Below are 115343 nucleotides of genomic sequence, written 5' to 3' on the forward strand. Positions count from 1 at the left end.
AGCTGGCTATTCAGTGTGTGCTTGGTCAGCGGCAGAGGGCATACCGGTTGCGGATTAACCCAGCGCTCAGCCAGGCGGCAGAAGCACAAATGATGATCATTGTTGAGGATGTGCAGAATTACCAGCAGCGTCTGGATGATTCAGCCGCCATGCTTGACCATGTCAGCGGATTATTCGACGGCCAGAGCCTCGGCCTGGCGAAAATTAATCTTGCCGCTCAACAGCTTACAGTTAATGAAAGTTTAGCCGGCTGGCTCGGCATTGAGCCCGGCGAGCTGTCGATGGATGAGTTTATACAACGGGTAGACGCACGCGATCAGCAAATGCTTAGTGGTGCGCTGGAGCGACTGGCGAGCGGCGAAGTGCTTGAGGTGAATACGTCTTTGCTGGCAAAAGATGACAGCCTTATACCGGTAACGTGTTGTGGTGCTCTGGCTGAGCATACCAGTGAGTCTGACTTACCCATTGCGCACATTTCGGTTGCCGATTGCCGGCAGATAACTCGCGCCAAAACAGAGCGGGACGTTGCAATTCAGCGTTTTAATGCAGTGGTTTCCACTGCTACACAACCGGTCTATTTGCTCGATGCTGAGCGTAGATTTGTTGACGCCAACCGGGCATTTCTGAGCCTGTTTAAAACCGACCTGATGTACATTAAAGGGAAACCGGTTAGTGAGCTCAAGCAGTTTGATGAAGGCTTTAAATCACTCCATCAAAACCGTGACAAAATGACGACCAGGCGTCAGGCGCTCAGCGTTGAAAGGGATGACGGGCAACGCCTGTCGCTGCAAGTGGTGTTGCAGGCACTGGCGGGAGAGTCGGGTGCTGCTATGGGGATTATCGAGGATCATACCGAAGTGGAAGCCCTGACCCACGATGTCGCCGAAGCCAAAGACCGTCTGAGTATGTTTACCGATCATTCACCAATGGGTATCGCGGTATTTAATCGCGAAGGTGATATTAAAGAAGTTAACCAAACCCTTTGTCGTCAGTTGGATATGAACAGTCAGCAACTGCTGTCACAGTCATTTTATCAGTTGTTCACGGATAAAGTGGAAACCGAAAAGTTAACTCAGCGGCTGGACAGGCACGATCAGGCACGAGAGTTTCCGGCCCGTTTAAAATGCGGTACCAACAAAACCTTTTCGACAACCCTGCATGCCAACAAAATCAGTGAGATCCCTGAAGAATATGTGTGCTGGATTGGTAGCCGCGAAGAGCAGGATTACCTGAACAGTCGCTTTGAGCGCCTGGTGAAGTATGCAAGTGTGCCGGTAGCACTGCTAACCAATGATTGCTTTACGCAGTTTAACTCTGCCGCCTGTGCTTTCTTTGGTATTCAGGATGAAGAAGAAATGCTTGGACTGCAGTTAACTGCCCCTGAGCTGCATGGCGCCGCAACCAATACAGAAACCCTCAGGCAAAAGCTGGAAACCGTTGGAAGCCGTGGTCAGGTGGTTACCCTGAGCTGGCAACATCAGTATCAGCAGCGCGTATTACCTTGCGAACTCACGCTTATTCCAATTCTGAGAGACGCTAAATTACAGGGCATTATCTGTATCTGGATTGACTTACGTGCCATTGAACAAGCTAAAGCGGCTCGTGCTGAGGCAGTTAAATTACGCGAAGCGGCAGAGCTGGAAGTTGAGGCTAAACAACAGCAACTGGCCAGCAGCCAGCATCAACTGGCGCAACAGCAGGAAGCGCTGGCAGAAACGGAGCAAACTCTGGCGCAGGCCGAACTTAAGTTACAGGATGCCGAAGTCACTCTGTCTGAAAAAATTGAAACTATCTCAGAGCTGCAGCAGGCCCACAAAGATATCAGTGAGCATCTGGCCAGTCTGAAGTCTGATTACACCCAAAACCGTGAAATGCTGGAAGAAAGTCAGCAGGCTAATGCTGCATTAGAGGCGCAGCTCGAACGCTCCAGTATGAAAGTAGGCAGTCTGGAAAAACAACGCAATCAGATAGCCGACGCGCTGCAATACAGCGAGCGTAAATATCGCGAAGCACAACAGCAACTGGAGCAGAGTCAGCAGGAAACATTGCGCTTGGAGCAACAGCAGGCAGAGCAACAAAAAGCGGTCGAAAATTACGTGGCAGAAATCGCCGGTTTACAGGCTTCCATCGAAGATAAAGACAAGCAGATTGGTGATGTCAGCGGTCAGATAGCTGCTTTACAATCACAATTAACCAGTTCCAGTGAGGCATCGGAAAAATTACGCGAGCAACTGGCCAACCAGCGTAAAGCGAGTGAGCAGGCAGAGCTGGAGCGCCGCGAACTGGCGATGGCGTATCAGAAAATGCAGGCTGAAGCCGAGGGCAAAGCTCGCCATATCGACCACTTGCAGCACGAGATGCAGATGCTCGAGACAATGTCTTCCCAGCAGAAAGGCGATATGCAGGCACATGCTGAACAACTGGCAAAAGAGCTCGAGGCCAAACAGTCACAGCTGCAATCTACGCAAACGGCATTGGCTGAAATCAAGCAGCAGGCCGAGCAGGATAAACAGGAAAAAGTTGCCCAGCAGGAACGCCTGGCGCAACTGCAGAATGAACTGGCCGATATTGAGAGCCGTTCGGCCCAGCAGCAGTCGAAGGTGGCAGAAGCGGATGCCCGGCGTAAGGCTGAACATGAAGCATTGCAGCAGGCACTGCAGGCCAAGCAGGCGGAGTTACAGCAAACTGAGCAGATCCTGTCAGAAGCCAAACAACAAACTGAGGCGGAAAAACAGGAAAAAGCCCGTCAGCAGGCTATCTTTGCCAAGCTGCAGGAAGAGCTCAGTGAAATGCAGCAAAAATCCACTCAGCAACAGCAGGCTATCCAGCAAAGCGAGCAAAAATGGCAGGCAGAGCAGCAAACTCTGGCTAACGAACTGGCCGCCAAGCAGGCTAAACTGGTAGCGGCAGAAGCGGAGCTGGATAACCGTCATAAACAGATGGAAGCCGAAAAACTCGAGCGCGAATCACAGCAAAACAAGCTGGAACAGCTGAAGTCGGAAATGGCTGATGTCGCCCAGCGCGCAGCTAAGCAAAAAGAAATGATGCTGGGTAGTGATGAGCAGTGGCGTAAGCATCACGAAGAAATTGAAGCGCAGAAACAACAGTTACAGCAAGCTCTTGAAGAAGCGCAGAGTCAAAACTCCGCGATGCAAAACAAGCTGCAGTCAAGTATGAATGAACTGGCTGACGCCGAAGAAAAGGTTTCTTTAACCCAAAGCGAAGAACAGAAACTCCAGCAGGAACTGAACCGCTCCAAAGAGCAGGCGCAGGCATTAGAGGCAAAGTTAGCCCAGCAGGAAGAGCAGGAAGCGAAACTTCAGGCGCAGGTGCAGGAGCAGCAGTCAGCCCTGAAATCGAGCCAGAGCAGTATCGAGCAGCTTGAGGAGCAGCAGCAATTGCTTACCGAACAATTGGCAACGGTCCAGCGTGAATACGCGGCGTCCCAACAGTCGTTAACCCAGCAGAATTCGTCACAATCCGATCTACATGCACAGCTCAGCTCGCTGGAAGGTGAACTCAGTGAACGAAAATCACAGCTCGAAAGTCGTGAGAAGGCGTTACAACAGGCTCAGGAGAAACTCAAAGACAGCGAGTCCAAACTGGCGGAGCAGGAAAAAGCACTGGTAGAAGCACAGAAGGTTGAATTGCAGCAAGCCCAGGAAGCCACTGTGCAGGTACGCGAAAAACCCGACTTTGCCGACCTGGCGATGCCGCCGGATCCCAATACCTGGTTCGATTTGCTGTATTATCTGCAAAGCAGCCATCAGGTAAGCTCAATGGCGACATCGCTAACCAGTCTGATGGATAAGCTCGCAGAGGCTACGCGGATTATGGATGAGGCCGTGATGGCCGACGACCACCGGGCCATACTTATGGGTGCCCGGCGATTAATCAGTGTGATCAGCACTATTAATTCGGCGCCTTTAAAAGACATGGAGTCGCGTTTAAGCGCAGACTGCAACCATGACAATATTGATAATATTTCTATTTACTGGCCGATGGCCAAGCAGAATCTGCAGCGCACCCTGAGAGTGATCTATTCTCACTTATACGATGAGTAGACTGGAACGTTAAAGCTTAATGTACCTGGCCGGGCTGGGCGACTACCCGGCGCCAGCCACTACACTCAATCACTAATCGATGTGGTAGGGGAGAGTGTTTATGGTTGCTTTGAATACCCCGTTTACATTGTCGTCAGGGGCCGGGTATTTAGTCCTGTTAGTTGCGGTTTAAGCAGATTTGTTGCGAGGTTTGTTCCCTACCGGATAACGACGGTGGGTGTGTTGTTACCATCTTAAAAAAATGCCGTTACGAAACCGGGTGAAAACGTGTTTAATCTGTCTCATGCTGGTATCGAAAGGCGTCGACAAAGGCTTTGAATGCAGGTGAATTTTGACGCCTGTTCGGGTAATAAAGATGAAAGCCGGGAAAATAATTACTCCAATCGGTGAGTACTTTTATAAGTTTTCCTTGTGCGACATAAGGTTCTGCCAATGGCTCTGGCACATACGCCAGACCAATGCCGTCAACAGCGGCATTCAGTACATGCATGGTACTGTTAAATACCAGCTGACCTTGCCCCCTGACGGTGAATTCTTTACCGTTTTCCTCAAATTCCCAGGCGTAAATATTACCATTGGGCTTGTGGCGGATGTCGATGCAATCGTATGAGGTAAGTTCATAAGGCGTCTGAGGCATCCCGTTTGCTTGCAGATAAGCCGGTGAGCCAACAACCACTAAGCGAATTTCAGGGCCTACAGGGATGGCTATCATATCCTGGCTGATTGCCTCACCCAGTCTGATGCCTGCATCAAATCGTTCTGTCACCACATTGGAAAAACCGTAGTCAACATAAAACTCAACGGTAATGTCTGGATAGGATCTGAGAAACTTATTCAGTTTCGGTCTTATACATAATTCTATTTGATCATCGGTACATGAAATTCTGAGAGTGCCGGCAGGTGTATCCCGCAATTCACCCAACGCATCGACTTCCTGATTAATGCGCTGAAATAAGGGCTGAAGTGACGTTATCAGGCGTTCTCCGGCCTCCGTGGGAGACACATTTCGGGTGGTTCGCGCCAGTAACCTCAGGCCTAAACGCTCCTCAAGTCCACGCATTTTATGACTAAGCGCCGAGGCGGATAAACCCAGCTTCGCTGCCGCCTTTACGAAGCTTCCAGCCTCGGCGATGGCAAGGAAGACCTGTAAATCATCAAGCTTATTTATCGTCACTAATGAATTATCCTCAGCAGTTCATTGAGATTAAGACTATTAATTAAATTATGTGTCTGTGTCAACATAACTGCCTCTAAACCCATTCCTGCACGGTCAATGCTGCCAGCAAAGCGTTTATACCGTGGAGGGTGATTAATCATCAAAGAAAGCCGTTTATGAATACGCAACAAAACACACTGACAACAGAGACGCCCGAAGCCTACTGGAGCGGCGTTTTTGCTATGACCATCTGTGTCTTTACCTTGATCGCCTCTGAATTTATGCCGGTTAGTCTGCTTACGCCAATCGCTGACACACTGCAGATCACCAACGGTATGGCCGGCCAGGGCATTGCCATTTCCGGCGCATTTGCGGTAGTGACCAGCCTGTTTATTTCATCACTGACTGCCAATGTGAACCGAAAAGCATTGTTGCTTTTACTTACCGTTATCATGGGCATTTCCGGGGCCATTATCGGATTAGCCGCTAATTACACCATGTATATGATTGGCAGGGCGTTGATCGGGGTTGTTATTGGTGGGTTCTGGTCAATGTCGGCAGCCATAGCCATGCGGCTTGTACCACAAGATAAGGTGTCAAAAGCACTGGCCGTTTTTAACAGTGGTAACGCACTTGCTGTGGTAATTGCTGCGCCACTGGGCGCTTACCTTGGCGAGCTGATAGGCTGGCGTGGTGCGTTTCTAAGCCTTATCCCTATTGCTGTGATCACCTTTATCTGGCAGTCACTGAGCCTGCCATCCATGCCGCCGGTAGCCAAGGAACAGGAGGCAGCGGGTATATTTGCCGTGTTTACGCAATTAAAGCGAAAAGTCGTTGTGGTTGGCATGCTGGCCGTCGGCTTGTTTTTTCTGGGGCAGTTCAGCCTCTATACTTATATCCGGCCTTTCCTGGAAACGGTAATCGGTGTAGAGGTAACCACCTTATCACTGCTGCTGATGTTTATCGGCATTATGGGTTTTGTCGGCACCATGGTGATAAACATACCGCTTAAGCATGCTTTTTATCCGACTCTTATCTTAATGCCGGTGATCCTTGCCCTTATTGCGCTTAGCCTCACGCTGTTTGGAAATCTCTTTGCTGCGGTTGTTATGCTGCTTGGCGTGTGGGGGCTCGTTGCCACCGCAGCGCCTGTGGGTTGGTGGGCCTGGGTGCCAAAAACGTTCCCCAATGATGCCGAAGCCGGTGGTGGGTTGATGGTTGCCATTATCCAGCTCTCGATTGCGCTCGGCTTAACGCTTGGCGGGGTGCTATATGATCTGGAAGGCTACATGACCACCTTTGCTGCCAGCGCCCTGATTTTGCTGGTCGCTTCGACACTTGCCGTATGGACAGCCCGGCTGTCTCGTTAACAAAGGAAAAGGCAATATGGCAACTTTCTCCCGAATTATCGCGGGTAATGCGTGCTGGATAACAGGACTCTGCCTGTTTATTAGTTTTACCGCCAATTGCGGTACATCACCAGGGAGAACCCCCATGCTGATTATTAATGTGGGTGAGCATACGCTTACCGCCGATTTTACCGATAATTCCTCGGCCGCTGCGCTAAGGAAAAAGTTACAGCAGGGGGCTATGACTATTGAAATGCGCGATTACGCCAACATGGAAAAGGTAGGAGATTTAGGGTTTAGTTTACCGCGTAACGATGAACAGATAGCGGCTCAACCCGGTGATATTATTCTCTATCTCGGCAATTCCCTGGTTATTTACTACGACAATAACAGTTGGAGTTTAACGCGCTTAGCGCGCGTTAATAACGTTTCGGCAAGTGAACTCAAATCAATTTTGGCAGGCCCCCGGTTGTCAGTCACTCTGTCACTGAGTGAATAACCTGCTGCATTGTGTGGGCTGAACCATACTATAAACCAGGCCATTGCTTAAAATGTGGGGAGTTTTTGTTCAGTGAGCTTTTAAGGGCTGTGGCTTTCATTGCTACAATGGAATGCAGCAGGGGGCGTACCATTACTGGCAAAATAATAAAAAATAAACCGCTTTACTTGCCTGCGGGATTAGCGTACCTTGGCTGGGCTTTAGAAAGTTAAAGCTTTATCCCTTACTGCATTATGCGTCTCTTTTTCTGCTTTTTATTCAATTAAGTCGAACTTGTATTTACATTTGCTTTACTGGTAAATGTTTTCTTCGTATCTATAGCTTCACCGATGGCACGCCATCGCACTTAATATTTAATAAAAAGGTTTCAATTATGTCTGATCCTGTAAACGGCGTAGTAAAGTGGTTCAATGACGATAAAGGTTTTGGTTTTTTAACACCTAATGACGGCGGCAAAGACGTTTTCGTTCATTTCCGTTCTATCGCTTCTGAAGGCTTTAAGTCACTGGCAGAAGGCCAGCAAGTTCAATTTATTATTGAACAGGGCCAGAAAGGCCCACAAGCATCTAATGTGGTTGCATTATAAAGCTTACGATTTTAAGGGCTGGTAATAACCAGCCTTTTACTTCACTAACTCTCTTTTTCTGATCGACCACCCGCCATTCAGATCTGCTTTTTCCAATAATTAAAAAAATAAGACACGCTATGATTCAAACAACTAATGGTTTACGTATTAATGTAAAACCACCTATATCCAATATTTCTGTGAACAAATTCAACGTTGCTTTTGAAGACCGTCACAATAAAAAATATGTGCCGCTGCAAAGCGCCATGGAAGCCAGAAAGTTTGTTGCCTGGTTGCAGACGATTTAGTCAAAACTCCAGCTAAAACGTAAGCCCAAAACGACGGCGTCATCCGCATCACGGGCGGCACCCGGGGAGCCAATCCATTGCAAACTGGGCTGAACAGTCAGGCCTTTATTTAACGTTACAGCATAGGTGAGTTCCAGGGCGGTTTCATCGCTACCATACTCCTCAGACCTTACGTTCGAGGTTCGGGCGTGAGCAATGGCGAGGCCGAACTTCTCGTCGCCAACGCCCCACAATTCACCGCTTACCTGCAGACCAACAGAATAAAACTCATCGAAAAAATTAAACTTGCTGGCGCCAACGCCGGCCCGACCAAACACGGTGATCTGATGATCTGAAGGTAATGGTTTAAAGCGGTGTTCGGTGCGCAAATATAAACCGTTATTTTTGCCCCGGCTGGCGCCGGCATTTTGTAGCACTACGGAGTCATCATTATAGCCCCACCATCCGGCCAGCAATTTACTCTGTGCTGACACGTAAGCATATTCCGTTACAACCATCAGGTTGATGCGTTTCTCTTCCTGGGAGGCGGTATGATAATAAAAAAAAGGGTCGCCGGGCTCGCCATCAGCGACAGCAAATTGCACTGAATGCTTACCGCGCTGATAAGCAAACCTGGCGGTTAAACCGGGTTGCGGGTAAGTGCTCGGGCCATTGGGACCGCTGATACCAAATACGGAGCCCATGCCAAAAGCACTGTGTACAAACAGGTTGGCACTATCGAGCACGTCAAAGTAGTAATTTATGTCGTATACGCCGATTAACCACGACCAGGATTCAGTTTGGTAGCCTGCGGCTAACATACCAATGTGAAGACCGGCCTCGTTGGCCTCAATGTTACTCACTCCTTGTTCGTCGCCAACGATGTTGGAGATCGACTGGTTGTCAGTTAACCACAATTCACTATGCAAGGAAAAACCGAATTCACTATGCAAGGAAAAACCGAATTCAGTTTGATAACGGATGCCAAAACTGGCGAAGTACAGCAGGGCTTCTGAACGTTGTCTGCCACCATGTGTGTTAGCAAAAGAATCAACAGTCACTTCGGTGTATATATCAGGTAGGCTATCCGACAAATCCATACAGTTTGAGTAGTTTAATTACATTAAAAGTCAGCGGTACAAAAATACATCACATATCGTCAGGTTAGCGTAAATGCAGCCACACTGTACAGATACACTTTGGACTAATATACGAAAAGTGCTAAAACAGTTTGCTGCCCCAACCGAGCTTTTTCCGCAGTACATTAAAATAGCTGTAACCGGCAGGGTGCACCAACGACAGCCTGTCGTTGCTTTTTCTGACCCGAATTTCGTCACCGGGCAGGGCCGGGAGGACAATATGGCTGTCGCAACTAACCTGTACGCTGTCTACATTGGCTTTGGAAACCCGCATGGAAATGGTGCTGTTAGCGTCAACCACAATGGGCCGGCTACTTAAGGTATGCGGAAACATGGGCACCAGCGTTAGTGCATCAAGGTGTGGCATTAAAATGGGGCCGCCACCAGATAAGGAATAGGCTGTGGAACCTGTGGGAGTTGCTACAATCAGCCCGTCTGAACGTTGACTAAACACAAACTGATCGTCAATAAACACTTCAAACTCGGTCATGTGGGCAACTTTGCCGTGGTGCAGCACCACTTCGTTAACCGCCGAGTTGTTACTTTTTAGCTGCTCGTGGCGATACACTTCTACTTCCAGCAGAAAGCGTTGCTCAACCATGGTTTCACCGTTATAGATAAGATCCATTTGCTGAACCACTTCATCCGGATGGATATCGGTAAGAAAACCCAGGTTACCGCGGTTAACGCCTACTACGTGAATATTAAAGCGGGAGAGTACGCGAGCAGCACCAAGCATATTGCCATCGCCGCCAACCACTACTGCAAGGTCGGCCTGCTTACCAATAGAGACAAGGTCGCAAACGGTGAAGTCATCGCCATCCATTTCCTGGGCGACGCTTTCTTCAACAAGAATGGTGCATTGTTTGGCGCGAAGATAATCCGCTAATGCATTGAGGCTTACATGGGCACCTTCGTGGGCCGCTTTACCGATTAATCCAACGGTGTTGTATGGCATGTTGTTCGTCTTCCCCACTTCCTGAGGCGACATTACCATAACCTTATGCGCAAAATAAAGCAGGAGGCGATATTAAGCATCTCCTGCTCATATGGCCGGGGTTTATCTGGCGGTCCAGCCACCGTCTAAAATCATGGTTTGGCCGGTAATGTTGCGGGCAGCACTGCTCATTAAAAAGGCCGCTGTTTCGCCCAGTTCTTCCAGACTGATGAATTGCTTTTTCGGCATTGGCTCAAGCATAATTTTATTCACCACTTCTTCTTCGCTGATGCCGTTTTCCTTAGCCTGTGAAGCGATCTGTTTTTCTACCAGAGGCGTTTTCACATAAGCCGGACACACCGTATTAATAGTGATGTTGGCGTCACCGGTCTCTAGCGCAATGGTTTTCGAAAAGCCCAGTAACCCGTGTTTTGCCGCGACATAAGCCGACTTGAACGGGGAGGCAACGACTGAATGAATAGAGCCAATATTAATAATCCGGCCGAAGTCTCTTTCGCGCATACCAGGCATAAACGCCTGAGTAAGTAACGCCGGGCCAACCAGCATAATATTGATCAGCATTTGCCACTTTTCTGGTGGGAAGTCTTCAATTTTAGACACGTGCTGAATACCGGCATTATTAACCAGAATATCGACTGGCGTATCTTTGAGTTTGGCGGGCAGGGCGCCTACCTGTTCTGCGTTGGTGACGTCAACTTCAACAGGGAGTGCCTTAATGTTTTTGTCGGCCAGTTTCTGACAAGCTTCAGCGGCGGCGTCGGCGTTGATGTCGGCTACCAGAATGGTGTGTCCCTGAGCGCCTAGAAATTCGGCAATACCATAACCAATACCACTGGCACCACCGGTAATAAAAATATTGTAAGATGACATAGAAAATAATCCTTAGCGTGTGGCTAGAAAATCAATAAAAGCATTTACCGCTTTAATTTGCGGCCCTTCACTGGTTGCGTAGGCGTCTGACGTATACCCCCACCAATCCCAACATCCCTGCGGATTCATTGGCATGATTAACGATTTTCGGGTTTGCGGGTAAATCACTACTAACTGGTTGTCATCGGCCCAACGGTTAAGACCGGTCTGTTCTATATAAGCCATATCAACGGCTTGGGCATACTGATTACAACCATGGAAACTCACATGTACGCGGCAGGCTTCGCCATTACTGCATGATGCCGGGATATAAGCGTAACCTTTGTCGGCCAGCGTGCTGGCATCATCGCCGGCAATTTCCTGTTGATCAAAGGAAATTACTTCACCTTCTAATACGTCATCAGGGGTATTTAGTTCACCTAACAGCGCAGTGAGCAATTCGCCAGCGGCATCATACTCACATTTACCGATATAAGGCGAAGCGGAGTCCAGACAGCTGCCACCGGCATCGACGGTGGGAAACACGTGAGAAAAGGGTTTGTCGTTAACATAGGTCAGCTGTTCAGCCGGTACCCACTGTTGGTACTGTTGATACAAGGCGTCGCTTACGGCTGAGTTGACCCGCGTATCGGCAGTACCGTGCAGCAACCATACTTTGTCGTCTTTTAAATTAGCCAGCGGTGGAATTTTACCGGACTCTTCCCAGCTTTTGGCCTGCGCACTCAGTGCCTTAACATCCAGCGGTGAATTCACTTTATCAACACACTGACCAAGGGCTACGGCAATATCGTTTTGTGCACAGTAATAGGGGCCTGATGCCAGCATTGCCGCACCGGTCACTTTATCGCTGTTGGCCAGATGAAACTGGGTGGCCATAAAGCCGCCAGAGGATAACCCTGACACGGTAATCGCGTCGGTATCAAGCTGTAAGCTGCTTTCCTGCTGAGCGATACTGCCTTGCGCGAAAGCGACAAGGCCGAAGCCCAAAGCCGTTTTTAAGGTTGTCTTCATTAATTAATGTCCCTGTTAATACTTTAAAAATGCTTCAATCGCATCGGCTTTTTGTTTGATGCTCACTACGCCATCGAAATGACCAAGACTGCCGCTGAGCTCTTCATAGCGACTGTCTTTACCCCGCTTTTGTAAAGCTTCGTGGGCTTTTTGCGCCATGTAAGGCATTAATAGTAAATCATTTGAAGCCGGCAAGAATAAGGTTTTTGCTTTCACAGACTGCATGGTTTGCGCCAGTGAGTCGCCGTTGCCGGCAAGAAACAGCTGACAGGCGCGCACCAGATACAGTAAATGATTGGCATCCATTTTTTCCGCTCTTGAGCGGGCACGATTAGTTAACCAGGTAACAATACTGTGCGATTTGCGAATACTGCTCAATGGCCCGGTTTCCAGCGGGTGATAATTGAGCTTCTCACCTTGCTGATTAAAGTACAGTGGGTGCAGCGCTTGTTGGGTAATTAACATCAGTGCAGCAGCAAGGCCATCTACAGGTGGTTCGCTGTCGTAATAGTTGCCGTCCTGCCAGTTCTTATCGAGTCGAATAGGAATGGCCCATTGCTCTAAAGCCGCTGTGGTCCAGGCGTCGCTGTCACCGGTGCCAATTACTGATATCATGCGTGGCACCCAGTCGGGGTAACTGGCTGCCCATTCAAGCGCCTGCATGGATCCCATGGATGGCCCGATAACAGCGTGCAGTTTACTTATCCCCAAACTTTCTAGCACCGCTTTTTGCACATTAACAAAATCTTTAATGGTGACTACCGGAAAATCGAGGCCGTAAGGCTTCCCGGTGTCGGGGTTAATACTGGCCGGGCCGGTGGTGATCACATTAGGAGCGTTGGCGTTGAGATTGGCGAGGCTATCCACGCTGATGACAAAATACTGGCCAGTATCGATGGCTTTGCCCGGGCCGATAATCGCATCCCAATAGCCCGGCGCTGCGTCATCGGGATGATATTTACCGGCAGCGTGGGAGTTGGCGGAGAAATAATGGGTGATCAGAATCACATTATCTTTGGCCTGATTAAGTTTGCCGTAGCTTTCCCAGCCTACTTGCAGCGACTTAATTGTTCGCCCGCCAACAGTTGTGTATGAAGGCATGCTAAAGCGTTCTTTGCTGGTGAGTAACACTTCTTCAGCTGCTGTAGTTACTGCTGGCAGGGCCAACAGTAGTGCGCAGCATAATAAGAATATCCGTGCCATGGTATCTCCTTAAAACAAACTAAACAGCGCGATAGCCATTGCTAAACCGATGAGCGGCACCACAACGGTTAACGCTGCCACAGAACCATAGGCGGCTTTGTGCGTTTCATGACAAATTGCCCGAATAGTGGTCACAACGTAACCATTATGCGGCAAAGAGTCCAGTGCGCCGGAGGAGATGGCGACAATACGGTGTAATTCTTCGGGTTCAACGCCGCGGTCGATATAGTGCTGACCGATTAATGGCAATACAATGGCCTGGCCACCCGAGGCAGAACCGGTTAACCCGGCAATGACGCTCACCGCCACGGCGGCGCCGATAAGTTCGTTACCGGGCAGGTTGGCCATGACCTCTACCGTAGCCTGAAAAGCTTCGGTGTTTTTGGCGATCGAGCCAAACCCTACTACTGCTGCGGTATTACCAATAGCCACCAGTGCCCCGGTGGTTCCGGTATTAACGGCTTTAGAGAGGTCGTGGAAATACTGAAAGTTAATCAGCATAAGGGTTAAAACACCACCGGATAGCGCCACGATAAGGGCCAACTGAGCCAGTGATTCGTGTAGCCAGAAGCTAAGTACCAGCACCACTACCAAAGGCAAAACGCCGGTTAACGGATGAGGTAAATCACGTACCGGTACTTTAGGATCGGAGGCCCGTTCCTCAAATTTTTCACCCTTAGCAATAGCTTTACCTATCATGCGCTTAAGCCACCAATAGCCAAAGCATGCCATGAAGATTGCCACCACCAGACTGACCTCCCAGCCAGCAAAAGGCGAGGTGCCAAGGTATTTAATCGGGATCCAGTTCTGAATTTCCGGTGACCCGGCTGAGGTCATGGTAAATGTTACCGAGCCAAATGCCATGGTGGCCGGAATAAAGCGGCGCGGCAAATTGGCGTCTTTAAACAGGCTGAGTGCCATGGGGTACACTGAGAAAGCGACCACAAACAAACTCACGCCGCCGTAGGTTAAGATGGCACAGGCCAGTACCACCGCCACAACCGCGTGTTTGAAACCCAGTTTTCCTACTATCCAGCGGGCGACAGAATCTGCCGCACCGGTATCTTCCATGAATTTGCCAAATATCGCCCCCAGTAAGAACATAAAAAACCAGGCAGAAATAAACCCTGCGAAACCACTCATATAAGTGGTGACGAAATTTGCATCGCCGGTAAACAGGGGAAGGCCACTTGTTAGTGCCACAATTAACGCACACACCGGCGCTGCAATGAATAAATTCATGCCGCGTATAGTGAGTACGATAAGCAGTCCCAGTCCACCAACCAGTCCGAGTAAACTCAACATAATGTTACTTTCCTTTGATTGAAATCTGTGACCGCAGACTCTTCATCAGTGCTGCAAAGTGTGGCCCGCATTAACAAATCTGCCCATAGTACGATGGTACTAGTTACGAAATTGTTAAAAATCTCTACAGTTAACTCGACCGCGTTCTTCAGAAAGATTTTTTGATTTACTAAAACAAGGGACACCCTATGAAACACACATTCGGTAATAAAATAAATTTTAGCCGTACACTCTGCGCTACGGCGGTAACGCTGGCCTGCTTAGGCTCACAAGCCGCTTTTGCACAGGATGCTGAAGACGGAATCGAAAAAGGTAAACTGGAGAAAATCGAAGTTACGGCGCGTAAAACGGTTGAGAGCCTGCAGGAAGTTCCGGTTGCTATCACCTCGCTGGGCGCTGTTGAACTTGGTAATAAAGGGATCAGTGTTTTAACAGAAGTGCAACAATTCTCGCCTAACACCACGCTGCAAACCAGCCGTGGTACCAACTCCACATTGACCGCCTTTATCCGTGGTCTGGGCCAGCAGGATCCGCTGTGGGGTTATGAGCCAGGCGTTGGTATTTATATTGACGACGTTTATGTTGCCCGTCCTCAGGGTGCGGTGCTTGACTTACTTGACGTACAGCGTATTGAAGTTTTGCGTGGGCCACAGGGCACTCTGTATGGTAAAAACACCATCGGTGGTGCGGTAAAATATGTTACCAAAGATATGGTGGGTGACCCCACCTTCAATATCGAAGGGACAGTTGGTAACTATGGACGTAAAGACGTAAAAGTGACCGGTCAGTATCCACTTGTGGAAGATAAGGTTTATCTGGGGTTTGGTTACGCCAACCTGAACCGTGATGGTTACGGTGAATTCCTGCAAAGTGCGCTGGAAGGTCAGGACCGTGAAAACTACAACAAAGATCTGTGGGCGGCCCGTTTAACCCTGGAAGCGCACATCACCGACGATTTATTCTTCCGTCTGGGGTGGGACAAAACCGAAGATACCTCAAATGCCAAAGGCGGTTATCGCCTGTTACCCAGTATCTTAACCGATGCGCCTGTACCGGATTCAATTTATGATTCCTACACCAGTCTGCCGACCTGGAATAAAGTAGAGCTTGAGGGCTACAGCTGGTTGATGCGTTATGATGTGTCAGACAATCTGGAACTGAAATACATTGGCTCACATCGTGAAAGTTATTCACCAACCAACATTGATTTCGATAATACCGCGCTGGACATTTTTGATGTGCCGGCCATTTATGAAGATGAAAACGATACCCATGAATTACAAGCCAACTACCTGGGCGATAATTTTACGCTGGTAAGTGGTGTTTACTACTACGATGGTGAGTCATGTGGCCAGTTTGAAGCGATTTTAGGCTTCCTTGGCCGTGCAGCCTTTGGCACGCCGGGTCTTACCCGTGAAGTTTCAGGTTGTAACAACAGTGAAAGTGTTGCGGTATATGGTCAGTTAAACTACGACATCACCGATAAGCTGTCGGTTTCTGTTGGTGCCCGTTACACCGATGAGGAAAAGCAGGCTATTGTATTCAATGGTCTGGTGTTTGAAAACGTTTACCCTGAATCTGGTTGGATCCCCGGTTATGTGCGGCCAGACGGTCAACTAGTGCCTCAGGTGCTGGGTGAAGATTCCGATGGCGATGGCGTATTGGATTCGCCGGGTACTCTGGGAATTGAGAGCTGGTCGCGTTTTACCCCGCGTGTTGGGGTGGAGTATCAGATGTCCAGAGACACCATGTTCTTCGCCAGTTATTCGCAGGGTTTTAAATCAGGTACCTTTAACCCGCGTGCCAGCATCAGCGAACCTGGGGTAAATCCCGAAGTGGTAGATTCCTACGAAATTGGTATGAAAAGCGATGTCACCGACAGCTTTAGGGCTAATGTCACGTTATTCGCTTATGACCATGAAGATCGCCAGTACATTGGTATTGAGCCAGGCGGAGATAGTGCGGCAGACCTGCAGCAGCGTTTACGTAATGCATCAGCGACGGCCGCAAAAGGTGCTGAAGTGGAGCTGACGTACGTTGCGACAGATAACCTGACGTTATCGGCCGCTTATGGTTACATTGACTTTGAAATCAAAGAAAACAATGCGGTTCCACCACTGATTGGGTTGGCCAGCACGCCGGAGAACACACTTAACCTGGCCGCTAATTATGCGCTGGATACCAGTGTCGGTTATTTCAACTTTAACGCTAACTATTACTACCGTGATGACTACCTGCTGTTTGAAACCAGCGACCTGATCGCTCAGGATGCTTACGGTATGGTGAATGTCAGCGTGAACTGGGAAAGCATTGAAGGTGACTGGTACGGCGGTATTCATGCGAAAAACCTCACCGATGAAGAATATCTGGTGGGCGGCTATGATTTCGTTGAACGTAACGAAGACGGTAGCTATGGTCCTGGTACAGGGGGCGATACAACGCTTATCGGCTACTACGGTGACCCAATGACTATCCAGTTAACGGTTGGCTATCGTTTCTAATCAGGCAATGCCCGATTAACAATAAAATGGAAACGGCCAGCCTTTGCTGGCCGTTTTGTTCTTAACAGTATGATTTTGCGGTACACTTAACTTTATGAATAACGTTATGCTGAGTCAGGTAGAAGTTTTGGATACGCGTATTTTAATTGCCGATGATCACCCGCTGTTTCGCGCCGCCATGCGCCAGGCAATGGTGGACATCGTGGGTCACAACATAACTGAAGTGGCCTCATTTTCTGAAGCTTACAGCGTCATCGAAGCTGATGACTCACTGGAACTGGTGTTTCTGGATTTAAATATGCCGGGTAACGAGGGCCTTACCGGTTTAACTACACTGCGTACCCAGTTTCCGGGCGTGCTGGTGGTTATAGTGTCGGCAGAAGAAGACCCGGTATTAATTCGCAAGGCTATTGATTTAGGCGCCAGTGGCTATATTCCGAAGTCCACCCCGCTGGCTGAAATTGCCGAAGCGGTTAACCATGTGCTCGATGGCGAGCAATGGCTACCGGAGAACATCAACGAAGCCATTGAAGCGCTGGAGAATCAGCAGGATAAAGCGTTTGCAGATAAACTGGCGCAATTAACGCCCCATCAGTTTAAGGTACTGCGGATGATGGCCGATGGGTTGTTAAACAAACAAATTGCCTATGAGCTGGAAATTTCTGAATCCACGGTTAAGCAGCATGCGTCGGCTGTGTTGCGTAAGCTTGAGGTGATCAACCGCACTCAGGCAGGGGTGTTGTTTAAACAAATGATGAACATGGAAGAATGAAGCCGGGTGTCACCGGCCGCCAACAGTTGCACGGCCAGTGACGGGGCACCCGATTACTGATTATCCAGCACTAGTACGCCGGCACCAGTATTGGAAATAGGCGCATGGTAATGTTTGTGCAACACCGCAGCGTCGTCTTTCAGCGCACCGCGCATCACCAGCCACATAATGGTTTCGATTCCTTCACTGCCAGCACGGCGAATTATTTCGGCATTACTGAACTGAGTCATCCACTCAGGCTCAGTGGCAATCTTATCCATGCATTCCAAATCGAATTCAACGTCGATAATCCCGGCACGCTCGCCCTGTAACTGATGGGACATGCCGCCAGTACCCAGAATAACTACCCGGGTATCTTCCGGATAAGACTCAAGGGCTTTGCCCAGCGCCCGGCCCAACTTTAAACATCGTGCTGCCGAGGGCACCGGATGCTGTACCGTATTCACTGCCAGCGGAATGGCTTTTACCGGCCAGTCTACGTGATCGCCGAACAACGCCCGGATAGGATTAACAAAACCGTGATCGACTTTCATTTCCTGGCAGGTACAAATGTCAAATTCCTGTTCAACCAGTGATTGCGCGATATGCCAGGACAGTTTCGCATCGCCGGTAAACGGTGCCGTTGGTTTTAATCCCCAACCTTCGTCGGCGTTCTCGTAGATGTCGGCACAACCTAAGGCAAAGGTTGGCATCTTATCTAAAAAGAAATTGAGGCCATGGTCGTTATAAACCACGATAACCAAATCAGGCTTAACTTCTTTTAACCAGTCTTTGGCTGGTTCATAGCCGTCGAAAAAACGTTTCCAGTAAGGCTCCTGAGTGAGCCCCTGTGAAATTGCATTGCCCACCGCGGGAATGTGTGAGCTGGTGATCCCGCCAATAATTTTAGCCATTCCAGTAGTCTCCTCGTTTCGCCAGTATGTCACTCAGCCCGTTGCCTTTATCGAGCAGACGTTGCTGGAATTCTTCGGTACTAATGCCCTGAAAGGCGGCGCCGGCGTCCTGCACCGACACGCCTCGGGGAATACACATTTTGGCCAGGAAATAGATATTGGCGCCCATCCGCAGAAGACCCAGAAAGTCCTGTGCTAAAACAGCCTCTTTGTATTCACCAGTTACGCCCATTTTGTCGCAATAGGCGGCCGGGTCGGCGTCAAATTCTGCCCGACAGGCTTCATCGTTAAAGGTATACAGCAATTTGTTGATTGCATAAGCGGGATGCGCCCGCTGACCATCGAACACGTAAGTGCCGGGAATGTCATCGTAGTCCTGTTTTTGCCAGTTCATATGAGCCCCTGATTAAGTTGATAATTGTATTTTATGTAGATATTCTGGCTTTATAAGGGTTAAATTAGTTATTTTATGGTTAATTTTGTAGATTGTAATAAAAATGTTGGGTAATCTGGAGTTTGTTGATCTTTACGGGGAAAAAGGCAGCTTCTGGCATCAGACCTTTTTATATTGTGAGCCGCTTACGCAGCGTAGCGAGCAACACGAATGGAAAATTCATCCCCATCGTCACCAGCACATCACGCAAATCTTTGTGCTCACTGAGGGCGGTGTGGATGTACAGTTTGATGACGAACATCACCGGATTACGGCGCCGGCATTGTTGTATATTCCGGATGGCGTAATGCATGGTTTTGACTGGCAGTCGCATTCTCAGGGCACGGTATTATCAGTAGCTTCGCCCATGCTGCGTCAGGTAGAGCAAAATATCGGAGAATCAGTCGAAGCGCTGGCTGGTGCCTTTGTGCTGGCCGTTAAAGATATCTATCTTTGTCCGTTACAGGCCATTTGCGGCGCAATACAGCAGGAAGCCAATGCCTCCTCGATGCATCAGGGGAGCATGCTTCAGGCCTTGTTGCAGCAATTGCTCATTTTAATGCACCGTATGCAACCTGCCCGCACTGAAGAAGGGAGTCTGAGTAAACCGGAACGCAAACTAAGACAGTTTCAACACCTTATCCGCCTGCATTTCACTACTCAGCACAAAGTGGCCTGGTATGCCGCAAAAATTGGTGTAAGCCAGGCCCATCTCAACCAAATATGCCAACAGTATTTTCAGTCTAATGCGCTGGCGCTGATCCATAATGTACTCATCAGCGAGGCAAAACGTTATCTGATTTTCAGCGATACGGCGGTAGCCGGCATTGCAGAGCGACTGGGATTTAACGAACCGGGTTATTTCAATAAGTTCTTTAAGCGGCATACGGAGCTAAGCCCCGCAGCCTATCGTCGCCAGAGTCAGGGTTAGAGATCCAGAATGAGGCGCGGCGTTTTAGCCCGGGAGCAGCACACGGCAACCCGGTCCATTTGTGCCTTTTCCTTATCGTTCAGAAACACGTCTTTGTGATCGGCCTCGCCACCGAGTAGCGGGGTGATACAGGTGCCACAAACCCCTTCTTCACAAGAGACAGGCACAAAGAAGCCGTTGTCTTCGAGTGCTTCCAACATGGACTCATCCTTAGCAACACTAACTATCTGCCCGGTGCTGGCAATTTCCAGTTCAAAGCTGCCGTCATTGGAATGATCAATGGGCTCTGCGGTAAAGAATTCACGATGTAATCGTGCAGAGTCGATACCTTGCCGGGCCGACAGACTAAGAACGTCGTTAATAAAACCATTCGGGCCGCAAACAAAAATATCGCTGTCGGCCGGGGCTGCTTTGAGCAGCGCATCAATATTCAGGCGGACCCCCTGAGTCGCTTTATCGTGAACATGAACGTTTGCCAGCAAAGTGTATTGGTCACTGAGCAAATTATCAGACCCGTTGGCGACAGCATAGTACAGGCTAAATGGTCTGTTGCCAGCCAGGCACGCTTCAATCATGGGGATAAACGGCGTGATCCCGATACCCGCAGCCAGAAACAGGCAGGGGTTTTCTCCTTCCGTCAGTGGAAAGTGATTACGCGGTTCACTGATGGTCAGTTCCGCACCGCATTGCAGTGACTCATGAATATAGCGGGAGCCGCCTTTACCCTGTTCTTCCAATTGCACGGCAATCTGATAATGCTGGGCATCGAGTGCACCACACAGAGAATACTGGCGAATCATATCTCCTGGCAAAAATACATCGATATGGGCGCCGGGTGCCCAATCTGGCAGCGGCTCACCGGTGCTTGAGGTCAGCGTGAGCTTGCAGACTCGAGGAGTAAGACTCTCTTTGCCCGAAACAATAACCTGTAACATATTATGACTCTCCGTTGCTTGCAGCAGATTTTTCTTTTTTCATGGTCCGCTCAATCAACCGTCGAGCCTGCACGCCTCCTGCATCAATATCGAGTTTGAGGATCTGACGGTCAGGAAAACGGTCAAGGTTTTGTTGCTGACGCTCAAGGATTTCAAGGTCTTCAGCAAATATTTTACCCTGGCCTTCCCGGATGGTAGCGGTTAATGCGTCATCATTCGCTTTGAAATTTCTTGCCATACCCCAGAAATACCACATTGTGCCGTCGGTCTCTGGTGTAATAAAGTCAACCACGACACTGTTAGCCTTCTGATCGGCGGGTGCGTCGTACCCGCCCTTACCGGCCAGAGCCACACCTACTTCAATCATAACGTGACTGGGTAAATCGAACCGACAGATCTGCCAGCGATCGACGGGTTGGTCGGTGGGTAGTCCGTTGGCACTGAGGCCATTTTGCCAGAATGGAGGCGGCAGGATATTTTCCATAAACCGGCTGGTGACCACCTGGCCATTTTCCATAGTGGTTTTTACCGGGGTTTCATCGATTTCTTTCTGGCCAATAGAGCTGGCATGCACATAGGTTTCGTGGGTCAGATCCATTAGGTTATCAATCATCAGGCGGTAATCGCATTTTATGTAGTAAATACCCCCACCATAAGCCCAATTTGGATCCAATGCCCAGTTGAGTTCAGGGATTAAACCTTCATCCGCCGCGTCTTTATCGCCCGGCCACACCCAGATAAAACCATAGCGCTCAACCACCGGTACCGGCTTAATACAAGGAAAGTTTTCAACCCGTTGGCTGGGCATACTGCGGGTTTTACCGTCAGCGCCCATCTGCAGGCCATGATAACCGCAAACCAGGTTGTCTCCTTCTACATAGCCCAGTGATAACGGGGCACCACGATGAGGGCAAAAATCTTCAACTGCCTGAATTTGTTGTTTGCTGTCGCGGAAAAAAGCAATCTGAATATTGCATACAGTACGGCCAAGTGGTTGGGTTGCGTTAATCTCGTCACTGGTGGCTGCGACGTACCAAGCATTGCGAATAAAATGACTCATAAGTAGCATTCCTTTTTCAAATAATCTTGTATATTGGATCCAATGTTAGCAATGTTAATAGAATGTTTCTAGCTTTTTGTAAATTTTGGATCCAAAAATGGACATTGTCAGACTAATGGGCCTTAATTTTTGCCCGTTTAATAATAATTGGATCCAATTAAGAATTTACTTAAGTGCTTGTTTACAACCTCGTTACTGCGCAAAATAGAAGGGGGGCCTGGTTAGACAAGATGAATAGCCGTTCAGGAAAATTGAAAATGAAGAAAGATAAACACGCCGTACTCAGCATATTACGGAATAAAATCCTCTCTGGCGCGCTGAATCAGGGCGATAGACTGGCTGAAATACCCACCGCAGATATGTTGGGGGTATCTCGAACACCGGTTCGCATTGCTTTTCGTGCCCTTGAACAGGAGGGGTTATTAACGAAGTTGCCCCGGCGTGGTTATCAGGTTAGGAAAGTGACTAACGAGGAAATTGCCGGTTCTGTAGAAGTGCGTGGCGTGCTGGAAGGCTTAGCGGTGCGACAGATCGTTGAGAAGGGGGGGGGCAGTGCAATTATTGCCGAGCTCAGATTGTGTCTGCATGAGGGTGACACCTTGTTTGCCGAGCGCACGTTTGATGAAGAAAAGATCCAGACCTATGTAGAGATAAACCGACGGTTCCACGAGTGCCTGGTAAAAGGCAGTCAGAACAATGCGATTGTGATGGCTTTGCAGATTAATGAGCACCTTCCTATGGCATCGGTAAATGCGCTGGTGTTTAACCCTGAGCAACCCGAGCGCGAATATGAACGGCTCTATTATGCTCATCAGCAACATCACGCCATCGTGCAGGCCATTGCTGCGGGGCAGGGAGCACGTGCTGAGGCTCTGATGAAAGAGCACGCACAGGCCGCCCTGAACAGTTATGAACAAATAGCTGCCAGTGGTCTGTCAAAAACTATCCGTACTGAATAATCAGCGTTAGCCACTGGTCAGTTTATGTTGTTTCAGCATACGTTTGAGTGCCGCGGGTTTTAACGGTTTGGGTAAATACAGCAATCCTGCCTCACGTGCTTCATCACGCACGCCATCATGGCGGTTAGCGGTATTAAGAATACCGGGTACCGAACGTTGCCAGTGTTTACGCAACTGACAGGCCACGTTGATGCCTGTCTCGCCGTGATCCAGATGATAATCAACCAACATCAGGTCGGGGATTGTTTCACAAGACAGGGCCTCGGCTACCGTTTTCGCAACCATCACCTTAGCGCCCCAGTCTGACAGCAATGCTTCCATCGCGGAGCTTATTTGCTCGTCATTTTCGATAATCAGAATGCACTGCTTATCGAGTAAATTTATCTGCTCCGACCGCTTATCAGGTGCGGTGTCCGGTTGGCGCTGTAAGGTTTCACGAGACCGCTCCACACGAATACTGAATGCGGTGCCTTTGTTTGGTTGTGAGGCAACACTCACCGGGTGAACCAGTAGCTGACTGATCCGCTCCACAATGGTCAGGCCCAGTCCGAGCCCCTGGTTATGCTGTTGATCAAGCTGATGAAATTCGTTAAAAATATCCTGTAACTGGTTTTCCGGAATGCCGGGGCCGGTATCCATTACCGCAATCTCGATAAAATTCCCCGCACGATGGCGAACCCCAATTAACACCCTGCCGCTTTGCGTGTAGCGCACCGCATTAGATAACAAATTCTGAATAATCCGGCGTAACAGCTTGGGATCAGAATAAACGTTGACACTGGTGGGAACATAGCTGAGTTGCAGCGACTTTTGTTCGCCAATGATGCTGAATTCGTTAACCAGACCGGCAAGCACATCATCAAGGGCAAAGTGGGTTTTCTGTACGGTCAGGCGGCCAGACTCCAGACGTGTCATATCCAGCAGGGACGTTAGCAAGGATTCTGCACTGTTAAGCGAATGTAGCAGGCCTTCACTCATCGTGTGTAACTCAGTACCAGAGGTTTTTTGCACCAGCATTGAGGCAAACAGCGTGGCGGCGTTAAACGGCTGCATCAGGTCATGCCCGGCGGCAGCCAAAAATTTTGTTTTACTTAAATTGGCCTGGTCGGCTTCCTGCTTGGCAACTTCAAGCTGTTTGGTGCGATGGGCCACGCGGGCTTCCAGTTCGGTTTTAGCCTGTTCCAGTTGGTCCTGAATTTTAATATAGGCAGTAATATCACTGTAAGTGGTGACATAGCCGCCGCCCGGTAAAGGGCTGCCGTTAAGTTCAATTACCCGGCCATCGGCCTGTTTACGCACATATTTATATTCGCTGCCCGCGGCCATGTATTGCACCCGCTTATCAATTTCTTCCTGCATATTGCCCACTTCGCCGAGCAGGCCGCGCCGTGCGTTGTATTGCAACAGGTCTTTAATCGGCATACCTACCTGAACCACACCTGCGGGGTAGTTAAACATATCCAGGTAACTGTCATTCCAGGCCAGCATGTTGAGGTTCTGGTCGAGCACCACTATGCCTTGTTGAATATGCTGTACCGACGACATCAGTACTTCATGATTAAACTGAAAGCTTTGTGAAGCTTCCTCCACCCAATGCACCAGGTTTGAGAAACCGCGCCCCTGCGAATCGGCTATAGCGGTTAACAGCAGCCGCGCACTGGGATGGCCAATTTGCCCGGCCATCAGTTTTTCCACCCGGGTTAATAGGCCCTGACTGGCATAGCCCTGGCGACTGTTACCAGTGTCGTTGCCGCTAAGTTGTCTGGCCAGCGTGGCGTGTGCACCGGGCTCCAGCACCCGCTCAGTTAACGATAATAAATCACTTACCGGGATGGCCAGTTCTGGTTCTTCTGCGCGACTAACAGGCAGTGGGGGGTCTGTTTCATTGTGGGCTTTTGCGGTTGGTAACAGCGCTGCAACCAACACATAAACCATGCAATTAATCACCAGACTCAGTACATAGCTGGTGGCCAGATCGTGATCGCTGGGAATGGGATTAAAATAATAGCTGGAGAGCAGGCTGGGGTAGAGCATCCATACCACCCAGCCAATAAAACCGGCCAGCATGCCACTGATAGCGGCGGTTTTACTGCGCTTTTGCCAGTTCAGGCTAAACATCATGGCAGGCAGCATCTGCGATAGCAGCGCCATGGCAATGATACCGCTTTTCACTAGCGGTGCGCTTTGGCTGATATTTACGTGGTACCAGAAAGCCACAGACAACACCACCAGTACGGTGAGCCGGCGAATATTCAATAACTGGCTGGCCTCCATGGTATGCCGTGCCTGCTTTTTGAGTTTGAACTTAAACCACAGCGGCGTGATCAGGTTATTGGCAATCATAATCCCCAGCGCCAGTGTCGCCACAATGATCATGCTGGTGGTCGCCGACAATCCGCCTAAAAAGGCGATTACCGATACGGTGAGGTTTTGCTCATGGAGTGGGATCGCCAGTACCAGCGAGTCTGACCGAGCGGTAGTAGGGTCGAGGAGCACACTGCCAGCCAGCGCGATAGGTAGCAGGAAAAGGGTCATGCCTAACAGGTATAAAGGAAACAGCCAACGAGCAGTTTTTAACTCTCCGGTGCCGTTATTTTCAACGAAGTTCATATGGAACTGGCGGGGCAATATAAACATGGCGCAAATGCCCAGCAGAATATGACTAATATAAACGACCCAGCTTTTATCGGCATACAGGATATCGCGCCCGGGCTGGTGTTGAGCCGCCTGGGCTACAACATCAAATAAGCCATCAAACAAGCCGTAGCACACATAAATACCCACTACAGACAAACCAATAAGCTTAATCATCGACTCGGCGGCGATAGTAACTAGCAGCCCCGGGTGTTTCTCGGTGAGACTGAGAGTTTGGGTACCAAATAAAATAGCAAACAGCGCCATTAACGCCGCCACATACAAACCAACCGTACCTGAGCCGCTGTCTGCATCAGCGGTAAGAAGGTTAATGCTTTCGGTAATGGCATCGAGTTGCAGGGCGATGTAAGGCACTACGCCAACAAAGCATAGCAGGGTAATGAGTGCAGCCAGACTATGCGAGCGGTCGTAACGCAGACTAATAAAGTCAGCCAGGGAGCTGACATTATTGTGCTGACAAATTCGGGTAATTTTAACTAATACCGGAAAAGCAAACAGCATTACCAGCGCAATGCCAACATAAGTAGGAAACACTGCCCAGCCATAATGAGTGGTTTGGGTGGTTGTGCCAAAAAACGCCCAGGAGGTACAGTGAACCCCGAGTCCTAAACTATACAGGACAGGATGCTGCTTATTCTTATCAATTTTTTTGTCACCCCAAAATGCCAGCGCGAACAAACCTGCCAGATAAAGCAGGACGATAGCGCTCACACTCCAAATGTTTAGCATGATGAATACCCTTATTTGCTGCGCAGTTAAATTAGCACAATTCCTCTTCATGTTGATATTTTGTAAACATTTTTTATCAGCAAAACGCAACGGGTTTGGTGTGATAAACGGCCATTGACCGGCAGTGAGTAAAGAAAATTGCGGCAAACCATAAAAAAATTGTGGATACCCTTGAAGGGCGTCAAACCACCCCCATAAATAGCCTCAATGTGAAAAACGACCCAATTTAACTTGTGGAGGAAAGCATGAGCGAGCCGCGCGACGTGCAATCAGAACAAAATGAAACCGTAGATCCCCAAACCGACGCCCAGGCAGTTGATGCTGAGCAGGTGGAAGTGGTAGAGGGCGAAACTCCCGAAGAAGCCCTGGCTGGCGAAGTCGTTGACGAAACGGCAGAAAAGATTGCCAGCCTGGAAAAAGCACTGGCAGCGGCTGAAGCCAAAGTGGCTGAGCAGCAGGACAGTGTATTACGGGCTCGTGCAGAAGCCGATAACGCTCGTCGTCGCGCCGACGGTGAAGTAGAAAAAGCCCGCAAATTTGCGTTGGAACGTTTTGCCGGCGAACTGCTGCCGGTTATTGATAACCTCGAACGCGGTCTGCAAATGGCAGATACCGAAAACGAAGCTATCAAGCCGATGGTGGAAGGGGTAGAAATGACCCTAAAATCTTTTGTCAGCACAATTGAAAAATTTGGAATGGCCCCTATTGATCCGCAAGGCGAGGCGTTCAATCCAGAACTGCATCAGGCGATGTCGATGCAGGAAAGCGCTGACCATGAGCCGAATACGGTAATGGCAGTAATGCAAAAAGGCTACGAATTAAACGGGCGTTTGCTGCGTCCGGCCATGGTAATGGTTTCGCGTGCACCAAGTAGCGGTGTGGATACGCAGGCTTAACAGATATTTTTTAATGACAGGTATTGAAATTGGTGGTGAATAACCCCACTAATTTTGCAAGATTACAGAATTATACGGAGACACGTAATGGGTAGAATCATTGGTATCGACTTAGGTACAACGAATTCATGTGTCGCAGTTTTAGACGGCGACAAACCGCGAGTAATTGAGAACGCGGAAGGTGACCGCACCACGCCATCAATTATCGCTTACACTAACGACGGTGAGACCCTGGTTGGTCAGTCTGCGAAGCGTCAGGCGGTAACCAACCCGGAAAACACCTTATTCGCTATCAAGCGTTTAATTGGTCGTCGTTTTGAAGACAAAGAAGTACAGCGCGACATCGACATCATGCCTTTCAAAATTGCCAAGGCAGACAATGGTGACGCGTGGGTAGAAGTGAAAGGCGACAAAATGGCGCCACCACAGGTATCTGCCGAAGTACTGAAGAAAATGAAAAAGACCGCTGAAGACTATCTGGGTGAAGCGGTAACCGGCGCAGTAATCACTGTACCAGCTTACTTTAACGACTCTCAGCGTCAGGCAACTAAAGATGCCGGTCGTATCGCTGGTCTTGAAGTTAAGCGTATTATCAACGAGCCGACTGCTGCAGCCCTTGCTTATGGCATGGATAAAAAGCAAGGCGATAACGTTGTTGCGGTTTACGATTTAGGTGGTGGTACCTTTGATATCTCTATCATCGAAATCGATGAAGTAGACGGCGAGCACACGTTTGAAGTACTGGCGACTAATGGTGACACGCACTTAGGTGGTGAAGACTTCGATAACCGTGTTATCACTTACCTGGTAGATGAGTTCCATAAAGATCAGGGCATCAACCTGCGTAAAGATCCACTGGCGATGCAACGCTTAAAAGAAGCGGGCGAGAAAGCGAAAATCGAGCTGTCTTCTTCACAGCAAACAGAAGTAAATCTGCCGTACATCACAGCTGATGGTTCTGGTCCTAAGCACTTAGCGATCAAACTGACCCGTGCCAAGCTTGAGTCACTGGTTGAAGATATGGTGAAAGAGTCGCTTGAGCCGGTTAAGAAAGCCCTGGCTGATGCAGACCTTTCAGTAAGCGATGTTAACGACATCATCCTGGTAGGTGGTCAAACCCGTATGCCTCTGGTACAGAAGTACGTAACAGAGTTCTTCGGTAAAGAGCCACGTAAAGACGTTAACCCTGACGAAGCGGTTGCGGTTGGTGCTGCGATTCAAGGCGGTGTACTGTCTGGTGATGTTAAAGACGTACTGCTGCTGGACGTTACCCCGCTTTCACTGGGTATCGAAACCATGGGCGGTGTAATGACTGCGCTGATTGAGAAGAACACTACGATTCCAACTAAGAAATCGCAAACCTTCTCTACCGCAGAAGACAACCAGTCTGCAGTAACCGTACACGTGCTGCAGGGTGAACGTAAACAGGCACAGGGTAACAAGTCACTGGGTCAGTTTAACTTAGAAGGTATTCGTCCGGCTGCGCGCGGTGTACCGCAAATCGAAGTAACCTTCGATATCGATGCCGATGGTATCCTGCATGTATCTGCTAAAGATAAGGACACCGGTAAAGAACAGAAGATCACCATCCAGGCGTCTTCTGGTCTGAACGAAGACGAAATCGAAAAAATGGTTGCCGACGCGGAAGCGAACAAAGAAGCCGATAAGAAGTTTGAAGAACTGATTCAGACTCGTAACCAGGCTGACGGTATGATCCACGCTACCCGTAAGCAAATGGACGAAGTAGGTGACGCACTGAGCGCCGACGATAAAGCGCCTATCGAAGAAGCCCTGAGCGCGCTGGAAACAGCAGCGAAAGGCGAAGATAAAGCGGAAATCGAAGCGAAAACTCAGGAGCTTATTCAGGCTTCATCCAAGCTGATGGAAGCGGCTCAGGCACAGCAAGCAGCAGCTGGCGGTGCTGAAGGCGCGGATGCTGGCGCAAGCCAGGGCAAGCCTGACGATGACGTTGTTGACGCTGAGTTTGAAGAAGTCAAAGACGACGATAAAAAGTAAGTAACACGAAATACCGGCGGTTCGCCGCCGGTTAGCGTTACCATCAGGCGCAGCAGCACACAGCTTGTTGCGCCTTTTTATGTAATACCCATTCCACAAACTATGTTGAAAGCCGGTATGGCCAACAGTTATTTAAAAGCACATGGTTGCTGAAATGGGTATAGTAACAATTAAGCAATCGGGCAATGCACACTGCGTTGCTGTTAACGGGTAGGAATAGCGAGCGATATGTCGAAACGAGATTACTACGAAGTGCTTGGCGTGGACAAAAGTGCCGGCGAGCGCGAGATAAAAAAAGCATACAAAAAACTGGCTATGAAGTACCACCCTGACCGTACTCAGGGCAACAAGGAACTGGAAGAAAAGTTCAAGGAAATTCAGGAAGCCTATGAGGTACTGACCGACGGCCAGAAACGCGCCGCTTACGATCAGTACGGTCACGCCGGCGTTGATCCAAACCGCGGTGGCGCAGGTTTTGGCGGTGGTGCTGACTTCGGTGATATTTTCGGCGATGTATTTGGCGATATATTTGGCGGTGGCCGAGGTCGTCAGTCACGTGCGCGCCAGGGCGCAGATTTACGCTACAACCTGGAAATGTCACTGGAAGAAGCCGTCCGCGGTAAAGAAGTTGAAATTCGCGTACCCACTTTAGTGGCCTGTGACTCTTGTCATGGCTCCGGCGCGAAAAAGGGCACCAGCCCGAAAACCTGCCCAACCTGTCATGGTCAGGGCCAGGTGCAGATGCGCCAGGGTTTCTTTGCGGTTCAGCAAACCTGTCCTACCTGTTCAGGTCGCGGCAAGATTATCAGCGATCCGTGTAACGAGTGTCATGGTCAGGGCCGTAAGGAACAAACCAAAACGCTGTCGGTTAAAGTGCCGGCAGGCGTGGACACCGGCGATCGTATCCGCTTAAGCGGTGAAGGCGAAGCCGGCGAGAGCGGCGCACCAGCAGGTGATTTATATGTACAGGTACACGTGCGCGATCACGATATCTTTACCCGTGATGGCAACAATCTGTACTGTGAGGTGCCACTGAGCTTCACTACCGCGGCGCTGGGTGGCGAGCTGCAGGTACCAACGCTCGACGGTAAAGTAAAACTTAAAGTCAGCCCTGAAACCCAAACCGGGCGTATGTTCCGGTTACGCGGCAAAGGGGTTAAATCGGTTCGTAGTGGCGCTATCGGTGACTTACTGTGTAAAGTGGTCGTGGAAACCCCGGTGAATCTGTCTGCTAAGCAAAAAGAACTGCTTAAAGAGCTGGATGAATCTATGGGGAAAGGTACCGACGCTGCCAAGCACCGCCCAAAAGAGCAGGGCTTCTTTGACGGCGTTAAAAAGTTCTTCGATGACTTAACCAATTAGTCATCCGGCTTTTAAAATTAAACATTTAACGGATCAACCCTTGTTGATCCGTTTTTGTTTGTCCAGTATAAAAACATTAATAACAATTACGCTTACCAAGGCGATCCTTTAATAACCGGAGACCAGGAAATGAAATCAGTAAAGGTATTTACAGTGGGACTAATGGCAGCAGGTATGTTAACCGCTGCTAATGCAGCAACCGTTGCAAAGTCAGAAAAACAGGCAGAAGCTGCGGTGGAATATCGTCAGTCACTGTTTCAACTGGTAAAAAGCAACGCATCACCTATGTTTGGTATGGCTAAAGGTGCATTGCCCTTTGATGCCGAGGTAATGCAGACCAATGCTACGCGACTGGAGCAGTTAGCTGATATGATGGCCGACTATCTGTTGGTGGATACCACAGGGTTTGACGTGGATACCGAAGCCAAACCAGCCCTGTTCAGCAACGAGTCAGACGTAATGGCTAAGATTGCTAAATTCAAAGAAGCAGCCACCGGCATCAAAAAAGCGGCGATGTCAGGTGATGAAGGTAGCTATGGCAAGGCGATTGGCGCACTGGGCGGCGGCTGTAAGTCATGCCACGATGATTACAAAGAGTAATATAAGCTCATCTACGTGCTATTCAGGAAGCCGGCATCAGCCGGCTTTTTTGTTGTCAGCTTTAAACCACCTCCTATGGAGGTGGTGATCGGCGACTCGGGGCTATGCCCGTAGAGAGCCCATGTTAGATACTTCCTTCTGTTTGTTACCAGCAAATAAAAGGAGTAAATAACATGAGCAGATATGAATCCGCATCACACGTATTCTATCGCTGTCAGTATCACATTGTGTGGACGCCGAAGTACAGATACAAAATCTTGAAAGGTAAGGTGGGTAAAGAACTTTACCGAAGTATTTATGTATTCTGTAGCATGAAAAAGTGCACTGTAGTTGAACTGAATGTTCAAATAGATCATGTACATTTAGTTGTAAGAACACCGCCCAGTTTGAGCGTATCAGACTTGATGGGGACGTTAAAAGGTAGAACAGCAATAAGGCTGTTCAACAAGTTTCCGTATTTAAGAAAGAAAAAGTTGTGGGGAAATCACTTCTGGCAGCGAGGCTATTTCGTAGACTCGGTAGGAGCCAATGAAGAGATAATCCGCAGATACGTAAAGTATCAGGACAAGCAAGCTAAAGAGGATGAAGAGCGTCAGCAACTCTTAGAGCTTCAATAGATCAGAAAGGCACCCTTATAGGGTGCCCAAAAGCAAAGCCACCTCCTATGGAGGTGGATTTTTACTTTCCAGCAGTAAAGAGTCCGTGCCTGAGTATTAATCTGCCTATTCAGTTTGAATAGCCGAGCTGTCGGTCAAAAAATACTGAGGCTTATTGAATTGCTAACCAGAGTGGAAATTTAGATAAATCGATACTTTAGTTTAATATTTATGATTGATAGTATTCTGCAAAGGTTCGAAATTTAGTGTGGCCGGCCGTTTTATAACGTCTATATTTGTTGTAATTCAGGGATAGTTTTCTAAGCTTAGTACCGGGCTCGATTATTAGTGGCTGAATAGTAACCGTAAATTTTAGCAGGACGCATCAGACTCCTCATGTTGGAAAAGGTATCCGAACTCGATTTTTTCACCATTGCTGAGCAGGCAGTTTCTAAGTCTGAGTGCTCAGGCGTTGCCGTGTTTACCCTGAATGAGCAGGGCGAACCTGCTAATCTTATATTCTTAATGAATAACGGTGAAACCGTTGATGTGACAGATTTTGAGCTGTCGTTTAAGCGGTTTGACCGTCGCAATCAGGGAACACAAAAGGTTGAGCAGTTCAGCGTAAACGGCAGCAACCTTCTGAGCGATGTTGAGGGCGTGGCAAAAGTCCTACTGTTGGAGGATTTGAGTGCGGTAGGGGGCCTGGTATTTCTACTCGATAAACAAGGCGGCTCGGCTTCCCAGACTGAGCTGGCAATGGAGCTGGCTGTTGAACGGCTAAAGCTGGCCCTTGAGCGGGCGCATAGCAATAAATGCCCTGTCATCAGTACCAATAAGCTGCTCAATCAGAAGCTCGAATTACTCAACGAGATAGGGTCTATTTCAAAAACCGGCGGTTGGGAAATTGATTTAGCCAGTGGCGTGATCACCTGGACTGATGAAATGTTCCGGATTTACGGCCTACCCCACGGCTCACCAGTTTCTATTTCGACGGCCATGGCATACTTTCCACCGGAAACCAAAAAAGCCATCATGACATCCTTTGACAAGGTGGTAAGTGAGGGCAAGGAATATTGCCTCGAGGGCTTCCTGCGCCGCGCTGATGGAAAGGTATTGCGCATTAAAGCCACCGGTAAGCCGCGCTACACCGGGAAAAAGGTTACACAGGTATTTGGTGCACTGGAGGACATCACAGAACAGTACCGGCTACTGGAAACCGAATACAATTATGCGGCCTACCTGACTGCTATCCTCGACAACTTAAACGACGTGGTAGTCACCATCGATACCAGTGGCACTATCATTACCGCAAATAAAACAATGTCGACAATCTTTGGTTATGAACCCGAGGAAATAATGGGTCAGGATGTCAGCATTCTGATGCCTGATCCGTATGCCAAATACCACAGCGAGTTTCTTAATCATTACCTGGAAACCGGCCGTGCAAAAATCATTGGTGTAGGACGGGAGCTGCCTGGCTTACATAAATCCGGCCGGGTGTTTCCCATCGAGATTTCCCTGTCAGAAGTAGTGCAGGAAGGGCAGCGCCAGTTTATCGGTATTGTTAAGGATATTACTGAGCGTAAAAAGGCCATGGAAGAGATCTATACAACAGCGTATTTTGATGATCTTACTGAGCTGCCAAATATGCGTTCCTTTGAAATTGACCTGGCACGAGTACTTAATCAGGCGTCCTCACAGTTCAATGCCCTGGACATTTATTGCTGTCTTATCGACATGGATAATTTCACTCAGTACAACCTGAGCTTTGGCAAGCATGTGGGCGACAAAATCCTGGCTACCATCGGTCAGCGCATAAATGCGGCGATCGATGGGGACTTAAAGGTTTATCGTGGTATTGGCGATAACTTCCTTATCCTTTCTACTGCGCCGGTTGATGGTGAAAATCGTGAAAACGAGAGTATCATCAATACTCTGGAATGGGAGATCCACAAAGCAATTGTGACGCCCATCGCGGTGGATGATTTAATTCACTCTGTTACCGCCGCCATTTCCTCCTGCCGCCTAGAAGCCTCGAAAGCCAGTTATGAAAAGGTCAACGGTGTGCTCTCCTTTGGTAAAAAGCGGGCTAAGAAGCAAGGGCCGGGCAGTGTGTTAACTATCGACAACGCTGCGTTTGAGGATTACAACCGCTATAACACCATCACCCACTCTTTTCAGCGGGCATTGCAGAACAACGAATTTTATCTGATGTTGCAGCCTCAGTTTAACGCGTCTAATGAAGTTATCGGCTCTGAGGCGCTGATCCGCTGGGAGCATCCTGAATTAGGCATGATCAGCCCGGTAGAGTTTATTCCGGTAGCGGAAGAGAGTGACGCAATTATCGATATAGGCAACTGGGTAATAAACGAAGCCTGCCGCTTACTCCATGAATGCGAGTTGCAGGGTAAGCATACCCGCATCGCTGTGAATATCAGCGGCCGCCATATTGTGCGCGCAGACTTTGCCGAAACCATTACGCAACTTATTGAAAAATGGGGCCTGGCGCCGGATACGCTGATGCTGGAGATTACCGAAACCACGCTGGTATCGAGCATTGATTTAGTACGCGAGCGCATGGATAAGCTGGGCGAACTCGGCTTCTTTTTCTCTATTGATGACTTTGGTACCGGTTACTCCAGCCTGAGTTATCTGAAAGAATTGCCCATTTCAGAACTTAAGATAGACCGCTATTTTGTGGATGAAATTAACTTCCACGATGACGAAGTGCCGATTGTGAATTCCATTATCGATCTGGCCCATGCCCTCTCAGTAAGTAGTGTGGCCGAAGGTATCGAAAATGAGTTTCAGAGAGAGTATTTGCGCCAACGTGGCTGCGAGTATTTTCAGGGCTATTTTTATTCTCGCCCGCTGCCGGAGAAAGCCTGGCGCGACTTTATTATGAACAGCTCACTGCGTAAAATTGATTTAGATTAAAAAAAGCGCAATTATTCAAAAGTTGTCGACATATAAGCCAATGGTCGTATGGGCAAACGGCCCATTTTCTATTACTGTAATAGCATCTAGAAGTTTTCAGCGAAGATTTCAAACCGCATAATAATAGTGTAGGAAGTGAATTTGTATGTCATACCAAGCAGAATATCAGCGTTCAATTGAGCAACCCGCCGAATTTTGGGCAGAGCAAGCCAAAGCTCTACCCTGGTTTAAAGCACCAAAGGACATTCTTACCCAGGACAACGAGGGTATTTACCACTGGTTTGACGACGGTGAAATGAATACTGCCTACATGGCCGTTGATTATCATGTTGAAAACGGTCGCGGCGATCAGCCAGCTATTATCTACGATTCACCGGTTTCTGACAGTAAGTCTGTACTCACCTACGCGCAACTGCAGGAACAGGTTTCTCTGTTTGCCGGGGTGTTAAAAGCTCAGGGCGTAGAGAAGGGCGATCGTGTTGTGGTGTACATGCCAATGATCACTGAGGCTGTAGTTGCCATGCTGGCGATTGCCCGCCTTGGTGCTATCCATTCAGTGGTATTTGGCGGTTTTGCGCCTCATGAATTAGCGGTACGCATTGAAGATGCTGAGCCAAAACTGATTGTTACCGCTTCTTGTGGTATCGAAGTGGCCAAGGTGATTGAGTACAAGCCACTTGTCGACAAAGCCATTGAGCTATCAGCTCATAAACCAGAGTGTTGTGTGGTACTGCAGCGGCCACAAGCCATAGCGACAATGCACGAAGGCATGGATATCGACTGGGCACAGGCAATGGCTCAAGCCACACCAGCCGATTGTGTGGCGGTTAAAGGCACCGATCCGCTGTATATATTGTATACCTCCGGTACCACCGGCAAACCAAAAGGTGTTGTGCGTGAAAACGGCGGCCACGCCGTGGCATTAAAATATTCCATGACGGCGGTTTACGACATGCAACCTGGCGAAGTGTTCTGGGCCGCATCCGATGTGGGTTGGGTTGTGGGTCACTCCTATATCGTTTACGGCCCGCTCCTGCATGGCTGCACTACCGTTGTTTACGAAGGCAAACCTGTGCGAACGCCCGATGCTGGCGCATTCTGGCGTATGGTAGACGAATACAAAATTAAAGCGCTGTTCGCTGCGCCCACAGCGTTTCGGGCTATACGTAAGGAAGACCCGGAAGCGGCGGAAATTAGCAAGTATGATATTTCTTCCCTGAAAACTATCTTTATGGCCGGTGAGAGGCTCGATCCGCCTACCTATCTGTGGACGGTAGATAAAACCGGCAAGCCTGTAGTTGATCACTGGTGGCAAACCGAAACCGGCTGGGCTATTTGCGCCAACCTCATGGGTATCGAGCCAAAACCCGCCAAGCCAGGTTCATCAACCCTGCCTACACCAGGCTTTAATGTTCAGGTGTTGGACGCTCGTGGTAATGAGTTACCCGCGGGGGAGCAAGGCGCTATTGCAATTAAGTTGCCCTTACCACCAAGTTGTCTGGCCACTATCTGGGGCGATTTTGAACGCTTCAAATCCGGTTATCTCAGCGATTTCCCGGGTTACTACTGCTCAGGTGATGGCGGTTACAAGGATGATGATGGCTATGTCTTTATTATGGGTCGAACCGATGACGTCATAAACGTGGCAGGCCACCGTTTATCCACCGGTGAAATGGAAGAAATCCTGGCGGCTCACGATGCCGTTGCCGAATGCAGTGTTATTGGCGTTCATGATGCCTTAAAAGGGCAGGAGCCGGTTGGTCTGGTATTGCTCAAAGATGGTTACGACCTCGACGAGGATGACCTGCAAAAAGAGCTGGTTGCCATGGTCCGAAAAGAAATTGGCCCGATTGCCTGCTTTAAGCGAGCAGTAGTGGTGCCAAGATTGCCTAAAACCCGGTCTGGCAAAATACTTCGTAAATTACTGCGCCAGATTGCCTCGAACCAGGAGGTGGCAGTACCATCCACCATTGACGATCCGGCGAGCGTGCCCGAAATCGAAGCGATCATGAAAGAGCAGGGGTTGGTTAAGGAAAGCACAGATTAATCATAAAGTTTCAGCATCAAAGTTGCTCTTGTACGTTCTTCGGGAGCAACTTTTTAGCCGGCGAAAGCCTAATGCCGATCAGTTAAGAAATTTATACTGATCGGTTGACCGATCTTTCTACGGGTTCACAATCCGATATCAGTCTCTGGTATCGGATTTTTTTATGTCTTTACTTACACACCTCGATGATACATTTGGTCATGCAGAAGATTTGAATGCTATCGATAAACTGATGTCTTTCGTTGACCCCGAACTTCTCCAGCAAGCTTATGAATTATCGGGTGTAGCGACCGTCAGGCGTCGACGATTACCTCTGGATTCGGTTGTTTTTACCATTGTTGGTATGAGTCTTTTCCGTAACGACCCTGTCTGGGACATTGCGAATAAACTCGATGTTTCACTACCGGGTAAAAATCGTTTTGTTGCGCCTAGTGCGGTGGTACAAGCGCGCCAACGACTGGGGGAAGATGCCGTCGGGCACACTTTTAAACTGATGGCACAGCGGGCATTTGGTGAGTACGCTTTTGAGCAGTGGTGTGGTTTAAATGTACTGGCGGTTGATGGCGTGATGTTTCGTACTCAGGATACTACGGAGAACCTTAATGCATTTGGTTGTGACCGGAATGCCAAGGGTGATAATCCGTACCCGCAGGTACGCATGTGCAGCCTGATGGAAACGTCCAGCCACCTTCTTTTGGCCAGTGAATTTGATAGTCGTAATGTAGGAGAGATGTCCCTCGCTGAACGGCTTATCCCTTCGGTGCCTGATAACTCTCTGACCCTGTTCGACAGAGGCTATTACTCGCTGGGATTACTCTACTTGTGGATGACTAAAGGGGTCAACACGCACTGGATGCTCCCTGCACGTAAAGATTTACAATACACAGTAAAACATCAACTAAGTGAAGATGATGCTATTGTCACACTGAAAACTTCTCCTCAGGCTAGGAAGAAGTTCGATGGTTTACCGGAAACCATCGAAGCGAGACTGACCAGCTACGAAATCGACGGAAAGACCTATCGGGTGCTTAGTTCAATGGTTGATGCGATGCAGTTTCCCTATGAAGACGTTGTTGATGTGTATGTTCAGCGCTGGGAAATAGAGTTGGGCTTCAGGGAAATGAAACAGACTCTGCATCAGGCAAAACTAACGCTTCGTAGTAAGAAACCTGAGATGGTGCGTCAGGAACTGTGGGGACTATTGCTCGCCTACAACCTGATTAGGATGATGATGCTAGATGCAGTAAAAGACATACCGGATTTATCTCCCTCTCGACTTAGCTTCGGACTCTGCATGAGACATATCATTGTGTTCTTCCTGACCACTATCCCAGACACAGTGACCAAACTGCCAGTTCACTATGAATACCTGATGGAATCGTTGAGGATGATGAGGTTACCGGACAAACGACCTGACAGGTATTATCCACGAGTGGTAAGGAATAGACCGGCTAAATACCCCTCAAAGAAAAATGCCAGTCAGCTTAACTGACTGGCATTAGGCGAAAGCCGGCTTTTTTCTTTGACTTCCCCGCAGCCCGCTTGCAAAATGCGGTCAGATTCATATCCGATAATGAGTAGTACGTGATAGCGTCTTTCACCACGCCTGTCAGCGATTTGCTGGCGAGTTATTTTAATGAAATGAGCCTGATGTTAATGGCAACGCTGCTGGTTGTTTATGGCGACATCATCAACAAGCAGGTTAAACGTAGCCTGAGTAGTCTGCACTTTATTCTGCGCAGCGGATTGTTTGTGTTGCTCTGTGCGTTTGGATACGGTGCGTTAACCTTATATGGTGCGCCACTGCTTCATCATATCTTTAAATTTGTGGCCTACGAATACCGTGGTGTGGCATTTATTGCAGCGTTTATCGCACTCGGTGTGGCGGCGGAACGCAGGCGGTATATCTGATTGAATGGCGGTAGTCCGGGTCTGCTGATCTCTGTGTTTATGTAAAACAACATTTCTGCACTACCATTCTACAGTCCCTGGTAGTGCGATAGATTAATCTGCGTTGCATTCCCCCTGGGAATTATCTTCAACGCCGTATTCTCGCGCTTCTTCAATAATGTCGATATCTTCGAAAAACAGCATGAAGCCATCGTCTTCTTTTGTTTGCAAAAACAAATCAACTTCAAGTTCATCAAATTGGTAAAGATTGCTAAAGCAACTACTCTCGAAGCCAATGGAGAATTCACCAGATACTTTCGCGCCTTTCTCGCGATAACGTTTTACCTGTGCCAGTACATCTTTGTCATAAAACTTCAGGATGGTTATTTTTTCATTATCCTCAATGTCATCTTTAAGAATGGCCGGGATATTACTTGCTGAAGCTGATAGTACCTGTTCCTGTGGCCTGAACTTATATTCATGGTTGAAAGGGGGGAAGTTTTCGGCTTCATTGGTACCTTTTTCTGGCAAGCCCTCGCTGCTGGTGGCCATGCGAATATTAACTGCACCGCCATGTACTTCTACTACTTCATTGGTACGCACGGCAACCTGAATTTCATCAGGATTCAAACTCAGAATAGATAATTGGGACATCTTGTACATGGTAGTAACAGGGATACTCATACACCCACTAAGTAGCATAGATGTCGCCATCATTAAGAGGGCTAACACTTTAATATTCATAACACTCCTTGTAGAGAACAATTATTTTGCAATATATCGACTAAGCAACCCCGTGTAAGTTCAATGGCGTGTATTAAATTACCTATATGCCTTCACTGAGAGGTAAATTGGAAATCTCAGCTCATTGTACAGGTTCGTTTTGCGGTGATGTTGGATACGCATAACTTCGATACTGCCGCCCAGCCAAAATGGCGACAAGACTGTTTTAGGTTCCCGAGAGAAAGTAACCAGAAGGTCTCAATACTAACCCATTTAGCTTGTTTGCGATTTCAACTTTGATGAAAAATGCAGACCTAAACTGATCATTGCGCCGGATAATAAACCCCCTATGTGTGCGGCATTGTCGATGCCGCCAGCTAAACCCATAAGCAGAGATATCCCGATATAAGGTAGAAACAGCAAGTAAATGGTTTTCTTTTCATGCCTTTTCATTGTACTTGTTGCCGTTAATCCCAAAATCCCCCCAAAGAGCCCAAATATAGCCCCTGAGGCGCCTACGCTAATGGTATTTTCATACCAGAAAACACTGGCCAAACTGCCTACGATGCCCGCGCCCAAATACAGCACTGCAACGCGAAGTTTTCCCAACATCGGTTCTATAAATAATGATGCTAATGCTAATCCATAAATATTAAGCAGCAGATGCATAATACCGCCATGCAAAAACATACTGGTGACTAATCGCCACCATTCTTGGTTGCCTATAGTCTCAAGTCTTCGGTTGGCTCCCCACGATAACAGCTCTGCACCATTTGGATAAATAGGATCAACTCCAGCCAGGCAAAGCGTTAAATAAGCCAGTATGTTTAAGCACATAATTAATGGCCCAATCAACCGTAGTTTATCGGGCAATAAAAATATCAGAGCCTCTTTAACCGGGTTATTTAACCTTAACTTTCCTTTGGAAAATTGTGTTACCCGTGAAGTACTCAGAGGAGGGAATAGCAAAATTAACATGAACATTGCGGTGCCAATACCCAATGTAAGACTCCCCCAATAAAACTTATCCCCCGTTATTTGCGTAAAGGGTTCCAACCGAGGAGTTAGTATCACTATTTCAGAAGTATCAAAGTTTTCGGCTTTCGATTTTGTTATCGCGTTTAAGAATAAATCTCTGTCTGCCGAATTAGACAGCTTTTCAAGATAATCTATTTTGTTAAAGTCATAATGACCGACTTTGGCCCAGGAATCCTCAAGGAATGCCTTCAATAGCTCATTTTTTTCAGCCTCAGAAAGACGATTGTTGATGGTTTTGGAATGTAAAAAGCCAAACCAATAACGCTGGCTGGATTCACCGGCCTGGCCTTTATCAAATGGCACGGCGGTATACAGTGATAACCTGAGTTTCCGCCCTTTATCAGAAGGCCTGACGTCGACATGATTAGTTGCTTTACTACCAACTAGTCGGTACCACTTAATTTGATAAAATCGCGAACGCTCTGATGTTTCAAAATCAAGTATGTCACTTGCATAAACCAGCGGATAAGCCGCTTTGGTGTAGTACAGTTGAAAAAACACTCCCGTTAAGCCAATGCATAGCCAGACAAGCACCTGTAGCCCGGAACGATGATTGTTGCTCTTAAATTTCAATAATGCCAGACGCGGTCGTAAAAACGGGTAGATGAACAACCAGGGCAGACACAGTGGAATGTATAATTCCCAATATTCCAGTCTTACAGCATCAACATTTAATTTATCAAGTATCCATCTGGCTAATAGCGGGAGCAGTAAGCTCATGATCACTACAAAAATATAGGCTGGCAAGATGAGCTTAAATTTTTTAACTACAACAGACAGCATGCGCGGTTCCTTCCCTGCAAATCAAATCCAACAGCTTATTACTGTGACTTTTTATTAACACCCGTATCCAAAGATAATCATATTCTGTGTTTTCAAGGAAAATGTAAAAAGTATGCTATACGCCCAAAGCTACCATTCAGGAAAAAGACAGCCAGATGGAAGCTCCTGACCAATAGTTATGCACGAAAATAACGGCATTTCATGCTGGTCACGCGCTCGTCCTTCTCTGACTATCGTTCTGGTCGATATGTGATGCGGGCCTATATAAAAAGCCCGCATTATTTAGCGGGCTTAGAGTTGTATTAGTAATACATATCTGCATCCATAGCCGGGGCGGGTGGGGCAATTTCAATGGCGTAGTACATTGCTGCAATGACTATAGCGACCAGTATAAGTGCCAGTAATAACCGGGAAGAAGAAATTCCTGGTTCATTGGTGGGCTTTTTACCATGCAGCATCGCGGGCACCAGCATCTGCTTTTTAAATCTGGCATAAAATACTACTGCGATAATATGCAGCGCAATGGCCGCCAGCAGAATATTAAAGGCCGTATGGTGAATAGAATTCATGGTGTCGCGGGTGGCGTCGGACACGGCATCGTAATAAGGGCCGTTATTGATTATATCGTCGCCGATAAATAAGCCGCTGATGCCTTGTAGCGCCACTAACAACAGCAGGGCGATAACCATCCAGCCGCCCATAGGGTTGTGCCCGGCATGTTCTGGTGAATTTGGGTTAGTCACGGTTTTCGCATAGGAAAGCACTTTGCCGGGGCCAGCTAAAAACTGGCTGAAACGGGCGTAGGTAGTGCCTACAAATCCCCACAGTAAGCGGAACAAAATCAGGCCCAGTGTGAAATAGCCAATTTTAAAATGCCAGTCAATGGCGTCGAATACCTCAGCGGTCAGGTATTGTGCCACAATGCAGGCTACCAACAGCCAGTGGAAGAGGCGGGTCGGAAGATCCCAGATAAGACGTTTTTCCATTTCTATAAGTCCTGTAACAAACCTTTTGGTGTTATGTGTGATTTATTTTTTGCGGCGCAATGGGTTCTAATTGAACCCGGACAGGTAGCAAAGTTCAACCATTTGTGGGTTTTCATCTGCACGGCTATCAGGCACAATTCGCCCATCAACAGTCACATTGCCCGGAAAACTGTCCCTACAGTCAACCAAGGGCACCTTAAATAAGCAAGCAGGTTTTCGATGAAAGTAGGTCTTTTTGGCGCCAATGGTCGGATGGGACGGGTATTGATTGAAGCGCTCAATGAACATGATACCGCCTCATTAAGTGTTGCATCGGTTCGTGATGACTCTCCGTGGGTCGGTATGGACGTAGGTGAACTGGCCGGCATAGGCAAATTGGAAACTGTCTGTAGCGCTTTGTCTTTGATTGACCCGGCAGAAGTTGACGTGATGATTGACTTTACTCTGCCTGCCGCGTTCGATAGTAATCTTAAGTGGTGTGTGACCAATAACAAGCCTGTGGTCATTGGCACTACCGGATTGTCAGCCGCACAGCTGGATTTACTGGCAGATGCAGCAACCAAAATTCCGGTAGTATTTGCTGCAAATTACAGTGTTGGGGTGAATTTAATGTTATCCCTGGTAAAACAGGCGGCCCGCGCACTGGGTGCAACGGCGGATATCGAGATTTTAGAAGCCCACCACCGCTTTAAACAGGATGCGCCGTCGGGTACCGCCATGGCGATTGGTGAAGCAATTGCCGACGAACTGGGCCGCGACCTTTCAACCTGCGCAGTATATGGCCGCGAAGGGAAAACACCGCCGCGAAACCATAACACGATTGGCTTTGCCACTGTTCGCGCTGGTGACGTAGTGGGTGAGCATACGGCTTTATTTGCCGATATCGGAGAGCGCCTGGAGATTACCCATAAGGCTTCCAGTCGCTTAACTTTTGCCCGTGGTGCAGTGCAGGCTGCAATGTGGCTGTCACAGCAGGATGCCGGCCAGTACGGCATGAATGACGTATTGTCTTTAAATCAATAATAAATAGAAAACGGCAGAAAATGGCCCAATGAATTGCTTTTTTGGCATGTTTGCGTGAATTTATAGCTTAATGGGTTATTTTAATAATTTTTCCAGATCGGAATAGACCTTTAAAGTCTCTTAAGCTATAATCCACGGAATTTGCCAAAAATTAGTGTTTAAACCGCTACCGCATTAGCTTCGGCGGCAGTTTGAGCGCATATTCATTAGCTGCAAATTCTAGTAAACGGGATGTAAATTTAATATTACCTCCCGTTTTTTGTGAGTGTTATTTAAAACTCTCGGTTATCCTTAATTTGGAGGTTGACTTGGCTAATTCCGCCCTTCTGGTCTTAGAAGATGGTTCTGTGTTTAAGGGTACTGCTATTGGTGCTCAAGGTATGTCAGTTGGTGAAGTGGTATTTAATACATCAATGACCGGCTACCAGGAAATCCTGACCGACCCTTCTTACGCTGAACAAATTGTTACTCTTACTTATCCCCATATCGGCAATACCGGTACCAACCAGGAAGATGTTGAATCAAACAAAATCTGGTCAAAAGGTCTGGTTATAAGAGATCTTCCTCTCGTTGCCAGCAACTATCGAAACGAACAAACGCTGTCTGATTATCTTAAAGCCAACAATGTTGTAGGCATTGCAGATATCGACACCCGTCGTTTAACGCGCATTCTGCGCGATAAAGGCGCGCAAAACGGCTGCATCATCTGCACCGACGCGCTGGATGAAGCGGCGGCGCTGGAAAACGCCAAAGCGTTCCCCGGCCTCAAAGGCATGGATTTAGCCAAAGTGGTTTCAACCACACAAATCACCGAATGGACCAGCGGTGTATGGGAGCTTGAAGGCGGCTATAAAGACGGTGCGGACTACAAATACCATGTGGTGGCCTACGACTACGGTGCAAAACACAACATCCTGCGTATGTTGGTGGACCGCGGCTGTAAGTTAACGCTGGTGCCGGCACAAACCTCTGCCGAAGACGTCCTGGCGATGAATCCGGACGGTGTGTTCCTGTCTAACGGCCCGGGCGACCCTGAGCCATGTGACTACGCTATTGAAGCGATCAAAACCATCGTCGACACCGGTTTACCGGTATTCGGTATTTGTTTAGGCCACCAGTTACTGGCTCTGGCCAGCGGTGCTAAAACGGTCAAGATGAAGTTTGGTCACCACGGTGCCAACCACCCGGTGAAAGACCTGGAACGTGATGTGGTGATGATCACCAGTCAAAACCACGGTTTTGCGGTTGATGAAGCAAATCTGCCAGACAATCTTAAAGTGACGCACGTATCGTTGTTTGATAAATCGCTGCAGGGTATTCATCGTACCGACAAGCCGGCGTTCAGCTTCCAGGGTCACCCTGAAGCAAGCCCTGGTCCGCACGATGCAGCTGCATTATTTGATCACTTTATCGACTTAATCGAACAGTCAAAGCAGTAGGAACTTGCCCCAATGCCAAAACGTACCGACCTTAAAAGTATCCTAATCCTTGGCGCCGGGCCTATCGTTATCGGTCAGGCCTGTGAATTTGACTATTCAGGTGCCCAGGCGTGTAAAGCCCTTCGTGAAGAAGGCTACCGCGTAATTCTGGTTAACTCTAACCCTGCCACCATCATGACCGACCCGGAAATGGCCGATGCTACCTACATTGAGCCGATTCACTGGGAAGTAGTGCGCAAAATTATCGAGAAAGAACGTCCTGATGCGATCCTTCCTACCATGGGGGGCCAAACAGCCCTTAACTGTGCGCTGGATCTGAACCGCGAAGGCGTACTGGACGAATTTAATGTAGAACTGATTGGCGCCACGGCTGATGCTATCGACAAAGCGGAAGACCGTGAACGTTTCGATAAAGCCATGAAGTCTATTGGCCTTGAGTGTCCGCGTGCAGAAATCGCCCACTCCATGGAACAGGCTCACGATGTGTTAAGCCGTATCGGCTTCCCGTGTATCATCCGTCCGTCATTTACCATGGGTGGTTCAGGCGGTGGCATCGCGTACAACATCGATGAGTTTAATGAAATCTGTACCCGCGGTCTGGATTTATCGCCTACCAATGAATTGTTGATCGATGAATCACTGATTGGCTGGAAAGAGTACGAGATGGAAGTGGTCCGCGATAAAGCCGACAACTGTATCATCGTTTGTACTATTGAAAACTTCGACCCGATGGGTGTGCATACCGGTGACTCGATTACCGTAGCACCTGCTCAAACCCTGACCGACAAAGAATTCCAGATTATGCGTAATGCAGCCATGGCTGTACTGCGTGAAATTGGCGTGGAAACCGGTGGCTCAAACGTACAGTTTGGTGTGGATCCGAAAACCGGCCGTCTGGTAATTATTGAGATGAATCCAAGGGTATCCCGTTCTTCTGCGCTGGCCTCTAAAGCAACCGGTTTCCCGATTGCTAAAGTAGCCGCCAAGCTGGCCGTAGGTTACACCCTGGACGAACTGGCAAACGATATTACCGGCGGTTTAACGCCTGCATCGTTTGAGCCGGCGATTGATTACGTAGTGACTAAGATCCCGCGCTTTAACTTTGAGAAGTTTGCGGGGTCTAATGACCGTCTGACTACTCAGATGAAGTCTGTTGGTGAGGTGATGGCGATTGGCCGTAACCAGCAGGAATCGCTGCAAAAAGCGCTGCGTGGCCTGGAAGTGGGCGCGACTGGTCTAGATCCAATGCTAGACCTCGACGATCCGGAAGCACAGAACAAGCTGGTTTACGAACTGCGTCAACCGGGTGCCGAGCGTATCTGGTACATCGGTGATGCCTTCCGTTCCGGTATGAGCGTGGAAGAAGTCTTCAAATTGACTAATATCGACCGCTGGTTCCTGGTGCAATTAGAAGAACTGGTGCAGCTTGAACAGAAAGTGGCTGAGCTGGGTGTGGCCAACATCGATGACAATCTGATGAACACTCTTAAGCGCAAAGGTTTTTCTGATGCCCGTCTGGCAGACCTTACGGCTGTAGCTGAAAGCGATGTTCGCGACCTGCGTTTAGGCATGGGCATTAAGCCGGTGTACAAGCGCGTAGATACTTGTGCCGCTGAATTTGCTACCAGCACAGCGTACATGTACTCAACTTATGATGAGGAGTGTGAAGCCGCGCCTTCTGACAAAGATAAAATCATGGTGTTGGGCGGTGGTCCAAACCGTATCGGCCAGGGCATCGAGTTCGATTACTGCTGTGTGCATGCGGCGCTGTCGATGCGTGAAGACGGCTATGAAACCATTATGGTTAACTGTAACCCGGAAACCGTGTCTACCGACTACGACACCTCAGATCGCCTGTACTTCGAACCGGTAACGCTGGAAGATGTGCTGGAAATCGTTGCCGTTGAACAGCCTAAAGGCGTTATCGTGCAGTATGGCGGTCAGACGCCACTTAAACTGGCCCGTGCCCTGGAAGCTAACGGTGTACCCATTATCGGTACGTCACCAGAAGCCATCGACCGCGCTGAAGACCGTGAGCGTTTCCAGCAAATGGTTAACAAACTGGCGCTGAAACAGCCGGCTAACGCAACCGTTAGCAACATGGAACAGGCGCTTGAGAAAGGCAAGGAAATTGGCTTCCCGCTGGTGGTTCGCCCTTCTTACGTATTAGGTGGTCGTGCGATGGAAATCGTCTACGACTTAAAAGACTTGAAACGTTACCTGAACGAGGCGGTGAAAGTGTCGAACGACTCACCGGTACTGCTGGACCGCTTCCTTGACGATGCTATCGAAGTAGACATCGATGCCGTGTGTGACGGTACCGATGTAGTAATTGGCGGTATCATGGAGCACATCGAACAAGCCGGTGTTCACTCTGGTGACTCAGCCTGTTCGCTGCCTCCGCACTCACTGCCAAAAGACATTCAGGACGTGATGCGCGAGCAGGTTAAAGCAATGGCTCTTGAGCTTGGCGTGGTTGGCCTGATGAATACCCAGTTTGCTATTAAAGAAGGCGAAGTCTACCTGATTGAGGTAAACCCCCGTGCCGCGCGTACCATTCCGTTTGTATCAAAAGCCACAGGCGTTCCGCTGGCCAAGATAGCAGCGCGGGTAATGGCGGGTAAATCACTCAAAGAACAGGGCTTTACTGAAGAAGTTATCCCACCGTTCTACTCTGTGAAAGAAGTGGTACTGCCATTTGCTAAGTTCCAGGGTGTCGATCCGCTGTTAGGCCCTGAAATGCGCTCAACCGGTGAGGTGATGGGCGTGGGTGATACCTTTGAGGAAGCCTATGCTAAGGCAAACCTTGGTGCCGGTGCTCCGCTGCCTGCTTCAGGTAAAGCGTTGTTATCTGTACGTCAAACTGATAAGCCTAAACTGGCAGAACTGTCTAAAGCGTTAATTGCCAAAGGCTTTACCATTGAGTGTACCAGCGGTACTGCAGAGTCTTTGCGTGCTCAGGGTATTGAGGTGTCAGTGGTGAATAAGCTTTCTGAAGGTCGTCCGAATATTGTGGATGCGATTAAGAATGGTGAATATTCTTACATTGTAAACACAACGGAAGGGCGTCAGGCGATTACCGATTCGGTCTACATTCGCCGTGAAGCGTTGCTAAATAAGGTGACCTACACCACGACTATGAATGCTGCGTTTGCCACTGTTCAGGCAAAATCGGCTGACGATCGCGGTAAAGTCACCTCGGTGCAGGAGTTGCACGCCAGAATAAACGGATAATGACAAAAAGCAGGATTCTGTGTATTCTTCTTTAACGCATTAATTCGTTATTAACTATTGAAAAAAAAGGGGTCAGAGTACATTAATGCTATTCATTAATGTACTCTGACCCCTTTTTATTAATTTACAGGTAAGTGAGAATAACAACATGACTCAATATCCTATGACTGCACGTGGTGCTGAGATGCTTCGCGAGGAGTTGAATCAACTTAAATCGGTCGAGCGTCCTAAAATTATCGCCTCCATTGCGGAAGCCCGTGAACATGGCGACTTAAAAGAGAATGCCGAATACCACGCCGCTCGTGAACAGCAAAGCTTCTGTGAAGGCCGCATTCAGGACATCGAAGGTAAACTGTCTAATGCACAAATCATTGATGTCACCAAAATGCCTAACAACGGCAAGGTTATTTTTGGTGCTACGGTGACCATTCTTAACGTTGATAACGATAAAGAAACCACTTATCGCATTGTGGGTGACGATGAAGCCGACATTAAACAAAACCTGATTTCTGTTAACTCGCCCATCGCCCGCGGCCTGATTGGTAAAGAGCTCGACGATATGGTTAACATTCAAACGCCGGCTGGCACCGTTGAATACGAAATCATAGAAGTCGAATATATTTAAACATTTATAAGAGCTGCTTTCGCAGCTCTTATTTTTTGCCCCTTTGATTTACGCCCTGTATTAAACGGATTTATATGAAAGACACCAACACCGACGAAATTCAAACCCTCGGCTCCAAAGTGGTTTATCAGAATCGCTGGATGACCGTGCGTGAAGATACTATTGGCCGTGATGACGGTTACCGGGGGATTTATGGGGTTGTTGATAAGCCTGACTTTGTCGTGGTGATCGCCATTGATGGCGACGATGTTTACCTTGTCGAACAATATCGTTATCCGGTAAAAGGCCGTCATCTTGAATTTCCACAAGGGGCTAAAGAGGGCGCAGAAACCTTTGACGCACTGAGCGTTGCTAAGGCCGAATTAAGAGAAGAATGCGGTTTGCTGGCAGCCGACTGGCAATACGTTGGCGAACAGTTCCTGGCCTATGGTATGTGTTCCCAGCGTTATCATATTTTTGTGGCGAAAAATCTTACCAAAACGGCTCAGGAACTCGAAGAAGAAGAGCAGGGACTTACCGTGCATAAGTTGCCGCTGGCAGAAGTTAAAGCTCGCATCATTAACGGTGAAATGATGGATTCAACCACCTGTAATGCGTTTGGACTGGCAACGCTTAAAGGCTATCTTTAATCATGCCAGCCGAGTCGCTGCAAATCAGGGTAGATGATTTATCCGGTGGTGATGTGATTGCGTTGCTCGAGGAACATCTGGCTGATATGTATGCCACATCGCCACCTGAGTGCGTGCATGCTCTCGACGTTGATAAACTTAAAGCGCCGGACATTACCTTTTTTGCGGCCCGTTGTGGGCATAAACTGCTGGGCTGCATCGCACTAAAACATCTTAACGCCGCTCAGGCCGAAATAAAATCCATGCGAACACCAGCCAGTGCACGGCGTACCGGTACTGGCAAAAGATTGCTTGAGCATGTTATTGATTATGCAGCGAATACTGGTTATCAAAGCTTGTGGCTGGAAACTGGCAGCATGGACTTTTTTGCCCCGGCCAGGCAGTTATATCAGCGCTATGGATTTCAATTTTGTGGGCCATTTGCTGACTATCAGGCCGATCCTAACAGTTGTTTTATGTGTAAAACTTTATAATCGCCTGCCGCTATAGATTTAACCGGACGGCCTCACAGAGCCCTTAAACTCTTTTTCCATTAATTCAGATCAAGCATTGCTGAACTTTACCTTGTGTTCGTCAATGCCCTCCAGCACACTCATTTACAGGCGATATATTAATCACTTATACGAGCTATAAACACAGTTTATGGGTAATGAGGTGATAATAGAATGTTAATTTAATGTGATATAAGCATTCATGAGATTTATAGGTTACATAAATAAAGCTTAATTTTATGCAAAAAATAGAATATATATTGATATTTAGTCGTAAAAATTGATTTTTTTTTCAATTTAAACAGTTGTTTATATTGTCTTTTAGCAACTGCCGTGATACTAATCTGTTTCCAAAATAATGCCCGGGAAAAGCAATGACTACACCGATTTCAGAATTACTAATGGAAGCTGGCAATTTACTGCTGGTGGGAATGGGCTTTGTTTTTGTGTTTCTGACAATCCTTATTTTCGCGGTAAACGCGCTCAAGGCTTTTTGTGAGCGTTTCCCTGGTCAGGAGCCGCAGTCGCCGGTAAGAGCGTCGGGCACGAAAGCCACTTCAACAGCCGCCGCCGATAACAATGTTATCGCTGCCATTTCTGCTGCTGTGCACGCGCACAGAAACGCAAAGAATAAATAACACACTTTAGGAGAACACATGTCTAAGCCACTGGCGATTACCGAACTGGTGCTTCGGGATGCGCACCAATCATTGCTAGCAACCAGAATGCGTCTGGACGATATGCTACCCATCGCTGAAAAGCTTGATAACGCGGGTTATTGGTCGATTGAGTCCTGGGGTGGTGCCACCTTCGATTCGTGTATTCGTTATCTGGGTGAAGATCCCTGGGAACGTATCCGTGAGCTGAAAAAAGCCATGCCAAAGACCCCGCAGCAAATGTTACTGCGCGGTCAGAACCTGCTCGGTTATCGCCATTATGCCGATGACGTGGTTACCCGCTTTGTTGAGCGTGCGCACGACAACGGTGTAGACGTATTCCGTATTTTCGATGCCATGAATGATGTACGTAACCTTGAAACGGCCATCAAAGCCGCAGTAAATTGCGGTGCGCATGCTCAGGGTACTATCTCTTACACCGTGAGCCCTGTACATAACCTCGAGTTGTGGCTGGACATGGCGAAAAAGCTCGAAGATATGGGTGTTCACTCTATTTGTATTAAAGATATGGCCGGTCTGCTCAAGCCTTATGAGTGTGAAACACTGATTACCGAACTGAAGAAAACCGTAGATGTGCCGATTGCCATGCAGTGTCACGCCACTACCGGCCTGAGCACCGCCACTTACCAAAAAGCCATAGACGCTGGTATCGACATTCTGGATACCGCAATCTCGTCAATGAGTATGACGTATGGTCACTCTGCCACCGAAACCATTGTGTCGATTCTGGAAAGTACCGAGCGCGATACCGGCCTCGACTTACCGGAGCTGGCCGAAATTGCCGCATATTTCCGTGATGTGCGTAAGAAGTATGCTAAGTTTGAAGGCAGCCTGAAAGGCGTTGATGCACGTATTCTGCTGGCTCAGGTGCCTGGTGGTATGCTTACCAACATGGAAAGCCAGCTCAAAGAGCAGGGCGCAGCCGATAAATTTGATGAAGTACTGCAGGAAATCCCGCGCGTTCGTGAAGATCTTGGCTTTATTCCTCTGGTTACACCCACCTCGCAAATCGTTGGCACTCAGGCGGTACTCAACGTACTGACCGGCGAACGTTATAAGAGTATCTCTAAAGAAACTGCTGGCGTCCTGAAAGGCGAATACGGCGCTACTGCTGCACCGGTTAACAGTGAACTGCAAGCACGCGTGCTGGATGGCGGCGAAGCAATCACCTGTCGTCCTGCCGATCTGATTGAAGCTGAACTGGAAAAACTTGAAACTGAACTCGATAGTCTGGCTAAAGAAAAATCCATCTCTCTGGCTAAAGACAAAATCGACGACGTGCTGACCTATGCGCTGTTCCCGCAAATTGGCCTTAAGTTCCTTGAAAACCGCAATAATCCGGAGGCTTTTGAACCGGTACCGACTGGTGAAGAAGCCGCATCTGCTGCACCGGCAGTCAGTGCTCCTGCCCCAGCATCAGAAGCGGCGGTTTATGATGTACGTGTTGATGGCAAGTTGTATAGCGTGGAAGTGGGCGCACAAGGCGAGTTAGGCGCTATTACTCCGGCGCCCTCTGCGCCGGCTCAGGCTCAGGCCGCGCCTGCACCATCCGGTCAGACCATTAATGCTCCACTGGCAGGCAACGTCTTTAAGATCCTGGTATCGCCGGGCGACCAGGTGGCCAATGGTGACGTGGTGATCATTCTTGAAGCTATGAAAATGGAAACAGAGATCCGCAGTGCCTTTGACGGCACCGTGTCTTCAATTCAGGTAAAAGATGGTGACAGCGTTTCCAGCGGTCAACCTCTCATCAGTTTAGGTTAACCGGCCATGGAACAATTAGCCATATTATGGGACAGCACCGCGCTAGCCCATTTTCAATCCGGCCAGTTAATTATGATGGCAGTAGGCGGACTACTGCTGTATCTGGCCATTGTTAAAAAGTTTGAGCCACTGCTGTTATTTCCGATTGGTTTTGGTGCCTTACTGACCAACATTCCTCTGGCCGGTTTTACCGAACCTGGCGGCATGTTGTATTACATCTACGAAGTGGGGATCCACTCCGGCGTTTTCCCTCTGCTCATTTTTATGGGCGTGGGGGCAATGACGGATTTTGGCGCGTTAATCGCCAACCCGCGAATGTTGTTACTCGGCGCGGCTGCTCAGTTTGGTATTTTTGCTACGCTGTTCGGTGCGATTGCGCTTAACTTTATTCCGGGCTTTGATTTTACCCTTAAAGATGCCTCTGCAATTGCCATCATCGGTGGTGCCGATGGCCCTACGGCTATCTTCCTGGCTTCGCGACTGGCGCCTGACTTACTCGGTGCTATAGCGGTTGCTGCCTATTCTTATATGGCACTGGTACCTATTATTCAGCCGCCTATTATGAAGGCACTTACCACACCGGAAGAACGCAAGATTGAGATGGCCCAGTTACGTCACGTTTCTGCCAAGGAGAAGGTGTTATTCCCACTGGCAGTGCTGTTCCTGACCATTTTGTTTTTGCCTTCAGCAACGCCGCTGGTGGGGATGTTCTGCTTTGGTAACCTGATGAAAGAATGTGGTGTGGTAGACCGCTTAAGCAAAACTGCGCAAAACGAGTTGATTAACATTGTGACTATCTTCCTGGGGTTAGCCGTTGGTTCTAAGCTGTCAGCGGATAAATTCCTGACGGTTGAAACGCTGGGTATTCTGGGGCTGGGCGCCATTGCCTTTGCGATCGGTACTGCAACAGGTGTGATCATGGCCAAAATCATGAGTAAGGCCAGTGGCGGTACTATTAACCCGCTAATTGGTGCCGCCGGGGTATCAGCTGTGCCTATGGCTGCCCGGGTTGTTAACAAGGTTGGTCTGGAAGCTAACCCGCACAACTTCCTGTTAATGCATGCTATGGGGCCAAACGTTGCCGGTGTGCTCGGGTCTGCTGTGGCCGCAGGTGTGCTGTTAGCTTTGGTGGGCTAATTTATTAATCGGCTTCCCGCATGGTTTGTTGCGGGATCAACGACTGATAAGACATCACCAGTTTCTTGGTCATTTCCTGCTGAGGCCATCGAAAGATGGTCTCGGTTTTACCACTCTCAATAATCTGCCCCTTATCCATCACAATCACCCGGTCGGCGATGTGCCGGACAATCCCCAGGTTGTGCGAAATAAAGATAAACGCCAGCCCCATCTCTTTTTGCAACTGCAGGATCAGGTTGACCGTCTGGGAGCGGATGGTGGGATCCAACGCGGCAAACGGTTCATCGGCAATCAGTACCTTGGGGTCGGGTAATATGGCTCTCGCCAGTGAAACACGCTGTTGCTGGCCGTCAGAAAGCATATGACGGTAAAAATAAATATGTTCCCGTAACAACCCTACTTTAACCAATGTATCGCCTATGAGGGCTTTACGCTCGTCCTCGGCCATGGAGGAATTTAAGCGCAGGGGTTCATCGAGGATTTGACCCACCGTAATCCCCGGATTAATCGACTCACTGTTATGCTGAAAAATCATGCGGATGCCGGTTATGTCGGCTTTTTTACGCGCCACCCGGTGTTTTACCGACCAGTATCTTTCTTCCTGCAACTGAATATGGCCTTCATCGGGTTCCACTGCACCGGCCAGCATTTTTGCCAGTAACGATTTACCCGAACGGTTCTGACCAATAATGGCAATGGTTTCGCCTTTGGTCACCTGCATATCAATCGGGCCGAGAGAAAACACCTCCGGCTTTTTCAGCCAGCGCTTTTTACTGCTGTGGCGAAAGGTTAAGCCGCTGACATTGAGAATTTGCGTCATACTTTCTCCCGATGTAGTGGGAAATGGCAGCTATAGCTATGGTCATGAATTTTACGCACCGCCGGTACATTTACGCAGGCGCGCTGGGCGCGCGGGCAACGAGGCCCCAAACGGCAGCCGATAGGCAGATGCTGCAGAGTAGGGATGGTACCGGCCAGGGTGGGTAACTGTGACTTGGGCGGTAAATCCTTACTGAAACTAGGCGCGCTGTCCATTAACGCCTTGGTATAAGGATGCAGTGGCCGTTTACGGATATGCTTCATTTTGCCGGACTCAACGGTCTGACCGCAATAAAGCACCGTCATGGTATGCGACATACTGGCAATGGCCAGCAAATCGTGACTGACAAACAAAATTCCTAATGAGCGGGTCTGATTCAGACGCGACAATAATTTTAGTACCTGTACTTTAGTGGTGGTTTCCATGCCCCGGGTCGGGTCATCGGCAATCAGCATCTTCGGCTGACTGATAAGTGCCATGGCCAGCATCAGTTTCTGACCGATATCAGTAGGGATTTGATGAGGGTAAGCGCGCAGATAGTGTTCGTGGTCTTTTATGCCCACTTTGTGCACGGTGTTAATAACCACTTTGCGTCGCGATTGTGCCCGTTGCCAGAACCAGCTACCTTCAATAAGTTGATCTGGCAGGGATTCTTCCAGTTGTTCACCAAGGGTAACCGACGGATCCAGCGAGGCAATGGAATGTTGAAACACCACGCCGATATCCTTACGCAGGATTTGCCGGCGCTTTTGCTCAGACATCGACAGCAGGTTATTACCATTCCAGCTCATGCGATCGGCGGTGATATTCCAGTTCGGTGGCGTTGCCCCGGATATCGCCTGTACAATCAGACTTTTACCTGAGCCAGACTCGCCCACTAACGCGCGAATTTCACCCGAGTTAACGGTCAGGTTAATCTTATCGAGAGCTTTAATCACCTGGGTACCTGTATCGATTTCCAGGGTCAGGTTTTTAATATCCAGTAAAGGCATTAGCGATTCACCCGTTTGCGTAGCGCAGAACGCAGTCCGTCACCTACTATAGTAATTGACAATACCATCAGAAAAATCGACACACCAGGAATGGCAATATTCCAGGGGGCCAGGTAACCGGCGTCCAGGCCTGTGGCCAGAATAGCTCCCAGCTCTGGCAGTGGTGCTTGTGCACCAAGGTTTAAAAAGCCCAGTGCGCTGATATCGATTACCGCAATAGACAGGGCCAGAGTGCCCTGTACCACCAGCATTTCAATCATATTGGGTAAGATGGAGTGGTAAAAGAGCTGCAGATTGCTGGCGCCATCAAGCGTAGACGACTGGATATAGTCTTTTTTCATTTCGCCGCGCACAAACGAGCGGGTATGGTGCACAAACTGCGGAATTAGCGCCAGCGTAATAGCCCACATACTGTTAACCAGACCACTGCCCAGAATGCCAACAATAATAATAGCAATCAGCAGGGTGGGAATGGCCATCAGCGCATCCAGCAGGTGGTTAACCACGCTGGAGCGAACTCCGCTTAGCATGCCGGCGATAGTGCCAATGGTGACGCCAACCAGCATGGCAATAATAACTACCAGCAAACTGGTACCGAAAGTAACCCGACAGCCATACATAATGCGTGAGAATAAGTCCCGGCCCAGCGCGTCGGTACCAAACAGATGAGCAATTGAGCCGTTAGGTGCCCAGCTAGGTGGGATCAGTAACGCTTCAGTATTCTGGTAAGTCGGGTTGTATGGCGCAACCAGCGGGGCAAAAAAGGCGAAAAATACAAATAACAACAAGACGGCCAGCCCGACCAATGCAATATGACTGGATTTAAACGCCCGCCAGGTGTGTTGCCACGGCGACGGATGGGCTTCATCATCGTAGAGGCTAAATCGTGACACTTTCGTATTTTTCCCTGCTTGGATCGATTAAACGGTTAAATAAATCAATGGCAATGGTGATCATCACCACCAGCGTTGAAACGGCTAGCATGCCCATACGCAATGCAGAATAATCTCGTTGATAAATGGCCTGAATCAGCCAGTTGCCAATGCCTGGCCAGGAAAACAAGGTTTCCACAATCATTGCATTGGTGATTAGGGTGGTGATCTGCATAGCCATCAGCGGCAGAATGGGCAACAGGGCATTACGCAGTACATGACGGAAAAATATCTGCTTGCTGGATAAACCTTTAGAGCGTGCAGCAATAATAAAGGGCTTGTTCAAAACGTCGATTATAGAACGCCGGGTAATTCTGATCATCGAAGCGGTAGAAATAAACGCGATGGATAAAACCGGCAGGATCAGATGCAACAAGGCATCGCTGAAAGCTGCTGCTTTATCGACATTGTCGGCCAGTAAAATATCAATCATCAGGAAGCCGGTTTGCGGCGGAATATCAAATAGCAAGTTGATGCGCCCGGACAGCGGTAACCATCCGAATTGCAGGCTAAAGGTGAGTATAAACAGCACTGCAAGCCAGAATACCGGCACTGAGTATGCCGTTACACTAATAGAGTTAATGGTAAAATCAGTGGCGCTGTAGGCACGCAAACCGCTGTAGCAACCCAGTGGTATGCCCACCACAATAACAATAAACATGGCACAGGCACTGAGCTCGATGGTGGCGGGTAAGGCCAGCATAATTTCTTCTGACAGAGGCTGCCCGGAAATCAGACTGACCCCCCAGTTACCGGCAAACAACTCGCTGAGATAGTCGGCGAACTGCACAATAATGCTGTTATTCAGATGATACTGATTCATCAGCGCTTCGTGCTGTATCAGGTTTTGTGGCGTGATACCGGTTAAGGTAGTCACCGGCTCTGCCGGGAACAAATAGATCAGTGAAAACGACAGGGCACTCAGTGACAGTAAAGTCAGACTGAATAAAATAGAGTAGCGAAACAGGATCCTAATCACGTTGTTTGGTTACTCCGCCCAGTCTGACTCCGCCGTAAGGATTGATAACCATGCCATTCAGCTCTTCCCGATAAGCCTGATACCGCAAAGCATGGGCGATTGGCACCATTGGCAGTTTATCAAACAGCAGTTCGTTGGCCTGAAAATATAATGCTTTGCGGATATCTACGTCTTCGGTCTGTAATGCCCGGTCGAGGATCTCATCATAGGCCGGATTACACCAGCGTGCGCGATTGGTTCCCGAGGGAATGGCATCACAACTTAATAATGGCCGGTAAAAATTATCCGGATCGCCGTTATCTGCCGACCAGCCAATCAATACCGAGTCGTGATTGCCCTGACGCAGTTGGCGGCGGAAGGTAGACCAGTCGTAACTGACAATATTCACCTCCACCTCAATATCGGCCAGGTAACGCTGAATCAGCTCTGCCATCTTCTGCGCATTGGGATTATAGGCCCGCTCCACGGGAATTGCCCAGACAGACATGGTGAAGCCGGGCTCTATGCCAGCTTCATCCAGCAGTTGCCGGGCCAGTACCGGGTTATAGCCGGTATCCTGGGCATCGGCCTGGTAAGCCCAGCTGGCAGCTGGTAATAGCGATTTAGCCCGGGTTGCACTGTCAAAATAGACCGCTTCAATCAGGGTGTTTTTATCGATCGCGTAGGCGAGGGCTTTACGGACAGAAGGGTTATCAAACGGCGGACGCTCGGTATTGAAAGCCCAAAAACCAATGTTCAGGCCAGGTTTTTCGGCCAGCACCAAATCTTCCCTCTCACGGATGATTTGGTGATCAACCCGGGCCGGAAAGGCCACCGCGTCGCATTCGCCGGTCATTAGTTTTGCCAGGCGCAATGAACTCTTGGGAGTAATATCAAATATCAGCGCCTTGCTAGCTGGCGTGCCTTGCCAGTAATTATTATTTACATCATATCGAATATAGTGGTTTTTCTGATAATCGGCATACTGATACGGGCCGGTGCCAATGGGGAGTCGGTCGATTTTTTCCGGGATGCCCTGGGACATCAGCACATCGGCATATTCGGCAGACAGGATCACTGAGAAATCACTGGCAATGTTAGCCAGGAATGAACTGTCCCGTTGTTTTAGGCTAATTTCCACTTCGTAGGGAGAGATGGCTTTAATATCGGCAATATTGTCGGCCAGTCCCAGTGATTCAAAGTAGGGGTAGTAGCCGCCTGAGACATTATGAAAGCTGTGCTCGGGTAACCGCCAGCGATTAAACGAAAACAGCACATCACTGGCATCGAAAGGGCGATTTGGCGTGAAGTAATCGGTGGTGTGGAATTTAACATCCCGGCGCAGTGAAAAACGGTATAGCAGCCCGTCATCGCTAACCGACCAGCTGGAAGCCAGCGACGGGCGAATGCGACCGCTCTCGGTATCAAATTCAAGTAATCGGTCGTAAATCTGATGGGCGGTGGCATCGGCAGTAGTGGTTGAGGTATCGAGCTGCGGATTCATCGAAATAGGATCGCTTTCGGAGCAATACACCAGGCCATTAGTATAGTTAGCACTGTATTTTTGCGGCGAGCAGCCACCCAGTAATGTTAGCAAAGCTGTTGAAATCACCGGCCAGACCAACCACTTGTGCATGATTACTCTTCCTCGGTGGCCGCAGAGTCGAGCAGGTTGTACTTTTTAAGGTAGCCCCGCAACTGGTGATAGGTAAGGCTGAGTTTCTCGGCCGTTTTCTTTTGATTGTACTGGCTGTCGGCCAGGGCTTGCTGAATCAGTTCGATCTCATACTGCTGTGACAGATTTTTCAGGTCCACCGGATACTCAGTGGCAGGCGTTACCGGTGCCGCCGGGGCCACAGGTTCTGCTGCTACTGCGGTGTCGCTGATGCTGGATGTAGACTTTGCTTCTGACTGATCGGCAGGTGCAGATATCCGGTCCTGGGTTTTAACTCGTCCTTTTGGTCGATATGCCGACTCAAAGGGGTCGAGAATAATTTCGTGGACCGGCAAATGAGGGTTGTTGCAGCGGTATACGGCGCGCTCTACAACATTTTTAAGCTCACGGATATTTCCGGGCCAGTCATAGTCAAGCAGGGTGCGCTTGGCTTTTTCGGTAAAGCCGCTGAACAGCTCCATTTCCAGTTCCCTTGCCATGTTAATGGCAAAGGTCTCAGCCAGCAGTAAGATATCTTCCTGGCGTTCACGTAGCGGTGGGATGGTAATGACATCAAAGGCCAGTCGATCGAGCAGATCGGCCCGAAACTCGCCACTCTCGGCCAGCGCCGGGAGGTCTTCGTTGGTAGCGGCAACTAAGCGCACATCTACCTTGAGCGTTTTGTTACCCCCAACACGCTCAAATTCACCGTATTCGATAACTCGCAGGAGCTTTTCCTGAATCAAACCGGACGTATTGGCCAGTTCATCCAGAAACAGGGTACCGGTGTGAGCCAGTTCGAACCGGCCTTCACGGCTTTTACCTGCGCCGGTAAAGGCACCGGCTTCGTAACCAAAGAGCTCGCTTTCCAGCAAATTCTCATTCAATGCGGCACAGTTCAGTTTTACATAGTTTTGATCCCAGCGTTGCGACAAAAAGTGCAAACGTGCTGCAATCAGCTCTTTACCGGTACCACGTTCACCGATAATGAGCACAGGTTTATTGAGCGGTGCAATTTGCGAAACCTGCTCTAAAACCTCTAAAAAACTGTTAGCCTGGCCAAGTAAATTATCTTGCTGGCGAAACCGACTCATTAATTCCCTCAAAAAGTAGCCAAATCGACCAATTAATAGTGTAGATTAAAAGTATCGTTGATTACAGCGTTTATTGGCATTAAATATTATATAATTAATTCAATGCTTTACTTGGTTTTTCTGAGTTGGCGCGGTATTTGTATGTGTTAGTACAAGTTGAAACCAAGTTAATCCACATGTTTAACACGCGCTAGAGGTAAATAATTATGGGTATCTTCTCTCGTTTCACAGATATTGTGAACTCAAATATAAACGCGTTACTGGATAAAGCCGAAGATCCTGAAAAAATGGTTCGTCTGATTATTCAGGAAATGGAAGACACACTCGTTGAGGTTCGTTCTGCGTCTGCTAAGACCATCGCGAACAAAAAGGAAATAGCTTCTCAAATCAGCAAAATGGAAGCGGACGCTGCCGACTGGCAGAGCAAAGCGGAGTTTGCCCTGAGCAAAGACCGTGAAGATCTGGCCCGTTCAGCGCTACAGGAAAAGAAAAAGAGTCAGGAAGCTGCTGATGTGCTTACCGCTGAGTTAAGTGCGGTAGAAGAGCAAATTAGCAAACTGCAGGACGAAATCGTTCAGTTGCAGGAAAAGCTGGCTGATGCCAAAGCCCGTCAGAAAACGATTCTGATGCGCCAGAAAACCGCCTCATCACGCCTTGAGGTTCGTAAAACCCTCGACAGCGGTAAGATTGATGAAGCAATGGGTCGCTTTGATCAGTACGAGCGCAAAATTGATGATATTGAATCGCAGGTTGAAGCCTATGACCTGGGCAAGAAAACGCTGCAGGATGAATTTGCCGAGCTGGAAGCCGGCGACAAAATTAATGATGAGTTAGAAGCGCTGAAGGCGAAGATGAAAAAGGCTGATAAGCCTGCTGCAAAGACAGCAAAATCTAAATAACTGATTATATTTTATTGGCTGGGGGAACTCAGCACTTCTGACCGGAGGTATTAAAATGGACGGAGATATTGTTGCACTCATACTGGCACCACTGATCATCTTTTTGATTTTTGTGGCCCCTATCTGGCTAATCCTGCATTACCGCAGTAAAAAGCAAGTCAGCCAGGGACTGTCAGCCGAAGAGCAGGTTGCATTGCAGGAACTGGCGGGCAAAGCGGAAGCGATGTCAGAGCGAATTCAAACGCTGGAGGCTATTTTAGACTCAGAAGCACCTGAATGGAGGAACCGGGCATGAACAGTAAGAAAACCATTTACCGTGACGCCAAGCACGGTCGTATAGCCGGCGTTTGCGCCGGCATCGCAGAGTACTTCGGTTTGGAAGTGTGGCTGGTACGAATTTTAACGGTAACCGCGTTTTTCCTACTGGCTGGCCCATTTGTTTTAGTAAGTTATGTAGCGTGCTGGTTCATTTTTGACAAGAAGCCGCAAAACCCGGAAGCGATGAATTACAGTCAACCGGTTGAAGTAAGTGGTAAAGGCTGGAGAAATTCCGGTTCTGGTAATAACGACAAAGTGGAAGTGAAAACCCGTGTATGGCAGGCAGGAGAGCCGCCTCGTCAGGCCTTTCACGATATTACCAACCGCTTCCAAACCATTGAATCGCGGTTACGCAAAATGGAAACCTACGTGACCTCACGTGAGTACCAGTTAAATCGCGAAATTAGCCGCTTGTAGTAAAAAAGGTAAATAAAGGGGTCAGAGTAAATAAAGGGGGCAGAGTCTGAGGGATCCCCACGAATTTAATTTCATGTGCCTGCGGCCCAGGCAGCGTCAACTATGGAGCTGTACCATTTGAGTGCAGCTTTCCACTGTCGCATAGTGAATCTTATTCGGCAAGCAATAGCTCTCAGACCGAGATAGTGGAATGACAGGACGCTTCTGGTGTCGGTATTAGCTTGGAAGCGCCGATGTTTATTCGAAGAGACGACTACCATACCCAATAAGATAGCAACCAGTGACGCTAACGTAGTAAGTAATATCAGTATTGTTAGACGCTGCTTTTTCACGCTTTTATTTTGCTCATAGCCAAGCCCGAACTTGGTGCTTTTCATGTCTCTAAAGCCTTCTTCAATCTGCATGCGCTGGCGATAAATGGCAACGACCTGTTTCGATAAGCGTCGATGAGATGCTAGTGATGTGGCTAACAGCCACGGGTCTTTCGCACCTTGCGCATGGACTTTCGACCGCTTTGATGCTTTGCGTGTACCATCTGGATTTGAAGCGTGGCGCCCTTTCGCTTTCTGCTTGAACAGAACTAACGTACAGGCAAAGGGGTTACCTCTAGCTATTTGGCTGTTATCAAAACGCTTTGGTCGACTGGTCGCTTGGGCATAAAGGTGACGAATACACTGCCACGTATTGCCGCTGTCGAGTGAGTAAAAATGCGGTTTGCGAACCCGTCCGACAATATCCCAGCCTAACGCTAATACTTCCCTGAACCAGGGTGACTTATACCCTGCGTCGGTGACGATAATGGGTCGGCAATTTGAAGGTAACATGGCGTGTAACGTCTTTAAGAATGCCTTGTGGGTGGCGGGTTTCTCTTTGGTCTTGTTGCAGTGAACTTCTTGATAAAGTGTGACGGATCTACCCTTTAAAGATATGGCCGCGCGTAAAAGAAAGTGCGCTTTATGGTCATCTAAATCTGACCAGTCGATTGAGATAACAGGGCGTGATGTACTGCCACAAAATAGTTGGCAAATAGATGCATAGATAAACGGTGTTTCACTTAATAAATGCGGGTTTGAAAGCAAGCGGTCGGCACGTTTAATCCGATGTTTTTCATAAGCTTTAGTACTAACCCCACGACCAATACTCGTTACGCTTGCTGCGCTTCCATGAAGAAGGCTTTTCACGCACGCCGTTACCACATCCCGACGCGCTTTATGCATTTTATAGCTGACAAGCGATATGACATTGTTCACAATAGATAGGGCATTCATGGCAGTTTGGTCTCGGTGATTTTTGGCAATTGATCTGATCACCAAACGTCATGAATGTTCCTATCTTTTTTTATCTTATTGATATTGCATTATTATTTGTGGGGATACCTCAGACTCTGACCCCTTTATCTTTTAGATGGGATTTACCGGATTGCCGTAAATATCCAGCTCTACCGGCTCACCGTAGCCAAGCTCTTTGATTCGCTCAAGCTGTGTTTCGGCATCACCTACTACCAGATAAATCATTTGCTGTTCGTTAAGGTGTTGTTTGATGACCTCATGTATATCCTCCAGCGATGCGTTCTGCACAAAGTCCTGCTGGGTAGCAATGTAGTTATCCGCTAATCCCAGACGGCTGATTTCCTCGAGCATATTGAGCTGACTATCCAGCGTTTCAAAGCGTCTTGAGTTAGCTTTGATGACCATATTTTTGGCAGTGGCCAAATCTTCTTCCAGATAGGTGGGCTGATACTGACCAATCAGGTTTTTGAAAATTTGCAGTGATTCCAACGTCACATTGGTTCGCACCTGAGAAGCTGCAATAAAGGGCACCTGATATTGTGCAGCAGGTAAATAAGAATACGCGCCATAGGTATAACCCTTCTGGATACGCAGCGTCTGGCCGAGGCGTGCACTCATTCCGCCGCCAAGTCGCTCATTAGCAAAATCAATGGCAAAAAAGTCAGGGTCGGAAGCTGGTAATACCGGCTTGCCAATATAAATGACCGATTGTTTGGCATCTGGCACGTCCACAAAGTAAACCACTGGTTTTTCTACCGCCGAGATTTCAGGTTGTGCTGGCAGTGCCACGGCTTCCCCCTGCCATTGCTTCACAGGTGCTGCTGCGGTAACAGCTTCCTCGGGGCTCAGTGCACCTACCACATGCAAGGTGGCCTGCTGCGGCGACATCACCTTCTCGTAATAGGCCTTAACATCCGCCAGGGTAATGCTTTCAACACTGGCCTGAGTACCGCCCAAAGGTTGCCCGGCGACATGATTATCGCCATACAGGAGGTGAGCAAACACATTGCTGGCTATCCGCGCGGCATTACCTTCGTCGCGTTTAATCCGGGTTAAGCTGGCTGATTTAAGACGTTCAAATTCATTTTCATCCCAACGTGGTGATAACAGCATTTCTGCTGCCAGCTCCATCAGCGCGGGATAATGTTTGGACAATACGCGGCCGGAGAGCTCAATACTTTCACGATCGGCAGAAATGGAAAGTTGTGCGCCTAACTGGCCAATCGCCTGTTCCAGTTCCTGCGGCGTTTTATTTGCCGTACCTTCGTTAAGTAATTGCGCCATCAGCGCTGCGGTGCCGGCTTTACCTTTGGGATCCAGCCATTGCCCGCCATCGATGGTCACAGAGAAGTTAACCACTGGCAGCTCGTTGCTGGTAATTCCAATTACCTTCACGCCATTCTCCAGCGACTGATGCCAGATGTCTGGTGTGGTAAGCGTTGGCAGCTCTGTCAGAGGCGGCTCTGAGCGGTCATGCTCGGTGGGGGTTTTAGTATACTCAACCGGCTTTTCTTCAAATTCCGGCTCGCTGCCAGCAACAATTTCTTCTTCTTCCACCGGTGCTTTGCTGGAACCTTTGAGTACCAGGCCTGGCTGATCCTTAGGAACAAAGGATGCCACAATAGCAGGCTGGTTATACACGTACTGATTAAACACACGCATGATGTCTTCGCGGGTCACCGCCTGAATATTGGCAATGTCCTGCTCGATAAAGTCCGGTGAACCGGCGTATTCGTTGTAGATCCCCAGTTGCAGTGCCTTATCCAGAATACTTTCGATATTGTAATAGAATGCGGTTTCCTGCTCTGCCTTGATACGCTGAAGCTGAGCATCGGTAAAGCCGTTTTCAGCAAAGTCATCAAGGGCCTGCTGGATACCGGCATACACCTTATCGAGAGGCACATCGGCATTGGCCTGCACGTTAATGGCAAAACTGCCGGCAATCTCATTCGTGTCAGACCAGGCACTCGGACGCGGCGCCAGTTTTAACTCTTCAACAAGGGTTTTGTACAGCACGGCATTTTTGCCATCGCTGAGCAGGCGGCCCAGGGCATCCAGTGCATAAGCATCATCGGTATATTGTTCAATAGTAGGATAGGTAAGACGTAGTAGTGGAAGTTTGGCAAAATTGTCTAAATGATAGAGTTTTTTGTCGGCTTCAAGACTTACCGGTTGTGGCTCAAGGGCAGGGCTCGGCTCGCCTGATTTGATTTCACCAAACCACTTAGCCACTTTTTCTTTAGTTTGTGCAATATCAATGTCACCGGCGATAACCAGGGTGGCATTGGCTGGCATGTAAAACTGATTATAAAACTCGCGAACGTCGTCCAGCGTGGCGGCCTGCAGGTCTTCTAAGTCGCCAATAACCGTCCAGTTGTAGGGGTGTCCGGTTGGATAGAGTGCTTTTCTGACTACATGACCCATATGGCCATAGGGGCGATTGTCTACCCGTTGGCGCTTCTCATTTTTAACCACCTGTTTTTCGCGTTCCAGGGTACCCTGATCCACGGTATTGATCATATAACCCAGACGGTCAGAATCAATCCACAAAAGCTTGTCAAAGGCGTCTTTAGGAACCACTTCGTAATAAATGGTGCCGTCACTCCAGGTGCCGCCATTGCGGGTACCGCCCAGCTCGGGGATCATTTTGCGGTTAGCCCCTTTAGGTACATTTTCGGAGTCGTTAAATGACATGTGCTCAAAGAAGTGGGCAAAGCCGGTACGGCCAGGCTTTTCGCGGTTAGAGCCAACATGCACCACGGTGGCCATGGCCACGATGGGATCAGACTTATCGACGTGTAGCACTACCGTCAGGCCGTTATCCAGCTCATAGCTTTCATAATCCACACTCAGTGATGCTGATTCGTTCTCTACAGCCTGTGTGGCGGCTGCTTCCGGGGCCGAAGAGCTTTGCTGAGTAGACACGGTACTGTCGCTGCAGCCGAGTACCGTCATGATGCTCATGGCCAGTAAAGTGGTTTTTATTTTTAACATTGTTTTTCTGATATTTCCGTCGTTATGGATGGGCCAGCATAAACAACCCGTTGGGACGTTTCAAATGCCATGATAAGCGCTATATAAATCTTCATTTGTAAAATTAATGTTACATGTCGGGGCAGTGTATCCTCATCCTAAAGGTTTAGTGTGGCGTTTAAAGGGGTAAACTTGAGTGGTCTTTAATAACCAAATTTGGTCTATGTCTAAAAATTCAAAATATAATTCAAAAAATCCAGCCATTAACGGAATGATTGAATGGAGCGATGAGGAAAACGCCATTTGGGGCGAGTTGTATCAACGCCAAATGGCCCTGTTACCCGGGCGCGCCTGTAAGGAATACTTTGATGGCCTGGACATGTTGGGGCTGTCTGCTGAGGCTATCCCTCAGTTACCGGATATCGACCGAGTGTTAAAGGTTTCTACCGGATGGCAGACCGCTGCAGTACCGGCCTTAATCAGCTTTGGGGAGTTTTTTGAACTGTTAGCCAGTAAACGGTTTCCGGTGGCGACCTTTATTCGCAGCCGGGAAGAGTTCCACTATCTGCAGGAGCCGGATATTTTCCACGAAGTAATGGGCCATTGCCCGCTGCTTACCAATCCGTCCTTCGCCGCCTTTACCGAGACCTACGGTAAACTGGGGTTAAATGCCAGTAAAGAAGAAAGAGTGTTTTTAGCGCGCTTGTACTGGTTTACCGTGGAGTTTGGCCTGGTAAAAGAAGAGGGAGAGTTACGCATTGTCGGTGGCGGTATCCTCAGTTCACCCAAAGAAACCTGCTACGCACTGGAGAGCGATGTGGCAGTAAGGCACCCGCTGCAAGTGCTGGATGCACTGCGGACGCCTTACCGTATCGATATATTACAACCGCTTTACTACGTGCTTGAAAACTTCAGCCAGTTAATGGAAATCGCCAGAATGGACATCATGCCGCTGGTTAAACAGGCACAGCAAATGGGCCTTTTTGAACCGCTATTCACACCTAAACAACGGGCTGGCTAGACGCCATCTACTCGCACCCAAGTGCTTTATTTTGCGCTAATTGTTGGGTAATTGAACAATTAGCGCAGGTTTCGCGTATTAGACTTTAAAAGTAACCATTTTGTGATATCTTGTAAAATATAGTTTACAGTTATTGAGTGTTCAATGCGTTTAGAAATCAGCTGTCAGGATCGTCTTGGGATTACCCAGGATGTATTAGATATTTTAGTAACCCACAATATCGATCTTAGAGGCATCGAGATTGACGAGGGCGGCAAAATATTCCTTAACTTCCCCAATATTAAATTTGAAGATTTTCAGCATTTAATGCCCAAGATACGGCGTATTGAGGGGATCGAAGACGTCAAAACCACTTTGTTTATGCCCGGTGAACGGGAACGCAATCAGCTCTCTGCGATCGTGCAAACTCTGCCGGATCCGGTGTTCTCCATCGATAACAAAGGCAGGCTGCTGTTGTGTAACGACGCTGTTACCAGTGGCCTTGAGATGGATATTAACGAACTGCTGAACACGGAAATCAGTGAGTATGTGAAAGGCTTTAATTTTGGCCGATGGCTGGAAGGCAAGGCGCCGGGTCATAAAAGCACCAAGGTTAAATTTATTCAGCAGGATTTTGTTGCCGATATTTTACCCATCACGGTACCGGATGCAGCCGACACCGCCATTCTGGCGGGCGCAGTGGTGATGCTTAAATCCGAAGTCAGACTGGGGCAGCAGATCAACGCGTTCCATCAGCACGGCACTGACAGCTTCGATAAGCTGGTGACCCAGTCACCGGTGATGCAGCAAACTATCAGTGAGGCAAAACGGATTGCCGATCTGGATGCGCCGATCCTGATTTTTGGCGAAACCGGTACCGGTAAAGAAATGCTGGCCAAAGCCTGCCACCAAAGTAGCCGCCGCGCAGATAAGGCGTTCCTGGCGCTTAATTGTGGCGCGCTGCCCGATAACGTGGCCGAGACAGAGCTGTTTGGTTACGCCGCCGGTACCTTTAATCAGACTGAAGGAAAGGCTGGCCTGCTAGAACTGGCTGCGGGCGGTACATTATTGCTGGATGAAATTGCCGACATGTCGGTGCACTTGCAGGCAAAGTTATTGCGAGTGCTGGAAGACGGGGAGTTCCGGCGGGTAGGGGACGTAAATCCGGTTGCGGTTGACGTGCGCTTTATTTGTACCACCTGCCAGGATATGGGCCAGTTAGTTGATGAGGGCAAGTTCCGTAAGGAATTGTATTACCGCCTTAACGTGCTAGGGCTGGTTGTGCCGGCGCTGCGTGAACGTCGTTCAGACATCGTGCGGCTGTCAGAATCCTTTATTTTACAGCATAGCGCCAAACTGGGTCGCAGACCTGCCAAACTGAGCAAGTCTTGTGTTGAGTTTCTTCAACAGTATCCGTGGCCAGGCAATGTACGCCAGTTGCAGAATGCTCTGTTCAGAGCGTTGTCACTGCTCGACGGGAATGAAATCACCAAAGAAGATATTCAGCTGCCCAGCTGTACACCAAGCATGACCTACGTTGATGAGAATTTTGAGGGCACGCTCGACGAAGAGGTCAAAAAATTTGAACGGGATTTGCTGCGCAAGCTTTACCCTTCTTACCCGAGCACCCGACAGCTGGCAAAAAAGCTGGGCTTAAGCCATACCGCTATTGCCAACAAACTGCGCGAATATGGCATTAATAAAGCTACTGTAAAGCTTTAATTACATATTATATCTACCACGACGGGCTGCCAGAAGCAGCCCGTCTGCGTTTCTGTCTGCTGATTTTTTGCTGCCTCGCTAGCGTCATGTTTTATTTACAAAAAGTGTAAACGCCACGGTTTCTGCCTGGCTCTGCTGAAGCTATCCGCCAGCCCATTTCTCTGATTATATATGTTGCATAATTGTTAAATGGAGAGAGTGAACATGGCGAATAGCAATAATTATAATCCTTTAGGTACCGACGGCTTTGAGTTTGTTGAATATACAGCGGCTGATGAAGAAGGTATTGAGGCGCTAAAACACTTATTCAGCTCGTTAGGCTTTGCCGAGGTCGCTGAACATAAATCGAAACGCGTGTGGTTGTATCGTCAGGGGGATATCAATTTTATTGTCAACGCGGAACCCGCCTCCCAGGCAGAGGAGTTCGCTCGTCTACGCGGCCCAAGCGTTTGTGGCATGGCTTTCAGGGTTAAGGATGCCCGCGCGGCTATTGAACATGCCAAACAGCATGGCGGCAAAGAATTCCACGGCAACTTAGGGCCTATGGAACTCAATATCCCGGCCATCTATGGGATCGGTGAGAGCACGCTGTACTTTGTTGATTTATACGGTAAGCACAGCATTTATGATGTGGATTTTCGTTTTTATCCGGACTGGCAGGAACGTATGGACAGCGCTGGCGCTGGCCTTAAGCTGGTGGACCACCTTACCCACAACGTAAAACGCGGCAACATGGCTGTGTGGGCGGAGTTTTACGAGAACATTGGTAACTTCCGCGAAATCCGCTACTTCGATATCGAAGGCAAGCTGACTGGTCTGGTGAGTAAAGCCATGACATCTCCGTGCGGCAAAATTCGTATTCCGATTAATGAGTCGGTGGATGATCACTCGCAAATCGAAGAATTCATTAAAGCCTATAACGGCGAGGGCATTCAGCACATAGCGCTGGCTACCGATGACATCTACCAAACGGTTACCGATTTAAAAAATCGCGGCCTGGCGTTTATGGATACGCCGGATACGTACTATGAAGCGGTTAACGACAGAGTAAAAGGACATGGTGAGTCCATTGAGCACTTAAAGGATTTGCGGATCCTGATTGACGGGGCACCTGAAAAAGACGGTATTTTACTGCAAATTTTCACCGACACGGTGATTGGACCGGTGTTCTTTGAAATCATCCAGCGCAAAGGCAATGAAGGATTCGGTGAAGGTAACTTTAAAGCCCTGTTTGAGAGTATCGAACAGGATCAAATTCGCCGTGGCGTGCTGAATGTTGAGGACGGCAATGCGTAACCCGGCGCGTTTTCCGCTTAAGGAAGGCCTGCATTCCCGGCAGGCCCATGCGGACTTACCTGAGCAGGCGATCTACGAACGGGAAGTGGGCCGCGAGGGCTTCTTCGGCCCGGCCTCACATATTCACCACAAACATCCGCCTACGGGCTGGGTGGAGTGGGAAGGTGAGCTGCGCCCCAGAGCCATGGATCTGAACCAGCTTAATGAACTTGCCATTGCCCGGTCGCCATTTTCGGCGCCGGTGATCCTGCACAATGCCCACTGTCAGTATCGCTTCTGGCATTGCAATGAACCTATGACCGAACTGGCGCGCAACGCCGACGGTGATGATTTGCTGTTTGTACATCGTGGTCAGGGTGAACTGTATTGTGACTATGGCCATATGCCCGTAAGCGAAGGTGATTACATTGTTATTCCACGCTCAACAATGTGGCGGTTAAACCCAGAAACACCGATGCAGCTGCTGATGATAGAAGCCACCGACGACAGCTACCAGTTGCCGGAAAAAGGCATGGTAGGCCAGCACGCGGTGTTCGATCCGGCGATGCTTGAGTATCCACGCATCAATGACACCTTTCTGGCCCAGCAGGATGAAAATACCTGGCGGGTAGACGTTAAGCGACACCAGCGTTTATCTCGCATTACCTATCCGTTTAACCCGCTGGATGCACAGGGGTGGCACGGTGATTTAACCGTAATGAAGATTAACTGGCGCGATATCCGGCCGTTAATGAGTCATCGCTATCATTTGCCACCCTCTGCGCACACCACCTTTGTGGCCAAGCGGTTTGTTGTCTGTACGTTTGTACCGCGCCCGATTGAAAGCGATCCCGGCGCGCTGAAGGTGCCGTTTTATCACAGCAATGACGACTTTGATGAGGTGCTCTTTTACCACGCCGGTGACTTTTTCAGTCGCGATAATATTGAAGCAGGAATGGTCACTTTCCATCCTGCCGGCTTTACTCATGGTCCGCACCCCAAGGCATTTGCCGCCGGACAGGCACATGCCAAAACCTTTACCGACGAAGTCGCTGTAATGCTGGATACCCGCGATGCATTACAGGCAACGGCAGCGGCTGAATCGGTGGAAAACCCCGACTATGTATACAGCTGGCGGGGCTAGAGGAGAACAATATGAAATTAGCAACTTATAAAAACGATTCACGTGACGGGCAGTTAATGCTGGTCAGCCGGGATTTAAAGCGCACCTGCAGTGCCGTACCGGTGGCAAAGACCATGCAGCAGTTACTGGACAACTGGGATGAACTGTTCGAGCCGCTGAATGAACGATATCAGGCGCTATGTTCAGGTGAACTGCTGGCTGAAAAATTTGATGCACAAAAATGCCATTCACCATTGCCCAGAGCTTATCATTGGGCCGATGGCAGCGCCTATGTGAACCATGTTGAGCTGGTCAGGCGCGCTCGCGGTGCTGAGGTGCCTGAAAGTTTCTGGCACGATCCCCTCATGTACCAGGGTGGCAGTGACGACTTTATCGGCCCCTATGATGATATTGAAGTACCTGATGAAAGTATGGGCATCGATTTTGAGGCTGAAATAGCGGTTGTCACGGCAGATGTGCCAATGGGCACCGCCGATGAACACGCGGGTAACTTTATTAAGTTGCTGATGCTGGTCAATGATGTGTCGCTGCGAGGCCTGATCCCTGGTGAACTGGCTAAAGGCTTTGGATTTTATCAGTCCAAGCCGGCCAGCAGCTTTGCACCGGTAGCGGTTACGCCCGATGAGCTAGGCGACAGCTGGTTTGACAGTAAGGTGCATTTAGCATTGTTAACTCACTATAACAATGAACTGTTTGGTAAGCCCAATGCCGGGGTCGATATGACCTTTAATTTTAATCTGCTGGTGGCGCATGCGGCGCGCACCCGCAACCTTGGTGCCGGTACCATTATTGGCTCAGGTACGGTATCGAATAAACAAGGTACCGATCACGGGTCGGCCATCGTGCATGGCGGAGTTGGGTATTCCTGTATTGCCGAAGTCAGAATGATTGAAACGATCCGGGATGGACAACCTTCTACCGCTTTTATGAGTAATGGCGACACCGTTCGTATCGAAATGGCAGATAATGACGGCAGCAGTATTTTTGGTGCCATTGAGCAGCGCGTAAAAATTAAAAAATGAGTTATGCTTAAACATACAACAATGACAATAAGGTTGCGCATATGAGCTTAAAACTCTACGGCTACTGGCGTTCCTCGGCGACATACCGGGTCCGCATTGCTTTAAATCTGAAGGGTCTCGACTACGAATATGTGCCGGTGCATCTGGTAATGGAAGGCGGGCAACAACACCAGGAGGCTTACGGCCGGCTTAACCCGGCGCACCTGGTGCCTACTTTTGTTGATGATGACGAAGACATTATCCTTAACCAGTCGCTGAGTATTATTGAATATCTCGACGAGCGTTATCGGCAACCCTGTCCGCTGTTGCCATCTCATGCAGTAGAAAGAGCCAGAGTTCGCTCACTGGCACAGGATATAGCTTGTGATATTCAGCCAATTGCCAATCTGCGGGTGCTGAATAAATTGCAGGAGGACTGCGGCTTAACAGCAGAGCAATCTGCAGACTGGGCCCGACAGTGGATCACCCGTGGCCTGACAGCCATTGAAAGACGGTTACAAACTCAGGCGGGACGCTACTGTTTCGATTTTGATGTGACGCTGGCCGATGTTTGCCTTATTCCGCAGGTGTTTAACGGTAAACGCTTTAACGTGGATATGAGTCAGTTCCCGCTGATCAGCAAAATTTATGATCAGTGCTTATCGCTGGAGGCGTTTCAGAAGGCGCAACCGGAAAACCAGCCGGATGCCCCTTAACGGTGAAATCAGTGAAGCGTCCGCTTCACTGATTTTTAATCGGTAATGAGGTCGTGTTTTTTACCTGTTTTAAGGCAAAAGTTGAACTTAAGTGGTCAACGCAGGGCAGGTGGGTGAGCTTGGTTTTGAGCAAATATTCGTATTCTTCAATACTCTCTACAATCACTTTCAGCAGATAATCTTTTTCACCGCTGGTGGTGTGGCATTCAACAATTTCTTCTATCGATTGCACTGCATTTTCAAAGTCGGTGAGCGAATCGCCATCGTGATTTTTCAGTGACACGTAAATAAATACCGATACGCCTAAATTGAGTTTTTTACCGTTTAACAATGTTACCTTGCCCAGAATAATGTCTTCTGCTTCCAGACGTTTTACCCGACGCCAGCAAGGAGTGTGTGAAAGCCCGACCTGTTGGCTTAAGTCAGCCATAGAGATAGTCGCATTTTGTTGCAGAACGCGCAGAATTTCGCGGTCAAATTTATCCAGTTTCATCGAGGGTGCCTGTGCCGGAAATGCTTCCGGTGATTATGATAGTTATTGTGCGTTACATTATAATACTAGGATAACTATCCTAGAAAGCGGTGTAGTAAAAAAAAGCGCTTGCGAGGTGTAAATTTAATGCCTGAAAGACGCAACGCTTGTCCTCACAAGGCTGCGCTACTATACAACTTTACTCTTAAGGAACTGTGAAGATAATGTCTGTGTTTGAACATTCAGAATTTGATGCCCATGAGCATGTTGCGTTTTACTCCGATCCGGTTACGGGACTGAAAGCGATTATTGCGATTCACAACACCAATCTCGGGCCATCGCTGGGTGGCTGTCGAATGTGGCCTTATCTTAACAGCAGTGAAGCTCTCACTGATGTACTGCGACTATCTAAAGGCATGACTTATAAGGCTGCGATGGCCAATTTGCAGCAAGGTGGTGGAAAAGCCGTGATCATCGGCGATCCGCGTAAAGACAAAAGTGAAGCTTTTATGCAGTCGATGGGGCGCTTTGTGGAGAGTTTGAGCGGTCAGTATATTACGGCTGAAGACTCAGGCATCACCGTTGACGACCTGAAAGCTGTGGCTACCCAAACACAACATGTAGCAGGTACGTCTGCGCAGTACAATGCTTTGGGAGAAACCCCAACAGGCAACCCTGCGCCGTCTACGGCCTACGGTGTTTTTGTCGGGCTTAAACAAACCGTGAAACATGTACTCGGTAGCGACTTGAAGGGCGTTAAAGTAGCTATTCAGGGCATGGGACATGTAGGGTATCGGCTGGCTAAACAGTTGCATGCGGAGGGCGCCGAGCTTTATGTCGCGGATATTTTCCCTGAAGGATTGGAGCGTGCCCAACAAGAACTGGGGGCTACAGTTGTTGCGCCAGAAGAAATATTAACCTTGCCAGTAGACGTGCTGGCGCCTTGTGCCATGGGCTCGTCGATTAATGATGAGTCGGTGCCTGATATTCGCGCTAAAATTATTGCCGGTGCGGCAAATAATCAGCTAGCCCGGGAAGAACTCGGTACGGTGTTACATAAAAAGGGCATTTGTTACGCGCCGGATTATGTCATTAATGCTGGCGGCATTATCGATATCTACCACCAAAAGCAGGCCGATAGTTCAGATCAGGCCATGCGTGACCATCTGGCAAAAATTGGCGATACCCTGATTGAAGTTTATGAGCGTGCTGAAGCTGAAAATGCACCTACCAATCTGGTGGCTAATCGTATTGCAGAAGAACGATTTGCAAAGCGGGGTTGAACTTTAGCTAACAAGTCGTCATAATGCGCCGCGCTCGTGATCAGTAACCAGGTCACGGCGCACAAGTTTCTATGGTGGGCTTTTGGTCCTCCCGCAATGATACTCTGTGAACCCGGTCAGGCCCGGAAGGGAGCAGCCGCAGCAGACGACTCATGTGCCGGGATGTGGCTGGAAGCCTGCCACCCAATTTCCTCTCTATTCTTTACGTGTTTTTGGCTGATCGAGAAATTTAATGGCTTTTTCGATAGCATACTCAACGTTCATTTCCATTTGCTGACGTTCGCTTTGTGGCAGGTAAAATGCCATATCAACTTCATAACGAATATAACGCGGCGGCACCTGATTTAGCGCCAGACAGCACAGATCTGCCAGATAATCACCAGACTTGGTTTGATCCAATCCCAGTTGAGTGATGCGTTCGAGTACCAGATGTTCGTAATAATTATGAATATCGTCATCTAATTTCACGGTAATTTCCTATTTTCAACAACCTGTCAATATTCAGTTATAGCTACTCTGGCTCAGTTGTCGAGCATCTTTATGACAAAAAAGTCAATTGAGCGCTGTATCACGACCGAGTGTTCTCTTAATTTCCGAATAACGACAATCTACCGTACATTTTGCTGCCAACAGCCTTGAAACAAAGTGAAAAAGTTCGCGACGGCTATATGGTTGAGATTTAGCCTTTCAGGCAAAAGTTTCATCATACAATTGAGTTATTTCGCTCGATGCGATTAATGACTGATTAGCGAGGGTAAACTGCCGGAACCCGTTTCCCTGTTTGGCCTTTCTGTTGTCAGCGTAAAATAAAAGCATCTTTAATGTAATAAAAGTGTAATGCGGCGGAATAAATATAGTACAAATTATACTCTTTGGTTGATTTTTAACCTCAACTATCTCTTCCTGAACCTGGGCAAAATTGTCTGCAGATAGGTTTGCTGCTTAGTATGACTTCGGGAAAATTCCCATTCTAATGTCATAAGTCGTTATAAAAACGGCAGTTCTTCCAACCGCTTTGGTTAGCAGGTTGGTCCAGGGAGATAGAAATGTTTAATATGAAAAAAAGCATTGCTGCAGTAGCAGTTGCTGCATCACTTGGCATGGGCGCAAGCGCTTATGCAGGGAACAACGATGGTGGTATCGTTGTAAGTGTCAGCGATGGCAGCGAAGCACCACTTTCCAACGTATCCATTGTTATTCGAAATTCAAACACCGGTTTTCGCCGCTCGGTAACAACCGACAGTGACGGTAACCTTCGGGTAGGTCTGTTACCCGTAGGCGTTTACGAGGTTGTAGCCGAAAAAGACGGTTACGATACCGTATCGCTCGGTGAAGTTACGGTCAGAATCGGTCAGAACACCAACGTAAATCTGACTCTTTATCCGGACAACGTAGAAACCATCTCGGTAACCGGTTCTGCTATTGCCAGTATCGATTTCACTTCTACTGAATCAGCGCTTAACATCAGCGCCGTTGAGCTTGACCGCTTACCAGTGCCACGGAGCGTAACCTCTGTAGCACTTTTAGCGCCAGGTACCACTCAGGGTGATAACCGTTTCGGTGGTGTGTCTTTCGGTGGTTCATCGGTAGCAGAAAACCAGGTTTATATTAATGGCCTGAACGTTACTAACTTCCGTAACGGTCTGGGATTCAGTAATCCTCCGTATGAATTTTACGACCAGTTCCAGGTTAAAACCGGTGGTTACTCTGCCGAATTTGGCCGCTCAACCGGTGGTGTGATCAACGCCGTAGTTAAATCAGGTACTAATGAATTCCATGCCGGTGCCAGTGCTTACGTAGTGCCTTCTGATTTGCGCGAACAGGCGCCTTCAGTGTTTGAGGAAGACGGTTCTTACTACACGTATCGTGACAACGATAAAAGCAGTACCATTAACTACAACGTCTGGGCGTCTGGTGCGCTGATTGAAGATACCCTGTTTTTCTACGCGCTGTATAACCCGCGTGATGTTGAATCACGCAGCGACCGTACATTATCAGACGGTAACCTGAATGAAAGCAACGATGACAATGCGTTCTGGGGCGTTAAGCTTGACTGGAACATCACCGATAATCATCGCCTTGAATTACTGACCTTCTCGGATGACTCAGAAAACGTTACCGATATTTACAACGTGTCTGAAGAAGGTGAGAGAACACAGATTGGTTCTTCAACCTCTTACAGCGGTGGTACCAACTGGTCATTGAAATACATTGGTTATCTGACAGACGATATTACGATGTCTGCCATGTACGGTGAGAATAAGTATGACCTGACCACAGCCACTAATTCGTCAGCGGATTGTGCACTCGCTCTGGATTACCGTTATTACTATGGCTTTGCCACAGATATCCCGGGTACTGGTGTAGTAAGTAATGGTTGTGCAACAACCAGCAACTACTTCCTGGAAGAAGGCGAGGATACCCGTGAAGCTATGCGTATCGACTTCGACTGGGCGATAAGCGATGATCATTTACTGCGTTTTGGTATGGATAACGAAACCAACACGTCTTTCAGTAACCAGTTTTATTCTGGCCCTACAGGTGCTTACTACTTAGTTTACGGTGGTTTTGACGGTGAGACAGTTAACAATGTTGTGCTGGATGCCGATACCGATTACGTCATGGCCCGTACCCGTACCGTTGGTGGTAACTTTGAAACAGAAGCGTCTGCTTTCTACATTGAAGATACCTGGACGGTAACTGATGAAATTACACTGACCTTAGGTTTGCGTAACGAACAGTTCGATAACAAAAACGCATCGGGTGAAACCTTTGCGAAAATCGATAATATGTGGGCACCTCGTTTAGGTTTTGCCTGGGATATCGGTGGTGTGGGCGAGCATAAAGTGTTTGCCAGTGTCGGTCGTTACTTCCTGCCTGTGGCAAATAACACCAACGTACGTCTGGCTGGTAACGAAGCCGACCAGCGTAACTACTATGAGTTTACCGGTTGGGAAGAGTTTAGCTATAACGGCGGCACTTACTATACCCCAGGACTGGGCGATCAAATCGGTACTACCCGCGTAACCTCTACCGGCGAAGTACCTGATACCCGTTCAATCGTTTCGAATAACCTTGATGCCATGTACCAGGACGAAATCATCATTGGTTACCAGGGCATGATTAACGAAGACTGGAGGTGGGGAGTCAAGGGTACGCAGCGTAAGTTAAACGGTGCTATTGACGATATGATCATCGACCACGCTATTGCCGAGCGCTTTGGTTGTGGCGATGGCTATCACCCGAACCAGTATGTACTGGGTAACCCAGGCGAAAGCATGGAAGTTTACACCGATACCGACTGTGACGGCAGCGTTGATGACTGGGCTACCTTTACAGCAGAAGAGCTGGTATACCCGGAAGCAGAACGGACCTACTACGCCGTTGACCTGAACATCGCCAAAGCATGGGATGGAGTATGGAGCTTAGATGCGACTTATACCTGGTCACACAGCTATGGTAATTCAGAAGGCCTGGTTAAATCGGATAACGGTCAGAGCGATGCCGGTCTGACAACTGACTTCGACTTCCCGGAGCTGATGGATGGTGCTTACGGTAACCTGCCTAATGACCGTCGCCATATGCTGAAAGTTTTTGGTTCTTATGCAATCAGTGAAAACTTCACCGTAGGTATTAACTACTCACTGCAATCCGGTCGTCCGATTAATGCCTTTGGTGTTGCTCACCCGGGTCCTGATGGTGAAGTGGATTACGGTTATACCTATTATCTGTCTACCGACAGCGGTGCGGTAAATGATGAAGGTGCGATCATTTATGATTATGAACAGGTAACCCGTGGTTCTCAGGGACGTACTCCATGGGTATCACGCGTCGACGTGAACCTGGCATACAGCACAGAGATCGCCGGACTGGATACGCGCTTCAAAATCGATGTATTTAATTTGCTCGACGCAGATAATGTTACTCGAATTAATGAAGTTGCCGAAAGTGCCCAGGGTCAGGCAAGCCCTCGCTATGGTCTCGCGCAGGCATTCCAAACCCCTCGTTACGTACAAATCAGTGCTAATGTCACTTTCTAAAAATAACAAGCCCCTGTTTTTCAGGGGCTTTTTTACTTTTATCTAAGAACGTTGAGATAATGATCAATAAACACGATTTTGTGCAACAAGCAAACAAGTGTTTAAAAATTTCGTTATTAAACACATAAGTTATTGTGAATATTTATTAACACTCTGTAAGGAATTGTTTACGATAAGAATTATTTATTAGCAAAGTGGCGGAACTTTTTGGAATAGAAGCTCACCGCCTAGTTGATTCTTCCTGTGCTATCTGGTTATTATCGCCTGAGACGCGTTGCGTTTGTCGATAAAATTCGGCAAGTCGTCTGCTTTTTTAAAGTAGCGTAGCGTCTGTAAAAAGGTGCCGCGTCTATTAAAAAAAGTCGTTATCAAGCGACAACCATAAAAGTAAATAGTGGTCCAGGGAGACAATTAATGTTTACAAACACTAAACTGGCTAAGTCAGTGAAGCTGGCTTGCGCCTTCGGTTTGGCCTCTTCTGCTGCAATCGCACCTAGCGCTGTAATGGCACAGGATGCTGACGAAGCCGAAGCCAAAACGGTAGAAAAAATTTCCGTAACAGGTTCTCGTATCCGCAGAGCCGACCTCGAATCAGCCAGCCCGGTTACAGTAATCAGCAGAGAAGAACTTGAATTAACGGGTCTTACTGATGTTGGTGACTTTATCCAGAGCTTACCTTCAATGTCCGGTTCACCAATCGGTACTACTACCAACAACGGTGGTAACGGTTCTGTTCAAATCAACTTACGTGGTTTAGGTGCGGTTCGTACGCTGACACTGGTAAACGGTAAGCGTGTAGTTGACGGTGGTGACTACCAGGCTATTCCTTCAGCCATGATCGAGCGTGTTGAAATCCTGAAAGACGGTTCATCAGCGGTATATGGTGCTGACGCGGTAGCGGGTGTTGTAAACATCATTACCCGTAAAGATTTCGAGGGTGTTGACGTAACGCTGCAAACTGCAGACTGGTTCGACACTGACGGCGCTGGTCAGGACTCACTTTCATTATTATTCGGTCAGACCTTCGACAAAGGTAACTTTGTATTTGGTGTTGAGCGTGTAGATCAAGACGAAGCTTTCCAGGCCGATACGCCTTGGGACTTCATGCAGAACTCTTACTACATTTATCCGGCAGGCTGTGAGGCGCAGGTTACTGCTCCTTACGATGGCACTCCACAAGGTGGTTGTTACCCGGTTGGTTCGTCACGTATTCCAGAGGGACGTTTGCCGTTCTTCTCTGATCCTCGAGTTGACCCGGAAACCGGAGAGCGACTTCCAGATTACTATGCTGGCCAAGGTTTATTCTTGATTGGTGACCCAGCTACTGAAGCATATCAAGCTGGATTAATGACGCCACACGACGGCCGTACTTATAACTACGCGCCGGTTAACTATATTCAAACGCCATTTAAGCGTACTAATATCTTCGCTGAAGCAAACTATGAAGTTAGCGATTCTGTTCAGTTTAAAGCTGAATTCCGTGCTAACCAGCGTACTTCTGCCCAGCAATTAGCGCCGCTGCCATATACTGGTGGTGACCCGATGTACGATGGCTTCTTTACAAACCCACTTAACCCGGATAGAACTGTAGCTTACAGTGGTATTTCCGAAGATAACTATTACCTGCGCCAAGCAGTAGATTTATATAACGCAACGAACGGCACCTCTCTTAACTACGAGCCAGTAGTTGGTGTTCGCCGACGTATGATCGAAACTAATCGCCGTTTCGAGCAAGACATCACTCAGTACCAGTGGAACGCTGAGCTGACAGGTGAACTTGATAACGATATGTACTGGGAAGTGTATATCGGTGAAGGTCACAGAACTAACGTAAGCCGTGACTTCGGTCAGTTTGCTGGTTCACGCCTTTCTAATGCCCTTGGCCCATCGGCTGACTTAGATGGCGATGGTGTGCCGGAGTGTTACGCAGATATCGATAATCCTGGTACGCTAATCCAGGGCTGTGTGCCATTAAACCTGTTTGGTGGTGGTGCAGTTGATGCCGCTGGTAACCCAACAGTTACTACACTTACACAGGATATGATTGATTACGTATCACTGGATACAGTGGATACTATTACTCAGAAGCAGCGTCTTGCCGGTGCTAACTTATCTGGCGTAGCGTTTGACCTGCCAGGTGGTGAGCTGGGTTGGTCTGTAGGTTGGGCTTACTGGAGACAGAGCCTGGACAGCATCCTTGATTCAGCGAAAACTATCGGTGCAGTAACTGGTAACGTAGGTGCAAGCACCACTGGTTCACTGGTAAACAACTCTGCATTTGGTGAGATCTACGCTCCTCTGTTTGATAACGGTGAACAAACCCTGAGCCTGACTGTTGGTCTGCGTTACGATGACTGGGACGCGTTTGATTCTGGTACCACTTACCAGGTTGGCCTTGAAGGTACTGTAGTTGAAAACTTAAAACTGCGTGCTACCTACGGTACGGTATTCCGTGCACCAACCATCAGCGACTTGTTCGGTGGTGTGGTTGATTCATTCCCACAATATGTTGACCCTTGTATCCCAGCCGCTGGCCAGGCGCTGCCTCCAGGTTGTGCCCAGGTTGGTGTTCAGTTAGATACTCAGGTTAACGCGAAAGTAGGTGGTAACCCTGACATTCAGCCAGAAGAAGGTAATACCTTCACTGCTGGTATCGTTTACTCTCCATCAATCGGCGAGCATGACCTGACGTTCATCGCTGACTACTGGAAAGTTGAACTGGAAGACGGTATCACTTCACTGGGTGTAAACCGTATTCTTAGCGATTGTTACGTAAACGAAAATGACGCAGCTTGTGCGCTGATTACCCGTAACCCTGATTACTCAATCAACAACATTGTTGATACGCAACTTAACCTGGCAGAGTTCACTGCTGAAGGTGTTGACGTAGAAGTACGCTGGGCATACGAGTCAGACCTGGGTCAGTTGAATGCAGCTGTTATCTATACGCACCTGTTAGAGCGTACTTCACAGCAAACAGCTGAAAGTGAAGTGGTTGACTTCGCAGGTATGTTTGTTGGCTCTAGCTTCCCGCAAGATAAAGCTAACGTACAACTGCGCTGGACTAAAGATGACCTGTCTGTAGCGTTACTGGGTGAGTACATTGGTGAGTTGGATAACGATAACTCTCCGTTTGCTGCGTACTTCCCTGAAGGTTACATGCAGAAAATCGACTCTCAGTTCTACACTGACGTAACTGTGAACTACGCCTTTGAGTCTGTTCGCATTACTGCTGGTGTAAGCAACCTGACTGACGAAGCTCCTCCATACATCGATGGTGGTTTTAACGCTTCAACCGATCCTTCTACTTACAGAATGTTCGGTCGTGGTTACTTCTTAAGACTGAACTGGTCTTACTAAGAACACTTTACTTGCCGAAAGGTAAGTAATTAGGAAAAGCCAGTGACTTTGTGCACTGGCTTTTTTATTTTCTGGTGTTTGCTTCTTCCCTTAATAATGATTAGATACACCTAACGAAACAAAAAACGATAAAAAAGTAGTGTGCGCACAGTGAATGTAAATATTGAACAGCTTAGTCAAATAGCCCGGCTGGCCATCCAACAACAGGACTGGGCCCGGGTCAGTGAGTCGGCAACAGCCATTTTAAAGCAGCAGCCAAATAATCCCGAAGGCTTATTTTTAGCTGGTGTTGTGGAGCGGGTCGCGAATCGGCCGGTTAATGCACTGCAATATTTTAAGGCCGCACTGGAACAGGATGACAGCCGCTACGATGCGGCTATCGAACTGGCAAACCAGTATTCCGTGGCGCGACGCAACGGGGAAGCCGCTGAGTTATTGAGTCGCTACAAGGACAAGCTGAGCAACAGCTCGGTGTATTCTGATTTGGCCGGCACTATTTATACTGATATTGGTATGGCAGAAGAAGCCTATCCGCTCTTCCAGCAAGCAGTGAATTTGCAGCCACAGGTCGACTTGTTTCAGGCAAACCTCGCATCCTGCGGCGTTTTTCTGGGCAAAATTTCTGAAGCCAAAGCCATCTATACCCGCTTGTTGGAACGCTTCCCGAACCATCAGCGTAATCATTATCAGCTGGCCCGACTCGAAAAAGCGCAGGACGAGACCCACCTGCAACAAATGCTCAAGGTACTGGAACAAACCAATAACCCGCCCGACAGAAACATCTTTATTTACTTTGCCATTGCCAAGGAATATGAAGATCTTGGCCGCTGGTCAGAAGCGTTTGAATATTACAAAAAAGGCGGCGACGCAGTTTGCTCTGTGGCACGTTACGATGTGAAAGAAGACATTGAGCTAATCGATACGATTATTCGCTGTTGTAATAAAGAGTGGTTGAATGAGCCGGTAACTGCGGCCGAAAATAGCAGTGAACCGATCTTTGTAGTGGGCCTGCCCAGAACCGGCACCACGCTATGTGAACGGATTATCTCCAGTCATTCAGAGGTGGAAACCTTAGGCGAGACGTTATTCTTTCAAATGATTTTACGTCGCGAGAGTGGGGTGCAAAGTACCCAGCCTATATCCCGTGAAATGATTGAAGCCCTTCTCGACAAAGAGCCGGCGGCTATAGCGAAAGGATACATGGAGCAAGTGGCTTATCGATTACATGATAAGGCCTACTTTATCGATAAATTACCCTTCAACATTTTGTACCTGGGCTTTTTTGCCAAGGCTTTTCCGAAAGGGAAAATTGTTTATCTGCATCGTAATCCCATGGATGCCTGCTTTGCCATGTATAAGCAGATTTTTACCTGGGCGTATAAGTTTTCTTATTCGCTGGAAGATTTGGCGCAGTATTATGTGGCTTTCGAACGGTTAATGACGCACTGGAAAGCAGTGTTAGGCGATCGTATTGTGGAAGTCAAATACGAAGACCTGGTTGACGACACGGAGCAACAAACCCGTCAATTGCTGGCCAGCCTGGACATGCCTTTTGAACAGGCCTGTCTCGACTTTGACCAGAACAGGGCGCCAAGTGCAACGGCGAGCTCGGTGCAAATAAGAGAGAAGGCACATAAAAACTCGGTGGATAAATGGCGGCGTTTCGAGCAGGAACTGGCGCCATTAAAAGCCCGGCTTGAAAGTGCCGGTATCAATGTCTAATCCAACGCGCAATTAACATGACTCAGCATTCCTTACATGAATACAGCCAGTATGCCCGAATGCTTATCGGGCAGAAAAACTGGCAGGGCGCTGCCAGCATTGCCAGCCAGATGCAGCAACAATTCAGCGATGAGGCGGAAGGTTTTTTTATTGGCGGTGTGGTAGCAAAAAATTCCGGCAGACTCAGCGCTGCAATGGAACAGTTTGAATCTGCCTTGGAAAAAGATGAGGCTCGCCATGATGCAGCCATTGAACTGGCTGAATTATATACCTCTGAAAGCCGCTTTGGTGACGCGATCACATTGCTGGATAACTATCAGCAAAAGCTGGCTAACAGCTCTTACTATTTGCTGCTGGCAGCCAAGGTGTTTACCTGGCTGGGATTACACGAGAGAGCCTGGCAGGCATTAAACCAGGCTAATAAAGTGCAACCCGATACTGATTCGATCCTGGCCCGTCTAGCCGAATGTGCTGTGTTGTTGGGGCGAATTGATGTGGCAGAGCCAGTCTATAAACGCTTAATCAAAAAGTACCCGCATTTTCAGAAACACCATTATGACTATTCAAAGCTAAAGCGTGCTGAAAACGATGAGCACGTGCAGCAGATGAAGCAGATGTTGCAACAAAACGGGCAGCCGCCGCAAAATAATATTTATCTTTATTATGCCCTCGGTAAAGAGCTTGAGGATTTAGAACGGTGGCAGGAAGCTTTTAGTTACTACGAACAAGCCGGCAACGCCATCTTAAGTAACGCCAACTATACCGTCGACAAAGATATTCAAACCATCAATGATGTAATCGGGTTGTGTAGCCGTGAATGGCTGGAGAATGGAAAGAATACCGCCTGTGACGAACACGCTACGCCAGTGTTTATTGTGGGCTTGCCAAGAACGGGTACCACGTTAATCGAGCGTGTGCTGGCCTCTCACCATGAGGTTGAGTCGGCTGATGAAACGTTCTTTTTCCCGACGGCGATTAATCTTGAAGCTGGTATTAAGCGTTTTAGTGAAATTGATGCTGAAGTGATTAGCAGGGCGGCAAAAAGCGAGCTACAGTCTGTTGCCAGCCGCTACCTCGAAATGGTGGGTTACCGGTTATCAGGTAAATCGTATTTTATTGATAAGTATCCGTTTAACTTTTTGCTGCTGGGCTTTATTGCCAAGGCTTTCCCCAAAGCAAAACTGATTTATTTGCACCGCCAGCCGCTGGATGCATGCTTTGCCATGTTCAAACAGTCGTATTTTAAATTCTCTTATTCACTGGATGATTTGGCAAAATATTATGCTGCACATCACCAGTTAAGAGAACACTGGTTTGAAGTACTGGGCGACAGGCTGATAGAAGTCTCTTACGAAACATTCGTTGCCTCACCAGAAGCATCCACACGACAATTACTCAATGAGCTGGGCCTTGAATTTGACCCTGCCTGCCTGGAGTTTTACAACAACCCTACCGCCAGTGCTACTGCCAGCACATTACAGGTAAGGGAAAAAGTGCACACCCGTTCGGTGGGTAAATGGCAGCATTTCTCTAACGAAATGGCACCACTGGTGAATTTTTTAGAACAGAAAGGAATATTATCAATTAGTTGAAATTAAACGTTGCCGGATTGTTTTTCGCGCTGGCTCCTGCCTAGTATTAACGCTTGCTTATATAAGCAGACGGAAATACCCAAAGGACTGAAAGCCACATAAAAACAATAAAAAGGTAGCGCTAATGACACAACCAAACGATTTCGCCAGGGAAGACACTGACGACTGGGATAAGTACTGGAGTGGTGTAGGGGGGATTGGTGCTTTCACCGATGGTGGTGTCAGTCACCCGGCGATTACCGCTTATTGGCAACACTACTTTCGCACACTTTCTGCCAGCCAGGCCAACGACTCTTTGAAGATCATCGATATTGCCGGGGGGAATGGCGCATTGATTGAAACGGCCGGGCAGATTTATGGTGACGCGCAACTGGCTATTACATCGCTCGATTTATCCCCCGCTGCAATTCAACAACTCACCAAACGATTTCCCCATGTAAACGGGCTGGTTGCTGACGCGAATGCCATTCCTTTACAGGATAACAGTACCGACCTGGTGGTGAGTCAGTTCGGCATCGAATATGCTGGCGCCGACGCTATCGACGAAGCCATTCGGGTGGTTCACCCTGGTGGGAACATTGCTTTAATGATGCACTGCGAAAATGGCGTGATTTTTCATGAAAGCAGAATCAACCTGACGGTTATCCAACGTATCCTTAATTCGCATATTTTACCGTTGGCTAAATGTTTTTTTACCGCCCGTACTGAGCTTCATCGGGGCGGAGACAAACAGCGACAAAGTTTTCAGGCCCAGGCCGAGCAGTTCTGCGTGGCACTGGGAGTGCTCGAACACTGTATGTCAGAGTTTGGCACCGGCGCTGCAGGTGGGTTTGTGCATAAGCTCTATAACGATCTGGCTAATGTGCATGAATCTTTCGGGCAGTATGTGCTCAGTGAAGTACTTGACTGGTTATCTAACATCGAAGTTGAACTGGAAGCCTATAAAGGCAGAATGCAGGCAATGCTAGATGCGGCGCTGGCCGTGGATGAGTTTAACGAAATCACCGAAAAATTCCGACACAGTGAATTCACTCTTACGGTTGCTGACAAACTTTACAGCCCTGATAACTCGCAACCTCTGGCATGGGTAGTCGCGGCAGACGGGCAATAAACCATCTTTATAATTCGCACCATGCCAGTTAGCGTGATGGTAGGGGACTCACGCCGGCAAATATCGATAAGTCGTATATACTAAAAACAGAGACCAACAGCATCCCAATGACATCCAGCTATGTAACGATAAATATTGATGTGGATGGAAATCAATAAATGACAGTACCCTGGGGCTGCCGCCCGGAGATACAACCAACACATCTGCGCAATACCCGTTTTTTCGGCGTTTATATAAACATGGCGCCGTGTAGTAGCACCACTGAAACGATTTCACGGCCAGTGTATCGCTTCTCACACGCCACTTTTCCCGAGCATCTAAGCCTAAAGTATTGTAAAGATACAACATAAGTATGCTTAGAATAGGGCGCTTGGTTTGCACTATGTTTATTGAATTGCTGAATAGGGATGCAGTAATAATAATGATAAGACAGAGATAATGTCGCTCAGGATGCAACACAGGGCGTTTTTAATGCCAAATTCAGATGATTAACAGATTATGTTAGTAACTGTCAGCTATCGGCCGATATCAAATCTGGTCGGACTTTGCCGTCAGAAATTAATAATCGATTAACTGTTGTTGTGAAACTTTTGTAATTTATTTACACTTTCGAAAGTTTTATAACATATGTTGAACAGTCGATTTGTTTAATCACTGAGCAAACGCAACGCGATATCCGGGGTGTAAAGAGCTTGTTACTTGACTCCCTTATTGATCTCGTGTGACTATAAGACGTTCGTAGTATTGGTGTCAGTATGGCAAATACTACCTTCCTAAATATAGATAAATTTTATACGCCCCTTGCGAAGCAGTATTTTTATTACAAGTCGCAAGGATTCAAATAAGAAATTGGTTGGGAACTATGTCCAAAATGAGCAAGAGAACTCTTATTGCTTCTACTATGATGGGTGCATTCGCACTGACTGGTAGCGCAGTCGTCTCTGCAACGAATCTGAGCGATCTTCACAATGAAGAAGCAAAGATTCATGCGGCTGCAGCGAAATCTCAGGAAAAAATCAACTCACTCTTCGAGCAGTCACAAGATCTGTTGGTAGAATACCGTGGTGTTGTTGATGAAACTGAAAACCTGAAGATCTACAACGATTACCTGGCAAGTCTGGTTGCTGACCAGCAGCGTGGTATCGACTCTTTACAAAAGCAAATCGACAGCATCGAAGATACCAAGCAAGGTATCGTTCCTCTGATGTTCCGTATGATCGACAGTCTTGAGAAATTCATCGAGCTGGACGTTCCAATTCGTCTTGAAGAGCGTAAAGAGCGTATTGAAAGACTGCGCGACCTGATGGCTAACTCGAATGTAACCGTTTCCGAGCAGTTCCGTCAGGTGCTTGATGCATACCTAATCGAAACTGAATACGGCACGCGCATCGCGTCTTACCAGGGTACTCTGGATGATAACGGTACTGAAGTAACCGTTGACTTCTTTAACCTGGGCCGTACTGCAATGCTTGCTCTGTCTCTGGACCAAAAACACGCTTGGGTTTGGAACAATGACACCCGTTCTTGGGAAGCACTTGGTGACGAATATCTGGGCTCTGTAAACGAAGCTGTGAAAATGGCTAACGGTTTGGTCCCAGCAGAACTTATCAAACTTCCAATTAAAGCAGCGGAGTAAGCGTTAATGAAACCAGTATTTAAATCTCTACTCGCCGCTGCGACGGTAGCGGTTATGTCTTCAACTGCGGTAGCTCAGGAGCCGGCATCTCTGCAAGACCTGCTGAACTCTGTTAAAGCTAACCGTGCTTCTGAAGCAAAAATCAACGCACAGCGCGAAGCCGAGTTCCAATCTGCCCGTGCCGACAAGCAAGCATTACTGCGTAAAGCTGAAGGCGAGCTGAAAGCTGAGCAAGACCGTGGTGACCGTCTGCAAAAGCAATTTTCTGACAACGAAGTAACGTTGAACGAAAAAGCGGCTGAACTGGAACAGGCTACCGGTACTTTAGGTGAGATGTTCGGTGTGGTACGTCAGGCATCTTCTGAAGCTTACGGCCGTATCGCAACGTCAATCGTAAGTGCTCAGTATCCTGGCCGTGACGAGTTCCTCGCTCGCATGTCTGAAGAATCCAAAGGTCTTCCTAACATCGACGAACTGGAAGAACTGTGGATTTCACTGCAAACTGAAATGACTGAACAGGGTTCAGTAGTTAAATTTACTACTGACGTAATCAACCTGGACGGTGGTACTAACTCTCAGGAAGTACTGCGTGTTGGTACATTTAACTTAGTAGGTGACGAAGGTTACCTGACTTACGACGACGAGAATGACATTGTTCAGCCTCTGGGTCGTCAGCCAGACGGTTACCTGGTTTCTGCTGCTAAAGATGCACGTGAAGCAAGCTCTGGTTTCGTACCTTTTTATGCTGACCCTTCACGCGGCCAAATCTTAGGCCTGTTGAAGCAGAAAGCCACTATGTCTGAGCGTTATCACGCTGGTGGCGTAGTAGGTTACGTAATCACTGGTATGCTGGCAATTGGCCTGTTAATTGGTCTGTACAAACTGATCACCCTGACTCTGGTTGGTGGTAAGATCCGTTCACAGCTGAAAAATCCTTCTGCTCCTTCAGACAAGAACCCGCTGGGTCGTATCCTGAAAGTTTACAGTGAAAACAAAAACGTTGACGCTGAAAACCTGGAACTGAAACTGGATGAAGCTATCCTGCGTGAACTGCCAAGCATTGACTCTGGCGTTAACGTAATCAAAATCTTTGCAGCAATCGCACCTCTGCTGGGTCTGTTAGGTACAGTACTGGGTATGATCGCTACCTTCCAAACCATCACACTGTTCGGTACTGGTGACCCACGTATGATGGCAGGAAGTATCTCTATGGCACTTGTAACTACCGCGCAAGGTATTATCGCAGCACTGCCATTAATCCTGACGCACAGCATCGTTGCCTCTAAGAGCAAGCAAATCGTTCATATTCTGGACGAGCAAACTGCAGGCATCATTGCTGCTCACGCAGAGTCGGAGAAAGCATAATATGGTTTACCTGATTGGATTATGGGAATCGGTCAGGGACTTTATCGCTACCGGCGGTGACGTGTTATACGCTGTTGCTGCCGCGCTCTTTCTCATGTGGGTATTAATGATTGAGCGCTACTGGTATTTGACGTCAGTGTTTCCAAAAATGAAAAAGCAAATCATTCAGGATTGGAACGCTCGTGCAGATACTAAGTCATGGTATGCGCATAGAATCCGTGAAGCGTGGATCTCCGAGGCTTCAGATAACCTGAACGCCAGAATGCTTATCATTCGAACCCTGGTAGCTATGTGTCCGCTAATCGGACTACTGGGTACTGTAACTGGGATGATCAGCGTGTTTGAGACTATGGCAACGCAAGGTACGAGTAACGCACGTCTGATGGCGGGTGGTATCTCGATGGCAACTATCCCGACAATGGCGGGAATGGTCGCGGCGCTGTCAGGGCTGTTTATCAGTACTCGTCTCGAGGCGAAGGTTAAGATTGCGCGGGAAAAGCTAGTTGATAGCTTGCCGTATCATTAGAGAGAGAGATTATGGCTCGAAAAGTCAGAACCGAAGAGGAAGATGCAGCGATTGATATGACGCCTATGCTGGACATCGTATTCATCATGCTGATCTTCTTTATCGTGACAACGGTTTTCGTTAAGGAAGCCGGTATAGAAGTTAACAAGCCCGATGCGAGCCGAGCGTTCTTACATAAAAATGCTAACATTTTCATTGCGATCACCGAAGATGGCGATGTCTGGTTAGATAAACGCGAGGTGTCTGTTGACAGCGTCAGGGCAAACTTAGAGCGATTACTTACGGAGCAACCAACTGATTATGTGTTTATACAGGCTGATATTAAGGCTAAACACGGGGTGGTTGTTGAAGTTATGGACCAGGTTAAAGCCGCAGGCATTGACCGTATTGCAGTAGCAGCGAGGAACTAGTATGGGTAGAATTATCGCCTCTATAGTCATCGGTGCAGCCGTAGCATTTGGTCTGTTCGTAGTAATGGCTAAACTTATTGAAAACTCAGCGCGTCCGGTTGATGAAATTCCGGATGCACCGGTTATCGATATCGTTATGCAGCCGCCAGAAGAGGATACGCAAACACGTACCCGTGTTCCGCCACCTCCTCCTCCTCCGCCACAACAGCCACCTAAAATGGAGCCTGTTGAGCCGGAAGAAGCTGAGCCGGATGCAGACGGATTCAGCCTGGATATACCAGGTGTCGATACCGGTGGTGTTGGTGTAAACATTGGTGGTGTTGGTGCGATGCAGAGTGATGGTGATGCGACACCTATCGTTCGTATCGATCCTAAGTACCCGCCACAGGCAGTACGTGATGGTAAAGAAGGCTGGGTTAAGCTTCAGTTTACTATCATGGAAGATGGCTCTGTTGATGACATCGATGTAATCGATGCGAATCCAAAGCGTATCTTCGACCGTGAAGCCCGTCGAGCTCTGGCGAAGTGGAAATACAAGCCGAAGATCGTTGACGGTAAGCCTGTTAAGCAACCAAATATGTTTGTACAACTAGACTTTAAACTGGAGCAATAATCATGTTGAAATCCACAATGTTTAAAAAGTCACTGGTAGTAGCGGCATTTACTCTGGGCTCAGCGATTGCGTTGCCAGCCGCAGCGCAAAGCTCGGCACCGGTAGTGTGCCCAGGCTACGAGAAAGGTACAACCAACCTGGTTGGTGAGCGTGTAGGTAAAAAAGTACAGAAGGCTTTTGAGGCTTATAACGAAGACCTGATTGATGACGCGATCACAATCCTGTCTGAAATTGAAGCGAAAGAAGACTTTGATAAAGCTTATGTAAACCGTTTCCTCGGTAATATCATGGCGACTAAAGACGGCATGGGGCCAAAAGCTCTGGAACTGTTAGTGTCGTCGGTAGAGACTAAGGTGTTAAACGACCTTGAGCACTCGCAAACGCTCAAGCTTGTTGCTGACCTTAGTCTGCAGGAAAAGGAATACGAGCAAGCGGTTAAGTACTATCAGGCATATCTCGACTTTACTTGTAAAGAAGACCCTGAAGTTTATACCCGTATGGCCAACGCTTTTTATGAGCTCAAGCAATACGACAAGCTTATCGATCCAGCTAACAAAGCTATCGCGTTATATGAAGAGCCAAACAAAAACCCGTATGTACTGAAGTTATCTTCGTACTATGAGCGTAAGATGTATAAAGAAACCGTTGGGGTTGCTGAGGACATCGTTAACACGTTCCCTGAAGAAGGTAAGTGGTGGGTTCAGTTAGGTCAGTTTTATCTGATGATCGAAGACTATAAAAAGTCTTTAGCGACATTAGAAATTGCATATAACCAGGGCTTTTTAGAAAAACCTAATCTGGTAAAAATGTTGTCTCAGTTGTACGCAACAAACAATATGCCTTATCGCTCAGCCAAGGTGCTGGCAGAGAATATTGCGAACGGCAAGATTGAGAAAACAGCAGATAATCTGGCGTCTGTAGCGAACAGCTATCACCAGGCGATGGAGTATGAAACTGCTGCACAGTATTATCAGCAAGCGGCAGAAATGTCGTCTGATCCAGAATTTTACCGTAAGCAGGGTGTGCTGCTGCTGGTTGCAGAGGATTACAAAGGTGCTATTACAGCGCTTTCTAAAGCTCTGGAACGTGGCGTAGAAGACCCGGGCAAAGTTCACTTTAGCTTAATGGAAGCTAACTTTTATGCCGGCGACTTTAAACAAGCCTACGAGCATATTAAGGAAGCGAAAAAGGACAAGACATTACGCAGAAATGCCAATGCCTGGGAGCCTTACATCAAGCAGAAGGCGAAAAACCGCGGTATTAATATCTAATTGAAAAAGCGCCTTAACGGCGCTTTTTTTATCTCTGTTATCCTCATTCTTTATTACACTTATCGGGTAAGAACACGGCCGAGATGGCTGATGATAAAGCGCTCCGTTTCACGCTTGCCGCTCAGCCTGTACCGCTCTGTAAGCTTATTAAGTGAGTTACTGTTTGCCACAAAGTCCTGTAGTACAGCCTTGCTCTCGCTTTCTGCTATGTCCTCTGAATGTGTTTCAAGCAGCCACGCAACACTGCCACGGGCATGCTGAAGACTTCTGCTTCCGTTAACAACCTGCTCCAGTATGGCTAAAGTGCACGCTTGAATACTATCGTTAACTGCAAAAGGTAGAATAGCGGGTTGATAGCCAAATGTTTCCGGTGCAGGGTGGAGCAATAACTCCTGACTATAACGCTGGGCAATAAGCGCCTGAATATCGATCATCGTCTGACTTAATGGCAGAAACATGAGTAAACTGTATTCACCACTTGAGGCGTCACGTTTTAATCCCGGTTTAGTGGGCACAAAGTCATTGGCGTTCCAAAAGGCAGTCAGAGTAGGGGTTGCACCATAAGAAGTAGTCAGTGCGTCCACTCCCGAAAACTTTGCCTGTTGCAGCAAGCTGTTGATTAAGTTGCTGGCGATGCCTTTACGCCGGAAACGGGGTAGGACGGCGATTCGGTTAATACGCCAGTAAGTTGCAGTCGCCATAACTGTAGACGCCAAAAGCACGCTTAAGCCCTGGGCGGATAGATGCCCGTTTACCCGTCTGGCACCGCAGGCAATGTCATTTGCAACGTCTTTGAGTAATGGGCCGCCTTCCTGTTGATAATTGAGTACGCCGATCACCTGATTGTCGCTGACCGCCAGTAACGTATTATTGGCTGGCGAATCATAGAGGCGTACTAATTCATCAGCCGTGGTCTGATAGTGGGCTTGCATTAGCAGCGGTAGCAACTGGCGGTTAGTTGGACTATCGAACTGTTCTTTATCAAGCGCCTCATAGTTGAAAGTGTTGCCGTAGTGAGAATTTCCAGACTCCACTTCATTAATAACAAAACTTGTTGTGTCTATACACAGCGCGTGGTACCAGAAATGCTCCAGCGGATCACCTTCAAACCAGCGAATGGGCGTTTGTAGTTCGTAATGGTGGATATCCGGCCGGTGTTGCTTAAGCCAGGGAATAAAGCGGGTGATAAAGCCTCTACCAGACCCTTCATAGCCTCTTACTGTCGTACTTAGCAACAGATGCTTAGCCTGGTTGCAAAGTGCTGTGAGCTGGGGCACCGGAATGCTTGCGGCTTCGTCGATAAGTAATAGTGTAGATTCGGTGAGTGTAGCCAGCGAGGGGTGGTCAAGTGGCAGCCATTGGCAAGTCAAATCATTAAATGTAACTTGATGACGATCAAGCTGCTTCGCCTGAGGGCAGGTTAGCAGGACGCCGGCAAATACCTGACTTACTGACTCTGCATAACGGCTGGTAATAATCACAGACTGTGCTTTTGTAGCCATATGGTGCCCGGCAATCATGCCCAACAGGGTAGATTTACCTCTGCCGCGGTCGGCAGTGAGCAGTGCGCTTTCAATTGGTTGGCCGCCAGTAATAAGCTTGAACAGGCGTTGTTGTTCCGCCGATCTGAATGGTGAAGGCGGGGCAACCGGTGGCTGTACAGCAATTACTTCAGGTAACTCTGGCTCGTAATTTTCGCGCAATATGGCAACGCTTGAGTCTGTCCCGAACTGCATGAGTATAGCGGCCCGCAATTGGCTGAATTGGAGTTGTTCTCCATAACTTAAATAGTGGCCGGTGGATGCCTCGGGGTATGCTGGCCATTCGTTAAAGTCCGGACAGCACACAACCATCAGCCCACCCTGAGTAACCGTCCCGGCAATGGCCAGAACAGCATTAGGGCGAAACGCCTCAAAGGTATCAACAATGGCCAGGCTGTATTCTACGCCGAGAATTTGCCGGTAGGCGGCGATGCTTAGTGAGTTATTGTCAGGGCACAGAAATGTACCGAGAAGCAGAGTTTCGTGGTTACTATACCGCTGTGTTAGTTGTTCAATAACGTCTTTGCAGTAATGCGCAGAACCGCTCACTACCAGCAGTTGGCGGTGAGCATTGGGAGTCTTCTTAAGCGCAGTATTCCAGTCGGATAGTGCGGCTAACGTCTTCGCGCTGGGCATATGAGCAAAACGCCATTATGGAAAATAGCTATTGTACCTGTTTGTGGAGTGGCCACCAATGCAGCCATAAGCATTAACGGTACATTACCACTTTGCTAGTAAATCCCGGGCTTCGGTTAACTGCTGTTCTGACAATGCAGCAGCGAGTTGATCGTTGTGGATTGGCGCCTGATTAAAACATAAATAGTTAAAGGCTAGTTCGTGACAACAGCGGATCCGCTGATTCACTTTTGCATCCGGCTCCTGACACAATCGCCATAAGGTCTGATTCACCTTACTGGTAAAGCCCCATCTGACCAGTAACAGTGATGAGGCGCCATACAGGCACAGGTTATGCTCTGCAGCCAGGCCAGACTGAAACTCATCAAAACTGGAAGCGCTTTGCCACTGTTCAAAAAACAATGAGGCATCGAGGTGTTCGGTATGGAATATTAAAAGTAAGGCCAGTGGTCCAAACAGAATGAGCTGGGCAATCAGGGCTTTATCCTCGTTGCTGTATTCGCCGGCAAATAACGCCTCAAATAAGGCATTACTTAACAGCATGGCGTCTATCAGCCGCTCAATATTCGGATGGACACTTTGCACTGTGAGGTATTGCTGGGCGGCAAATAACACCGCCAGGTTTCTCACGTTATTCACGCCAAGATTACGGCCGATAGCCTGTTCAAGAGACTGAGGCACGGATCCGTAAAGGGCTTTACTGGCTTTACCTATGATGTGTGCGAGAAATACAGGGTCTGGTTCGATGAGCTTTACCAGTCGGCTGACTGAAAGTTGATCATCAGACAGATTCACAATATGACTGATGGTTTCCGGCAGGGGAGGCAGGTTTTCGGTTACTTCGATCAGTGCCTGGTTACCCCGCTGGAATCGCAGTCGGCTGCCCACCTGACGCAACTGGCCAGGGCTTATGCCGGTAAACTCCTTAAAACTGCGGTCGAAGGAACGGCGATCGGAAAAGCCCAGTGACTCAGCCAGCACATCCACTTTCTCGCCGCTCAGTAAACCATTTATGCTGCGTTCGTGAATGTGCGATTTTAGCAGGGCATTGAAAGACAGTTTTTCCTGTTTGAGTTTGCGCCGAAACACCGACTCAGACATGCCCAACAGTTCGCCAACCGCCTCAGAGCGAATTCTGGCAGGCGTATCAAACTGTTTAAACGCATCGACCAGATCCTGTTTAAAGCCTCCTTCACCGGCAGGTTGCAGGTTTTTAACCAGCACAAGTTGCAATTTTGGACTGTAAAAAAACGATGGGCTGGCTAACCATCTGGCGTCGAAAGTAACAGCCGGTGCCGGATGGTGGTGGGCGCAATGAGCTTCACTAACGGATGCTAACAGCCACTCGGAGTGCTCGTGAACCAGTTCAACCTGGTTAAAATCGAAATTTCGCCCGGCCAGGTGACGAAACAGCGCCAGCAGAAAAGCCACCACAAAGGGTTCCATATCCGCCAGAATGCCAGCTTTTACTGTGAGCGTTACCTGACTTTCTGTTTTGTTGATATGAATTTCTTCTGATGCTTCAAATAATGGCGTGTCGAAAGTGTGTAAAGCATCCAGAGCGGCATTGATATCCCGGGCCATGGATAAAAAACAGTGAAAAGTACCCATCTTGTTAAAATCAAGATAACCCAGTAAAGACTGGCCAATCCGTTGCGGTGAGTCACTCTTACTCAGGAGTGCTAACTTTTCATTCAGGGCCGTAACCGGATAATCACCGCTTTCAATATCGCCAAGCGCTGATAGCGCGGTAGACTCATCTTCCGTTGTCAGGCTCTTATCCCGGCGTAATGATAATAACGCCCGCGTAACAGCTGACCAAAACGTTCCTGTATAGGTAACAGACATATCAGTTTTTCTATCCCTTGCAATTCTCCCACCATAATAACGACTTTTGCCCGGGTGTTAAGTGAGGACAGACAAAATTGTCCTATAGTTCGATAAAATGTGTCCTATTTTGATTTTTCGGCTGCGCTACCATTAACTCCGCAGTTTGATGATGCACAAAGCCAAACTTGTTGTGAAGCAAGGACGGAAAGCCACGGGCCTTTAAGTCGAAGGTGGCCGGGTTACTCAGAGTCAGTACAGTTTTTAGGTATTGATTAGTAGTTAAGGATTAAAACATGAAGTTGGCCAGAAAATTATGTTCAGCAATCGTCGCCTGCGGTATGGCAGCCTCTGCCAACGCTGGTGTTATCAATTACGATGTGGACTTTGATACCGCTACTTTTGAAGGCATGAGCCGTCAGAACAACGGCGATAGCGATTATTTTGTACAGAACAATGGTGCAATCAGAATTTACTCAGATTCCTGGTTTGCGATTGATTTGGAAGACACGTTTGGCGTTGATTCAGTTAATCTGGACGATCCGCTGACAAACTATACGCTGGATTTCAGATTCCGTTTATTCCAGCGCATTGGCGATGGTGGCCAAGCCAGAGGTGTACCTACCTCACTTCCTGAAATTGGTGGTTTGTTCTTTGCTGATTTCTCTGGTGGTCAGACTGACGCGGTTTCCAGCCAGTCGTTTAACCTGGTTGGCACGCAAAACTGGGGACTGGACGATTTTTCTTATACCAACGATCGCTGGCAACGTTTCTCAATCGATCTGGATAACTACCTGAGTGGCAGTTTTACCCACATCGTCTTGGTAAACGATTGTGACCGTGAGTGTGGCAACACTCAAGTACGTTTTAGAGATATGACGTTGTCTGAGGTTAGCGCGCCAACCGCATTGTCGCTGGCAGTACTCGGACTCGGCATAACAGGCTGGCGTCGTCACCGCCGGTCTGTATAAAGCTCTTTATCCGGGAGCAATTAAGCAACGCCCACCACGTCACGGTGGGCGTTCTTATTTCTGCTGAAAAATACCTCTGCGTAACAATCTGTTAAACAGTTGCAAATCTTTTAAGTCTTGGTAGACTCCATCGCGCATTCAAAATGCATTCACCAAGGGGTGCCGGAAACGGCTGAGATCCATGATGTGGGAACCCTTAAACCTGATCCGGATAATACCGGCGTAGGGATGGTTACAATCAAGCCTTATCACCTGCCGTTAAAAGCCGGATCTTTTGGTCATCATTGCACAAGAGATCCAGTATGAAATTACCTAAAACTCTGTTTTCTTTATCTTTACTGAGTTTATCTGTCAGCGCTTTAGCTGCTGAGCAACAAGACATCGAAAAAGTCACCGTATACGGCGACTTTCATCAGCGGGCCCTGGCTCAACTGAGCGCCAGTGCCTCAATCATTGATAATGCACGTATTCAAAACCGTCAGGCTGTGCACATTGAAGATTTACTGCGAGTAGCGCCAAACGTAAATTTTGCAACAGGTGCCTCGCGGGGACGCTTTGTGCAGATTCGCGGCATTGGCGAGCGCAGCCAGTACGCCGAACCGATTAATCCATCGGTGAGCATTATGGTGGACGATTTTGACTTTACCGGACTTGGCGCTGCTGCACTGCTGTTTGATTCCCAGCAGGTTGAGATTTTCAGAGGCCCTCAGGCTACGGTGTTTGGTACCGGAGCACTGGCAGGCGCAGTGTTAATTAAATCCACTCAGGCCAAGGAGCTAGACGCCGATTACGTTCAGCTCACTGCGGCGACTAAGAGTAGCTATCGGGTGGAAGCCGGTAAGAGTGTTGAGGTCGCAGATAACCTGGCCATACGCGGTGCATTAGTGCACAACCAGAGCGATGGTTTTGTACGCAATACTTTCCTTAACCGCGACGACACCAACAATATTGACGAAAGTGCTATTCGGTTAGCGGCGAGCTACGACTACAGCGATGAAGTATCGTTAACCGTTAATTACCGCTGGTATGATATCGACAACGGGTTTGATGCCTTTTCTTTGGATAACACTCGCGAAACACTGTCTGACGAGCCCGGGTTTGACCGCCAGCAAACCCATGCTATCAGCGCTAACCTGCTAACCCGGCTGGATGGCGGCGACCTACACTTTATAGTTACTCACGCCAGCCACAATATAGGTTATGCGTATGACGAAGACTGGACCTATGATGGCTTTCATCCGTGGGGATATACCTCTTTCGATGCGTATTACCGCGATGTAGAGACCAATACTGTGGAGTTACGCTTCGTCAGTGGCGATCAATGGCGTTTATTTAACGACACGACCTCCTGGGTTATCGGCTCGCGGGTTAAGAACAATAAAGAAGATCTACTTCGTCAGTACACCTATGCTGATGGCGATTTCGTGAGTCAGTATCAGCCCATCACACAGGCTGTTTACGGTCAGTTGGAAAGCCAGTTAACCAATGACTTATTGCTGACCTTTGCATTACGTGCGGAGAACTATGATTTTTCTTACGGCGACAATGCCGGCCTCAGCGGTGAGCAAGATTCCACAATGCTGGGCGGCAAGCTGGCACTGAGTTATCAACTTGGGCAGCAACTGGTTTATGCCAGTGTTTCCCGTGGTTATAAAGGCGCCGGCATTAATCCCGATCAGAACGTGTCTACCGACAACCGCTTCTACGACGAAGAGTACAACTGGAACTATGAAATCGGCATGAAAGGGCGACTGGCTGACCAGTTAACCTCCCGCGTGGCATTTTTTGTCATGAAACGGGAAGATACGCAGGTCAGTGACTACGAACTGCAGTATCGGGATGACGGCTCAGCGGAGTTTATTGATATTATCAGTAACGCCGATTTAGGTACCAACCAGGGCGTTGAGGTTGAGCTTAGCTGGCAGGCAACTAACAACTGGAACCTGAGCTTCTCGGGTGGGTACCTGGATGCCTATTTTGAAGATTATACCCGCGCTGACGGCACTACTGTGACCGAGCAGCAGCAGGCTCAGGCGCCCGAGTTTACTGCCAATTTACTCAGCCAGCTGGATATCAACGAGTCAATTCGCTGGAATGTTGAAGTGGATTTTGCCGATCGCTATCGCTTTTCTGATGGCCATGATGTGACGGCACCTTCGCGTACATTGGTGCATACTCAGCTAAGCTGGCGAATAGAGAACTGGGAAACACAGCTGTGGATCAACAACGCGTTTGATGAAACTTACTATACCCGCGGTTTTGGCGGATTCAGTAACGATCCCCGCGATTTTTACGAATTTGATGAACCCTATTATCAGTTGGGTAACGGTCGTCAGACCGGTGTTACTGTTCGTTATCAATTCTAGGAGCGCATTATGCAGGTGATGGTTGAGTTATCGTTGTACCCATTGGTGAATGACTATATCGGGCCAATCAAGGCCTTTATTGAACGGCTGAATAGTTACAGAAACCTTACAGTCATCACCTGTTCTACCAGCACCCAGGTGCATGGTGACTACACCGAGGTGATGCAAGTGCTGGGCGTAGAAATGCAGCGAACCCATGAAGAAGTCGGGCAGGCGGTGTTTGTGGCTAAATTTCTTAATTTTGATGCCATGAGCAGTAAGTAGGGCAGAATGGAACAGATCCTTTCTCAATTGGTTGAACAAATTGTCGCGACCTCACTGGCAGAATGGCTGGCTGTTGTGCTGGCCATCGCCTATGTGCTGCTCGCTGCCCGGCAAAGTGCCTGGTGCTGGCTGGCAGCCCTCACCAGCACTGCTATTTACACCTGGTTGTTCTGGCAGGTGGCGTTACCGTTTCAATCGGCGCTGAATCTGTTTTACATGGTAATGGCGGTTTACGGCTACTGGCAGTGGCATCATAAACCGGGCGAAGATAAATCAGTGCAGTCACGATCGTTGAGCTGGCATGTGCTGGCGGTGTTCGGTTTAACAGCAGTGGCCGTAGGCTTAGGTAAATTAGCCGCAACGCAGTTTAACAGTGAGTACCTGTGGCTTGATGCGGCTATTAATGTTTTCAGTGTAGCGACCACCTTTATGGTGGCGCACAAAATACTGCAAAACTGGATCTACTGGTTTGTCATCAATACCGCCGCAGTGTTCCTGTACTGGCAAAGCGGATTAATTCTGTCTGCCTGCCTGTTTTTAGGGTATGTTGGCTTTTCAGTTTACGGATATAACCAATGGAAACAGGAATGGTCAGAAAGGTATCTGACAAACAACTAAGCGACTTTATTACCGGGGCCTGTGGCGCATCGCAATTATCTTTTGAGCCGGTTCGTCAGGGCCTGGCTAACAGTGTATTCCGGGCAAGCAGCGGCGGGCAAAGCTGGGCGGTAAAATTGCTGGGGCCGGCCACGTTCAGTGCCGTTAACTACACTGTTGTCGCTAAATTGCAGCAGCAACTGGCCGTTTGTGGTCTGGCGCCGGTGGTTACCGCTTATGATCCGGCATTACGCATTTGGATTGAAGAGTGGGTCGATACGCCAGACCAACAATCACTGGATATTGAGCGACTGGCGCATTCGCTGGCCAACATCCATCAAAGTGATATTAGTGCGCCAACCCTAGCCCTTTTGCCATGCTGGCAACATTACCTGGAACAGTTACCCACTAAAGCCGCACGATGCTACTCGGCTGAAAGAGATAAGCTTGTGCCGGTGATTTCCCAGTTCAGTCATTACCAGGACTTTTGTTTTTGCCATAACGATCTGTCGTTTGCACACCTGGTAGGCGCGTCACGCAATAAAGTGGTCGACTGGGAGTACGCGGCTACCGGTAACCGTTATTTTGATATTGCCGCCTGCGTGCTTATTAATGAGCTTAACGGTGAACAACAACAGCAGTTATGTGACGAGTATGCGCACCAGGCAGGCAAATCGCCAGACTTGGTGGCAAGGAGCGTGGCTGCTTTTTTACCGGTGGTGGATTTTACCAATCGTTTGTGGACGGCGGCTGCCGAGAGGAATCCGGGCTAATAATTCGCCGTTGCGTTTAATATTTGCGCGCTTAAACGCGATTTTAGTCATTTATTGTAAAAATACTTTACCTTTGAAGGCGCATACGTATAATTCACAGCGCGCTAGGGGTGTAGTTCGAATTGGTAGAACAGCGGTCTCCAAAACCGATGGTTGGGGGTTCGAGTCCCTCCACCCCTGCCACTTTCCCCTTTGTTCTGATAAACTCCTGTAACTCATTTCCTTACACAGAAAAATCATCGCTTATCATGGCATTCGCGTTAACTGATTATCAAATTGCTGCATTACAAGAAATGCAAATTCCGGTTTGGCAGCCGCAAGGAAAACTGGCAGAACCAGCCGGTGAAGTGCCTGACGTGGCAGAAAAAGTGAAATCAGAACCCGTATCGCAGGATACCGCTCGCTCGCATCTGCAACGCATAAAAGACAGTGTATCCGCTAAGCCTGCGCCATCTCAAACGGCTAAAAAGGCTGATGAACCGGTAGCCCCTCCGGCACTGCAGGAAGTCAAAGCACAGCAGGCGCCACAATTTTTTGCCGATCTGCTTATCGCTGTGCAGGGCCTGGCCATGGAAACCGTTCCTCCAGTTAAAATGGGCGCTCCGGTATCAGTCTCGCAAACGGCGATTACGTTGCCGGTAGCACCGGATAAACTAACCTATCAACATAAAAAGCAGCTCTGGCGGGCATTGTGCGCACTGAGCTAGATTTATCACAGTTAAACATTACTCAGGCCGATGAGTCTCTCGCTGTAGCAGCCCATTCCATTCATTGTGAAGCCCAGTATGCGCCGTGGTCTGAGGCCACTTTTCTGGATTGCACCACATCACCTTACGAATGTTGGGTGATGCTCAATGACGGGCAGGTTATCGGGTTTGCCATTTTACTGGTGGTGCTGGACGAAGTGACCCTGATGGACATCGCTATCAGTGCAGAGCTGAGAGGACAAGGTGCCGGTAAACGGATGCTGGATTTTGTGATTAACCGCTGCAAACAGCTGAATGCGTCAGGCTGTTTTCTGGAAGTGCGCGAGTCGAATGTAGCCGCCCACACACTTTACTCAAATAGCGGCTTTGCATTACTTGAGCGGCGTAAAGGCTATTATCCTACCAAGGATGGCAGGGAAGACGCGCTTATGATGTACTTACCAATAAGTGCTGACAGCCATCACGCCAATCCTGTTTAAAAGTCCATACTGGCAAAAATTACCACCGAGGATTTTTCTGCTGACTGGACGTCATTGGAATTATTTTCCGGGTATAGGGTCACGCCGGTTATCGCTTCCACATACCGCACATCAGCATATCGCACTTTGCCGTTGCCCTGTTTGGCATACAGGCCAAGGGTTAGCGGGTAGCCCATTAACTTTGTTTCATAGGCAACACTGATCCCCCGGGTATCGATAGCCTCCACGCGCTGATAGGGAATATCAAAGTCGATAACGCCGTTGCTGTTATCGGTGAAAAAACCAATTTGCAGAGCGGTATCGGTAGATAGCGGAATACGAAGTCCCAGAGAGTAATTGGTTATCTGTTTCAGCTCACGGGTTAAGTCGATATCATCGAGTACCACATCCTCTTTTTCAACATGGCTGTAGTAATCAACCTGACTCGATATAACCCAGCCGCGATGTTGGTATGCAGCGCCAAAAGACAGTAGAGAAGGTTGGTCCTGGTCTTTATCCGTGCGAATAAAGTCTGGAAACGTGGTGTCGGGCGAACCGTTTAACAGGGTGATGATGGGCGCAACAATAAGGTTATTAGAGCGATAATTCCGATTGATTGATTCACTGTGAACGTAATGTGCCCCAACACTCAAAGCATCATCCTTATATAACACACTCAGCGATGGCTCAATCAGATACTGTTTTTCATTTATGCGTCGCCGGGCATCAAATCAGGATGTAAATGAACCGGTTGGCGTATACATGGTAATTGCTGCACCGGAAGTTTGCGATAAGACCTGTTCAATGTATTTTAGCGACAAAGAAAAACCCAGCGCCCATCGGTCATTAAGACGGTAGGACAAGGCGCCGCCGAACTTGTAAGCGGCATTGTCGAAATCGTAGGTGACGGTTTCAATAACACTCTGTCCGGGCGTAGTCGCGGTAGCCGGTAACTCATAATTGGAACTGCTATCATTCCTTTCCTGAGAATAATCGGTAACCGTAAAGTAGCTGCCGTAACTCCATTGCCCGGAACTGGTGCTGATGCCAAGAAATCCGGGCACAACAGAGAAGGAGGTTCGGGCAAAGTCAGAGCCGTCGGTATACACGTTTTTAAATTCTGTGTCTTCAAACGCCAGGGTGTTCACCGAAGCCGACTTTGCATTTGCCTGAAAAGACAGCCCGGCAGGGTTGTAGTGCATCGCTGACTGATCGTCCGCCAATGCCACATAGGCACCACCATAACCGATGGCTTTACCGCCTACCAGCAGGTTGCCGTAATGGTACTGGTCTGCCAGCACTGTTGAAGGGAGTGCAACCAAAGCACTCAATAATCCCACTGACGAACACAACCTCATAGAATACTTCCCTGAAACCAGATATTACCAATATGAACCAAAAGCGGCACTTTGTGGCTAGATTATAAAATGACCAGTGGTATTGCCACATTTAATTTCAATTTGGTCAGTAAGTTAGCCGTTGAGGTCTATCACAATACTGAACGAAACCGGGCACTAATATTCGCTGAATCGAATTTCCAAACGCTTTGAACCATGTTATTAATAAAATATAAACAGGGTATTAACGTCAGGTGATGAGCTGTCTATGTCCAGCGCTGTCGCAATGCGAATAGATAAAAATAAGTATGGTAGTGCGTCCAATCATTATTTGACGGCACTCTTTGAGGTGGCCGAACAAAATAACCTGGACGCCAGGCGCCTGCTTAAACATTGCCAGATTGACCCGGCTGCCATCGGTAAACCCGGACTGCGCGTTAAGACCGAGCGGTTATCCAGACTGCAAAGTCTGGTTTGGCGGTTACTAAAGGATGAGTCGGCTGGCTTGTGTGGCATGCGCCTTAAACCAGGTACCTACGAAATGATGGGCCAGGTGACAGTTCACCAACCTACGCTCAGGTTGGCGCTACAAAAAGGCATAGCGTTTTATAATCTTATTCTGACCGATAATTTTGTTGAGCTGGACGTGCAGGCAGATGAAGCAACTCTCACAATCAACTTACCTCACCCGGAAAAAGACCATAAGTACCTATTTGCAGAGATGACTTTACTGGCCTGGCACCGGTATTCCTCGTGGCTAATCGCCAGCAGTATTCCGTTGTCGAAAGTTCAGTTTAATTATCCGCCACCGCCACATGTGCATGAATACCACTACCTGTTTCCGGGTGAGCATGAGTTTAAGTGCGATAAACTGGCCATTACATTCTCTGCTCACTACCTTGCTAAACAGGTTAAACAAAGTGAGGGGCGCTGCATTCTTTCATGCAATGCTGTCCTCTGGAATTGTTCCGCCAATATAAATCCGATTACACTCTTACCTCTGACATCCGGCACCTGCTAAGCAATGATATTGAGAGCGGCCTGTTAACCATTGATGCGGTTGCATCAATGCTGCACATGACCAGTCGTACGCTTATGCGCAGACTAAAAGACGAGGGCACCTGCTTCCAGCAAATCAAGGATATTGTCAGAAGGGATCGTGCCGTCATGCTACTTACCCAGCGTGCAACACCAATAAACCTGATTGCAGAATCTGTCGGATTTGCTGATCCTGCCGCTTTTACCCGTGCATTCCGTACATGGACCGGAGAAACCCCCAGAAAATTCAGAGCGCTTCACAAAGAAGAAGCGAGCTGAATCCAGCCCTTTTTTCTAAAGAGTAAAGCCGTTTTGTTACGGGAGATCATTACCGGTACTAGTCTCATTTTTATGCAAAAAGTACTCATTGTCATTATTTGACAATTATTTCGTCACTTTCTGCTATTTTACAACCAGGTACATAATATTAACATCTGGGATAAGATTGGAAGGTCACGTTAACATCAACCTGGCCGACCATTAATTAAACAGAGTGAATGTTATGAATCAGCACCCGTCCGAGATCCTCGACAACAGCAAAATGAGCCGGCAACAGGTTATTGCTGTTATTTTGTGCATTGCATTAAATGCACTGGATGGATTTGATGTACTGGCAATCAGCTTTGCCTCTCCAGGCATCGCCGCAGAGTGGGCAATCAATCGTACTGAGTTAGGTGTGGTGTTGGCCATGGAACTACTCGGCATGGCTTTTGGTTCAGTTTTTCTGGGCGGTTTTGCCGACAAAATTGGCCGTAAACCCACAATTCAAACCTGTTTGGTGGTGATGACCGCAGGGATGTGCTTTTCGGCGTTTGCTAACTCGGTAACCACTTTACTGGTGGTGCGGTTTATTACCGGCCTTGGGATTGGCGGTATGCTGGCGTCAACTAATGCCATGGTTGCTGAGTATTCTAATAAGAAGTTCCGTCACCTGTGCGTTATTCTGATGGCGACCGGCTACCCGGTGGGAGCGATTATTGGCGGTTCTATCAGTTCAGTATTGCTGGAAACCTACAACTGGCGTTCGGTGTTTATTTTCGGCGGTGTGGTAACCGGTGCCTTTCTGATTATTGTCCAGTTATTCCTGGCAGAGTCAGTGGTGTACCTTGCCTCCAAACAACCTGCTAACGCGCTGGAGCGAATTAACCGTTCTTTACTGGCCATGCAAAAGCCGCTGCTCACGGCACTACCGCCGCTTGCGCCTAACGCGGGGAAGAGCTCTTTTGTTGCCTTATTTACACCGCAATTACGGACTACCACGCTGTTATTGGTTGTTGCCTATTTTGCGCAGATTATGACCTTTTATTTTATCTTAAAGTGGATCCCAAAAATTGTGGTTGATATGGGTTTCCACCCTTCTCAGGCCGGGCAGGTATTGGTGTGGGCCAATGTGGGCGGCGCTATCGGCGCTACATTGCTGGGCTTATTCGCTTCCAAATTACCGCTTAAACAATTGCTGATCGGTGTATTGTTCGCCGGTTTCGTAATGGTGTCGGCTTTTGGTATCGGCTATGAATCACTGGGGCAGATGGCGTTGATTTCAGCGGCAACCGGATTTTTTACCAACTCGGGCGTGGTGGGTTTGTACGCCTTAATGGCCCAGGCGTTCCCACCTCAGGTTCGAGGATCCGGCACTGGAATTGTGATTGGCGTAGGACGCGGTGGCGCAGCGTTAAGCCCGGTTGTGGCCGGCATTCTATTTACTCAGGGCGTGTCATTACAGGGCGTGGCCATTGTAATGGGAGCGGGGGCCGTGGTGGCCGCTATTACTGTCTTTCTGCTTGGTCGAGTGCAGCAATGTAGGTCTGCGCAAGATGCAAGTCCGATTTTAACAAAGCAAACTTGCGATAATTAAGGGGATTGAGGAATGAAATTCACCCGATTAAACCCAGTGACTGGTGAAGTTGCCAGCGAAGCAGAAGCCATGCAGGCGGCTGATATGGCGGCGGTTGCTGAAAAAGCCCAACAAGGGTTTGAAGCATGGTCGAAGGTCGGCCCTAATGCCCGCCGGGCGGTGCTGCAAAAAGCGGCAACTGCGCTGGAAAGCAAACAGGACGCCTTTGTTGCTGCCATGATGGGCGAGACCGGCGCAACGGCGGGTTGGGCAATGTTTAACCTGATGCTGGCGGCTTCAATGTTACGTGAGGCCAGCGCGCTGACTACGCAAATTAGTGGTGAGGTTATTCCCTCAGATAAACCTGGTTGCATGGCCATGGCGCTGCGCGAGCCGGTGGGCGTTATCCTGGGCATTGCCCCCTGGAATGCCCCGATTATTCTGGGCACCCGGGCGGTGTCTACTGCACTGGCGTGCGGCAATGCGGTAATCCTCAAAGCTTCTGAGATTTGCCCGCTCACACACTCGTTAATTATCGAAGCGCTGGCGGAAGCTGGCTTCCCTGAGGGCACGGTTAATATTGTGACGAATTCTCAGGATGATGCTGCTGACGTAGTGGGAGCGCTGATAGATGCTAAACCGGTGAAACGGATCAATTTTACCGGCTCTACTGCAGTGGGCCGGATTATCGCTCGCCGCGCTGCCGACAACCTGAAACCCTGTTTGCTTGAGCTGGGAGGCAAAGCGCCTTTGCTGGTGCTGGAAGACGCAAACCTTGACGAAGCTGTTAAAGCGGCTGCCTTTGGGGCGTATATGAATCAGGGGCAAATTTGCATGTCCACCGAACGTCTGGTGGTGGTCGACAGCATTGCCGATGACTTTGTAGCCGCGTTTAAAGCGAAAGTTTCCACCATGGAAACCGGCGATCCTCGCGAGGGTAACACTCCACTGGGTGCGGTTATCGACATGAAAACCGTTGAAAAAGTGAATGCTCTGATTGATGACGCGCTGAGTAAGGGAGCCACCCTGGTAACCGGTGGTAAAGCTGACTCGGTACTCATGCCCGCCACCATTTTAGACGGCGTTACCGAAGACATGGCGATTTATGCGGATGAAAGTTTTGGTCCGGTGGTCGCGGTGATCCGCGCTAAAGACGAAGCCGATGCCATCCGCATTGCGAACGACAGTGAATATGGCCTCAGTGCTGCGGTATTCACAACGGATATCGCCAATGGTCTGAAAGTCGCTAAGCAAATCAAATCAGGTATCTGTCACGTAAACGGACCAACCGTACACGACGAGGCGCAGATGCCTTTTGGTGGCGTAGGCGACTCCGGTTACGGCCGTTTTGGTGGCAAAGCCGGCATCGATCAGTTTACTGAATTACGCTGGATAACGGTGGAAACCGAACCTGGTCATTACCCAATTTAACTGTCCGGATGCATTGCCTTCTGCGATGCAGAGCATCGAATGCATCCCCATACTATTTTGCAAGAGGATTTAAACGTGTCAGTAGAAAGAAGTGAAGAAGAAACAGTAAAGGTAATTGTTGAGAACAAAATTGCCTGGGTGTACTACAACCGCCCGGAAAAACGCAACTGCATGAGCCCCAAACTGAATCGGCAGATGATGCGCGTGCTGGAAGATCTCGAGTACCGTGACGATGTCGGTGTACTGGTGTTGTCTGGTGAAGGGACAGCCTGGACAGCCGGAATGGATTTAAAAGAGTACTTCCGCGAAAACGAAGCAAAAGGCCTGGGGGCAACCCGTAAAGCCCAGCGTGAAGCTTACGGCTGGTGGCGTGCATTACGCTGGTATCACAAGCCCACTATCGCCATGATCAATGGCTGGTGTTTTGGCGGTGGTTACGGGCCGTTGTTCAGCTGTGATCTGGCGGTTTCTGCAGAAGATGCCACCTTTGGCCTGAGCGAAATCAACTGGGGAATTTTACCCGGTGGCGGTGCCAGTAAAGTGGTGGCCGACCTGATGCCGCTGCGCAAAGCCATGTATCACGCCATGATGGGCGAAAATATCGACGGTAAAACCGCAGTAGAGTGGGGTCTTGTCAACGAAGCGGTGCCAGCCGATCAACTCAAAGCACGGGTTACCGAAATGTGTAATGTGTTGCTGGAGAAAAACCCGGTTGCACTTAAGGCCACTAAAGACGCTATTCGCCGCGTGAAAGAAATGACCTACGACAATGCTGAAGACTATCTGGTGCGCGCTCAGGAAGCGGCTAACAGCTTTGATAATGACGGCCGTAAGGAAGGCATTAAACAGTTTATAGACGATAAAACCTATAAGCCTGGATTAGGGGCTTATGACAAATCCAAGCAACAAAACTAAACGAGGCTGACATGGATTTTGTGACCCTGCAGGCGCGATTACGGCCAGGAAGTATTGCTGTTAACGATGTCACTCACCAACGAACCTGGACTTACACCGAGTTCGATACCACCATTAACCGGCTGGTTAGCTGGTGTCAGGTTAATGGCCTGAAGCAGGGTGACAGAGTGGCTTGTCTGTCTAAAAACCGGGCTGAGCTGGTGGCGCTTCACCTGGCTTGCGCCCGGGCCGGATTGTTATTTGTACCGTTAAACTGGCGGCTGGCTAAAGAAGAGCTGGAAGCACTTATAAGTGACTGCACTCCAGCGATTCTGATTGGCGATGAAACCGCGGCAACCATGCAGTTCAGCCACTATGACATTAATCAGTTGCTGAGCGACAGTCAGAGCTTAAGTGCTGCCGGGTCTGACTACGATGAGCATGCACCATCGCTTATTTTGTACACCTCCGGAACCACGGGTAAACCCAAGGGTATAATGCACAGCGAAGCTACGCTGATGGAAACCACTCTGAACATGACCCAGCTTGGCCATGTGAATGAGCACAGTGTGTTTTTATGTGAAACGCCAATGTTTCATGTGATTGGCCTGGTGTCCTGTGTTCGTCCGGCACTTTACTGTGGTGGCAGCCTGGTGATTTCGGATGCCTTTGAGCCGGGCCGCACACTGAGCAGGCTGGCCGATGAAACACTTAAGATAAGCCATTACTTTTGTGTGCCGCAAATGGCCAATATGCTGCGTCAGCACGACCAGTTTGATGTGAGCAGCCTGCAAAACCTTAAAGCCTTACTGACCGGTGGGGCACCCCATCCCGAAGTGCAAATCCGCGCCTGGCTCAATGATGGTATCCCCATTGTGGATGGCTACGGCATGAGCGAAGCCGGCACGGTATTTGGCATGCCGTTTGACCTCGAACTGCTGGATAAAAACGCCGGCTGTGTTGGCCTTGCGACACCGAGGGTAAGGGTGCGCCTTACCGACGAGCAGGGTAATGAGGTGGCCGAGGGTGAAGCCGGCGAAGTGGAAATTAAAGGCGGTAACTTGTTTGTTGGTATCTGGCAGCAGGAAGCCATGTACAAACAATGCTTTACTGCAGATGGCTGGTTTAAAACCGGAGATATGGCGGTATGCAACCAAGCCGGTTTCTATCGTATTGTGGATCGCAAAAAGGATATGTTTATTTCCGGCGGCGAAAATGTTTATCCGGTAGAAGTGGAAGGAGTGGTACTGAAACATCCTGCGGTGAAAGATTGCGCTTTGATTGGCGTTCCCGATGAACGGTGGGGCGAGGTTGGCCACCTGTTTGTGGTACCCTTTAACGAACGCGACTTTGCTGATGAAGAGCAATTTCTGGCTGGCCTGAATGACCATCTTGCCCGCTATAAAGTGCCTAAATATGTCACTCTGACCGACACTATTCCTCGCAATGGCGCCGGTAAAATTTTGCGCACGGTGTTGCGTGAACAGGTAGTTCATTTGCTGACACAGCACTAACTGTCTTCTCAAACCTTACAGTACCGGATAAAGCGCTAAATCCGGTGCTGACCTCCCGGCTTTACTACCATTAAAAAGCAAAAGTCCGTATAATCCCGCGAAAACGTAAGGCCTGAGTTTTGCCAGCAAGGCAAGGATTACTGTAATCACGCTCAGGGCCAGCTCCCGAATAAAAATCAGGTTTAGTGAATGACCCAGCTGCTAGAAGAAATTAAGCGTCGTCGCACGTTTGCGATCATTTCGCACCCTGATGCCGCCCAGCCTTTCAACGCTTAAAACCACCTTTCATTGCACACCACAATCACATCTCTACGTACTGAATTTAAAGGCTTTTTGTCTTTTTCTCGTTTCTTTGCATTTCAATGATGTTCAAGCGTAACCTCGGAAAGTGTGTACAAACTTGAGTACAAATTCCGTTTTAGAGGCCTTTGGCGAAATTTCCATGACACAAATCTGGCTGTAGGCCTTGCTGTTACTGGTTTTGATGAAGAAAGTACCTCCTGCTTTTGGCACTTTGGTTTCGACATTACAAAAGCGGAATAAATGCGATCATCTCTAGTTTTTTGTTTATAAGCTTATGAATTTAAAGGGTTAGTCATTGTGGTTTTTGGTGTGTCATCGTTGCGAGTGTACAAACAGTGTATACAAATTTTTCTCGTTAGGCGTGTTGATTGCTATTCATGACACAAACCGCCTTGTAGCCCTTGTTATTCATAGGTTTGAGCTGAAAAGTACCTAATAGCAACATTTGTGTTTTGATAAGGCTGATCTTCTGTACAAATCATGCATCTTTCTGACCATCAACAAGTGATGAATCAGGCGATGATAGCTTTACATTGATTTTCAGGAGAATGCAGATGACAGCAGTAGCTCACCAAGTAACCCCTTTTCTAACGTCTTACGAAGTGATGGCTCGTTACCACATTAGCTATACGACGCTTTGGCGAAGAATAAAAGATGGCAGCTTGCCGCAACCTCGTATCAACCGAAATACACGAAACAAGCTGTGGCACATTGAAGACCTAGAAGAGTATGAGAAGAAAGAGGACTGAGCCTCTTTCTTTTATTTTACTGTCCGAAACGCCAGTTGAATGGAAAGCCTGTCGGCTCGATGATGGTTTCTAGCTGTTGATACCAAACGTCGTAAGCATGACGCATTTCATCCAGGTACTGATATTGGTTGTAGATAGCATCCAACCCTTTTTTGCTGTGGCCAATCATCAACTCGGCAACTTCTTGCGTCGTGATGGCCGACATACGCGTTCGCATCGTTCTGCGAAGATCATGCATAGACCAATGTTCCATCTCAACACCAAGCGATCTGCGAGCCCAGATTTTCACATTGTTAGGAATAGTGGTATCAAAGCCATTTGTGGCAAGCTCTTCTTGTCCGTTCGCGGGAAACAAGTAAGTTGATTTACTCATCTGCATCGCCAGTTCAATCAGCTCAATAGCAGGCCTAATCAATGGCCGCATGATTGGCGCTCCAATTTTCTCACCTTGTTTACGGATCTCTATAGGCACTGTCCACATTGCAGATTGCAAGTCAAAGTGATGCTTTTCAGCTTGAATGAGTTCGCCCTTGCGACCGCCCAATAGCAGAAGCAGTTTTATGTAGATGCGGTTCTTCTCAGTGATTTTTGACTCGTGCAAATAGCGCCAAAGTATCCTGATCTCGTTGTCATTTAGCACCCGAGTTCGTTTGCCTTTCTTACCGCCGACCTTTTTTGCTGTGATCCCAGCGGCAGCGTTAATTTCCAAAATTGGTTCATCAATCAGCCAGTCATAAATCATGGGGTTTTAGTGGTTGTATATGCCTTTTGCAGGGCAAAATCATACTTGAATAAAATTTAAGCAAACAAGAGTTTTTCTCTGACTTCATCAGACCACGCCGCCTGCTTCAGCTTACCTTTCATACTGTCTTTAATAGGACTCAAGCGTGCTAAATTCATTGCAAAGCGGCGGAAGGTTGCCATATTTTCGGGCGCATCGCCGCGTCTGATGCGGGAGTCGTCCTCTCGATACGTCATATCCAGTACCCAATGTGATGCATTTTCTATCGACCAATGGCTGCGAATGGCTTTTGCAATTTGAGGTAAGTTAACCTCCAAGGAACTGATGTAATAAGCGGTCTCACTCGTTTCCTTATCTTTAAGGTAGCGTTTTCGGGTGACTTCAATGACCGACTTAATATTCGTCCAGCCTTGGCTTTGCGTCAACCAAGGCGTAATGGGTAGCTGAACGTAGGTACGCTCCTCGATGCGTCCATGACCATCATTGGTTAAGGTTAAACTGTTTGTTTTGATATCTTGTGGAGTATCACGCCGTGTCTTGTGGAAGTAAGCCGCTATTTCCGTTGCAAGTTTACCTTGGTTATTCTTGACTTGCAGAACGTAGTCGCCTCCTTTTGCATTAATGGCTTTAGCGACCTTCTTCAGGCAATGCATGGCATCGGCAGTGACAATACTGCCTTTTAACTCCAGTAATTCAATCAATTCCAGTACCGTCGACACTTCATTTTTCTTACCCTTCGATTTACATTGTGCGAGGACTAAACCTTGTTCCACCGCGTAGGCCGACACGCTGTGAAGGGCGGTTTTCCTATCACCATCGAATGAATGGCGAAGCGTTTTACCATCAAACGCAATCACGGGCTGCCCTTGGTCTTCACGGATTTCATTCACCCAGCTAATGAAGCACGTTAGCAAGGCGTTGGGCTCTAGCGAACTGATAATACGGGCAATGGTATCATCGACGGGTACGCCTTCTTTAAAATCCCTGAACTTACGCAACCAATCCAGTTTGCTGTCCCCAAATTGCTTGATGTCTTTCCATCCCTCTGCACCAGAAAGAATGGCCACCACAGTGAGAAAAATCACATCAAGTAGGTCATGTTTCTTATTGATATGAGAGCGTTTATCTTCAAGTGACTCAAAATGGGTAATAAATGACATCTGTGCTAGCCTAAAAAGCTAGATTTGATCACAGATGCGCTAGTTAACGCAAGTCAGAGTATGATCTTGCCCTGATGCCTTTTGGCATATATACTATCTTTTTCACTGTAGATCAGGGCAAGATCGTACTTTTGTTAAATTACTCTGATATCTGATCGATTTAATTCGTTATATTTATCATCATTAGTGTGATCAAATAGTTTTTTTGATGACACGAGTTAATTATGAGTTTTCTAAGCCATTTTTCAGAAGTTACCGATCCCCGCACGCAAATTAATGTTCAACATGACTTTATTGATGTGATATTTCTGACTGTGAGTGCAGTCCTTTCTGGAGCAGAGGGTTGGAGCGATATAGAAGTGTTTGGTCGAGATAAACTTGATTGGTTGCGCCAATACCGTCCCTTTGAAAACGGCATTCCTGTTGACGATACCATTGCCCGAATTGTCCGAGTAATATGCCCTGAACAATTAAATAAAGCCTTTATGAATTGGGTGAATGAAGTGCGTGTTGAAACGGGTAAGCCTCAAATTGCCATCGACGGTAAGACACTTCGTCATTCCTACGATGGCGATAAGCAAACGGCATTACATAGCATTACCGCCTGGAGCAAAGATGCAGGTTTAGTGCTTGCGCAACTGAAGTCATCGGGCAAGAAAAATGAGAATGCTTCGGTATTGGACCTACTCGACACGCTTAATATTAAAGGCGCTCTTATCAGTGCAGATGCCATGAACTCTCAGAAAAAGATAGTCGAGAAAATCAGCTCGGAGAACGCAGATTATGTGCTCTGCATCAAAAATAACCACAAACAACTACGCGATGAAATTGCCGCCTATTTCCATAAGGTAGAGAGGGATAATCCCGCTTGGATTGCCTGTAATGAACAGACTGATTCTGGCCATGGACGAATTGAAGTACGCCGGTGCCAGCAACTAAGAGTCAGTGAGTGGATAAGTGAAGCACAGCACTGGAAAGGTATACGCAGTGTTATCAAAATAGAGCGAGAGCGCCACCTTAAAGACAAAGAGGTGAGCACTGAAACGCAATATTACATCAGTTCACTGGATATTGACCCCGTTGCGGTCAACCAGGCTATCCGAGCACACTGGGAAGTCGAAAATAAAGTCCACTGGGTGTTAGACGTGACGTTCAAAGAAGATGATAGCCGAATACGCAAAGAGGACGGAGCGGAAAATGTCGGAGTGATTAGGCGGTTTTGTTTGAATATGGCTCGTTTACACCCCAAGAAAGCCAGCATGAGAAGCAAACTCAAAATGGCTGGCTGGGCCGATGAATTCAGAGCAGAGCTTATTTTTGGGTAAAAGTATGCGGTTGCCCTGCACTGTAGATAAAATCAACACTGTGAAAAATTAATCAAGGAGTGGAGCTGTGTACAGAATACTTTTAACACTTATGCTTGCAGGTGCATTATTAGGTGTATCGAACGCGGCAATAGCGGATATAGAGAGTGAACTAGTAACTTACCGCATTGTAACGGAAGATTCAGAAGAAATCCGCGAGGAAACTAACGCGGTTTCCCCAAATGATGTTATCGAATATGAGCTGCGTTACACGAATGTATCTGAACGCCCAATAACAGGGTTGCGTATTGTAGGCCCTATTCCAACCGAAACAACTTATATAGCTAACTCTGCAAGCGCTTCAATTATGACCTCTCTTGAGGTGAGTATTGATGGCGGGACTTCTTTTGCAGCTGAGCCTCTGATTGTTACAGATAGCTCTGGCACGCAAACAGAAATATCTGCGGATGAATACACTCAAATTCGGTGGAATTCCTTAGTTGGAATTCAACCCGGAGAAACACACGTATTTACATATCGCGTAGTGGTGAACTAATTGCTAACGGTTTGTTGTGTGTATTAGAGAGCGAATTGGTAGTTCTATTCGCTCAAAATAGTAACAGCCCTTGGTGCTAAGCGCTTTCGTGAAAAATAGAGAAATAAATTATGACGAACTTTAAGTCCAACAGCTCTCACGTTGGAAGATTTGTTCTTGCTTTAGGTGTGCTTTTGTTAATGCTTGTTGCACAAGCATCTGCAATGGCAGCTACGCCTGCGGGAACCGATATTCGAAACAGAGCTACCGTTACTTATGAGGATGTTAACGGTAATCAATACTCGGCTCAATCAAATGAATCAATTGTTACGGTAGCTGAAGTATATTCAGCAACAATTGAAAACGATAGCAACCTGAATGGTGCACCAGGGCAAACGGTTTACTTTAGCCATACCCTTGTAAATACAGGTAACGCAATCGATACCTTTAACCTCTCTGGTTTTGCTGGGTCTGATGCAGCAACTCCGGGTGCAGCCTACAGCGTGTATCTGGACCAGAACGGTAATGGTTTGCCAGATGCGGGCGAATCTATTGTTACTCAAGTTACGTTAAACCCAAATCAGCAA

95 protein-coding genes, 1 tRNA gene, 1 other RNA gene, 1 pseudogene and 2 riboswitches (2 of these 100 cut by a window edge) are annotated in these 115343 nt (G+C 48.3%); of the genes and pseudogenes, 67 read left to right on the forward strand and 31 right to left on the reverse strand.

All coding sequences use genetic code 11. The features are described 5' to 3' along the window. A protein-coding gene (locus tag AC566Q_RS07995) for a PAS domain-containing protein (protein WP_499615535.1) crosses the window boundary here: on the forward strand, positions 1 to 4064 show its 3' portion. The gene continues 394 nt to the left of window position 1, outside the view; the window shows 4064 of its 4458 coding nt (coding positions 395-4458); its start codon lies beyond the left edge, outside the window; its stop codon occupies positions 4062 to 4064. Positions 4065 to 4335: 271 nt separating this feature from the next. Here the strand turns inward: AC566Q_RS07995 and AC566Q_RS08000 are convergent, their stop codons facing one another. Then, entirely contained in the window at positions 4336 to 5238 is a 903-nt protein-coding gene (locus AC566Q_RS08000; protein ID WP_105934440.1) for a LysR family transcriptional regulator, read from the reverse strand. 158 nt (positions 5239 to 5396) lie between these two features. Between AC566Q_RS08000 and AC566Q_RS08005 the strand changes: the two genes are divergently transcribed. The 4 genes from AC566Q_RS08005 (at position 5397) to AC566Q_RS08020 (ending at position 7941) form a co-directional block, all read left to right on the forward strand. Next, positions 5397 to 6590 (forward strand): MFS transporter, encoded by a 1194-nt coding sequence (locus tag AC566Q_RS08005; protein ID WP_499615538.1) that lies wholly within the window; start codon positions 5397 to 5399, stop codon positions 6588 to 6590. A 16-nt stretch (positions 6591 to 6606) separates the two neighbouring features. Then, entirely contained in the window at positions 6607 to 7068 is a 462-nt protein-coding gene (locus tag AC566Q_RS08010; RefSeq protein WP_205664759.1) for a cyclophilin-like fold protein, read from the forward strand. A 373-nt stretch (positions 7069 to 7441) separates the two neighbouring features. Then, positions 7442 to 7654, forward strand: a complete 213-nt coding sequence (cspE, locus tag AC566Q_RS08015; protein WP_105934443.1) for a transcription antiterminator/RNA stability regulator CspE — start codon at positions 7442 to 7444, stop codon at positions 7652 to 7654. A gap of 119 nt (positions 7655 to 7773) precedes the next feature. Next, positions 7774 to 7941: a hypothetical protein gene (locus AC566Q_RS08020; protein ID WP_170308452.1), complete on the forward strand. Its 168-nt coding sequence runs from the start codon at positions 7774 to 7776 to the stop codon at positions 7939 to 7941. Here AC566Q_RS08020 and AC566Q_RS08025 read toward each other — a convergent pair. The 6 genes from AC566Q_RS08025 to AC566Q_RS08050 form a co-directional block, all read right to left on the reverse strand. After that, on the reverse strand, positions 7938 to 9014 hold the full coding sequence (locus tag AC566Q_RS08025; protein ID WP_499615541.1) for a carbohydrate porin: 1077 nt from the start codon (positions 9012 to 9014) through the stop codon (positions 7938 to 7940). The two genes, AC566Q_RS08020 and AC566Q_RS08025, sit on opposite strands and share 4 nt — an antisense overlap. A gap of 127 nt (positions 9015 to 9141) precedes the next feature. Continuing rightward, on the reverse strand, positions 9142 to 10017 hold the full coding sequence (nadK, locus tag AC566Q_RS08030; RefSeq protein ID WP_105934445.1) for an NAD(+) kinase: 876 nt from the start codon (positions 10015 to 10017) through the stop codon (positions 9142 to 9144). Positions 10018 to 10119: 102 nt separating this feature from the next. After that, entirely contained in the window at positions 10120 to 10887 is a 768-nt protein-coding gene (locus AC566Q_RS08035) for a 3-hydroxybutyrate dehydrogenase (protein WP_105934446.1), read from the reverse strand. 12 nt (positions 10888 to 10899) lie between these two features. Then, complete coding sequence (locus AC566Q_RS08040) at positions 10900 to 11898, reverse strand: extracellular catalytic domain type 2 short-chain-length polyhydroxyalkanoate depolymerase (RefSeq protein ID WP_105934447.1); 999 nt, start codon at positions 11896 to 11898, stop codon at positions 10900 to 10902. A gap of 15 nt (positions 11899 to 11913) precedes the next feature. Beyond that, positions 11914 to 13101 carry an E22 family MetX-like putative esterase gene (locus tag AC566Q_RS08045; RefSeq protein ID WP_499615544.1) on the reverse strand — a complete coding sequence of 396 codons (1188 nt, stop codon included), beginning with the start codon at positions 13099 to 13101 and terminating at the stop codon, positions 11914 to 11916. Between the two features lie 9 nt (positions 13102 to 13110). Beyond that, entirely contained in the window at positions 13111 to 14406 is a 1296-nt protein-coding gene (locus tag AC566Q_RS08050) for a GntP family permease (protein WP_499615546.1), read from the reverse strand. Between the two features lie 188 nt (positions 14407 to 14594). Here AC566Q_RS08050 and AC566Q_RS08055 point away from each other — a divergent pair, with 188 nt between their 5' ends. Beyond that, entirely contained in the window at positions 14595 to 16907 is a 2313-nt protein-coding gene (locus tag AC566Q_RS08055) for a TonB-dependent receptor (RefSeq protein WP_499615549.1), read from the forward strand. A gap of 127 nt (positions 16908 to 17034) precedes the next feature. Then, complete coding sequence (locus AC566Q_RS08060) at positions 17035 to 17679, forward strand: response regulator (RefSeq protein WP_499617414.1); 645 nt, start codon at positions 17035 to 17037, stop codon at positions 17677 to 17679. Positions 17680 to 17732: 53 nt separating this feature from the next. On the opposite strand, the gene AC566Q_RS08065 is transcribed toward AC566Q_RS08060, so the two are convergent. Both AC566Q_RS08065 and AC566Q_RS08070 read right to left on the reverse strand, forming a co-directional pair. After that, complete coding sequence (locus tag AC566Q_RS08065; RefSeq protein WP_105934451.1) at positions 17733 to 18572, reverse strand: class III extradiol dioxygenase family protein; 840 nt, start codon at positions 18570 to 18572, stop codon at positions 17733 to 17735. Next, positions 18565 to 18966 (reverse strand): protocatechuate 4,5-dioxygenase subunit alpha, encoded by a 402-nt coding sequence (locus tag AC566Q_RS08070; protein WP_499615552.1) that lies wholly within the window; start codon positions 18964 to 18966, stop codon positions 18565 to 18567. The genes AC566Q_RS08065 and AC566Q_RS08070 overlap by 8 nt, the downstream gene beginning before the upstream one ends. A gap of 103 nt (positions 18967 to 19069) precedes the next feature. Between AC566Q_RS08070 and AC566Q_RS08075 the strand changes: the two genes are divergently transcribed. After that, positions 19070 to 19936 carry a helix-turn-helix domain-containing protein gene (locus tag AC566Q_RS08075; protein WP_499615555.1) on the forward strand — a complete coding sequence of 289 codons (867 nt, stop codon included), beginning with the start codon at positions 19070 to 19072 and terminating at the stop codon, positions 19934 to 19936. Here the strand turns inward: AC566Q_RS08075 and AC566Q_RS08080 are convergent. Continuing rightward, entirely contained in the window at positions 19933 to 20871 is a 939-nt protein-coding gene (locus tag AC566Q_RS08080; RefSeq protein ID WP_499615558.1) for a PDR/VanB family oxidoreductase, read from the reverse strand. The genes AC566Q_RS08075 and AC566Q_RS08080 overlap by 4 nt on opposite strands. 1 nt (position 20872) lies before the next feature. Next, positions 20873 to 21931 carry an aromatic ring-hydroxylating dioxygenase subunit alpha gene (locus AC566Q_RS08085; protein ID WP_105934455.1) on the reverse strand — a complete coding sequence of 353 codons (1059 nt, stop codon included), beginning with the start codon at positions 21929 to 21931 and terminating at the stop codon, positions 20873 to 20875. A gap of 257 nt (positions 21932 to 22188) precedes the next feature. Between AC566Q_RS08085 and AC566Q_RS08090 the strand changes: the two genes are divergently transcribed. Continuing rightward, positions 22189 to 22890 (forward strand): GntR family transcriptional regulator, encoded by a 702-nt coding sequence (locus AC566Q_RS08090; RefSeq protein WP_105934456.1) that lies wholly within the window; start codon positions 22189 to 22191, stop codon positions 22888 to 22890. Positions 22891 to 22896: 6 nt separating this feature from the next. On the opposite strand, the gene AC566Q_RS08095 is transcribed toward AC566Q_RS08090, so the two are convergent. Continuing rightward, positions 22897 to 26274: a PAS domain-containing hybrid sensor histidine kinase/response regulator gene (locus AC566Q_RS08095; protein ID WP_499615562.1), complete on the reverse strand. Its 3378-nt coding sequence runs from the start codon at positions 26272 to 26274 to the stop codon at positions 22897 to 22899. Positions 26275 to 26519: 245 nt separating this feature from the next. On the opposite strand from AC566Q_RS08095, the gene grpE reads away from it, so the two are divergent. The 9 genes from grpE to AC566Q_RS08140 all read left to right on the forward strand — a co-directional run bounded on the left by grpE (position 26520) and on the right by AC566Q_RS08140 (position 38642). Next, a complete protein-coding gene (gene grpE / locus AC566Q_RS08100; RefSeq protein WP_123325799.1) occupies positions 26520 to 27170 on the forward strand; it encodes a nucleotide exchange factor GrpE in 651 nt (216 codons plus the stop codon). Positions 27171 to 27257: 87 nt separating this feature from the next. Next, positions 27258 to 29186, forward strand: coding sequence for a molecular chaperone DnaK (gene dnaK / locus AC566Q_RS08105; RefSeq protein ID WP_499615565.1), 1929 nt, complete (start codon positions 27258 to 27260; stop codon positions 29184 to 29186). 228 nt (positions 29187 to 29414) lie between these two features. Further along, positions 29415 to 30548: a molecular chaperone DnaJ gene (dnaJ, locus tag AC566Q_RS08110; protein ID WP_499615568.1), complete on the forward strand. Its 1134-nt coding sequence runs from the start codon at positions 29415 to 29417 to the stop codon at positions 30546 to 30548. 129 nt (positions 30549 to 30677) lie between these two features. Next, positions 30678 to 31148 (forward strand): c-type cytochrome, encoded by a 471-nt coding sequence (locus AC566Q_RS08115; RefSeq protein WP_499615571.1) that lies wholly within the window; start codon positions 30678 to 30680, stop codon positions 31146 to 31148. A gap of 173 nt (positions 31149 to 31321) precedes the next feature. Next, the gene (gene tnpA / locus AC566Q_RS08120) at positions 31322 to 31765 is read left to right on the forward strand and encodes an IS200/IS605 family transposase (protein WP_061094626.1); all 444 of its coding nucleotides are present in this window, start codon (positions 31322 to 31324) and stop codon (positions 31763 to 31765) included. Positions 31766 to 32140: 375 nt separating this feature from the next. Beyond that, positions 32141 to 34684 (forward strand): bifunctional diguanylate cyclase/phosphodiesterase, encoded by a 2544-nt coding sequence (locus AC566Q_RS08125; protein WP_499615574.1) that lies wholly within the window; start codon positions 32141 to 32143, stop codon positions 34682 to 34684. A gap of 145 nt (positions 34685 to 34829) precedes the next feature. After that, positions 34830 to 36731, forward strand: a complete 1902-nt coding sequence (locus tag AC566Q_RS08130; RefSeq protein WP_499615577.1) for a propionyl-CoA synthetase — start codon at positions 34830 to 34832, stop codon at positions 36729 to 36731. A gap of 163 nt (positions 36732 to 36894) precedes the next feature. Continuing rightward, the gene (locus AC566Q_RS08135; RefSeq protein ID WP_499612139.1) at positions 36895 to 38223 is read left to right on the forward strand and encodes an IS4 family transposase; all 1329 of its coding nucleotides are present in this window, start codon (positions 36895 to 36897) and stop codon (positions 38221 to 38223) included. A 92-nt stretch (positions 38224 to 38315) separates the two neighbouring features. Further along, positions 38316 to 38642: a DUF3392 family protein gene (locus tag AC566Q_RS08140; RefSeq protein ID WP_499615580.1), complete on the forward strand. Its 327-nt coding sequence runs from the start codon at positions 38316 to 38318 to the stop codon at positions 38640 to 38642. Between the two features lie 93 nt (positions 38643 to 38735). Here the strand turns inward: AC566Q_RS08140 and AC566Q_RS08145 are convergent, their stop codons facing one another. From AC566Q_RS08145 to AC566Q_RS08155, 3 genes are all read right to left on the reverse strand, one after another. Beyond that, entirely contained in the window at positions 38736 to 39365 is a 630-nt protein-coding gene (locus AC566Q_RS08145; protein ID WP_499615583.1) for a hypothetical protein, read from the reverse strand. A 252-nt stretch (positions 39366 to 39617) separates the two neighbouring features. After that, entirely contained in the window at positions 39618 to 41165 is a 1548-nt protein-coding gene (locus AC566Q_RS08150) for a rhomboid family intramembrane serine protease (RefSeq protein ID WP_499615586.1), read from the reverse strand. A gap of 302 nt (positions 41166 to 41467) precedes the next feature. Then, positions 41468 to 42151, reverse strand: a complete 684-nt coding sequence (locus AC566Q_RS08155; RefSeq protein ID WP_499615588.1) for a cytochrome b/b6 domain-containing protein — start codon at positions 42149 to 42151, stop codon at positions 41468 to 41470. Between the two features lie 219 nt (positions 42152 to 42370). Between AC566Q_RS08155 and dapB the strand changes: the two genes are divergently transcribed. The 9 genes from dapB (at position 42371) to AC566Q_RS08200 (ending at position 53170) form a co-directional block, all read left to right on the forward strand. After that, a complete protein-coding gene (gene dapB / locus AC566Q_RS08160) occupies positions 42371 to 43174 on the forward strand; it encodes a 4-hydroxy-tetrahydrodipicolinate reductase (protein ID WP_499615591.1) in 804 nt (267 codons plus the stop codon). A 308-nt stretch (positions 43175 to 43482) separates the two neighbouring features. Beyond that, the gene (carA, locus tag AC566Q_RS08165) at positions 43483 to 44613 is read left to right on the forward strand and encodes a glutamine-hydrolyzing carbamoyl-phosphate synthase small subunit (RefSeq protein ID WP_499615594.1); all 1131 of its coding nucleotides are present in this window, start codon (positions 43483 to 43485) and stop codon (positions 44611 to 44613) included. Between the two features lie 12 nt (positions 44614 to 44625). Continuing rightward, a complete protein-coding gene (gene carB / locus AC566Q_RS08170; RefSeq protein ID WP_499615597.1) occupies positions 44626 to 47847 on the forward strand; it encodes a carbamoyl-phosphate synthase large subunit in 3222 nt (1073 codons plus the stop codon). A 148-nt stretch (positions 47848 to 47995) separates the two neighbouring features. Continuing rightward, the gene (gene greA, locus AC566Q_RS08175) at positions 47996 to 48472 is read left to right on the forward strand and encodes a transcription elongation factor GreA (RefSeq protein WP_105934468.1); all 477 of its coding nucleotides are present in this window, start codon (positions 47996 to 47998) and stop codon (positions 48470 to 48472) included. A gap of 74 nt (positions 48473 to 48546) precedes the next feature. Next, the gene (locus AC566Q_RS08180; protein ID WP_105934469.1) at positions 48547 to 49101 is read left to right on the forward strand and encodes an NUDIX domain-containing protein; all 555 of its coding nucleotides are present in this window, start codon (positions 48547 to 48549) and stop codon (positions 49099 to 49101) included. 2 nt (positions 49102 to 49103) lie between these two features. After that, positions 49104 to 49574, forward strand: coding sequence for a GNAT family N-acetyltransferase (locus AC566Q_RS08185; RefSeq protein WP_105934470.1), 471 nt, complete (start codon positions 49104 to 49106; stop codon positions 49572 to 49574). A 392-nt stretch (positions 49575 to 49966) separates the two neighbouring features. Beyond that, the gene (locus tag AC566Q_RS08190) at positions 49967 to 50230 is read left to right on the forward strand and encodes an OadG family protein (RefSeq protein ID WP_105934471.1); all 264 of its coding nucleotides are present in this window, start codon (positions 49967 to 49969) and stop codon (positions 50228 to 50230) included. Between the two features lie 18 nt (positions 50231 to 50248). After that, positions 50249 to 52033, forward strand: coding sequence for a sodium-extruding oxaloacetate decarboxylase subunit alpha (gene oadA, locus AC566Q_RS08195; RefSeq protein WP_105934472.1), 1785 nt, complete (start codon positions 50249 to 50251; stop codon positions 52031 to 52033). Positions 52034 to 52039: 6 nt separating this feature from the next. Further along, the gene (locus AC566Q_RS08200; protein WP_105934473.1) at positions 52040 to 53170 is read left to right on the forward strand and encodes a sodium ion-translocating decarboxylase subunit beta; all 1131 of its coding nucleotides are present in this window, start codon (positions 52040 to 52042) and stop codon (positions 53168 to 53170) included. A 4-nt stretch (positions 53171 to 53174) separates the two neighbouring features. Here AC566Q_RS08200 and AC566Q_RS08205 read toward each other — a convergent pair whose 3' ends face one another. From AC566Q_RS08205 to pspF, 6 genes are read right to left on the reverse strand one after another with little or no spacing between them, the layout of a single operon-like run. After that, positions 53175 to 53990 (reverse strand): ATP-binding cassette domain-containing protein, encoded by an 816-nt coding sequence (locus AC566Q_RS08205; RefSeq protein ID WP_105934474.1) that lies wholly within the window; start codon positions 53988 to 53990, stop codon positions 53175 to 53177. Then, positions 53987 to 54982 (reverse strand): oligopeptide/dipeptide ABC transporter ATP-binding protein, encoded by a 996-nt coding sequence (locus AC566Q_RS08210; RefSeq protein ID WP_123325785.1) that lies wholly within the window; start codon positions 54980 to 54982, stop codon positions 53987 to 53989. Before AC566Q_RS08210 ends, AC566Q_RS08205 begins: the two co-directional genes overlap by 4 nt. Further along, positions 54982 to 55875 (reverse strand): ABC transporter permease subunit, encoded by an 894-nt coding sequence (locus AC566Q_RS08215; protein ID WP_499615604.1) that lies wholly within the window; start codon positions 55873 to 55875, stop codon positions 54982 to 54984. The genes AC566Q_RS08210 and AC566Q_RS08215 overlap by 1 nt, the downstream gene beginning before the upstream one ends. Further along, on the reverse strand, positions 55862 to 56893 hold the full coding sequence (locus tag AC566Q_RS08220; protein ID WP_499615607.1) for an ABC transporter permease subunit: 1032 nt from the start codon (positions 56891 to 56893) through the stop codon (positions 55862 to 55864). The genes AC566Q_RS08215 and AC566Q_RS08220 overlap by 14 nt, the downstream gene beginning before the upstream one ends. Continuing rightward, the gene (locus AC566Q_RS08225; protein ID WP_499615610.1) at positions 56886 to 58508 is read right to left on the reverse strand and encodes an ABC transporter substrate-binding protein; all 1623 of its coding nucleotides are present in this window, start codon (positions 58506 to 58508) and stop codon (positions 56886 to 56888) included. The genes AC566Q_RS08220 and AC566Q_RS08225 overlap by 8 nt, the downstream gene beginning before the upstream one ends. A gap of 2 nt (positions 58509 to 58510) precedes the next feature. After that, positions 58511 to 59620 carry a phage shock protein operon transcriptional activator gene (gene pspF / locus AC566Q_RS08230; protein WP_499615613.1) on the reverse strand — a complete coding sequence of 370 codons (1110 nt, stop codon included), beginning with the start codon at positions 59618 to 59620 and terminating at the stop codon, positions 58511 to 58513. A 206-nt stretch (positions 59621 to 59826) separates the two neighbouring features. Here pspF and pspA point away from each other — a divergent pair, with 206 nt between their 5' ends. From pspA to pspC, 3 genes are read left to right on the forward strand one after another with little or no spacing between them, the layout of a single operon-like run. Then, positions 59827 to 60519 (forward strand): phage shock protein PspA, encoded by a 693-nt coding sequence (pspA, locus tag AC566Q_RS08235; RefSeq protein WP_499615616.1) that lies wholly within the window; start codon positions 59827 to 59829, stop codon positions 60517 to 60519. A gap of 55 nt (positions 60520 to 60574) precedes the next feature. Then, entirely contained in the window at positions 60575 to 60814 is a 240-nt protein-coding gene (pspB, locus tag AC566Q_RS08240; protein WP_105934481.1) for an envelope stress response membrane protein PspB, read from the forward strand. Then, positions 60811 to 61254 carry an envelope stress response membrane protein PspC gene (gene pspC / locus AC566Q_RS08245; protein WP_105934482.1) on the forward strand — a complete coding sequence of 148 codons (444 nt, stop codon included), beginning with the start codon at positions 60811 to 60813 and terminating at the stop codon, positions 61252 to 61254. Before pspB ends, pspC begins: the two co-directional genes overlap by 4 nt. Positions 61255 to 61325: 71 nt before the next feature. On the opposite strand, the gene AC566Q_RS08250 is transcribed toward pspC, so the two are convergent. Together AC566Q_RS08250 and AC566Q_RS08255 are read right to left on the reverse strand one after the other, a co-directional pair. Then, a complete protein-coding gene (locus AC566Q_RS08250; protein ID WP_499615621.1) occupies positions 61326 to 62522 on the reverse strand; it encodes an IS4 family transposase in 1197 nt (398 codons plus the stop codon). 132 nt (positions 62523 to 62654) lie between these two features. Then, positions 62655 to 65537, reverse strand: a complete 2883-nt coding sequence (locus AC566Q_RS08255; protein WP_499615624.1) for a M16 family metallopeptidase — start codon at positions 65535 to 65537, stop codon at positions 62655 to 62657. Positions 65538 to 65739: 202 nt separating this feature from the next. On the opposite strand from AC566Q_RS08255, the gene phhA reads away from it, so the two are divergent. The 6 genes from phhA (at position 65740) to maiA (ending at position 72374) form a co-directional block, all read left to right on the forward strand. Continuing rightward, positions 65740 to 66537 carry a phenylalanine 4-monooxygenase gene (gene phhA / locus AC566Q_RS08260; RefSeq protein ID WP_499615627.1) on the forward strand — a complete coding sequence of 266 codons (798 nt, stop codon included), beginning with the start codon at positions 65740 to 65742 and terminating at the stop codon, positions 66535 to 66537. 144 nt (positions 66538 to 66681) lie between these two features. Further along, the gene (tyrR, locus tag AC566Q_RS08265) at positions 66682 to 68238 is read left to right on the forward strand and encodes a transcriptional regulator TyrR (RefSeq protein WP_499615630.1); all 1557 of its coding nucleotides are present in this window, start codon (positions 66682 to 66684) and stop codon (positions 68236 to 68238) included. A 204-nt stretch (positions 68239 to 68442) separates the two neighbouring features. Next, positions 68443 to 69534: a 4-hydroxyphenylpyruvate dioxygenase gene (gene hppD, locus AC566Q_RS08270; RefSeq protein WP_499615636.1), complete on the forward strand. Its 1092-nt coding sequence runs from the start codon at positions 68443 to 68445 to the stop codon at positions 69532 to 69534. Continuing rightward, positions 69527 to 70657: a homogentisate 1,2-dioxygenase gene (locus AC566Q_RS08275; protein WP_499617417.1), complete on the forward strand. Its 1131-nt coding sequence runs from the start codon at positions 69527 to 69529 to the stop codon at positions 70655 to 70657. Before hppD ends, AC566Q_RS08275 begins: the two co-directional genes overlap by 8 nt. Before the next feature lie 11 nt (positions 70658 to 70668). After that, positions 70669 to 71679 carry a fumarylacetoacetate hydrolase family protein gene (locus AC566Q_RS08280; protein ID WP_499615639.1) on the forward strand — a complete coding sequence of 337 codons (1011 nt, stop codon included), beginning with the start codon at positions 70669 to 70671 and terminating at the stop codon, positions 71677 to 71679. 41 nt (positions 71680 to 71720) lie between these two features. Beyond that, positions 71721 to 72374 carry a maleylacetoacetate isomerase gene (gene maiA / locus AC566Q_RS08285; RefSeq protein WP_499615641.1) on the forward strand — a complete coding sequence of 218 codons (654 nt, stop codon included), beginning with the start codon at positions 71721 to 71723 and terminating at the stop codon, positions 72372 to 72374. 25 nt (positions 72375 to 72399) lie between these two features. On the opposite strand, the gene AC566Q_RS08290 is transcribed toward maiA, so the two are convergent. Next, positions 72400 to 72867 carry an Lrp/AsnC family transcriptional regulator gene (locus AC566Q_RS08290; RefSeq protein WP_499615644.1) on the reverse strand — a complete coding sequence of 156 codons (468 nt, stop codon included), beginning with the start codon at positions 72865 to 72867 and terminating at the stop codon, positions 72400 to 72402. 203 nt (positions 72868 to 73070) lie between these two features. On the opposite strand from AC566Q_RS08290, the gene AC566Q_RS08295 reads away from it, so the two are divergent. Both AC566Q_RS08295 and ffs read left to right on the forward strand, forming a co-directional pair. Continuing rightward, positions 73071 to 74129, forward strand: a complete 1059-nt coding sequence (locus AC566Q_RS08295; protein ID WP_499615646.1) for a Glu/Leu/Phe/Val dehydrogenase dimerization domain-containing protein — start codon at positions 73071 to 73073, stop codon at positions 74127 to 74129. 80 nt (positions 74130 to 74209) lie between these two features. Beyond that, positions 74210 to 74306, forward strand: an RNA gene (ffs, locus tag AC566Q_RS08300) — signal recognition particle sRNA small type. 18 nt (positions 74307 to 74324) lie between these two features. Here the strand turns inward: ffs and AC566Q_RS08305 are convergent. Next, positions 74325 to 74597: a late competence development ComFB family protein gene (locus AC566Q_RS08305; protein ID WP_105934492.1), complete on the reverse strand. Its 273-nt coding sequence runs from the start codon at positions 74595 to 74597 to the stop codon at positions 74325 to 74327. A 578-nt stretch (positions 74598 to 75175) separates the two neighbouring features. On the opposite strand from AC566Q_RS08305, the gene AC566Q_RS08310 reads away from it, so the two are divergent. From AC566Q_RS08310 to AC566Q_RS08360, 11 genes are all read left to right on the forward strand, one after another. Beyond that, positions 75176 to 78169: a TonB-dependent receptor gene (locus AC566Q_RS08310; protein WP_499615650.1), complete on the forward strand. Its 2994-nt coding sequence runs from the start codon at positions 75176 to 75178 to the stop codon at positions 78167 to 78169. Between the two features lie 414 nt (positions 78170 to 78583). After that, the gene (locus tag AC566Q_RS08315; protein ID WP_499615653.1) at positions 78584 to 81529 is read left to right on the forward strand and encodes a TonB-dependent receptor plug domain-containing protein; all 2946 of its coding nucleotides are present in this window, start codon (positions 78584 to 78586) and stop codon (positions 81527 to 81529) included. Positions 81530 to 81679: 150 nt separating this feature from the next. Further along, positions 81680 to 83251, forward strand: a complete 1572-nt coding sequence (locus tag AC566Q_RS08320) for a tetratricopeptide repeat-containing sulfotransferase family protein (protein ID WP_499615655.1) — start codon at positions 81680 to 81682, stop codon at positions 83249 to 83251. Positions 83252 to 83268: 17 nt separating this feature from the next. Then, complete coding sequence (locus tag AC566Q_RS08325) at positions 83269 to 84843, forward strand: tetratricopeptide repeat-containing sulfotransferase family protein (protein ID WP_499615658.1); 1575 nt, start codon at positions 83269 to 83271, stop codon at positions 84841 to 84843. A gap of 124 nt (positions 84844 to 84967) precedes the next feature. After that, positions 84968 to 85954 (forward strand): class I SAM-dependent methyltransferase, encoded by a 987-nt coding sequence (locus AC566Q_RS08330; protein WP_499615661.1) that lies wholly within the window; start codon positions 84968 to 84970, stop codon positions 85952 to 85954. Between the two features lie 871 nt (positions 85955 to 86825). After that, the gene (locus tag AC566Q_RS08335; RefSeq protein WP_499615663.1) at positions 86826 to 87590 is read left to right on the forward strand and encodes a DUF3450 domain-containing protein; all 765 of its coding nucleotides are present in this window, start codon (positions 86826 to 86828) and stop codon (positions 87588 to 87590) included. Between the two features lie 6 nt (positions 87591 to 87596). Beyond that, the gene (locus AC566Q_RS08340; protein WP_499615666.1) at positions 87597 to 88955 is read left to right on the forward strand and encodes a MotA/TolQ/ExbB proton channel family protein; all 1359 of its coding nucleotides are present in this window, start codon (positions 87597 to 87599) and stop codon (positions 88953 to 88955) included. A gap of 1 nt (position 88956) precedes the next feature. After that, the gene (locus AC566Q_RS08345) at positions 88957 to 89481 is read left to right on the forward strand and encodes a MotA/TolQ/ExbB proton channel family protein (RefSeq protein WP_105934498.1); all 525 of its coding nucleotides are present in this window, start codon (positions 88957 to 88959) and stop codon (positions 89479 to 89481) included. 11 nt (positions 89482 to 89492) lie between these two features. Then, complete coding sequence (locus tag AC566Q_RS08350) at positions 89493 to 89891, forward strand: ExbD/TolR family protein (RefSeq protein ID WP_105934499.1); 399 nt, start codon at positions 89493 to 89495, stop codon at positions 89889 to 89891. A 1-nt stretch (position 89892) separates the two neighbouring features. Next, on the forward strand, positions 89893 to 90504 hold the full coding sequence (locus tag AC566Q_RS08355) for an energy transducer TonB (protein ID WP_499615669.1): 612 nt from the start codon (positions 89893 to 89895) through the stop codon (positions 90502 to 90504). A 2-nt stretch (positions 90505 to 90506) separates the two neighbouring features. Then, positions 90507 to 91775, forward strand: a complete 1269-nt coding sequence (locus AC566Q_RS08360) for a tetratricopeptide repeat protein (protein ID WP_105934501.1) — start codon at positions 90507 to 90509, stop codon at positions 91773 to 91775. A gap of 59 nt (positions 91776 to 91834) precedes the next feature. Here the strand turns inward: AC566Q_RS08360 and AC566Q_RS08365 are convergent, their stop codons facing one another. Both AC566Q_RS08365 and AC566Q_RS08370 read right to left on the reverse strand, forming a co-directional pair. Beyond that, a complete protein-coding gene (locus AC566Q_RS08365) occupies positions 91835 to 93952 on the reverse strand; it encodes a GNAT family N-acetyltransferase (protein ID WP_499615672.1) in 2118 nt (705 codons plus the stop codon). Positions 93953 to 94036: 84 nt separating this feature from the next. Continuing rightward, positions 94037 to 95800: a helix-turn-helix domain-containing protein gene (locus AC566Q_RS08370; protein WP_499615675.1), complete on the reverse strand. Its 1764-nt coding sequence runs from the start codon at positions 95798 to 95800 to the stop codon at positions 94037 to 94039. 150 nt (positions 95801 to 95950) lie between these two features. After that, a riboswitch (cyclic di-GMP riboswitch) is annotated at positions 95951 to 96029 on the forward strand. Between the two features lie 46 nt (positions 96030 to 96075). On the opposite strand from AC566Q_RS08370, the gene AC566Q_RS08375 reads away from it, so the two are divergent. The 8 genes from AC566Q_RS08375 to rimI all read left to right on the forward strand — a co-directional run bounded on the left by AC566Q_RS08375 (position 96076) and on the right by rimI (position 101936). After that, complete coding sequence (locus tag AC566Q_RS08375; protein WP_499615678.1) at positions 96076 to 96750, forward strand: hypothetical protein; 675 nt, start codon at positions 96076 to 96078, stop codon at positions 96748 to 96750. A gap of 145 nt (positions 96751 to 96895) precedes the next feature. Continuing rightward, positions 96896 to 96996, forward strand: a riboswitch (TPP riboswitch). A gap of 56 nt (positions 96997 to 97052) precedes the next feature. Continuing rightward, a complete protein-coding gene (locus AC566Q_RS08380; RefSeq protein WP_499615680.1) occupies positions 97053 to 99116 on the forward strand; it encodes a TonB-dependent receptor in 2064 nt (687 codons plus the stop codon). Between the two features lie 9 nt (positions 99117 to 99125). Continuing rightward, positions 99126 to 99380 carry a YkoF family thiamine/hydroxymethylpyrimidine-binding protein gene (locus AC566Q_RS08385; protein ID WP_499615683.1) on the forward strand — a complete coding sequence of 85 codons (255 nt, stop codon included), beginning with the start codon at positions 99126 to 99128 and terminating at the stop codon, positions 99378 to 99380. 6 nt (positions 99381 to 99386) lie between these two features. Continuing rightward, entirely contained in the window at positions 99387 to 99998 is a 612-nt protein-coding gene (pnuC, locus tag AC566Q_RS08390; protein WP_499615686.1) for a nicotinamide riboside transporter PnuC, read from the forward strand. Beyond that, complete coding sequence (locus tag AC566Q_RS08395) at positions 99968 to 100750, forward strand: phosphotransferase (protein ID WP_499615689.1); 783 nt, start codon at positions 99968 to 99970, stop codon at positions 100748 to 100750. Before pnuC ends, AC566Q_RS08395 begins: the two co-directional genes overlap by 31 nt. A gap of 106 nt (positions 100751 to 100856) precedes the next feature. Further along, positions 100857 to 100933: transfer RNA gene (locus tag AC566Q_RS08400), tRNA-Trp, on the forward strand. 65 nt (positions 100934 to 100998) lie between these two features. Further along, the gene (locus tag AC566Q_RS08405; protein ID WP_499615692.1) at positions 100999 to 101457 is read left to right on the forward strand and encodes a hypothetical protein; all 459 of its coding nucleotides are present in this window, start codon (positions 100999 to 101001) and stop codon (positions 101455 to 101457) included. Continuing rightward, positions 101442 to 101936 (forward strand): ribosomal protein S18-alanine N-acetyltransferase, encoded by a 495-nt coding sequence (gene rimI / locus AC566Q_RS08410; protein ID WP_499615695.1) that lies wholly within the window; start codon positions 101442 to 101444, stop codon positions 101934 to 101936. Before AC566Q_RS08405 ends, rimI begins: the two co-directional genes overlap by 16 nt. Here the strand turns inward: rimI and AC566Q_RS08415 are convergent. Then, entirely contained in the window at positions 101933 to 102568 is a 636-nt protein-coding gene (locus AC566Q_RS08415; RefSeq protein WP_499615697.1) for a hypothetical protein, read from the reverse strand. The genes rimI and AC566Q_RS08415 overlap by 4 nt on opposite strands. Positions 102569 to 102646: 78 nt before the next feature. Continuing rightward, entirely contained in the window at positions 102647 to 103273 is a 627-nt protein-coding gene (locus AC566Q_RS08420; protein ID WP_499615700.1) for an outer membrane protein transport protein, read from the reverse strand. 247 nt (positions 103274 to 103520) lie between these two features. Between AC566Q_RS08420 and AC566Q_RS08425 the strand changes: the two genes are divergently transcribed. The 7 genes from AC566Q_RS08425 to AC566Q_RS08455 all read left to right on the forward strand — a co-directional run bounded on the left by AC566Q_RS08425 (position 103521) and on the right by AC566Q_RS08455 (position 111015). Then, the gene (locus tag AC566Q_RS08425) at positions 103521 to 104273 is read left to right on the forward strand and encodes an AraC family transcriptional regulator (RefSeq protein ID WP_499615703.1); all 753 of its coding nucleotides are present in this window, start codon (positions 103521 to 103523) and stop codon (positions 104271 to 104273) included. A 47-nt stretch (positions 104274 to 104320) separates the two neighbouring features. Then, entirely contained in the window at positions 104321 to 104569 is a 249-nt protein-coding gene (locus AC566Q_RS08430; protein WP_499615706.1) for a helix-turn-helix transcriptional regulator, read from the forward strand. Between the two features lie 223 nt (positions 104570 to 104792). Continuing rightward, positions 104793 to 106145 carry an MFS transporter gene (locus AC566Q_RS08435; RefSeq protein WP_499615708.1) on the forward strand — a complete coding sequence of 451 codons (1353 nt, stop codon included), beginning with the start codon at positions 104793 to 104795 and terminating at the stop codon, positions 106143 to 106145. 12 nt (positions 106146 to 106157) lie between these two features. After that, complete coding sequence (locus AC566Q_RS08440) at positions 106158 to 107555, forward strand: aldehyde dehydrogenase (protein ID WP_499615710.1); 1398 nt, start codon at positions 106158 to 106160, stop codon at positions 107553 to 107555. A 75-nt stretch (positions 107556 to 107630) separates the two neighbouring features. After that, positions 107631 to 108470: a p-hydroxycinnamoyl CoA hydratase/lyase gene (locus AC566Q_RS08445; RefSeq protein ID WP_499615711.1), complete on the forward strand. Its 840-nt coding sequence runs from the start codon at positions 107631 to 107633 to the stop codon at positions 108468 to 108470. A gap of 11 nt (positions 108471 to 108481) precedes the next feature. After that, positions 108482 to 109963: an AMP-binding protein gene (locus AC566Q_RS08450; RefSeq protein WP_499615714.1), complete on the forward strand. Its 1482-nt coding sequence runs from the start codon at positions 108482 to 108484 to the stop codon at positions 109961 to 109963. Positions 109964 to 110820: 857 nt separating this feature from the next. Beyond that, entirely contained in the window at positions 110821 to 111015 is a 195-nt protein-coding gene (locus AC566Q_RS08455) for a helix-turn-helix transcriptional regulator (RefSeq protein ID WP_000127614.1), read from the forward strand. Positions 111016 to 111031: 16 nt separating this feature from the next. Here AC566Q_RS08455 and AC566Q_RS08460 read toward each other — a convergent pair. Continuing rightward, positions 111032 to 111751, reverse strand: a pseudogene (locus AC566Q_RS08460) (tyrosine-type recombinase/integrase); the annotation flags it as partial. A gap of 62 nt (positions 111752 to 111813) precedes the next feature. After that, positions 111814 to 112917: an ISAs1-like element ISAma3 family transposase gene (locus AC566Q_RS08465; protein WP_202941503.1), complete on the reverse strand. Its 1104-nt coding sequence runs from the start codon at positions 112915 to 112917 to the stop codon at positions 111814 to 111816. A gap of 224 nt (positions 112918 to 113141) precedes the next feature. Here AC566Q_RS08465 and AC566Q_RS08470 point away from each other — a divergent pair, with 224 nt between their 5' ends. The 3 genes from AC566Q_RS08470 to AC566Q_RS08480 all read left to right on the forward strand — a co-directional run. Then, positions 113142 to 114242, forward strand: coding sequence for an ISAs1 family transposase (locus tag AC566Q_RS08470; protein WP_123323549.1), 1101 nt, complete (start codon positions 113142 to 113144; stop codon positions 114240 to 114242). A 67-nt stretch (positions 114243 to 114309) separates the two neighbouring features. Beyond that, a complete protein-coding gene (locus tag AC566Q_RS08475; RefSeq protein WP_138602057.1) occupies positions 114310 to 114777 on the forward strand; it encodes a hypothetical protein in 468 nt (155 codons plus the stop codon). Between the two features lie 110 nt (positions 114778 to 114887). Beyond that, positions 114888 to 115343, forward strand: the 5' end (the start) of a protein-coding gene (locus tag AC566Q_RS08480) for a beta strand repeat-containing protein (protein ID WP_499615723.1). Its footprint extends 2514 nt past the window's final position; 456 of the gene's 2970 nt are visible here — the first part of the coding sequence; it begins with the start codon at positions 114888 to 114890; the stop codon falls past the right edge of the window.

It is taken from the genome of Alteromonas sp. H02, from assembly GCF_059682525.1.

What these genes read in the sequence shown, in the direction of transcription:
- AC566Q_RS08005 (WP_499615538.1), top strand. Translation starts at nt 5,397, where the DNA reads ATGAATACGCAACAAAACACACTGACAACAGAGACGCCCGAAGCCTAC.
- AC566Q_RS08010 (WP_205664759.1), top strand. Translation starts at nt 6,607, where the DNA reads ATGGCAACTTTCTCCCGAATTATCGCGGGTAATGCGTGCTGGATAACA.
- cspE (WP_105934443.1), top strand. Translation starts at nt 7,442, where the DNA reads ATGTCTGATCCTGTAAACGGCGTAGTAAAGTGGTTCAATGACGATAAA.
- AC566Q_RS08020 (WP_170308452.1), top strand. Translation starts at nt 7,774, where the DNA reads ATGATTCAAACAACTAATGGTTTACGTATTAATGTAAAACCACCTATA.
- nadK (WP_105934445.1), bottom strand. Translation starts at nt 10,017, where the DNA reads ATGCCATACAACACCGTTGGATTAATCGGTAAAGCGGCCCACGAAGGT.
- AC566Q_RS08035 (WP_105934446.1), bottom strand. Translation starts at nt 10,887, where the DNA reads ATGTCATCTTACAATATTTTTATTACCGGTGGTGCCAGTGGTATTGGT.
- AC566Q_RS08040 (WP_105934447.1), bottom strand. Translation starts at nt 11,898, where the DNA reads ATGAAGACAACCTTAAAAACGGCTTTGGGCTTCGGCCTTGTCGCTTTC.
- AC566Q_RS08045 (WP_499615544.1), bottom strand. Translation starts at nt 13,101, where the DNA reads ATGGCACGGATATTCTTATTATGCTGCGCACTACTGTTGGCCCTGCCA.
- AC566Q_RS08050 (WP_499615546.1), bottom strand. Translation starts at nt 14,406, where the DNA reads ATGTTGAGTTTACTCGGACTGGTTGGTGGACTGGGACTGCTTATCGTA.
- AC566Q_RS08055 (WP_499615549.1), top strand. Translation starts at nt 14,595, where the DNA reads ATGAAACACACATTCGGTAATAAAATAAATTTTAGCCGTACACTCTGC.
- AC566Q_RS08065 (WP_105934451.1), bottom strand. Translation starts at nt 18,572, where the DNA reads ATGGCTAAAATTATTGGCGGGATCACCAGCTCACACATTCCCGCGGTG.
- AC566Q_RS08070 (WP_499615552.1), bottom strand. Translation starts at nt 18,966, where the DNA reads ATGAACTGGCAAAAACAGGACTACGATGACATTCCCGGCACTTACGTG.
- AC566Q_RS08075 (WP_499615555.1), top strand. Translation starts at nt 19,070, where the DNA reads ATGTTGGGTAATCTGGAGTTTGTTGATCTTTACGGGGAAAAAGGCAGC.
- AC566Q_RS08080 (WP_499615558.1), bottom strand. Translation starts at nt 20,871, where the DNA reads ATGTTACAGGTTATTGTTTCGGGCAAAGAGAGTCTTACTCCTCGAGTC.
- AC566Q_RS08085 (WP_105934455.1), bottom strand. Translation starts at nt 21,931, where the DNA reads ATGAGTCATTTTATTCGCAATGCTTGGTACGTCGCAGCCACCAGTGAC.
- AC566Q_RS08090 (WP_105934456.1), top strand. Translation starts at nt 22,189, where the DNA reads ATGAAGAAAGATAAACACGCCGTACTCAGCATATTACGGAATAAAATC.
- AC566Q_RS08095 (WP_499615562.1), bottom strand. Translation starts at nt 26,274, where the DNA reads ATGCTAAACATTTGGAGTGTGAGCGCTATCGTCCTGCTTTATCTGGCA.
- grpE (WP_123325799.1), top strand. Translation starts at nt 26,520, where the DNA reads ATGAGCGAGCCGCGCGACGTGCAATCAGAACAAAATGAAACCGTAGAT.
- dnaK (WP_499615565.1), top strand. Translation starts at nt 27,258, where the DNA reads ATGGGTAGAATCATTGGTATCGACTTAGGTACAACGAATTCATGTGTC.
- dnaJ (WP_499615568.1), top strand. Translation starts at nt 29,415, where the DNA reads ATGTCGAAACGAGATTACTACGAAGTGCTTGGCGTGGACAAAAGTGCC.
- AC566Q_RS08115 (WP_499615571.1), top strand. Translation starts at nt 30,678, where the DNA reads ATGAAATCAGTAAAGGTATTTACAGTGGGACTAATGGCAGCAGGTATG.
- tnpA (WP_061094626.1), top strand. Translation starts at nt 31,322, where the DNA reads ATGAGCAGATATGAATCCGCATCACACGTATTCTATCGCTGTCAGTAT.
- AC566Q_RS08125 (WP_499615574.1), top strand. Translation starts at nt 32,141, where the DNA reads ATGTTGGAAAAGGTATCCGAACTCGATTTTTTCACCATTGCTGAGCAG.
- AC566Q_RS08130 (WP_499615577.1), top strand. Translation starts at nt 34,830, where the DNA reads ATGTCATACCAAGCAGAATATCAGCGTTCAATTGAGCAACCCGCCGAA.
- AC566Q_RS08135 (WP_499612139.1), top strand. Translation starts at nt 36,895, where the DNA reads ATGTCTTTACTTACACACCTCGATGATACATTTGGTCATGCAGAAGAT.
- AC566Q_RS08145 (WP_499615583.1), bottom strand. Translation starts at nt 39,365, where the DNA reads ATGAATATTAAAGTGTTAGCCCTCTTAATGATGGCGACATCTATGCTA.
- AC566Q_RS08150 (WP_499615586.1), bottom strand. Translation starts at nt 41,165, where the DNA reads ATGCTGTCTGTTGTAGTTAAAAAATTTAAGCTCATCTTGCCAGCCTAT.
- AC566Q_RS08155 (WP_499615588.1), bottom strand. Translation starts at nt 42,151, where the DNA reads ATGGAAAAACGTCTTATCTGGGATCTTCCGACCCGCCTCTTCCACTGG.
- dapB (WP_499615591.1), top strand. Translation starts at nt 42,371, where the DNA reads ATGAAAGTAGGTCTTTTTGGCGCCAATGGTCGGATGGGACGGGTATTG.
- carB (WP_499615597.1), top strand. Translation starts at nt 44,626, where the DNA reads ATGCCAAAACGTACCGACCTTAAAAGTATCCTAATCCTTGGCGCCGGG.
- greA (WP_105934468.1), top strand. Translation starts at nt 47,996, where the DNA reads ATGACTCAATATCCTATGACTGCACGTGGTGCTGAGATGCTTCGCGAG.
- AC566Q_RS08180 (WP_105934469.1), top strand. Translation starts at nt 48,547, where the DNA reads ATGAAAGACACCAACACCGACGAAATTCAAACCCTCGGCTCCAAAGTG.
- AC566Q_RS08185 (WP_105934470.1), top strand. Translation starts at nt 49,104, where the DNA reads ATGCCAGCCGAGTCGCTGCAAATCAGGGTAGATGATTTATCCGGTGGT.
- AC566Q_RS08190 (WP_105934471.1), top strand. Translation starts at nt 49,967, where the DNA reads ATGACTACACCGATTTCAGAATTACTAATGGAAGCTGGCAATTTACTG.
- oadA (WP_105934472.1), top strand. Translation starts at nt 50,249, where the DNA reads ATGTCTAAGCCACTGGCGATTACCGAACTGGTGCTTCGGGATGCGCAC.
- AC566Q_RS08200 (WP_105934473.1), top strand. Translation starts at nt 52,040, where the DNA reads ATGGAACAATTAGCCATATTATGGGACAGCACCGCGCTAGCCCATTTT.
- AC566Q_RS08205 (WP_105934474.1), bottom strand. Translation starts at nt 53,990, where the DNA reads ATGACGCAAATTCTCAATGTCAGCGGCTTAACCTTTCGCCACAGCAGT.
- AC566Q_RS08210 (WP_123325785.1), bottom strand. Translation starts at nt 54,982, where the DNA reads ATGCCTTTACTGGATATTAAAAACCTGACCCTGGAAATCGATACAGGT.
- AC566Q_RS08225 (WP_499615610.1), bottom strand. Translation starts at nt 58,508, where the DNA reads ATGCACAAGTGGTTGGTCTGGCCGGTGATTTCAACAGCTTTGCTAACA.
- pspF (WP_499615613.1), bottom strand. Translation starts at nt 59,620, where the DNA reads ATGAGTCGGTTTCGCCAGCAAGATAATTTACTTGGCCAGGCTAACAGT.
- pspA (WP_499615616.1), top strand. Translation starts at nt 59,827, where the DNA reads ATGGGTATCTTCTCTCGTTTCACAGATATTGTGAACTCAAATATAAAC.
- pspB (WP_105934481.1), top strand. Translation starts at nt 60,575, where the DNA reads ATGGACGGAGATATTGTTGCACTCATACTGGCACCACTGATCATCTTT.
- pspC (WP_105934482.1), top strand. Translation starts at nt 60,811, where the DNA reads ATGAACAGTAAGAAAACCATTTACCGTGACGCCAAGCACGGTCGTATA.
- AC566Q_RS08250 (WP_499615621.1), bottom strand. Translation starts at nt 62,522, where the DNA reads ATGAATGCCCTATCTATTGTGAACAATGTCATATCGCTTGTCAGCTAT.
- AC566Q_RS08255 (WP_499615624.1), bottom strand. Translation starts at nt 65,537, where the DNA reads ATGTTAAAAATAAAAACCACTTTACTGGCCATGAGCATCATGACGGTA.
- phhA (WP_499615627.1), top strand. Translation starts at nt 65,740, where the DNA reads ATGTCTAAAAATTCAAAATATAATTCAAAAAATCCAGCCATTAACGGA.
- tyrR (WP_499615630.1), top strand. Translation starts at nt 66,682, where the DNA reads ATGCGTTTAGAAATCAGCTGTCAGGATCGTCTTGGGATTACCCAGGAT.
- hppD (WP_499615636.1), top strand. Translation starts at nt 68,443, where the DNA reads ATGGCGAATAGCAATAATTATAATCCTTTAGGTACCGACGGCTTTGAG.
- AC566Q_RS08275 (WP_499617417.1), top strand. Translation starts at nt 69,527, where the DNA reads ATGCGTAACCCGGCGCGTTTTCCGCTTAAGGAAGGCCTGCATTCCCGG.
- AC566Q_RS08280 (WP_499615639.1), top strand. Translation starts at nt 70,669, where the DNA reads ATGAAATTAGCAACTTATAAAAACGATTCACGTGACGGGCAGTTAATG.
- maiA (WP_499615641.1), top strand. Translation starts at nt 71,721, where the DNA reads ATGAGCTTAAAACTCTACGGCTACTGGCGTTCCTCGGCGACATACCGG.
- AC566Q_RS08290 (WP_499615644.1), bottom strand. Translation starts at nt 72,867, where the DNA reads ATGAAACTGGATAAATTTGACCGCGAAATTCTGCGCGTTCTGCAACAA.
- AC566Q_RS08295 (WP_499615646.1), top strand. Translation starts at nt 73,071, where the DNA reads ATGTCTGTGTTTGAACATTCAGAATTTGATGCCCATGAGCATGTTGCG.
- AC566Q_RS08310 (WP_499615650.1), top strand. Translation starts at nt 75,176, where the DNA reads ATGTTTAATATGAAAAAAAGCATTGCTGCAGTAGCAGTTGCTGCATCA.
- AC566Q_RS08315 (WP_499615653.1), top strand. Translation starts at nt 78,584, where the DNA reads ATGTTTACAAACACTAAACTGGCTAAGTCAGTGAAGCTGGCTTGCGCC.
- AC566Q_RS08325 (WP_499615658.1), top strand. Translation starts at nt 83,269, where the DNA reads ATGACTCAGCATTCCTTACATGAATACAGCCAGTATGCCCGAATGCTT.
- AC566Q_RS08330 (WP_499615661.1), top strand. Translation starts at nt 84,968, where the DNA reads ATGACACAACCAAACGATTTCGCCAGGGAAGACACTGACGACTGGGAT.
- AC566Q_RS08335 (WP_499615663.1), top strand. Translation starts at nt 86,826, where the DNA reads ATGAGCAAGAGAACTCTTATTGCTTCTACTATGATGGGTGCATTCGCA.
- AC566Q_RS08340 (WP_499615666.1), top strand. Translation starts at nt 87,597, where the DNA reads ATGAAACCAGTATTTAAATCTCTACTCGCCGCTGCGACGGTAGCGGTT.
- AC566Q_RS08345 (WP_105934498.1), top strand. Translation starts at nt 88,957, where the DNA reads ATGGTTTACCTGATTGGATTATGGGAATCGGTCAGGGACTTTATCGCT.
- AC566Q_RS08350 (WP_105934499.1), top strand. Translation starts at nt 89,493, where the DNA reads ATGGCTCGAAAAGTCAGAACCGAAGAGGAAGATGCAGCGATTGATATG.
- AC566Q_RS08355 (WP_499615669.1), top strand. Translation starts at nt 89,893, where the DNA reads ATGGGTAGAATTATCGCCTCTATAGTCATCGGTGCAGCCGTAGCATTT.
- AC566Q_RS08360 (WP_105934501.1), top strand. Translation starts at nt 90,507, where the DNA reads ATGTTGAAATCCACAATGTTTAAAAAGTCACTGGTAGTAGCGGCATTT.
- AC566Q_RS08365 (WP_499615672.1), bottom strand. Translation starts at nt 93,952, where the DNA reads ATGCCCAGCGCGAAGACGTTAGCCGCACTATCCGACTGGAATACTGCG.
- AC566Q_RS08370 (WP_499615675.1), bottom strand. Translation starts at nt 95,800, where the DNA reads ATGTCTGTTACCTATACAGGAACGTTTTGGTCAGCTGTTACGCGGGCG.
- AC566Q_RS08375 (WP_499615678.1), top strand. Translation starts at nt 96,076, where the DNA reads ATGAAGTTGGCCAGAAAATTATGTTCAGCAATCGTCGCCTGCGGTATG.
- AC566Q_RS08380 (WP_499615680.1), top strand. Translation starts at nt 97,053, where the DNA reads ATGAAATTACCTAAAACTCTGTTTTCTTTATCTTTACTGAGTTTATCT.
- AC566Q_RS08385 (WP_499615683.1), top strand. Translation starts at nt 99,126, where the DNA reads ATGCAGGTGATGGTTGAGTTATCGTTGTACCCATTGGTGAATGACTAT.
- pnuC (WP_499615686.1), top strand. Translation starts at nt 99,387, where the DNA reads ATGGAACAGATCCTTTCTCAATTGGTTGAACAAATTGTCGCGACCTCA.
- AC566Q_RS08395 (WP_499615689.1), top strand. Translation starts at nt 99,968, where the DNA reads ATGGTCAGAAAGGTATCTGACAAACAACTAAGCGACTTTATTACCGGG.
- AC566Q_RS08405 (WP_499615692.1), top strand. Translation starts at nt 100,999, where the DNA reads ATGGCATTCGCGTTAACTGATTATCAAATTGCTGCATTACAAGAAATG.
- AC566Q_RS08420 (WP_499615700.1), bottom strand. Translation starts at nt 103,273, where the DNA reads ATGAGGTTGTGTTCGTCAGTGGGATTATTGAGTGCTTTGGTTGCACTC.
- AC566Q_RS08425 (WP_499615703.1), top strand. Translation starts at nt 103,521, where the DNA reads ATGTCCAGCGCTGTCGCAATGCGAATAGATAAAAATAAGTATGGTAGT.
- AC566Q_RS08430 (WP_499615706.1), top strand. Translation starts at nt 104,321, where the DNA reads ATGCTGCACATGACCAGTCGTACGCTTATGCGCAGACTAAAAGACGAG.
- AC566Q_RS08435 (WP_499615708.1), top strand. Translation starts at nt 104,793, where the DNA reads ATGAATCAGCACCCGTCCGAGATCCTCGACAACAGCAAAATGAGCCGG.
- AC566Q_RS08440 (WP_499615710.1), top strand. Translation starts at nt 106,158, where the DNA reads ATGAAATTCACCCGATTAAACCCAGTGACTGGTGAAGTTGCCAGCGAA.
- AC566Q_RS08450 (WP_499615714.1), top strand. Translation starts at nt 108,482, where the DNA reads ATGGATTTTGTGACCCTGCAGGCGCGATTACGGCCAGGAAGTATTGCT.
- AC566Q_RS08455 (WP_000127614.1), top strand. Translation starts at nt 110,821, where the DNA reads ATGACAGCAGTAGCTCACCAAGTAACCCCTTTTCTAACGTCTTACGAA.
- AC566Q_RS08465 (WP_202941503.1), bottom strand. Translation starts at nt 112,917, where the DNA reads ATGTCATTTATTACCCATTTTGAGTCACTTGAAGATAAACGCTCTCAT.
- AC566Q_RS08470 (WP_123323549.1), top strand. Translation starts at nt 113,142, where the DNA reads ATGAGTTTTCTAAGCCATTTTTCAGAAGTTACCGATCCCCGCACGCAA.